77 protein-coding genes, 1 tRNA gene and 3 pseudogenes are annotated in these 90,960 nt (G+C 63.0%); 40 read left to right on the plus strand and 41 right to left on the minus strand.

All coding sequences use genetic code 11. The features are described from left to right. Positions 1–199: 199 nt before the first annotated feature. The 7 genes from ACFQU0_RS02880 to ACFQU0_RS02910 all read right to left on the minus strand — a co-directional run bounded on the left by ACFQU0_RS02880 (position 200) and on the right by ACFQU0_RS02910 (position 9,289). The gene (locus ACFQU0_RS02880) at positions 200–541 is read right to left on the minus strand and encodes a DUF4148 domain-containing protein (protein ID WP_382198615.1); all 342 of its coding nucleotides are present in this window, start codon (positions 539–541) and stop codon (positions 200–202) included. A 210-nt stretch (positions 542–751) separates the two neighbouring features. After that, the gene (locus ACFQU0_RS02885; protein ID WP_382198616.1) at positions 752–3,892 is read right to left on the minus strand and encodes an efflux RND transporter permease subunit; all 3,141 of its coding nucleotides are present in this window, start codon (positions 3,890–3,892) and stop codon (positions 752–754) included. Further along, the gene (locus tag ACFQU0_RS02890) at positions 3,889–5,403 is read right to left on the minus strand and encodes an efflux RND transporter periplasmic adaptor subunit (RefSeq protein WP_382198617.1); all 1,515 of its coding nucleotides are present in this window, start codon (positions 5,401–5,403) and stop codon (positions 3,889–3,891) included. Before ACFQU0_RS02890 ends, ACFQU0_RS02885 begins: the two co-directional genes overlap by 4 nt. Beyond that, a complete protein-coding gene (locus tag ACFQU0_RS02895; RefSeq protein ID WP_382198618.1) occupies positions 5,400–6,629 on the minus strand; it encodes a TolC family protein in 1,230 nt (409 codons plus the stop codon). Before ACFQU0_RS02895 ends, ACFQU0_RS02890 begins: the two co-directional genes overlap by 4 nt. A 75-nt stretch (positions 6,630–6,704) precedes the next feature. After that, on the minus strand, positions 6,705–7,106 hold the full coding sequence (locus ACFQU0_RS02900) for a hypothetical protein (protein ID WP_382198619.1): 402 nt from the start codon (positions 7,104–7,106) through the stop codon (positions 6,705–6,707). A gap of 75 nt (positions 7,107–7,181) precedes the next feature. Continuing rightward, positions 7,182–8,606, minus strand: coding sequence for a heavy metal sensor histidine kinase (locus ACFQU0_RS02905; protein ID WP_382198620.1), 1,425 nt, complete (start codon positions 8,604–8,606; stop codon positions 7,182–7,184). Next, complete coding sequence (locus ACFQU0_RS02910) at positions 8,606–9,289, minus strand: heavy metal response regulator transcription factor (protein WP_382198621.1); 684 nt, start codon at positions 9,287–9,289, stop codon at positions 8,606–8,608. The genes ACFQU0_RS02905 and ACFQU0_RS02910 overlap by 1 nt, the downstream gene beginning before the upstream one ends. Before the next feature lie 498 nt (positions 9,290–9,787). Between ACFQU0_RS02910 and ACFQU0_RS02915 the strand changes: the two genes are divergently transcribed. Genes ACFQU0_RS02915 through ACFQU0_RS02930 form a run of 4 tightly spaced genes read left to right on the plus strand, consistent with a single transcriptional unit; the run spans position 9,788 to position 13,580 of the window. Continuing rightward, entirely contained in the window at positions 9,788–11,221 is a 1,434-nt protein-coding gene (locus ACFQU0_RS02915; RefSeq protein WP_382198622.1) for a TolC family protein, read from the plus strand. 18 nt (positions 11,222–11,239) lie between these two features. Further along, a complete protein-coding gene (locus ACFQU0_RS02920; protein WP_382198623.1) occupies positions 11,240–12,652 on the plus strand; it encodes a multicopper oxidase family protein in 1,413 nt (470 codons plus the stop codon). Between the two features lie 37 nt (positions 12,653–12,689). Continuing rightward, complete coding sequence (locus ACFQU0_RS02925) at positions 12,690–13,184, plus strand: cupredoxin domain-containing protein (RefSeq protein WP_382198624.1); 495 nt, start codon at positions 12,690–12,692, stop codon at positions 13,182–13,184. A gap of 51 nt (positions 13,185–13,235) precedes the next feature. Then, positions 13,236–13,580, plus strand: a complete 345-nt coding sequence (locus ACFQU0_RS02930) for a copper-binding protein (protein ID WP_382198625.1) — start codon at positions 13,236–13,238, stop codon at positions 13,578–13,580. Positions 13,581–14,153: 573 nt separating this feature from the next. On the opposite strand, the gene ACFQU0_RS02935 is transcribed toward ACFQU0_RS02930, so the two are convergent. Continuing rightward, positions 14,154–14,477 (minus strand): DUF4148 domain-containing protein, encoded by a 324-nt coding sequence (locus tag ACFQU0_RS02935; RefSeq protein WP_382198626.1) that lies wholly within the window; start codon positions 14,475–14,477, stop codon positions 14,154–14,156. Between the two features lie 157 nt (positions 14,478–14,634). On the opposite strand from ACFQU0_RS02935, the gene ACFQU0_RS02940 reads away from it, so the two are divergent. The 8 genes from ACFQU0_RS02940 to ACFQU0_RS02975 all read left to right on the plus strand — a co-directional run bounded on the left by ACFQU0_RS02940 (position 14,635) and on the right by ACFQU0_RS02975 (position 26,196). Beyond that, complete coding sequence (locus tag ACFQU0_RS02940; RefSeq protein WP_382198627.1) at positions 14,635–15,318, plus strand: heavy metal response regulator transcription factor; 684 nt, start codon at positions 14,635–14,637, stop codon at positions 15,316–15,318. After that, complete coding sequence (locus ACFQU0_RS02945; protein WP_382198628.1) at positions 15,315–16,721, plus strand: heavy metal sensor histidine kinase; 1,407 nt, start codon at positions 15,315–15,317, stop codon at positions 16,719–16,721. The genes ACFQU0_RS02940 and ACFQU0_RS02945 overlap by 4 nt, the downstream gene beginning before the upstream one ends. A 552-nt stretch (positions 16,722–17,273) precedes the next feature. Next, positions 17,274–18,560: a TolC family protein gene (locus ACFQU0_RS02950; protein ID WP_382198688.1), complete on the plus strand. Its 1,287-nt coding sequence runs from the start codon at positions 17,274–17,276 to the stop codon at positions 18,558–18,560. A gap of 54 nt (positions 18,561–18,614) precedes the next feature. After that, positions 18,615–19,169, plus strand: a complete 555-nt coding sequence (locus ACFQU0_RS02955; protein ID WP_382198629.1) for a hypothetical protein — start codon at positions 18,615–18,617, stop codon at positions 19,167–19,169. After that, a complete protein-coding gene (locus tag ACFQU0_RS02960) occupies positions 19,166–20,278 on the plus strand; it encodes an efflux RND transporter periplasmic adaptor subunit (RefSeq protein ID WP_382198630.1) in 1,113 nt (370 codons plus the stop codon). The genes ACFQU0_RS02955 and ACFQU0_RS02960 overlap by 4 nt, the downstream gene beginning before the upstream one ends. 1 nt (position 20,279) lies before the next feature. Continuing rightward, on the plus strand, positions 20,280–23,399 hold the full coding sequence (locus tag ACFQU0_RS02965) for an efflux RND transporter permease subunit (protein ID WP_382198631.1): 3,120 nt from the start codon (positions 20,280–20,282) through the stop codon (positions 23,397–23,399). Positions 23,400–23,439: 40 nt separating this feature from the next. Beyond that, positions 23,440–23,826, plus strand: coding sequence for a hypothetical protein (locus ACFQU0_RS02970; protein WP_382198632.1), 387 nt, complete (start codon positions 23,440–23,442; stop codon positions 23,824–23,826). A 96-nt stretch (positions 23,827–23,922) separates the two neighbouring features. Next, positions 23,923–26,196, plus strand: a complete 2,274-nt coding sequence (locus ACFQU0_RS02975) for a heavy metal translocating P-type ATPase (protein ID WP_382198633.1) — start codon at positions 23,923–23,925, stop codon at positions 26,194–26,196. A 60-nt stretch (positions 26,197–26,256) separates the two neighbouring features. Here the strand turns inward: ACFQU0_RS02975 and ACFQU0_RS02980 are convergent, their stop codons facing one another. The 6 genes from ACFQU0_RS02980 to ACFQU0_RS03005 form a co-directional block, all read right to left on the minus strand. Further along, positions 26,257–26,580: a YnfA family protein gene (locus ACFQU0_RS02980; protein ID WP_382198634.1), complete on the minus strand. Its 324-nt coding sequence runs from the start codon at positions 26,578–26,580 to the stop codon at positions 26,257–26,259. Between the two features lie 15 nt (positions 26,581–26,595). Beyond that, the gene (locus ACFQU0_RS02985) at positions 26,596–27,228 is read right to left on the minus strand and encodes an SCO family protein (RefSeq protein WP_382198635.1); all 633 of its coding nucleotides are present in this window, start codon (positions 27,226–27,228) and stop codon (positions 26,596–26,598) included. After that, positions 27,225–27,881, minus strand: a complete 657-nt coding sequence (locus ACFQU0_RS02990; protein WP_382198636.1) for a DsbA family protein — start codon at positions 27,879–27,881, stop codon at positions 27,225–27,227. The genes ACFQU0_RS02985 and ACFQU0_RS02990 overlap by 4 nt, the downstream gene beginning before the upstream one ends. Then, positions 27,878–28,294 carry a disulfide bond formation protein B gene (locus ACFQU0_RS02995; RefSeq protein WP_382198637.1) on the minus strand — a complete coding sequence of 139 codons (417 nt, stop codon included), beginning with the start codon at positions 28,292–28,294 and terminating at the stop codon, positions 27,878–27,880. Before ACFQU0_RS02995 ends, ACFQU0_RS02990 begins: the two co-directional genes overlap by 4 nt. Beyond that, positions 28,294–28,815 carry a signal peptidase II gene (gene lspA, locus ACFQU0_RS03000; RefSeq protein ID WP_382198638.1) on the minus strand — a complete coding sequence of 174 codons (522 nt, stop codon included), beginning with the start codon at positions 28,813–28,815 and terminating at the stop codon, positions 28,294–28,296. The genes ACFQU0_RS02995 and lspA (ACFQU0_RS03000) overlap by 1 nt, the downstream gene beginning before the upstream one ends. A gap of 495 nt (positions 28,816–29,310) precedes the next feature. Further along, positions 29,311–29,682 (minus strand): DUF3703 domain-containing protein, encoded by a 372-nt coding sequence (locus ACFQU0_RS03005; protein ID WP_382198639.1) that lies wholly within the window; start codon positions 29,680–29,682, stop codon positions 29,311–29,313. Positions 29,683–30,215: 533 nt separating this feature from the next. Between ACFQU0_RS03005 and ACFQU0_RS03010 the strand changes: the two genes are divergently transcribed. The 5 genes from ACFQU0_RS03010 to ACFQU0_RS03030 all read left to right on the plus strand — a co-directional run bounded on the left by ACFQU0_RS03010 (position 30,216) and on the right by ACFQU0_RS03030 (position 35,384). Then, positions 30,216–30,764, plus strand: coding sequence for a hypothetical protein (locus ACFQU0_RS03010; RefSeq protein ID WP_305597955.1), 549 nt, complete (start codon positions 30,216–30,218; stop codon positions 30,762–30,764). A 10-nt stretch (positions 30,765–30,774) separates the two neighbouring features. Further along, a complete protein-coding gene (locus ACFQU0_RS03015) occupies positions 30,775–32,415 on the plus strand; it encodes a multicopper oxidase family protein (RefSeq protein WP_382198640.1) in 1,641 nt (546 codons plus the stop codon). A gap of 75 nt (positions 32,416–32,490) precedes the next feature. Continuing rightward, positions 32,491–32,772, plus strand: a complete 282-nt coding sequence (locus tag ACFQU0_RS03020) for a DUF2933 domain-containing protein (protein ID WP_465262184.1) — start codon at positions 32,491–32,493, stop codon at positions 32,770–32,772. After that, positions 32,769–35,159 carry a copper-transporting P-type ATPase gene (locus ACFQU0_RS03025; RefSeq protein ID WP_465262185.1) on the plus strand — a complete coding sequence of 797 codons (2,391 nt, stop codon included), beginning with the start codon at positions 32,769–32,771 and terminating at the stop codon, positions 35,157–35,159. The genes ACFQU0_RS03020 and ACFQU0_RS03025 overlap by 4 nt, the downstream gene beginning before the upstream one ends. Before the next feature lie 60 nt (positions 35,160–35,219). Beyond that, complete coding sequence (locus ACFQU0_RS03030) at positions 35,220–35,384, plus strand: antitoxin Xre/MbcA/ParS toxin-binding domain-containing protein (RefSeq protein WP_382198641.1); 165 nt, start codon at positions 35,220–35,222, stop codon at positions 35,382–35,384. A 41-nt stretch (positions 35,385–35,425) separates the two neighbouring features. Here the strand turns inward: ACFQU0_RS03030 and ACFQU0_RS03035 are convergent, their stop codons facing one another. From ACFQU0_RS03035 to ACFQU0_RS21850, 4 genes and pseudogenes are all read right to left on the minus strand, one after another. Further along, positions 35,426–35,851, minus strand: a complete 426-nt coding sequence (locus ACFQU0_RS03035; RefSeq protein ID WP_382198642.1) for a helix-turn-helix domain-containing protein — start codon at positions 35,849–35,851, stop codon at positions 35,426–35,428. Between the two features lie 316 nt (positions 35,852–36,167). Beyond that, complete coding sequence (gene tnpC, locus ACFQU0_RS03040) at positions 36,168–37,736, minus strand: IS66 family transposase (RefSeq protein ID WP_382198643.1); 1,569 nt, start codon at positions 37,734–37,736, stop codon at positions 36,168–36,170. An 80-nt stretch (positions 37,737–37,816) separates the two neighbouring features. Continuing rightward, positions 37,817–38,035 (minus strand): annotated as a pseudogene (tnpB, locus tag ACFQU0_RS03045) (IS66 family insertion sequence element accessory protein TnpB); the annotation flags it as partial. Between the two features lie 114 nt (positions 38,036–38,149). Next, positions 38,150–38,443: pseudogene (locus ACFQU0_RS21850) on the minus strand (transposase); the annotation flags it as partial. Between the two features lie 113 nt (positions 38,444–38,556). On the opposite strand from ACFQU0_RS21850, the pseudogene ACFQU0_RS03060 reads away from it, so the two are divergent. The 4 genes and pseudogenes from ACFQU0_RS03060 to ACFQU0_RS03075 all read left to right on the plus strand — a co-directional run. Then, a pseudogene (locus ACFQU0_RS03060) lies at positions 38,557–39,062 on the plus strand (IS1595 family transposase); the annotation flags it as partial. A gap of 262 nt (positions 39,063–39,324) precedes the next feature. Beyond that, entirely contained in the window at positions 39,325–39,726 is a 402-nt protein-coding gene (locus ACFQU0_RS03065; protein ID WP_382198645.1) for a hypothetical protein, read from the plus strand. A 16-nt stretch (positions 39,727–39,742) separates the two neighbouring features. Next, entirely contained in the window at positions 39,743–40,225 is a 483-nt protein-coding gene (locus tag ACFQU0_RS03070; RefSeq protein ID WP_382198646.1) for a hypothetical protein, read from the plus strand. 463 nt (positions 40,226–40,688) lie between these two features. Then, positions 40,689–41,033 (plus strand): hypothetical protein, encoded by a 345-nt coding sequence (locus ACFQU0_RS03075; RefSeq protein WP_382198647.1) that lies wholly within the window; start codon positions 40,689–40,691, stop codon positions 41,031–41,033. Between the two features lie 50 nt (positions 41,034–41,083). Here ACFQU0_RS03075 and ACFQU0_RS03080 read toward each other — a convergent pair whose 3' ends face one another. The 5 genes from ACFQU0_RS03080 to ACFQU0_RS03100 all read right to left on the minus strand — a co-directional run bounded on the left by ACFQU0_RS03080 (position 41,084) and on the right by ACFQU0_RS03100 (position 48,902). After that, positions 41,084–41,404 (minus strand): helix-turn-helix transcriptional regulator, encoded by a 321-nt coding sequence (locus tag ACFQU0_RS03080; RefSeq protein WP_382198648.1) that lies wholly within the window; start codon positions 41,402–41,404, stop codon positions 41,084–41,086. Next, complete coding sequence (locus tag ACFQU0_RS03085) at positions 41,401–41,556, minus strand: type II toxin-antitoxin system RelE/ParE family toxin (protein WP_382198649.1); 156 nt, start codon at positions 41,554–41,556, stop codon at positions 41,401–41,403. Before ACFQU0_RS03085 ends, ACFQU0_RS03080 begins: the two co-directional genes overlap by 4 nt. Positions 41,557–41,736: 180 nt before the next feature. Then, positions 41,737–43,200 carry a tyrosine-type recombinase/integrase gene (locus ACFQU0_RS03090; protein WP_382198650.1) on the minus strand — a complete coding sequence of 488 codons (1,464 nt, stop codon included), beginning with the start codon at positions 43,198–43,200 and terminating at the stop codon, positions 41,737–41,739. Between the two features lie 295 nt (positions 43,201–43,495). Beyond that, entirely contained in the window at positions 43,496–45,361 is a 1,866-nt protein-coding gene (locus tag ACFQU0_RS03095) for a CHASE2 domain-containing protein (RefSeq protein ID WP_382198651.1), read from the minus strand. After that, positions 45,342–48,902, minus strand: a complete 3,561-nt coding sequence (locus ACFQU0_RS03100; RefSeq protein ID WP_382198652.1) for a tetratricopeptide repeat protein — start codon at positions 48,900–48,902, stop codon at positions 45,342–45,344. The genes ACFQU0_RS03095 and ACFQU0_RS03100 overlap by 20 nt, the downstream gene beginning before the upstream one ends. Positions 48,903–49,008: 106 nt before the next feature. Here ACFQU0_RS03100 and ACFQU0_RS03105 point away from each other — a divergent pair, with 106 nt between their 5' ends. Continuing rightward, the gene (locus ACFQU0_RS03105) at positions 49,009–50,595 is read left to right on the plus strand and encodes an HD domain-containing phosphohydrolase (RefSeq protein ID WP_382198653.1); all 1,587 of its coding nucleotides are present in this window, start codon (positions 49,009–49,011) and stop codon (positions 50,593–50,595) included. Positions 50,596–50,600: 5 nt separating this feature from the next. Here the strand turns inward: ACFQU0_RS03105 and ACFQU0_RS03110 are convergent, their stop codons facing one another. Then, complete coding sequence (locus ACFQU0_RS03110; protein WP_382198654.1) at positions 50,601–50,810, minus strand: NF038104 family lipoprotein; 210 nt, start codon at positions 50,808–50,810, stop codon at positions 50,601–50,603. Positions 50,811–50,896: 86 nt separating this feature from the next. On the opposite strand from ACFQU0_RS03110, the gene ACFQU0_RS03115 reads away from it, so the two are divergent. Both ACFQU0_RS03115 and greB read left to right on the plus strand, forming a co-directional pair. Beyond that, positions 50,897–50,973 (plus strand) — tRNA-Arg (locus tag ACFQU0_RS03115). A 70-nt stretch (positions 50,974–51,043) separates the two neighbouring features. After that, positions 51,044–51,610, plus strand: a complete 567-nt coding sequence (gene greB / locus ACFQU0_RS03120) for a transcription elongation factor GreB (protein ID WP_382198655.1) — start codon at positions 51,044–51,046, stop codon at positions 51,608–51,610. A gap of 67 nt (positions 51,611–51,677) precedes the next feature. Here greB and ACFQU0_RS03125 read toward each other — a convergent pair whose 3' ends face one another. The 4 genes from ACFQU0_RS03125 to ACFQU0_RS03140 all read right to left on the minus strand — a co-directional run bounded on the left by ACFQU0_RS03125 (position 51,678) and on the right by ACFQU0_RS03140 (position 55,909). Further along, complete coding sequence (locus ACFQU0_RS03125; protein WP_382198656.1) at positions 51,678–53,930, minus strand: RelA/SpoT family protein; 2,253 nt, start codon at positions 53,928–53,930, stop codon at positions 51,678–51,680. A gap of 109 nt (positions 53,931–54,039) precedes the next feature. Then, on the minus strand, positions 54,040–54,243 hold the full coding sequence (gene rpoZ / locus ACFQU0_RS03130) for a DNA-directed RNA polymerase subunit omega (RefSeq protein ID WP_382198657.1): 204 nt from the start codon (positions 54,241–54,243) through the stop codon (positions 54,040–54,042). 22 nt (positions 54,244–54,265) lie between these two features. Next, a complete protein-coding gene (gene gmk, locus ACFQU0_RS03135) occupies positions 54,266–54,886 on the minus strand; it encodes a guanylate kinase (RefSeq protein WP_382198658.1) in 621 nt (206 codons plus the stop codon). A gap of 105 nt (positions 54,887–54,991) precedes the next feature. After that, complete coding sequence (locus ACFQU0_RS03140; protein WP_382198659.1) at positions 54,992–55,909, minus strand: YicC/YloC family endoribonuclease; 918 nt, start codon at positions 55,907–55,909, stop codon at positions 54,992–54,994. Positions 55,910–55,975: 66 nt separating this feature from the next. Between ACFQU0_RS03140 and ACFQU0_RS03145 the strand changes: the two genes are divergently transcribed. The 6 genes from ACFQU0_RS03145 to ACFQU0_RS03170 are packed head-to-tail and all read left to right on the plus strand — an operon-like array spanning position 55,976 to position 61,143. After that, positions 55,976–56,977: a serine/threonine protein kinase gene (locus ACFQU0_RS03145; protein WP_382198660.1), complete on the plus strand. Its 1,002-nt coding sequence runs from the start codon at positions 55,976–55,978 to the stop codon at positions 56,975–56,977. Between the two features lie 5 nt (positions 56,978–56,982). After that, on the plus strand, positions 56,983–57,897 hold the full coding sequence (locus ACFQU0_RS03150; protein ID WP_382198661.1) for a PP2C family protein-serine/threonine phosphatase: 915 nt from the start codon (positions 56,983–56,985) through the stop codon (positions 57,895–57,897). Further along, the gene (gene rph / locus ACFQU0_RS03155) at positions 57,894–58,634 is read left to right on the plus strand and encodes a ribonuclease PH (RefSeq protein WP_382198662.1); all 741 of its coding nucleotides are present in this window, start codon (positions 57,894–57,896) and stop codon (positions 58,632–58,634) included. The genes ACFQU0_RS03150 and rph overlap by 4 nt, the downstream gene beginning before the upstream one ends. Further along, complete coding sequence (gene rdgB, locus ACFQU0_RS03160; protein WP_382198663.1) at positions 58,631–59,242, plus strand: RdgB/HAM1 family non-canonical purine NTP pyrophosphatase; 612 nt, start codon at positions 58,631–58,633, stop codon at positions 59,240–59,242. Before rph ends, rdgB begins: the two co-directional genes overlap by 4 nt. Before the next feature lie 17 nt (positions 59,243–59,259). Further along, positions 59,260–60,423: a radical SAM family heme chaperone HemW gene (hemW, locus tag ACFQU0_RS03165; protein ID WP_382198691.1), complete on the plus strand. Its 1,164-nt coding sequence runs from the start codon at positions 59,260–59,262 to the stop codon at positions 60,421–60,423. A 42-nt stretch (positions 60,424–60,465) separates the two neighbouring features. Then, entirely contained in the window at positions 60,466–61,143 is a 678-nt protein-coding gene (locus tag ACFQU0_RS03170; RefSeq protein ID WP_382198664.1) for a CBS domain-containing protein, read from the plus strand. Between the two features lie 3 nt (positions 61,144–61,146). Here the strand turns inward: ACFQU0_RS03170 and ACFQU0_RS03175 are convergent, their stop codons facing one another. The 4 genes from ACFQU0_RS03175 to ACFQU0_RS03190 all read right to left on the minus strand — a co-directional run bounded on the left by ACFQU0_RS03175 (position 61,147) and on the right by ACFQU0_RS03190 (position 65,609). Further along, positions 61,147–63,126, minus strand: coding sequence for a TRAP transporter large permease subunit (locus tag ACFQU0_RS03175; protein WP_382198665.1), 1,980 nt, complete (start codon positions 63,124–63,126; stop codon positions 61,147–61,149). Beyond that, positions 63,126–63,743, minus strand: a complete 618-nt coding sequence (locus ACFQU0_RS03180; protein WP_382198666.1) for a TRAP transporter small permease subunit — start codon at positions 63,741–63,743, stop codon at positions 63,126–63,128. The genes ACFQU0_RS03175 and ACFQU0_RS03180 overlap by 1 nt, the downstream gene beginning before the upstream one ends. Before the next feature lie 66 nt (positions 63,744–63,809). Then, positions 63,810–64,934 (minus strand): TRAP transporter substrate-binding protein, encoded by a 1,125-nt coding sequence (locus tag ACFQU0_RS03185; protein WP_382198667.1) that lies wholly within the window; start codon positions 64,932–64,934, stop codon positions 63,810–63,812. A 117-nt stretch (positions 64,935–65,051) separates the two neighbouring features. Further along, the gene (locus ACFQU0_RS03190; RefSeq protein ID WP_382198668.1) at positions 65,052–65,609 is read right to left on the minus strand and encodes an HNH endonuclease; all 558 of its coding nucleotides are present in this window, start codon (positions 65,607–65,609) and stop codon (positions 65,052–65,054) included. A 153-nt stretch (positions 65,610–65,762) separates the two neighbouring features. Between ACFQU0_RS03190 and ACFQU0_RS03195 the strand changes: the two genes are divergently transcribed. The 4 genes from ACFQU0_RS03195 (at position 65,763) to ACFQU0_RS03210 (ending at position 72,122) form a co-directional block, all read left to right on the plus strand. Beyond that, the gene (locus ACFQU0_RS03195) at positions 65,763–66,917 is read left to right on the plus strand and encodes a bifunctional riboflavin kinase/FAD synthetase (protein WP_382198669.1); all 1,155 of its coding nucleotides are present in this window, start codon (positions 65,763–65,765) and stop codon (positions 66,915–66,917) included. 88 nt (positions 66,918–67,005) lie between these two features. Further along, on the plus strand, positions 67,006–69,906 hold the full coding sequence (gene ileS / locus ACFQU0_RS03200; RefSeq protein ID WP_382198670.1) for an isoleucine--tRNA ligase: 2,901 nt from the start codon (positions 67,006–67,008) through the stop codon (positions 69,904–69,906). Continuing rightward, positions 69,906–70,424 (plus strand): signal peptidase II, encoded by a 519-nt coding sequence (gene lspA / locus ACFQU0_RS03205; RefSeq protein ID WP_382198671.1) that lies wholly within the window; start codon positions 69,906–69,908, stop codon positions 70,422–70,424. The genes ileS and lspA (ACFQU0_RS03205) overlap by 1 nt, the downstream gene beginning before the upstream one ends. A 51-nt stretch (positions 70,425–70,475) precedes the next feature. Next, complete coding sequence (locus ACFQU0_RS03210; protein WP_382198672.1) at positions 70,476–72,122, plus strand: Na/Pi cotransporter family protein; 1,647 nt, start codon at positions 70,476–70,478, stop codon at positions 72,120–72,122. Here the strand turns inward: ACFQU0_RS03210 and ACFQU0_RS03215 are convergent. Further along, complete coding sequence (locus tag ACFQU0_RS03215; protein ID WP_382198673.1) at positions 72,109–72,852, minus strand: NUDIX hydrolase; 744 nt, start codon at positions 72,850–72,852, stop codon at positions 72,109–72,111. The genes ACFQU0_RS03210 and ACFQU0_RS03215 overlap by 14 nt on opposite strands. Then, on the minus strand, positions 72,849–73,841 hold the full coding sequence (locus tag ACFQU0_RS03220; protein WP_382198674.1) for a quinone oxidoreductase family protein: 993 nt from the start codon (positions 73,839–73,841) through the stop codon (positions 72,849–72,851). The genes ACFQU0_RS03215 and ACFQU0_RS03220 overlap by 4 nt, the downstream gene beginning before the upstream one ends. Positions 73,842–74,215: 374 nt before the next feature. Here ACFQU0_RS03220 and ACFQU0_RS03225 point away from each other — a divergent pair, with 374 nt between their 5' ends. Continuing rightward, positions 74,216–74,893, plus strand: coding sequence for a hypothetical protein (locus tag ACFQU0_RS03225; RefSeq protein WP_382198675.1), 678 nt, complete (start codon positions 74,216–74,218; stop codon positions 74,891–74,893). Positions 74,894–75,040: 147 nt separating this feature from the next. Next, the gene (locus tag ACFQU0_RS03230) at positions 75,041–75,952 is read left to right on the plus strand and encodes a DMT family transporter (protein ID WP_382198676.1); all 912 of its coding nucleotides are present in this window, start codon (positions 75,041–75,043) and stop codon (positions 75,950–75,952) included. 13 nt (positions 75,953–75,965) lie between these two features. Here the strand turns inward: ACFQU0_RS03230 and ACFQU0_RS03235 are convergent, their stop codons facing one another. The 3 genes from ACFQU0_RS03235 to ACFQU0_RS03245 are packed head-to-tail and all read right to left on the minus strand — an operon-like array spanning position 75,966 to position 79,162. Beyond that, positions 75,966–76,940 carry a Bug family tripartite tricarboxylate transporter substrate binding protein gene (locus ACFQU0_RS03235; RefSeq protein WP_382198677.1) on the minus strand — a complete coding sequence of 325 codons (975 nt, stop codon included), beginning with the start codon at positions 76,938–76,940 and terminating at the stop codon, positions 75,966–75,968. Between the two features lie 10 nt (positions 76,941–76,950). Next, positions 76,951–77,424 carry a cupin domain-containing protein gene (locus ACFQU0_RS03240; protein WP_382198678.1) on the minus strand — a complete coding sequence of 158 codons (474 nt, stop codon included), beginning with the start codon at positions 77,422–77,424 and terminating at the stop codon, positions 76,951–76,953. After that, the gene (locus tag ACFQU0_RS03245; protein WP_382198679.1) at positions 77,417–79,162 is read right to left on the minus strand and encodes an alkaline phosphatase family protein; all 1,746 of its coding nucleotides are present in this window, start codon (positions 79,160–79,162) and stop codon (positions 77,417–77,419) included. The genes ACFQU0_RS03240 and ACFQU0_RS03245 overlap by 8 nt, the downstream gene beginning before the upstream one ends. A 123-nt stretch (positions 79,163–79,285) precedes the next feature. On the opposite strand from ACFQU0_RS03245, the gene ACFQU0_RS03250 reads away from it, so the two are divergent. Beyond that, positions 79,286–80,200, plus strand: coding sequence for a LysR family transcriptional regulator (locus ACFQU0_RS03250; protein WP_382198680.1), 915 nt, complete (start codon positions 79,286–79,288; stop codon positions 80,198–80,200). Positions 80,201–80,204: 4 nt separating this feature from the next. On the opposite strand, the gene ACFQU0_RS03255 is transcribed toward ACFQU0_RS03250, so the two are convergent. The 3 genes from ACFQU0_RS03255 to ACFQU0_RS03265 are packed head-to-tail and all read right to left on the minus strand — an operon-like array spanning position 80,205 to position 82,798. Next, positions 80,205–81,065, minus strand: a complete 861-nt coding sequence (locus tag ACFQU0_RS03255; RefSeq protein WP_382198681.1) for an alpha/beta hydrolase — start codon at positions 81,063–81,065, stop codon at positions 80,205–80,207. Between the two features lie 14 nt (positions 81,066–81,079). Beyond that, the gene (locus ACFQU0_RS03260; protein WP_382198682.1) at positions 81,080–81,883 is read right to left on the minus strand and encodes an SDR family oxidoreductase; all 804 of its coding nucleotides are present in this window, start codon (positions 81,881–81,883) and stop codon (positions 81,080–81,082) included. 27 nt (positions 81,884–81,910) lie between these two features. Beyond that, the gene (locus ACFQU0_RS03265; protein ID WP_382198683.1) at positions 81,911–82,798 is read right to left on the minus strand and encodes a DMT family transporter; all 888 of its coding nucleotides are present in this window, start codon (positions 82,796–82,798) and stop codon (positions 81,911–81,913) included. A 160-nt stretch (positions 82,799–82,958) separates the two neighbouring features. Between ACFQU0_RS03265 and ACFQU0_RS03270 the strand changes: the two genes are divergently transcribed. Beyond that, positions 82,959–84,086 (plus strand): PQQ-dependent sugar dehydrogenase, encoded by a 1,128-nt coding sequence (locus ACFQU0_RS03270; RefSeq protein ID WP_382198684.1) that lies wholly within the window; start codon positions 82,959–82,961, stop codon positions 84,084–84,086. A 76-nt stretch (positions 84,087–84,162) separates the two neighbouring features. Beyond that, the gene (locus tag ACFQU0_RS03275) at positions 84,163–85,119 is read left to right on the plus strand and encodes a diguanylate cyclase domain-containing protein (protein WP_382198685.1); all 957 of its coding nucleotides are present in this window, start codon (positions 84,163–84,165) and stop codon (positions 85,117–85,119) included. Here ACFQU0_RS03275 and ACFQU0_RS03280 read toward each other — a convergent pair. Beyond that, positions 85,101–89,807 (minus strand): PAS-domain containing protein, encoded by a 4,707-nt coding sequence (locus tag ACFQU0_RS03280; RefSeq protein WP_382198686.1) that lies wholly within the window; start codon positions 89,805–89,807, stop codon positions 85,101–85,103. The two genes, ACFQU0_RS03275 and ACFQU0_RS03280, sit on opposite strands and share 19 nt — an antisense overlap. Before the next feature lie 104 nt (positions 89,808–89,911). Here ACFQU0_RS03280 and ACFQU0_RS03285 point away from each other — a divergent pair, with 104 nt between their 5' ends. Continuing rightward, complete coding sequence (locus tag ACFQU0_RS03285) at positions 89,912–90,913, plus strand: cache domain-containing protein (RefSeq protein ID WP_382198687.1); 1,002 nt, start codon at positions 89,912–89,914, stop codon at positions 90,911–90,913. The last annotated feature ends 47 nt before the right edge of the window (positions 90,914–90,960 follow it).

The raw sequence follows: 90,960 nt of genomic DNA on the forward strand, positions 1-90,960 counted from the left end.
CCCCGCGCACGGTGTCCGCCATCGCATGGAACGCTGTCCGCGATGGGAATGGAATCACTGTCCGCCATCAGTGGAATGCGCATCCGTGCTGACTGAATCGCACATACACCCCGTGTCAGCAAGTACGAATTGATGAGACCGGGCGTTCTGTAGGTTTCGGTCTTGGAGTCACCCGAGGGGCCGCAGGCCAGCCTTTGCTTCACATCCCTCCAATTGAAATCTGGCCCGCACGGACTGCCTCAACTGCCTCCAGGCGAACTTCCTCGCGGCTGCGAGCCGTTGCGACCGACTTCTGGCTGAACGGGATGCCAAAGCGAGCCCAGCGGTCCCACTCCGGAGACTTCTGTGCTTCCGCCAACTCAGCCTTCACTTCGGCACGACTCTTGGTGCCGGGCATGTGGTGGAGCTCAAAACCCGCGTCGCCGCCAACCCAGCGGGTACCACTGGTTGCGAATGCTGCGGGTGCAACTGCAATCAAGAGGGCAGCGGTAAGGGTCAGTTTACGAACTTGCATGACATCAACTCCTGTTGTGGTTTTCATCGCAACACCATCACCTGGTGACTGCGCGTGGCCGGGGTGACCACGGTTGAAATGTAAAAAGCTGACACCGTCAACAGGGTGACCCAAGAATTACGATTTCGTCACTCCCGATTGGGTCAACGTTAGGCAATCCATGTTTACGGCCAGGCGTTGACGGGCTGAAGCTATCGCAACAGCGGTCAACGCCAATGCGAGTCGCAAAACTCCTCCCTAGGACGTCACGGTTGAACCCAGGTTTTTCTGGCGATGAACCAGGTACCAAGCTGCGGGAATGACAAGCATGCTGAGCAAGGGCGCTGTCACCATTCCTCCCACCATCGGGGCCGCAATACGCGTCATGACCTCTGAGCCTGTCCCGGTGCCCAACAGAATAGGAAGCAGACCGCCCATGACCACGGCAACGGTCATGGCCTTGGGTCGGACACGAAGCACAGCACCTTCGCGAATGGCGCTGAGCAGCGTTTCATTGGTATCTGGCTCCCCGGCCGCAAGCCGCTGGGAATAGGCATTCTTGAGGTACACCAGCATCACGATGCCAAACTCAGCAGCCACGCCTGCCAATGCAATGAAGCCCACTGCGGTGGCCACGGAGACGTTGTGCCCGAGCGCCCAGACCAGCCAGAAGCCGCCCACCAGCGAGAACGGCACGGCAGCCATCACGAGGGCGGCATCCTTGAAGGAGCGGAACAACAAATACAGCAGCACGAAAATGACAGCCAGGGTGGCAGGCACAACCGTCTTCAGCCGTTGCGTTGCGCGCTCCAGGTATTCGAACTGCCCCGACCAGGATATGGCGTAACCCGCTGGAAGCTTGACCTCACTGGACACGGCCGCCTGCATGTCCGTGACAACTGAACGCAAGTCTCGGCCCCGCACGTCCACATACACCCAGCCGGACAGCCGTGCGTTCTCGCTGCGCAACATTGGAGGGCCGTCCTGGACAGTTACGCGAGCGACGTCCTGCAGGAGAAGTTGGGCGCCTTTTTCGGTGACAAACGGTAGCGTGCGCAACCGCTCCAGTGAGTCCCGAATCTCCCTGGGATAGCGCACGTTTATGGGATAGCGCTCCCGCCCCTGCACCACCTCACCGACGTTGTCCCCGCCGATGGCGGTCGACACGATGCTCTGGACATCAGCGACCGACAAACCGTACCTGGCAGCCGCAGTACGGTCTACATCCACATCGATGTAGCGGCCCCCGGTGAGGCGCTCGGCGAGCGCGGATGACACCCCTGGAACTTTCCTTACAGCGGATTCCACCTGACCTGTAAGTTGGTCGATAACCTTGAGGTCTGCACCAGCGATTTTGACCCCCACCGGACTCTTAATGCCTGTGGCCAGCATGTCGATGCGGTTGCGGATGGGAGGCACCCACACATTCGAGAGTCCTGGCACTTTCACCACCCGGTCCAACTCCTCAATCAACTTGTCCGGTGTCATGCCGGCGCGCCACTGCTCACGCGGTTTGAATTGGATGGTGGTCTCGAACATCTCCAGTGGAGCTGGGTCTGTGGCGGTATCGGCACGGCCGGCCTTGCCAAACACTCGTTCCACCTCGGGGATTGTTTTTATGAGGCGGTCGGTTTGCTGCAGCAAAGCAGAGGCCTTGGACGCCGAAAGGCCAGGCAACGCAGAGGGCATGTACAGCAAGTCGCCTTCATCCAGCGGCGGTAAAAACTCGCTGCCCAAGCGGGTCATTGGGATAAGCGTGAGCACCAACAAGGCAGCAGCAACAACCAGGGTCGCCTTCGGGAACCGAAGGACAACTTCGAGCACAGGTCGATATCCAGCCGTCAGAACCCGGTTCAACGGGTTCGACGCCTCAGGCGGAATTCGGCCTCTGACCAGATACCCCATCAACACGGGAACCAGCGTGACAGAGAGCACGGCTGCGGCCGCCATCGCATAGGTCTTGGTGAACGCCAGAGGCGAGAACAACCTCCCCTCCTGGGCCTCAAGCGTGAACACCGGGACAAAAGACAGGGTAATGACGAGCAGCGAGAAAAAGAGCGCCGGCCCCACTTCGATGGAAGCGTCCGCAATCAACTTCCAGCGCTCAGTGGTGGTCGGCCCACGCCCATTTGCATGCTCGAACGACTCAAGGTGCTTGTGTGCGTTCTCGATGAGCACGATGGACGCATCGACCATGGCGCCCAGTGCAATCGCAATGCCTCCCAGTGAGAGGATGTTGGCACTGACGCCTTGCCACTGCATGACGATGAAGGCCGCCAGAACGCCAATCGGTAAGGTCACCACGGCCACGAATGCCGACCGCAGGTGGAAGAGGAAAACGGCGCACACCAACGCAACGACCGCAAACTCCTCCATCAGCTTCCAACCCAGGTTTTCTACCGCGCGGTCAATCAGTAGCGAGCGGTCGTAGGTCGTCACCACTTCCACACCGGGTGGCAAGCTGGTTTTCAACGTTGCCAGTTTGGCCTTGACCGCCTCGATGGTGGTCCGCGCATTTTTGCCGGAGCGCATGACAATCACGCCCCCGGCGACCTCACCTTCTCCATCCAACTCGGCAATGCCACGACGCATCTCAGGACCCACTTGCACAAAGGCGATGTCGCGCAAGAGCACAGGTGTAGACCCGGTCACACTGATGAGAATGGACCTAAAGTCCTCCAACGATTGCAGGAATCCACGCGAGCGCACCATGTACTCGGCTTCGGCCAGCTCAACCACCGAGCCACCAGCGGCTTGGTTGGCTTTCTGAAGTGCCTCCGTCACCATGCTGTGGGTAACGCCCAGAGTGCGCATGCGGTTAGGGTCCAACACGACTTGGTATTGACGCACCATGCCGCCAATGCTGGCCACCTCCGCCACATCCGGAACGGTTTTTAGCTCGAACTTGAGAAACCAATCATTGAGCGAACGCAGTTGCGAGATGTCCTGTTTGCCGGTGCGGTCGACCAGGGCGTATTCGTAGACCCAGCCCACTCCGGTGGCGTCAGGCCCCAATGACGCGTTGGCTCCAGCTGGAAGGCGGCTTTGAACTTGGTTCAGGTACTCCACCACGCGAGACCTCGCCCAGTAGGGGTCCGTCTTGTCGTCAAACAGGACGTAGACGAAGGAGTCACCGAAGAAAGAATAGCCCCGGACAACCTTTGCCCCCGGAACACTCAGCATCGTGGTCGTCAACGGATAAGTGACCAAGTCCTCGACCACCTGAGGCGCCTTGCCTGGGTAAGGGGTTCGCACAATCACCTGGGTGTCGGACAGGTCTGGCAGTGCGTCCAGTGACATCCGGGTCATGGACCACACGCCCGCCAGCACCACAAACGCTGTTGCCATCAACACCAGGAAGCGGTTGCCGATGGACCATCGAATCAGCGCGGCTGTCATTTTTTCGCTCCCGTGGGTTGAACGGAAAGCAGCTCCCAGCCCCTCGCGCCACCCTTCTTGAACTGGAATTGGATGGTGTCGCCGGTTTTGAGCCCGGGGAAGTCCGTTGGCTTGGTTTTGCCAAATCCCATGGTCATCGATGGCCACTTGAGCGCTGGCACAGGTCCGTGCGAAATGGTGACGCCCTCCGCATCGATGTCTTCAACCTTGCCCTGAGCAGTGAACGTGCCGACAGCCTCAGGTTCCTTCGTTGGACCACTCACGGCCTCCTGACCAGACGGTGCGCTCATGCTGCCAAGAACGGATTTCAGTCGGGCCTCGGAGTCCACCAGGAACTGCCCGCTGACAACGACTTTTTCACCCTCGTGCAATCCGCTAAGCACTTCAAGCTGGTCACCCAAATCCGCGCCCAGGAAAACCGCACGTGGCTCAAATGCTCCATTGTCTTTTTGGGCAATCACAACGGCTCGCGTTCCGGTTCGGATGACGGCTTCGGTCGGCACGACCAGTCGCGTGGAAGTGGGGCCCGAGACTTGCAGCCGCAGCAACATGCCCGGCACCAGTCGCCCGCCCGGGTTGGGGACATCAAAGCGTGCCTGCACTGTGCGTGTACTGGCGTTGACCTGAGGCAAAATTTCCTTGAGCTGCCCCTCGAACGATTGGGAGGCATCCACCTGCGATGTGGCCCTGGCTTTCTGACCGCGGCGTAATCCCATGGCCTGGGTTTCCGGCACCTCGGCAACGGCCCACACTTTCTCCAAGCCGGCGATTCGAAACAGAGTTGTGCCCGGCGTGACGGCGACGCCGTCTCGAACGCCTAGCTCGGCAATCACCCCGCCGACCGGCGCAAGAACAGTAAATCGGGCTTGGGCGACGCCACTCGCTTCACTTTGAAGGAGCAGCGCATCCGGAATCGACAGCGCCCGGATGCGCTCGCGCGCCGCCGCAACCAGTTCCTCAGAAGCGCCTGCACGTTTCAAAGCCAAGTATTCGTTCTGAGGCCCCAGCCAATCAGGCGCAAAGATGGTAGCCAGCGCTTGTCCTCGGCGGACGTACTCCATGGGCGCACGAACCAGCAGTCGCTCAACATAGCCATTCACCCGAGTTTGGACAGCCTCGGAGAGGCGTTCATCAAACTGAACCGTGCCCACTGCATCCAACAAGTTGGCCACCTCGGTGCGCGTCACCGCTGCCGTCCGTATCCCCAGGTTCTGCTGAACGTCTGGGCTGACTTTTACACCACCACCCCCTTGGTCGTCGGCGAAAACCGGGACCAGTTGCATGTCCATGAAGGGCGACTTGCCGGGTTTGTCGAATCTCGGTCCAGGCACCATGGGGTCATGCCAATACAGGACCTTGCGCTCACTTGCAGCGCTTGCTGCGTTTGTGGGTTGTGCCAAGGGTGCGTTAGGCGGTTCGAGATGCGCCGCGCTCTGGCGGCCCAGCATGTACCCGCCTGCGACTAGAAGTACGCCGCTGAGAACAATAGCCGCGACATATGCGTGTTTCATTGGACACCTCCGGAAACTGGTTTGAATGCAAGCTGTGCCTGAACCTTTGCTAGGTCGCGCTGCATGCCTAGGAGCTTTCGCTGGGCTTGCACCTCGGCGTAGCGGGCCTCAAACAGGGCCATCAGTGGCACCTGATTGGAGCGATAGCCGGCCAGCGCAGCTTGAACGCGTTGTTTGACTGGGGAGATGACACCGGTTTGGTACTGCACGATGCGCTGGGACAACCGCTGTCCATCGCTGGTCAGGGTCCGAAACTCGGCCACCGCCATGCGAGTGGACTCATCATGGGCAGCAAGGGCCTTGTCCACGAGGGCCAGTTTTGAAGCGGTCTCCTGGTCTTGCCGCTCTCCAGGCGCAATAGGCAGCGGGATGTTCACCCCAACCGAGACCAGGTCCGAATATCCTGTGCGTTGGCCATAGGCGGCTTGCCAGGTCCAGTTGGGACTGCGGTTCGATGCCATGGATGCCGCTTCAGCTCGCGCCAGGTCGATGTCACGCTGAGATTGCCAAACGGCGGGATGTGCAGACACAAAGGCCTGCTCATTCATCGACGCCGGCAAAGTCGGCCTTTCCAAGCCCTCAGGACGCACGCCCACCCACCGCTGCAGGGCCGCCAGCGCAGATGCGTGCAACTGCTCGACCTCTGCGGAATCGTCGCCCGCGACACCACGGGCGGCAGTCAATTGCAGCACCTCCTGACCGCTTGCGCCCGCCGATGCAAAGCGGGCCTTGGCAGCTTCAAAGTCTTCAAGGGCGTAACGCTCGTTCAACTTCGTTAGAACCAGGACCTCACCTGCATAGAAAGCGTCCACGAAGGCCAGCGCAGCTTGAAGTCGCGAATCGGCGGCCGCAGCCAAAGCCGAGGCCGACTCGCGTTCTGCCATGGCCAGTGCTGAGGCTTGTCGCAGTGCCCGTTTCTCGGCAGACACCCACTCCTGGCTAATGCCCACCCGCTTCATCGTCATGGACTCTGCAGTGGTACGCATCCTGTCTGGACCCGTGACAGGCAAGTTTTCTATGCCGACGCTGAGCATTGGGTCGGGCAACTGTCCTGCTGCACGGGCCGTTTGAGTCGAAGCCAAAGCACCGGCGCGTGCGGCTACAACGGCTTGGGAGCGTTGGACAGCAAGCTCAAGTCCCTGCTCCAGACTGAGAGGGCTGGCCGAGACAACGGCCGGCATCATCGCAACCATGCTGATGGCTGCGGAATACAAAAGCGATTTCATGGGAACTCCGATGACAACAAAGCACTTGTGCACCAACGGCCAAGCCGTGGTGACGCCAATTGGTCAACGGAGTTTTCAGACCCGGAGTCTGAGAGTGGAGAGGAAAATGGGGTCTGGAGGCGGTCTCGCTTGACCAACCTCTGCACGGAGGATGGCGATGTCTTCAATCGCCTCTGTCAGCAGCGGGACAACAAGCGCCCACCACACCGCAGGCAGGCTGACGACTGGGACCAGCGGTGAATCCGACGATTGGGGTGCGTTCAGGCAATGCTGATGGCACAACACCGGTTGCCCAACATCCCGGTCCATCGCCATGGACTCGCAAGGTTCGCCTCGCGCCATGGACAAGGCCATCGCTTCGCTCTGGGCATCGGCTGTTGGTGGACATACATAGTTCGCCAGCACCAACTGCGAAAACAACAACGAAAACACCACCCAGAGGGTGATGGTCAGCCGTTGAGTTGCGCGTCGTGCCATGTCGAATTTGCTCGGGTCGGTCCAGTCTATTTCGGAGCTTTGAAAGGTTTCAAGGCGTGGGTAGGCATCGTACCGCTACCGCCCCATCGAGCGAAGCTGTTCGTGACTTGCATCCAGCGCCGGCAATGGAAAATGCAAGGAGAACGTCGTACGCTCAGCCTCTGATGCCACGTCAATGCGTCCATGGTGAGCCTGCATGATGGCACTGGTAATCGCAAGGCCCAGTCCCGCACCGTCGGATTCCGGCCGGGTTCGGGCCTTGTCCACACGATAGAACCGGTCAAAAAGTCTGGCCAGGTGTTCGCGCCCAATGGGAGTGCCTTTGTTGGAGACAGACAAGGTCACCTCGGTGCCCTTGGCTACCACCAACTCAATTCTGGTGTTCGTCTCTGCATGGCGCAGAGCATTCGAGAGCAAATTGCTGATGGCCCGACGAATCATCAGCCGGTCACCGATGACCTGACCATGGCCGTCAACCTTGAGTTCAATCCGAAGGTCCTCTGCCACGGCCTCATAAAACTCAAACAGCGCGGAGACTTCTTCCGACAGCTCCAACTTTTCTGGGTTGGGCAATGCAATCCCTCTGTCGGCCTTGGCTAGGAACAACATGTCTGAGACCATCCGCGCCAGGCGTTGGTATTCCTCAGCATTGGAAGCCAATGTGTCGCGATAGGACGCCGCATCACGCGGATGGGACAGCGCCACCTGGGTCTGTGTCAACAGGTTATTGAGTGGCGTGCGCAGTTCGTGAGCCAAGTCACCAGAGAAGTCCTGCAGTCGTACGAAGTCGGCCTCCAAGCGTTCCAGCATCTCGTTGAGGCTTGTCGCCAAATCAGCCATCTCCACCGGTACCTCATCCACGGGCATCCGGTGATTGAGCTTGTTGGCTGTCACCTTCATCGCCCGCTCCCGCATCACCCGCAAGGGACTGAGACCGGTTCGGGCAGCCCACCAGCCAAGGAAGCCGCTGAGCGCCGTGGCAAGCAACACAAAGACTGCCAGCGTCTTCGCCAGGGAGGTCTGAAACATGGTGTGGTGATGGGTCTCGACCGCCAGAACCAGTCGTGCTGCCACCGTTCTGGCCCCCTGGCTAGCGTCTCCATTGAGTTCAATGTCCTGTGACAGACCCCTGAGCGATTTGCCATTGACCACCCAGTCGACCAGTTGACCCGCACGCTCCTCGGCAGTGCTCAGGAGGCTTGGGACTTCCAACTCACCAGGCCCAAGAACAAGTGACTTTCCAGACCAGAGCTGCAGGTACATGCCATGGTGGCTTTCGGCAATTTCCTGGATGCGCTGTGAAACCTCTTCGAGGCCTTGCTTGCCCTTCGCTGAATCTTGAATGAGCTTCGCCTTCTCCAGCATGAAGGCCTGGTCCAGCTCGACGAAATGTTGGTGCGTTGTCATCAACACCAGTACCGCCAGCCCGGAAAGCACGGTCGCGGCAACCAACGTGTACAGCACGGTCAGCCGGACCGTCAAAGTTGACTTCATGGGCATCAGGCGGTCTCCGGCGCCTCAAGCACGTACCCCATGCCCCGGACTGTCTGAATGAGCTTTGTGTCGAAACCGTCGTCGACTTTCGCCCTCAACCTGCGCATGGCAACCTCGATGACGTTGCTGTCGCTGTCAAAGTTCATGTCCCAAACCTGGGATGCAATCAAGGAGCGGGGCAGCACCTCGCCTTGGCGTCGCATCATGAGTTCGAGCAGTCCGAACTCCTTGGCAGTCAGGTCAATCCGCTTTCCCGACCGGCTCACTCTGCGCCTCAATAGGTCAAGCTCCAAGTCCAAGACCTTGAGTTGGGTGGCTTCCAGGCCCTGGCGACCGCGGCGAAGCACCGTGCGCACACGTGCCAGCAACTCCGCAAATGAGAACGGCTTGACCAGATAGTCATCGGCACCGAGTTCAAGCCCTTTGACCCGGTCTTCGACCTGGTCCTTGGCTGTCAACAGCAACACCGGCATGTGTCGCCCGTTGGTGCGCCACGTCTTGAGCACCTGCCAGCCGTCCAGGCCAGGCAACATGACGTCCAGGATGACGAGGTCGTAGCTGACCTCCGCGCCCAGGTGAAGCCCATCCAAGCCGTTGGCCACGAGGTCCACAGTGAATCCCGCCTCACGCAAGCCTTGGCGCAGGTAGTCACCCGTCTTGGGCTCGTCTTCAACAATCAGGATTTTCACAGGTCAGCTCCGCATCGCACTACAGCGGCGAGTTTGCACCTGGAGCGGGTATCTCCGCCCCACATGACGGAAATGTAATCTTCCCGACAGCGCTGTGTAGCGGGAAGCCGTAGACACTGCGCACCTCGAAAGTTCATCGGATTTGTCGAAGGAGACCCTAGTGTCAAGAAAAATCGCAGTCGCCGGCACGAGTTGCCTGCTGGGCCTAGGTGCCCTGCTCACTGTCTCGGGAGTTCTCGCGCAACCTGCGGCTGGCGTCGCTGCCACAACAACCAATCAGGTGGGAGCACCTGCGCTGGAGTACGTGTCGCCCATCGGTGACTACAAGGGGTACGAACCCCAGTCCATCCAGTCCTGGAAAGAAGCTAACGACAACGTCGGGCGCATTGGTGGATGGCGAAATTACTCCCGGGAAACATCGCAAGGCCAGCCGTCGCCGTCTTCGCCGGCAGCGTCGGGCGGCAGCGCCCCGCACTCCAATCACCACGGGGATAAGAAATGAGAAGCCCTTTGACTGTGCCCGGATTCAAAGTCGCGCTGTCACTGATAGCCGTCGCCATATTGGCCGGATGTGCGTCCGTCAATCTTGAACAAACCCTGGAGAAAGCCAACGCTCAGACCGGGAATTTCACTGCTGGCCAATTGAAACTTTCGCAGACCGACCAGCAACGTGACGAGCGCCTGCAGGCCGCCTCAAAACTTCTGACTTCGGTCGTTGGCCAAAAAGAGGCCGTGCAGCTCGCACTCCTCAATAGCCCGTCTATGCAGGCGATGTTGGCTCAAAGCTGGGCAGATTCTTCGCTGGCAGCCCAGTCCGGCCGCATTTCCAACCCTGTTTTCAGTTTTGAGCGTGTCAGGGCGGGCGAGGAGCTGGAATTCGGGCGAATCCTCACCTTTGGCTTGCTCGACCTCATCACGTTGCCGTATCGCAAGGGCATAGCCGACCAGCGGATTGCACAAAGTCAAATCCGCTTGGCCGCTGAGGTGGTCGATAGGACCACCCAGGTCAGACAGAGCTGGGTGCGTGCGGTCGCAGCGAAGCAGTCACTTGCCTATGCCAAACAGGTTTACGAGAACGCCGAGGCAGGTGCAGAACTGGCCCGACGTCTTGAAGCGGTCGGCAATTTCAACAAGCTAGCTCGTGCACGCCAACAGACCTTCTACGCAGATGCCGCGACCCGACTGTCTGCTGCCCACCAACAAGAAATTTCTGCCCGTGAGGACCTGATTCGCCTGCTGGGCCTGGATGACAAACAGGCCGCACAGCTGCGGCTCCCAGACCGCTTACCTGACTTGCCAAAGCGGGCCCTTCAGCCAGCCGAAGTGGCAAAGGTCGCGAGCAATGGCCGTCTGGATATTCAGCTCGCACAGAGTGCCCTGAACGTCAGCGCCAAGGCCCAGGGCTTGGAAACCATCAACAGCTTCACCGACATAGAGCTGGGTGTGCGCCGTGACACGGTATTCGACAACGGCAGCGGCTCCAAATCGAATCCACGTGGCTACGAAATCGACCTCCGACTACCCATCTTCGACTGGGGAGGTATGCGCCGCGATGCCATGACAGCCCAGACGCTGGCAGCGGCAAATCAGCTGGAGGCAGTAACGCGTGCCGCAGGTTCGCACCTGAGGGAGTCGTATTCAGCCTACCGAACCGCCTACGACATCGCGCGGCACCACCGAGATGAAGTGGTACCTCTGCGCAAGGCCATCGCCGACGAAAACCTGCTTCGATACAACGGCATGCTCATCGGCGTCTTCGAGTTGCTCGCCGACTCCCGAGACCAGGTGTCCACCGTCATGGCGGCCATCGATGCCGAGCAGCAATTCTGGCTGGCAGACGCCAACCTCCAAGCGTCCTTGGTCGGACGCCCGACGGGCTTGTCCATCGCCAGTCCCGCTGCCGCGCAAAGCGGCGGTGCCGAAGGTCATTAAAAAATTCGGAGCACTCAAGTGACATCTAGACGAGATTTTTTCAAGTTTGCCGGCATTGCCGGAGGTGCGGTCGCAGCAGCCTCGGTCAGCAAGGTCGCCATGGCCGCCCTGCCAGAGCCGGTGATACAGACCTCGGCCGAAACCAGCGCACCACTGGTCCCCAATTTTGGGCGACCGTACAACCCAGTTGTGACACTCAACGGCTGGACCTTGCCTTGGCGGATGAACCAGGGGGTCAAGGAGTTCCATTTGGTCGCCGAGCCGGTGGTGCGCGAAATGGCGCCAGGCTTCAGCGCCCACTTGTGGGGGTACAACGGCCAAAGCCCTGGCCCCACCATTGAGGTCGTCGAGGGTGACCGCGTGCGCATTTACGTCACCAACAAGCTGCCGGAACACACCAGTATTCATTGGCATGGCCAACGCCTTCCCAACGGCATGGACGGCGTGGCCGGTTTGAACCAGTCAGCCATTTCCCCTGGCAAGACGTTCATGTATGAGTTCGTGGCGCGGCGGCCAGGTACCTTCATGTACCACCCTCATGCAGATGAAATGACGCAGATGGCAATGGGGATGATGGGCTTTTGGGTCACGCACCCCAAGGCCAAGAACCCGCTCATCGACGAGGTCCAACGCGACTTCTGCTTCCTGCTCAATGCCTTCGACATCGACCCTGGCAGCTACACGCCAAAAATCATGACGATGCTGGACTTCAATCTGTGGTCTTGGAACAGCCGCATCTTCCCCGGTATCGACTCGCTCAATGTGCGGCTCAATGACAAAGTGCGCATCCGCGTTGGAAATCTCACGATGACCAACCACCCGATTCACCTGCACGGGCACGAATTTCTCGTCACCGGCACAGATGGGGGGCCCACCCCAAAGAGCACCCGTTTGTATGAAGTCACAACGGACGTTGCCGTGGGTCAGATGCGCCAGATTGAGTTTCTTGCCGATGAAGAGGGGGACTGGGCATTCCACTGCCACAAGAGCCACCACACGATGAATGCCATGGGCCACGACGTCCCCACCCTGATTGGCGTGGACCACCGGGGGATGACTCAAAAGATTCGCAACCTCATCCCCGACTACATGGTGATGGGCGAGCGAGGCATGGCGGACATGGCGGAAATGGAAATGCCGCTCCCGGACAACACCGCTCCCATGATGACGGGCCAAGGACCGTTCGGGTCGGTCGAGATGGGTGGCATGTTCAGTGTCCTGAAAGTACGCAAAGACCAGAAGCCGGGAGATTACAAAGACCCAGGCTGGTTCAAGCACCCCGAAGGCACCGTTGCCCATGAATACACCGGCCCTCTTCAGGCCCCGGCCCGCTTCAAGTCAGAGGGTGGTCAATCGATGCCTCTGGCCGAGACGCCTAAGAAGCAAACCGTCGTGAAGGCCCGAAAGCCCACACGTCACACCGAGCATTGAACCTTCCCCGCCCAACCCACTAGAACCTGGAGAATTTATGAGCCTGAACACACGCGCTTTCACCCGTGCCGCCCTGGTAGCTGGACTCGCCATGTCTGGAGCTGCCTTTGCAGCAGGTAGTCACTCTGGCGGCCATGGACATGCGGACGAGGAGACCGCCATTGGCAAGCCAGGCGTTGCGTCAAAAGTCACCCGCACCATCACCATCGAGATGCGTGACACGATGTCGTACTCGCCCTCGGAGATCCAAGCGAAACAGGGCGAGACCATTCGGTTCGTGGTCAAGAATGTTGGCAAAGTCAAGCACGAACTCAGCCTCGGCACCGAAAAAGAGCTGCTGGAGCACCTGGAGCAAATGAAGAAGTTCCCCGACATGGAACACGACGAGCCAAACAAGGTCACTCTCGCGCCAGGCAAATCGGGGACCATCATCTGGCAGTTCTCCAAGGCTGGCAACGTCAACTTCGCCTGCCTGATGCCAAGCCACTACGAAGCCGGCATGAAGGGCATGGTCAAGGTCGCCAAGAACTGACACTGACCTATACCGTGAATGTTCTCCTCAACTTTTGAAGCCGACTACCCCATGAAAAAGTTAATCGTTCAAGCGGTCATGCTCCTGTCACTCGCATCAGGAAGCTTGCTCCCCACACTTGCTCAAGCCCAGGCCACGATGGACCACAGCAAAATGGACATGGCAAAGATGCCTTCCATGACCGATGGTGAGGTCCGCAAGGTGGACTTGGCCAACGGAAAAGTCACTCTCAAACACGGTGAAATCAAGCACATGGACATGCCAGGTATGACCATGGTTTTCACCGCCAAAGACAAGGCGCTGCTCACCGGTCTCAAGGTGGGCGATAAAGTGAAGTTCATGGCAGAAAACGCCAACGGCCAGATGCTCGTGATCGGGATTGAGCCTGCCAAGTAAGGCGGCGTGATGCTCGGCCTGTGAATTCAGGCCGTAGCGAAGCGGTGAAAGATCCGCACCTTCGAAAATCTTGCCTGCTTTGCAGATTAGATGAGAACGTGCCGGCGAGGTAAACCTCGACCCGCCGTCACTTGGTTCCAGCGGCGCGCAGATTTTCGCGGTGAGTTCAGCTCACTGTTGATACAGATTGTCCAAGCAGCTCAAATGGAAGAATATTGAATAGTTTTTTGCATCACTTCAAACTTGGGCAGTGCCCACGGTGATTCGGTGCTTTACCTCCGTGTGCTTGATGACATGAGTTAACCCTTGCAGATTCGGCATTTTCGTAGGATGAAGCAGCGCACCCGGCCAGAATAAGCACACCCAAAACAGCAGCGGTAAAAAAGATTTTTCGAGATTGCATGATCAAAAAGCTTTGCAAGTGGAGTTGCCTTGGGCGCTCCAAAAAGTGATTGCTGTAACCGGCCCGTTGGCTACGGGCCTATTCAGTACACATCTGCCTAATCTGGGGAGCCAACGGCGGGCATCAGATAAATGGCACGTCTCAAGATGCATTGCGTAGACCGACGCGCATCATTTGTCACCGGTGGGCGGCAGGGTGCCAACTTGACGAGCCCGCTCCAATTCAGCGATCACTTCGACGCGCGATTTGGGAGGACCATCAGCTTTGATCGGCAAGAAAACCCCACGCTGCATCAGCGTCAACGTGCCATCTTTGCGAGCTGCCTCCAGTTCTGCATTTACCTCGGCGCGACTTTTTATCGAGGCAACGTGGTCTGGGTGGAAGGTGACGCCGGCGTCACCGCCAACATCGTGCGTGAATGAGCTGGCTTGAGCGACAAGGGGAACGCTCAGGGCAAGACTGGAGACGAGAGACAACACGCGCAGTGCGTTCATAAAAGTCCTTTGAAGAGTGAGTAGGTGTGGCTGATTTGCAGCATTGCCATGAGGCATCGCCATGGTAGGAAATCCGTTCTGACAGAGGATGGTCAAGAAAATGACAATCCAGACACCTTGGTGTGCAGCCTCACTTCGCTTCCTACAATCGGCGCCTATGAAGATTCTGGTGATCGAAGACGAAGTCCGGCTCGCGGCCTACCTACAGAAGGGCTTGACCGAGGAAGGTCACGTTGTTGAGGTCGTACACAACGGTGTAGATGGCCTGCACTTGGCAATGGAGGGGCAATTTGACTTGGTCATACTCGACAGCATGCTGCCAGGGCTGGATGGTTTGAGCCTTCTTGCCGCACTTCGCCAGACCAGATCCATCCCGGTTCTGATGCTGACAGCACGTGGTCGGGTGGAAGACAGGGTTCAGGGACTGAGGGCAGGTGCGGATGACTACTTGGTCAAGCCTTTTGCGTTCTCGGAGTTGGTTGCTCGCATCGAGGTGCTGCTCAGGCGCCATCAACAGGTTGTCGCTCCAACGAACCATCTGCTCTGCTTGGGGGGCCTGGAGGTTGATCTGTTGCGCAGAAAGGCGACTCGTGCTGGTCAGCGCCTGGACCTCACAGCCAAAGAATTCAAGCTACTCGCACTGCTTCTGCGCAGAAAAGGAGAGGTGTTGAGCCGGACAGAAATCGCCGAACAGGTCTGGGATGCCAACTTTGACCATGGAACGAACGTGATCGACGTTGCCATACGACGCTTGCGCAACAAGCTCGATGGTCCATTTCCCATGCCGCTTTTGCACACCATTCGAGGTGTGGGTTATGTGCTTGAGGAGCGCGACGAGTGAAGTCTGTCGTGTCACTCGGGTATCGCCTTTCTGGGTGGCTCATGGTCTTGAGTTTTGCGGGACTGGCTGCGGTTTGCGTCATCGTCTATGGGGCGATGGCCTACAGCTTCAGAGTCCAGCAAGACGACATGTTGCGACAAAAGGCGACGCAGGTGCATCACCTGCTGACGGAAGCGACAACCAATGTAAATCCAGCGTTGAAGCAACACAAGCTTGACGACTTCCTGGTTGGGCACGCGAACCTCTGGCTCACTTTGCGAGATCGGGAAGGGCGTATTTACTACGAAAAACGTCCAAAAAACTTGCCCATAGAGAACTTGCGAACATTGCGTTTCGACGTCGCGCCGTCTGACCTATCGGACATGAAGTTGGCGGCAACACTGACATTGGACACGCGAGATGAACAACGCTTGTTGCAGCGGGTTGGACTGATCCTGATTGCGGCTGCGGGATGCGGCGTTGGCGTGATCGGTGCCGGGGGGTTTTTCCTTGTGCGAGCAGGATTGAGGCCAGTTCGACACTTGGCTGACCAGACGGCGAAGCTTGCAGCTGACACCTTGCATCATCGATTGGATGGCTCGACACAGCCGGCGGAGCTGGTGCCGCTGGTCATGCAATTCAACGAACTGTTGACGCGACTGGAGCGCGCTTACGAGCAACTAGAAAATTTTAACGCCGACGTGGCGCACGAACTTTGTACGCCCTTGACCACCTTGATCGCAAGCACAGAGTTAGCCATCCGCAAGCCGCGCGGGCAGGAGGAACTACGCGAGGTGCTCGGCACAAATCTTGAAGACCTGCAACGCATGGCGACCATTGTTCAGGACATGTTGTTCTTGTCCCGCGCGGATTGCGGCGCATTGGCACGCAGAGTTCCGGTGGAAAGTCTTGCAGCAATCGCTGCTGCGGTGGCAGAGTACCATGAAGCCTCCCTGGATGAGGCGGATCTCCATCTGCGAATACTGGGTGATGGCGCCGGTGAGTTTGATGTTGGACTCCTGCACCGGGCAATATCCAACTTGGTGAGCAACGCGACTCGCTACGCTGATAGCGGAACAATCGTGGAGATACACATTGCTGCGCTGGGTGACGAAACTCGCCTGACGGTGGTAAATCGTGGGGCAGCCATTGAGCCCACACAATTGCCCCACGTTTTTGATCGTTTTTATCGAGGCGATTCAGCTCGATCCGGATCAGATCAAAACCACGGACTCGGACTCGCCATAGTCTCGGCCATCGCACGCATGCATGGTGGGACGGTTTTCGCTGCTTCCGAGCGCGGGTTGACATCAGTTGGCCTAACACTAAAACATCAGGCACAACAGCCTGTCGAGACGGCAAAACCCCATAACTCGGCCGCACAGCGTCGAGGCTCGAAGCCGAGCCACACCACCACCGACTAGACTACTGGGTATGCATCGTATTTGCGTGATCGTCCTGCTCGCCTTGTTGCCGTTCCAGTTCAGCTGGTCGGCTGTGGCGTCGTACTGCGACCATGAGACGCAGGTGGGTGCTGGACACTTTGGTCATCATGTGCACCAGCACGACGCGGATACTGGGCTGGACACCGATGCGGCTTCCACATCGGATGGGACCAGTGACACTTCGATTGTGACGAAAGCTGACAAGTCACTTGGTGCCACGGACCTGGATTGTGGGCATTGTCACGGCTACTGCAGCGCGATGTTGTCCGCTGCGCCGGGTGTTCCCCTCGTCTTCGCTGCGGGGCGGCCCAAAACTTCCCTCACCGAAGGGGGCGCTACCCGCGCGCCAACCCAACCCGAGCGCCCTCAGTGGTCGCCACTCGCCTGATCGGCGAGACGGGTCTCTTCCTTCTCTGAAGCCCGTTCGCGCCTGGGTGTGCGTCGCAGAATGCGGTGTCACCAGGTTCGACGCGACCCTCTGGTCGCTGCTTGCCGATCTCCCGGGGTTTGTTTTCAACACTGGAGTATCGGATGACATTGGGATATCGAACGACTATTTGGCGACTGCGTGCCAGCGTATTGGCAGCAGCGGTTTTCAGCAGCGTGGCCGCGCAAGCACAGGTGCCCCTGGCGATTGCAACGCCCGCACCTGCGGTGGCGCCTCTGAATCTGAGGCAGGTTTTTGAAGCCGCCTGGGCACGCCAACCCGAGGCAATGGCCTTGCAGGCGCGACGTGATGCAGCACGCGCGCAACAAAATGCCGCTCAGGCTTGGACGCCTGAATCTGCTGCCCTGGAGCTCGCATACAAGACCGACCGCTTCAACCGCAACCAGGGCGCACGAGAGCTTGAGGTGGGCGTCTCTGTGCCGCTGTGGCTGCCTGGCGAGCGCAGCCGCAGTGCTGCACTGGCTGAGGCAGAGGGCGCGGCCGTTGAGAGCCGAGCCACAGCCGCGCAACTGCGTATCGCCGCCACTGTCCGCGAAACCTGGTGGCAGTGGCAGCGTGCACGCATCGATGTCGATATTGCCCGCGATCAACTGGACAACAGCCGACGCCTCGCTGCTGACGTGATCAGGCGAGTACGGGCTGGCGATTTGGCGCGAGCCGACCAACACCAGGCTGACGGCGCCGTGGCCAGCGCGGAAGCCAACATGGCGCAAGCGGAGGTCAACCTCGCAGCAGCCAGACAGCAACTGCATGCACTTGCGGGCGCAGCCCCTCTCGCGAATGAGGCCACTGACGCCGTTTCAGAGCCGGACGCCAGCGCGGCCACGGCCGACGTTGAAGCGAATGCCGCTCTGCAAGAACTGAAAGCCAAAGCCACAGTCGCTGAGCGGACAGCGGCACTGACCGCTGTCCAAACTCGCGTCAACCCGGAGCTGACGCTAACGACCACACGTGACCGAGGTGGTTTCGGCGAAACCTCCCAGCAGACTCTCGCGGTTGGTGTGCGCATCCCCTTTGGCGGTGGCCCACGACACGATGTTCGCACAGCCAACGCGCTCGCAGACACCACTGAAATCCAAGCCCAGTTGAGCCTGGAACGTGGCCGTCTGGCCGCAGAGCGTGAAGCCGCCAGGGTGCGGGTGGATGCGTCTCGTAGCCAGCTTGCTGCGGCCGAGCGACGCGTCGTGTTGGCTCGCGAGTCGCGCGGCTTTTTCGACAAGTCTTTCCGGCTGGGCGAGACCGACTTGCCAACGCGGCTGCGCATCGAGGCGGAGGCCGCCGAGGCTGAGCGGCAGGCGGCTCGCAACCGCATCGAGCTCGCGGCAGCAATCTCCGCCTGGCGCCAGTCCCTCGGTCTTCTGCCCCAGTAACCCGTCCTGGATGCGCCTGCCGTGCCGTCATTCCATTCACTTACGAAACCCTCCATGAAACACTCAAAAATTCCGGTTGCACTTTTGTGTGCGGCCCTCTTCTCAGCATGGCCCGCCTGGTCCGGCGAAGGCCATGACCATGGTGACGCCGCTCCCGCGACCGTTGGCCAGGCGCTCCCACGTTTTGCCGCAGTGTCCGAGACCTATGAGCTTGTGGGCGTTCTCAGCGGAAAGCAGATCACGCTTTACCTTGACCGCTTCGGTGACAACCGTCCGGTGCGTGACGCGCAGATCGAAATCGAGATCGGCAGCACCAAGTTCAAGGCGGAGAAACAAGGCGAAGACGAGTACGAGGTCATCTTGCCCGAAGCGCCCAAGCCCGGCGTTCTGCCAATCACTGCCACGGTGACCGCTGGCAATGAGGCCGACCTTCTGGCTGGAGAGCTCGATATCCACGAGGAAGCGCACGCCGAGGACGCTGTTAAAGCGCATTCGTGGACGAAATACGTCGGCTGGGCATCTGGTGGCGTGGCCGCGTTGGCCTTGCTTCTCTGGGGTATGCGCCGTGTGATCGGTGCACGCAGCGTTCGCGTTGGAGGTGCAGCATGAAGCGCACTTTGATCGCCACCAGTGCAGGGCTGCTCATCGCGTTGGCCAGTCTCACGTCGGTTCATGCGGGCGAAGGCCATGACCACGGCGGTGGGCCTGCCACGCCCAGCGCAAACGGACCACAGCGCCAGCCCGATGGCAGTGTTTTTCTGCCCAAACCTGCGCAACGCCAGCTTGGAGTGCGCACCGTTGTCACCGAAGCAACCGAACTGCCGCGCACGCTGGAGTTGAGTGCCAAAGTGATGATGGACCCCAATGCGGGCGGCAAGGTGCAGGCGCTGAACGCCGGTCGGATCGAGCCAGGACCGCGTGGCCTGCCCAACCCCGGGCAAGCCGTGCGCAAGGGCGAGGTGCTGGCCTACGTTGCATCGTCAGCGGCACCCATTGAACGCTCCAACCAGGCCGCACAGCTGGCCGAGCTGCGCGCCGCCAAGACGCTGGCCGACAAGCGCCTGGCACGACTGCAAGAACTGGCCGACACGGTACCACGCAAGGAGATTGAAGCAACCGAAAGCGAAGCGGCCAGCCTGTCCGCTCGCATCGCAGCCGTTGGCGGTGGTTTGTCCAGTCGCGAGGCGTTGCTTGCCCCCGTGTCTGGTGTGATTGCTTCGGCCAACGTGGTGGCTGGTCAGGTGGTCGATGCGCGTGAGTTGGTTTTCGAGGTCGTGGACCCCTCGCGTCTGCGCATCGAAGCATTGGCTTTCGATGCCACCATCGCATCCAACATCGGCGGTGCCTCCATGGCCGCTGGAGACCAGCGCGTGCCGCTCACCTTCATCGGCGCCTCGCGCAGCTTGCGTGAGCAGGCGCTTCCTTTGACTTTCCGAGCCCAGGGCGCCTCACTGGATCAGTTGGCCGTCGGCCAGCCGGTGCGTGTGTACGTGCAGACCAAGGCGAAGGTCAAGGGCATCGCAGTGCCAGTGGTCGCACTGATGAAGAACCCAGCCAACCAGACGGTTGTCTGGGTCAAGACCGCCCCAGAGCGCTTTGAACCTCGCACTGTCACCACCGAGCCGCTGGACGGCGTGAATGTCGCGGTCACCTCGGGCCTGACCTCCGGCGACCGTGTCGCGACGCAAGGTGCCACCTTGATCAACCAGGTGCGCTGACATGTTCAAGTGGCTACTCGATAACAGCCTGACCAACCGCCTTCTGGTGATCATCGCCAGTGTGGTCCTCATGGCCTATGGCGCGTTCACGCTGTCCACCACCCCGGTGGACGTGTTTCCCGACCTCAACAAGCCGACCGTCACCATCATGACCGAGGCCGGCGGGATGGCCGCCGAAGAGGTGGAGCAGCTCATCACCTTCCCGCTTGAAACGACCATGAATGGTCTACCAGGTGTGGAATCGGTGCGCTCCACTTCATCAGCCGGCCTGTCCTTCCTCTACGTCACCTTCAACTGGAGCACCGACATCTTTCGAGCCCGGCAGCTTGTGTCGGAGCGGTTGTCGTCGATGGAAGAAGGCCTCGCCGAAGGGGTGATTCCGCGCATGGGGCCCATCAGCTCGATCATGGGCGAAATCATGCAGATTGCCATCCCCGTCGATCCGAGCAAGATCAGTTCAATGGCGGTGCGCGAGTACGCTGACTGGGTGTTGAGGCCTCGGCTGCTTTCCGTCCCCGGTGTGGCGCAGGTCATCCCGATCGGCGGTGAGGTCAGGCAGTTCCAGGTGCAGCCCAACACCAGACGCATGGCGGAGCTGGGAATCACACATGAGCAACTGGAAGGGGCGCTGAAGGGCTATTCGAGCAACACCTCCGGCGGCTTTTTGGAGCTCAATGGGCGCGAGTATCTGATCCGCAATCTGGGCCGCACGTCACGCCTGGATGATCTGAGCAACCTGGCATTGACCGCCAAGGACGGGCAGCCCATCCTGCTGCGCCAAATTGCCGAGGTCACGTTTGCGGCGGCGTTCAAGCGTGGCGATGCGGGCTTTGAAGGCAAGCCGGCCGTGATTCTCGGCGTCCAGAAGCAGCCCACGGCAGACACCATCGCCCTCACGAAGTCCATCGAAGACGCGCTGGTGGGGTTGAAAACGTCGTTGCCAGCCGGTATGGAAGCGCCACGTGTGACCTTCCGCCAGGCCAGCTTCATTGAGGCCTCCATCACCACCTTGCAGGGCAAGCTAATTGGCGCATCGGTTTTCGTCGCGTTGATCCTGTTCTTCTTCCTGGGCACCTTGCGCCCGACCATCATCGCGTTGACAGCGATACCTGTGTCGATCTTCATCACCGCGTTGGTCTTCAAGTATTTTGGACTGTCGATCAACACCATGACGCTCGGGGGCTTGGCCATCGCGATTGGCGGCCTGGTTGACGATGCCGTGGTTGGCGTGGAGAACGTGCTTCGGCGGCTGAAGACCGACAGAGCCAACCATCCTCACAGCCGATTGCACCCGATTGAGCTGGTGGCGCACGCCACGATGGAAGTGCGGTCGGCCATCCTCTATGCGACTGTCATCATCGTCCTGGTCTTCATTCCACTGTTTGCGCTGCCTGGGCTGGAAGGCAAGCTGTTTGTGCCACTGGGGATCGCCTTCATCGTCTCGACGCTGGCCTCGCTGATCGTGTCAGTGACGGTGACCCCTGTGCTCAGCTTCTACCTGCTGCCACGCATGAAGAACCTGGAACATGGGGACACCAAAGTCCTGGCCTGGTTGAAGGCACGCTATCGCAGCAGCCTACAGGGTGTGCTGGATCGGCCCAAGGCGGCCATTGCGGTCGCCGGTGTGACCGTATTGATGGCTGCAGCATCGGTGCCGTTTTTCCCCACGACCTTCCTGCCGCCTTTCAACGAGGGCACGCTGCTCATCGGCCTTCGGCTGAACCCGGGCGTCACGCTCACGGAGTCGACGGCCCTGGCACGTCAGGCCGAGGTGCTGGTTAGCCAGGTGCCAGAAGTGACCCACGTCGGGCGTCGCAGTGGCCGGGCCGAATTGGACGAGCATGCCGAAGGTGTGCACGTCAGCGAACTGGATGTGGGCCTCAAACCCACCGGCGAGTTGACCCGCAGCATGGACGAGATCAAGGCCGACATCCGCGCCCGGCTGGTGAACCTGCCCGCTGCGCTGGAGATCGGTCAGCCCATCTCGCACCGGATCGATCACATGCTCTCAGGAGTGCGCTCACAAATTGCCATCAAGATTTTCGGCGAGGATCTCGATGCCCTGCGAGGGCAGGCTGACGCGTTGCGCGCGAAGCTGGCGACCATCCCGGGCATCGCCGATCTGCAAATCGAAAAGCAGGTGTTGGCACCGCAGATCAAGGTCCGCATCGACTACGCAGCCGCCGCGCAGTACGGCGTTCCAGCGCCTCAGGTGCTCTCAGCGCTACAGGCATTGGTCGAGGGCGAGAAGGTCACGCAGATCGTTGAGGGCAGCCGACGCTTCGCGCTGGTGGTGAAGCTGCCGGAATCGGCGCGCTCCGTGGAGGGACTTGGCCAAATCCTGATCGAAACGCCGAACGGCCGCATCCCGCTGTCCAAGATCGCCACCATCGAGGATGGTGACGGCCCCAACCAGATCAGTCGCGACGATGGCAAGCGTCGCATCGTGTTGTCGGCGAATGCGTCGGGGCGCGCGCTGTCGGAAATCGTGGCCGACATCCGCAAGATCGTGGCAGAGACCAAGTTGCCAGAAGGCTACTTCATCACCCTGGGTGGCCAGTTCCAGGCGCAGGAGGAAGCTTCGCGCCTGGTCGGCCTGCTGTCCATCGTGTCGCTGACCTTGATGTTCGTTGTCCTGTACAGCCGCTACAAGTCGGCAGCGCTGTCCGCGTTGATCATGGTGAACATCCCGCTCGCGCTGGTCGGCGCGGTGATCGGTCTGTGGTTGTCGGGTCAGCCCTTGAGTGTGGCAGCCTTGGTTGGTTTCATCACGCTGGCCGGCATTTCGGTGCGCAACGGCATCCTGAAGGTCAGCCACTACATCAACCTCATGCGCTTCGAGGGCGAGTCCTTCGACCAGCAGATGATCATGCGTGGCTCCCTGGAACGGTTGAGCCCCGTGCTCATGACGGCACTGGTGACGGCATTCGCATTGGCGCCGCTGCTCTTCGAAGCAGAACAGCCTGGCACCGAGGTGCTGCACCCGGTGGCTGTGGTGATTTTCTCTGGTCTCATCAGCTCGACGCTGCTCGACACCTTCCTCACGCCTGCGATGTTCTGGCTGTTCGGACGCAAGCCCGCCGAAACGCTGATGAACGACAAGGACGCCGAGGCACTTTGATCTTTTACCCACGCGCATCACCCATACCGAAAGGATTCTCATGAAGACACAAGCCCTTCTCGCCTCCCTCGCCTTGACCTTGGCCAGCACGGCCTTTGCGGCCGGCGATAAGCACGACCATGCCCACGAGCACAAGCCGCTGCACGGCGGTGTAGTGGTCGAAATCAAGGACATCGACTATGAGCTGGTCGCCAAGCCGACCGTCATTCAGTTGCACCTGCGCGACCATGGCAAACCAGCAGACGTGTCAAAGGCGACCGCAAAGGTGACGTTGTTGAGTGGCACTGAGAAGCAGGAGGTTGAGCTCAAGCCCGCCGGTGACAAGCTCGAAGCAACGGGCAGTTTTAAAGTCGGGGCAGGCACCAAGGCCGTTGCCGTGGTTTCCGTCGCAGGGAAGGCGTCGACTGTGCGATTCAGCATCAAATAACACGCAGCGACCGCATCAACGGCAGTCCGTCAGCAGTGAGAGCGTTGGGGCTTTGCCACTTGACATTGAAGTCACCACAAGGTTTCCAATTCGGCCATGAAACAAGAATTCAACACCTCTCCAGACGTCGATGATGCCAACGCATGCTGCTCAACTGGCTGCTCTGGCCGTGCCCCCTCGGCCAGTCCCCCGGCCAACGGCGGGGGCCGGGGGAAGGTGTTCCGAATCGCAACGATGGACTGCAGCGCCGAGGAAGCGGAGATTCGCCGGGCACTTGAGCCTCTGGATGGCATTCGCTCCCTGGGTTTTCAACTGGGCGCTCGCACGCTGAGCATTGATGCCATTGAGAGCGTGTATCCCTTGGCACTGGCTGCTATTCGCAATGCGGGCTTTGACCCAAAGCCCGTGACTGCGACGGCAGGTTCCCCTGGGGCGCCGGCAGGCGGTCATGCAGAAGGCGACGAACATGCGCATGGCTTCTCTGGCGGGATTTCTCGTCTGGTGGTTGCTCTTGTGTGTGCCACGGGGGCGGAGTTGCTCTCCTTTTTTGCGCCCGATCAAACCCCTTGGAAGGTAGCTGGCCTGGTGATTGCCGGGCTGGCTATCTGGCTTGCAGGGCTCGAGACCTACAAAAAGGGAGTCGCGGCATTGCTGCGCGGCAAGCTCAACATCAATGCACTGATGGCGGTGGCCGTCACAGGCGCGTTCCTCATCGGCCAGTGGCCTGAGGCGGCCATGGTGATGGCTCTCTATGCCATTGCCGAGCTGATTGAAGCCAAGGCCGTTGACCGCGCCCGCAATGCGATCAAGGGATTGCTGGAGCTTGCACCTGAAGAGGCTTTGGTGTTGGGCTCCAGCGGGGACTGGAGCTTGGTCCCGGTCGCTGCGGTGGCCATCGGGGCAACCGTGCGCATCAAGCCCGGTGAGCGGGTTCCGCTCGACGGCACGGTGACCAAGGGGAATGGAGCGATCAACCAGGCTCCGGTGACTGGAGAAAGCATCCCTGTGGACAAAGGCCCAGGGGATCAGGTCTTCGCCGGCACCATCAATGAGACGGGGGAGCTGGAGTTTGAGGTCACTGCCTTGTCCAGCAACACCACGTTGGCAAGAATCATTCAAGCCGTGGAGCAGGCGCAAGGCACGAGAGCGCCGACCCAGCGGTTCGTTGATCGGTTCGCTGCCATCTACACGCCTGCCGTCTTCGCCATCGCAGTGGCGGTGGCGCTTCTCACGCCTTTTCTGCTGGGGTTGACTTGGCTGGAGGCGCTGTACAAGGCGTTGGTCCTGCTCGTGATCGCCTGCCCTTGCGCCTTGGTCATTTCCACACCCGTCACTGTGGTCAGCGGACTTGCGGCCGGCGCTCGCCGCGGAATATTGATCAAAGGTGGGACCTACCTGGAGGAAGCCCGACTCTTGAAAGCCGTGGCGTTGGACAAGACGGGCACCATCACCGAGGGCAAACCCAAACTGGTGCAATGGCGCGTTTGGGGTGGCGGCGATGAGGCAACCGCGCAGACAATGGCAACCAGTTTGGCCATGCGCTCCGATCACCCGGTCTCCAGGGCGATTGCCAACGGTATCCCGACTCAAGGGCCCGAGGTCCAGAACTTCAAGGCCCTGCCTGGGCGTGGTGTCGAAGGCGTGGTCAATGGCGTGCGACTGTTGCTAGGCAATCACCGTCTGATCCATGAGCAGGGACTGTGCACTCCCGACCTGGAGGTGGAGCTTTCCATCCACGAAAAGCAAGGCCGAACGGTGACGCTTTTGGCTGATGATTCCCGCGTTCTTGCGCTGTTTGCTGTTGCTGACACGATCCGTGAGTCCTCGCGGCAGGCGGTTGCCGATCTCAAGGTACTGGGCGTCACCCCAGTGATGCTGACCGGGGACAACACCGCCACGGCCAGGGCAATCGCCGCGCAAGCCGGCATCGAAGATGCGCGCGGTGACTTGTTGCCCGAGGCCAAGCTTGACGCGATCAAGGAAATGCAAAAGCGCTATGGCGCCACCGGCATGGCAGGCGACGGTATCAATGATGCCCCAGCCTTGGCTCAAGCCGACATTGGCTTCGCCATGGGCGGCGCTGGAACCGACACAGCCATGGAAGCTGCTGACGTTGTCATCATGAATGACAATTTGCAGCGCGTTGCAGAGACTGTGAAGTTGTCGAGGCGTACCTACGCCGTGCTCTGGCAGAACATCACTCTGGCACTTGGAATCAAGAGCGTGTTTCTGGTGCTGGCTGTGTTTGGCACTGCAACCATGTGGATGGCGGTGTTTGCTGACATGGGCGCGAGCCTGTTGGTGGTTGCTAACGGCTTGCGGCTACTTCGTGAGGCACGCGTAGAGGCATCTTCTGTATCCCATCGTTGACGAGCCACGAGGAACGTTCATCCCTGTTTGGGGACGTACCCGAATGCAATCACTGGACGACTACGCTTTGGGTTGGAAAGCGATGACGGCCATGCCCAGAAGCGTGAGTGCCACGCCCAACCAGTCCGAGGTGGACGGGCGTATGCCATCAACCGACCAGAGCCAAGCGAGAGCGACCGCCACATAGACCCCGCCATAGGCGGCATAGACTCGCCCAGACGGCGCCGCGTGCAGGGTCAGCAGCCATGCGAATGTCGCCAGGCTCAACGCAGCAGCAGGCAAGAGAAGCCATCCCGAGCCTTGACCGCGCAGCCACAGCAGCGGCAAATAGCAACCGACGATTTCGGCGATGGCTGTGGCGAGGTAGAGCAGCAGTGTCTTCATTCCAGCGACAGGCTGTTAACCCTTCATGGATTTCAACAGGGTCAGCAAGTCCCCTGCGATCACGCTGGGCTCTGTCCCGTATTGTGAGAACAGTCGCACTGCGCCGCTGGTGTCGAACACGTATTTTCCCGCTGAGTGGTCCATGGTGTAAGAGGTGGGCGTGGGGCCTTCCACCTTGTTGTAGTGAATTTTGAAACTCTCCGCCACGGCTTTGAGTTCTTGCGGCTCGGGGCGCAATGCGAGAAACGTCGGATCAAAGTTCGCCATGTACGCGTTCAGCAGTGGCGGCGTATCTCGCTCTGGGTCCACGGTGATGAACAGCACCTGCAAGTGCTGCCCTTGGTCACCCATCAGGCGCTTGACTTCAGCCAGGGTTGTCATGGAGGTCGGGCACACATCAGGACACTGCGTGAAGCCAAAAAACACCACGACCACTTTCCCCCGGAAATCCGCCAGTGTGCGCAAGCGGCCGGTGTGGTCGGTCAGTTTCAGACCTTGCGCAAAAGAGGCACCCGTGATGTCGGTGCTCTTGAAAGAGGGGGCCTGGGGTGAACATCCGACCAGCACTGTGCCCGCTGCAAGCCACGTAGCGGTACATGCCAGCGCGCTGCGGCGGGTCAAATGGTTGAAAGAAATGGGTGGTTTCATTTCTTCGCCTTGGCCACTTCTTCTGCCACCAGTGCCGTGAGCTGGTCGGGGCCAAAACTCGGCAGGTTGCGGCCATTGACAAAAAAAGTCGGCGTCTTGGTGACCTGCAGTGCGGTGAGGTCTTCGATGTCTTGCTGCAACAAGGATTGCATGCTCGGCTTCTCAATGTCCTTTCTTGCCTGCTCAAGGTCCAGACCGGCTTGCTCGGCCACCTTGAAGGCGTTTTCAATGTTGGGCTGGCCGTGGTCGGCCCATGCTGGCTGTGCGGCCAGCACCGCTTCAAGCACCGTTTGGTATTTGCCCTGGCTCTTGGCCGACTCCAGAAGCTTGACCACCTGATCCGAGCCCTGGTGGAAGGGCGCATATCGGATCACGAGTTTCACGTCCTGGGGGTACTTGGCCATCAGGTCCTTGACGAGGGGATAGAACGCGCGGCATGTCTCGCAGGCTGGATCAAAAAACTCGACGATGGTGACGGGTGCAGCTTGTGGGCCAAACACCGGCGAGTGCATGCGAACCAGGCGGGTTTGTTCTGCCTTCACCTGGACTTCCTGGGCGTTCTGCACACGCTTCTGGTAGGCGTTCATGCCGAGGTAGAAGAACAGGGCAACGATGGCCATCAGACCGATGACAGTGAATTTTTTGGCGTTCATGCGCGGGTCTTTCTCAGGTAAACAAAAAGCAGAATGGTGATGGTGATGAAGGCAGCAAGAGACAACCAGGGGATAGGGATGCCGCCCAAAATTTCAAGCCGCTGTTCGCTGCACGAGGGGCCTGCGCCGCACGGTACCCACCACTTGGGCACCCACCCGGCCACCAAGGCCGCGTGGTAGGCGGCCATGGCTGCGCCGCCCAGTGCCAGCGGCAGCGCGTAGACGGCGCCCCGACGGTCATCCGCGAACGCCGCCATGCCCAGGATGAGCGCCAACGGAAACATGAAAATGCGTTGATACCAGCAGAGCAGGCAGGGCGTCATGCCCATGACCTCGCCTAAAAAAAGCGCGCTGGCTGTCGCGATCAGAGCGATTACCCAAGCGGCCACTATCCACATCCAACCCTTTTTCATCAGTGCAACTCCTCGGGTGCTTTGGACTTCGGTTGGCGCGGCGGTGCTTTCAACGATGCGATGCACCAGACCAGCGCAGCGCACACGATGAAGATATCGGCAAGGTTGAAGGCAGGCCAGTGAACGGCACGCCAGTGAAAATCGAGAAAGTCCATCACGGCACCGATCTGGATGCGGTCCACGAGGTTGCCGCTGCCGCCACCCGCCACGAAGGCGCCTACCCACCTGTCCAGCGGTTCGACTTGCCGGGACAGACACATCGCCGAGACGGCTCCAACCACCAGCACTGACACGCCGATAAAGAACCAGCGTTGCCAACCACCCGCATCCGCGAGGAACGAGAAGGCCGCCCCGGTGTTGAGCACATGCACGAAGTTGAACCACTCGGTCACCGTGACCGATTCTCCGAGTGCCAGAGTGTTTGAGAAAAATGACTTGGTCGCCTGGTCCAAGATCAAGAGGAGCGCGACGGCGGCGAGCCAGGTCCATCGCGGGTGTCGCTGGGTCCAGCGAACAGTCATGTGAAGTCCTTCCAAAACGATCCAGGGAGGCCGCCGTCAAAGACAGCGGCCAGCAAACTCAGTGGATCGGGGAAGTCGCGCGCCGCTCAGCGCATCATGCAGATGTGGGCTGCCCCGAACCGGTCGGAGCGTGCCACTGGGGGCGGTAGGGTTGCTCATCCCAGGTGGGCATGGCACGTGGGTCGAGAGGGGCTATCTGTTCGGCGCCAGTGGGTTCCATCCAGGGCCCATCTGTTGCAGTGATGGTGGCCACGCAATTGGCGTGGCAAGCGCCGCATTCCAGATCAAAACCCCCCGCAGTCGCAACCGCGTTATCAATGCCTTCAGCTGACGACATGTGGCGCTGTAGAAGGTGTGGGGCGTGTGTCCCTTGAGGCGCCGCCATGTGGTCACAGCAGCTTACCTGCGCTGCTGCAGAAAACTGCAGCGGCAGGAGCGTGAGCATCAACATGACGAGAAGGGCGCGCATGCCGCCGATTTTAGTGGACTGGCTGTTTAATGTTCTCGCGCACGGGCGATCAGGACGGCCAGTTCGGGACGCACCGGCAGCGGCTCGAACGCACTCACCGTGGCCCGGCCCGGATTGCCCAGTGGCAGCCGTCCACTCAGGTGGCCCAAAGGCACCAAGGCCAGCCTGAGTACCTGGCCTGCCGCTTCGGACCAGTCTCGGGTGCGCAGCGACAGTCCCAACATAAGCGCGTGAGTCAGAAAATGCGGTTTGATTTGAAGCTGCCCGACCACATGAGCGGCCTCAAGGTACAACCAAGCACGCGCCGTGGAATCAGCGGTCTTTGCCCCATGTACCAGGTGCGCAAAGGTCGCCTCATCGAACGGGCGAGTAGCTTGAGGATCAATAGACCTGCCCATGGCGATCTCCTGAAACAGAGTTTTTACCGATTACTTCGCGAACTTGCCGCAGTTCCGTGCAGCCGCCATGCAAAAAAAACGCCACGTTGCCGATGGTGTCATTCCATGCGCACTACCGAACGCAACAAATGTGGCGCCACCTTTTGACACTGGAGCCTAAAGTCCGTCGCCAATTCGGTCGTAAGCGCAACATTTCCCATGGTCATTCGGCACTGCAACGCAAGGGTCACGGCGATTGCCGATGTAGCCACCTGCGGCGTTGTCGGTAATTCTCGATGAACACTGTGGCAATTTGAACCTACGCAGGATGGATATCGAGAAACGGTTCTTGCCGGGGTTTTGACCTAGGTCAAGTTCGACGGCCAATTATGACAATTTCGTAATCTTCAGGTCATCTAACGAGACAGCTCGGCCTCCTACAGTCATTGGCAGTGACAGCCCCTTGTCAATTTGCGAACCTGATATCACCAGTTTCGCAACTTGTACCTGTCACGGCTGCTTCGGCAGCGCCCCTTTGTCATCAGGAGAATGCCATGTTCAAGCTGTCCACTGTAGTCGCCGCCGCTTTGTTCTCTTTGGGGTCGATGACCGCCATCGCCCAAACCACCCCGGCTGACCACACCCAACACCATCCTGCGGGCTCCTCGCCCGCAGCGGCTGCTCAAACCCCGACTCCGGCGCCTGCAGCACCGGCTGCTGCGGCTTCAGCTGCGAGCGACCGGATGGCGTCGATGGAGAAGCAAATGCAAGCCATGAAGGCGATGCGGGAAAAACTCGCTGCAGCCAAGACCCCTGAAGAGCGCCGCGCGGTGATGGCCGAGCACATGAAGACTATGCAGGATGGCATGGCCATGATGGACACGATGAAGACCGCTGGTGGCATGGGTGGCATGGGCATGATGGGTGCCCCGGCCACTGCTGGCGCGCCAGCCCAGCCCAATGCCATGGCTCCGGGGATGCCTGCGGGGCAGGGCGGCATGATGCCCATGATGGAGGGCATGCACCAACGCCATCAGATGATGGAGAAGCGCATGGAAATGATGGAATCTATGATGCGCATGATGATGGACCGCATGCAGTGAGACCCGGCCCATGACCTCCAGAAGAGCCTTCCTACACCTTGGTGGCGTCGCTGGTTGGACTCTGCTGAGTTCGCCTTTGCGCACCGCGTGGGCCCAAAGCCAAGACCACACCAGCCATGCGGGGCACGTCCCCACACCTGCGGTGACCCAGGTGGCGTTTCCATCGCCGGTCATTCGCACAGCTGATGCGTTCACCAACCCGCTGTTCGTGCCTGGCAACAGTGGCCTGCTAGGGGTCATGGCAGTACAGGCTCCACTGCGTTTTACCGTGGGCGGCGCCAAGCAGCCAGTGGTCCCGGGCAAGTCCCTAGCCAATCTGTTGGTCTATGGCAGCGAACAAGGTGGTGTCCAACGAGCCAATCCCACCCTGTTGACAAAGAAGGGGCAGGTCGTGGAGGTCGCGCTCAACAACGGGATGCCGGAGCCCACCATCATCCACTGGCATGGCTTGCTGGTCGATGGCAAAACCGATGGCGGCCCGCAACTGTCAATTCCTCAGGGCGGGGAATACCGTTACCGCTTCGAGGTTCGCAACCGCGCGGGCATGTACTGGTACCACCCCCATCCCCACGCCACAGCGGCGCGTCAGGCCTACTCGGGCCTGGCGGGTCTCTTCTTTGTCGACGACGATGAGGAACAGGCGGTCCGAGAGAAGCTCGGGCTCGAGCTCGGGGACAACGACCTTCCGCTTGTCATTCAGGACAAGCGCATCGATGCTGACGGCCAGCTCGTCTACCGCCCGACCGACGAAGAATGGAAGGGCGGCTATCTGGGCAACGAAGTGTTGGTCAACTTGACCGTTGCCCCTCTGCTGAAAGCCACCCCGCGTTGGTACCGGCTGCGCATGCTCAATGGGTCGACCGCTCGGATTTTTAATCTGGCCTTCTTCCACGGTGAGCGCGACCTTCCGTTTGATGTCATCGGCACGGACTCTGGGCTGCTTCGGCGGGCACAGACGGCCAAACGGGCATTCCTGTCACCCGGCGAGCGGCTGGATGTGCTGGTGAACCTGGCCCAGGTTCCTGCGGGCCAGTTCGTCATGCTCAAGAGCTTGGCCTTCGACCCCATGCACCAGGAGGGTGGTCATGCGGGCCACGGGGGCAGCGGTGCGGCCATCAACTGGCCCGATGGCGCGGAGATACCCCTGCTGAAAATCGCTGTGGACGGCGCTGCGGTCTCCACGCCGGCGCCACTCCCCAATGTGCTCTCCCGTTTCGACGACATCAAGGTGTCCAACGCCAAGATTCGGCCCTGGAAGCTGGGGTGGAATGGCAAGGACTGGCTGTTGAACGGCAAGACCTTCCAGATGAGCGAGGTGGCAGCCACCGTCCGCCGCAATGACGTGGAGATTTGGGAGTTGCAAAACGAGAGCCAAGGCATGCCTCACCCGATGCACATCCATGGCTTTGTTTTTCAGGTGGTGAGCCGACAAGACAGTCCGAAGCAGCAAGGCGAGCTGGCCGTTGACCGCACGGGTCGCTCTGCGAGCGACCTTGGCTGGAAAGACACAGTCCTTGTTTGGCCTGGGGAGACGGTCCGAGTGGCCATTGACTTCAATCACCCTCATGCTGGCGCGCAGACGTTCATGTTCCATTGCCACAACCTAGAGCATGAAGACAAGGGAATGATGGTCAATTTCAGGGTGGCCTGACGGTTCATGGATGGCGCAGGCACCACCGCCGCGTCATTCCAAATTACTCAACATTCGCGATTTCAGGAGGCTGCCATGGGCACCGAACACGAGCACGGACAAGACGGAAACCAAAGCGGCAAAGGTAGATGGTCTCCAGGCACCACGGCACTCGCGATGGTGGGCGCCATCGCCGCCTTCTACCTGATTCGTGAACACTGGACACACCTGTCCGGTTGGTGGACTTATTTGTTCCTGCTCGCCTGCCCTTTGATGCACCTCTTTCATGGGCATGGTGGTCACGGAGGTCACGGAGGCCACCATGGCACCGACCCTACAGCACCTACCGGTGAGCGCAAAAAGGAGGACACGCCATGAGCAGTGCTGAGCACGTCCACCCCCACGCCCACGTTCATGGCGAGAGTGACCTGATTTACACCTGCCCGATGCACCCCGAGGTTCAACAAAACCATCCTGGCAGTTGCCCAAAATGTGGCATGACGCTCAAGCCGCAGGGAGAGGTCTCAAGTCATGGGCACCCACCGCCGGCACACGCCCATCATGAGGGCCATGACCACAGCGCTCACTCGGCTGGACATGTCCAGCCCGCTCACGTGCAACGGTCGCCTATTCCGCCACAGACGGCCCCCTCGGCCCCGAACCAAGGTGCCGCCACCGGCACGGAATACACTTGCCCAATGCATCCGGAGGTCCGGCAAGACCATCCCGGAAACTGTCCAAAGTGCGGTATGACCCTGGAGCCGGTCATCCCCGAACTCGACGACTCGGAGAATCCGGAGCTGGTCGACTTCCAGCGTCGTTTCTGGTGGACCTTGCCCCTGACCGTGGTCGTGACCACCCTGGCCATGTTCGGACACCAACTGGGGTGGTTCGATGTGGGCACCCAGACCTGGGTTGAGCTGGTCTTGTCACTGCCCATCGTGCTCTGGGCCGGATGGCCATTTTTTGCACGAGGCTGGCAATCCATCGTCAATCGCAGCCCAAACATGTGGACCCTGATTGGTTTGGGCACCGGCGCGGCATTTCTCTACAGCGTCGTGGCAACCGTGGCACCGCAGGTGTTTCCCGAATCCTTCATCTCCATGGGCCGCATTGGGGTGTATTTCGAAGCTGCGGCCGTCATCATCTCCCTAACGTTGCTAGGCCAGGTCCTTGAACTCAAGGCCAGGTCGCAAACGTCTGCGGCCATCAAATCACTCCTGGGACTGGCTCCAAAGACTGCCCGGCGGATTCGAGACGATGGCACCGAAGAGGACGTGCCACTGACCCACGTCCATGTGGGCGATGTGCTCCGCGTGAGACCCGGCGAAAAAGTGCCCGTCGATGGCGTGGTCACCGAAGGGGTCAGCGCTGTCGATGAGTCCATGCTCACCGGCGAGCCTGTACCTGTGACCAAACGCGTTGGCGACAAGGTCATCGGGGCAACCATGAACACCAACGGCGCCCTGGTCATTCGGTCAGAGCGCGTTGGCTCTGCCACGATGCTGTCCCAGATTGTCCAGATGGTGGCCCAGGCGCAGCGTTCTCGCGCGCCCATGCAGCGCATGGCTGATGTGGTGGCAGGCTACTTTGTGGTCACGGTTGTGGCCATCGCACTGCTCACTTTCTTTGGATGGGGCCTCTTTGGGCCGGAACCCCGATGGGTGTTCGGGCTTATCAATGCGGTCTCGGTGCTCATCATTGCCTGCCCTTGCGCGCTGGGCCTGGCCACACCGATGTCCATCATGGTGGCCACTGGCAAGGGCGCCACCCAAGGCGTGCTGTTCAGAGACGCGGCCGCCATCGAAAACTTAAGAAAGGTCGATACTCTCATCATCGACAAAACCGGCACGCTCACAGAGGGTCGTCCGGCATTTGACCGGGCCGTCGCAGCGCCCGGGGTCACAGAAGAGTTTGTCATTCGCACGGCCGCGAGCCTGGACCAAGGCAGTGAGCACCCCTTGGCTGAGGCCATCGTGTCGGCTGCGCGGGAACGCGGCTACCCCCTGGAGAAGCCCGAGCAATTCGAGTCGGGCACTGGTATCGGGGTACGGGGTGTCGTGGCCGGCGCGTCCGTGGCCTTGGGCAATACCGCCCTCATGGAGCAATTGGGCGTTGATGTGAAGCCGCTGATTCCTCAGGCCGAGGCGCTGCGCCAGGAGGGCGCCAGTGTCATGTACTTGGCAGTGAATGCCGCCTTGAGTGGCCTTTTGGCAGTGTCCGACCCCATAAAGGCCAGCACACCAGAGGCGTTGGCGACGCTCAGGGCTTCAGGCATTCGTATCGTCATGGCCACCGGCGACGGGGTCACAACCGCCAAGGCCGTTGGCGCCCGCCTTCAAATTGACGAGGTGCATGGAGAGGTCAAGCCCGCCGATAAACTGCGACTCGTCGAAAAGCTGCAAGCCGAAGGTCGGGTCGTCGCCATGGCCGGTGATGGCATCAACGATGCTCCGGCCCTGGCGAAGGCAGATGTCGGCATCGCGATGGGCACGGGCACGGACGTGGCCATGAACAGTGCGCAGGTGACCTTGGTCAAAGGTGACCTTCGGGGTATCTCGACCGCCCGCTCACTTTCCGAGGCTACCGTGGGCAACATGAAACAAAACCTCGTCTTCGCCTTTCTCTACAACGCACTCGGCATACCCGTGGCGGCAGGCATTTTGTTTCCGTTCACCGGCTGGCTTCTGTCGCCCTTGATTGCGGCACTCGCCATGAGCTTGAGCTCAGCATCTGTCATTGGCAATGCACTTCGGTTGAGGTAACCCACGATGGCCGTTGAGTCAGCAGCGCGCCACGGACTGCGGTTGTTGGCGCTTCAATGCATGGCAGAAGACATCTTTGAAAAACCCGAAGCTGCCTCTGCATGGCTGAGCTGTGGACACCCAATGCTGGAAGGCAAAGCCCCGCTTGATTGGGCAAAGTCCGCGTACGGTACGGAGCGAGTCAAAGAGATTCTGATTGCACTCAAACACGGCGGCGCGGTTTGACGCCGCCCCTTGCTCTCCGAGCCAGAGCACCAAGGCCCTACCTACCAAAAGCCCCTCCGACTCGCTTGCGCAAATAGGGTTCCGAGCATTTCCAGTGTCTCGGGTTCTGTCGATAGTTGCCTAGTTCGAGGTGACACTTCATGGAGGCCGCCAGCCACCTCGTGCGCGCGCTTGACCACCTGCTCCAATAAGCTTGTCCGAGGCAGTAGCACATAGTGCACCTCGCAATCCATCCCGTCAGCGAGGCGCATGAGGGTTTTCAGGGTGATCGAAGCATCCGCCTCTGCCTGTTCCAGCTTGCGTACGCCCTGCGCGGTCATGCCCAGGCGGTCACCAAGAGCTTTCGAACTCATGCCCAACGCCAACCGGACGGTCTTGGCCCAACCGCACCGAGGTGTGGCGTGGAGCCGCAGTTTGGCGAACTCGCAGAACTGGCGGTCCAGTTCTGCCAAGCGGGTGAGGTTCAAGCGGGTTTTCAAGGTAGTTTGTGACTTGAGGGGAATGACAACAGGAGAGTTGCTTGAAGGGAAGAACTTGGCAACCAGGTACTTTCTATTGGTCGATGGGCGGCTTGCAGGCCGTTTTCGCCCCAGTAGGGGGAGCTATCCTCGCCACCCTTGATCTTAATGGGACCAAATAGTCCCGAAACTACCTGAAGTACCAACTCATGCTGCGCGTTGATAGAGCTACCCTAGTACCGTTTGGAGAAGAAGAGCTTCGAGCCTTGATCAGTAAGCGCACGGCGAATCCATGTTGACCGCTGCCGACAGCCCCGTCTGATGATCAGATTTCAGAGGGTCGCCAGCGGTGCGGCAAGAGCTCGTCGATGCGGCTGGCCTTGTGTGTGGGCAGCCGGGTCAGCACATCCTTCAGGTAAGCATAGGGGTCGTGCCCGTTCATGCGAGCCGACTGGATCAGGCTCATGACGGCCGCTGCCCTCTGGCCCGCGCGCAGGCTGCCGGCAAACAACCAGTTGTTGCGGCCGATGGCAATGGGCCGGATCTGGTTCTCGATCCAGTTGTTGTCCACCGGCAGCTGCCCGTCACCCGCGAACCGGGTCAGCGCATCCCAGCGCCGCAGGCTGTAATCCAGCGCCTTGGCGGTTGCCGATCCGTCGGGCACCTGGCGCCGTTGCCGCGTCATCCAGTCATGCAAGGCGTCCAGGATCGGCCGGGTCTGCTGCTGCCGAACGGTTTGCCGTTGCTCGGTGCCCAGCGCTTTGACTTCGCGCTCGATCTCATAGACACGGGCGAACTGCTGCAGGGCAAACTCAGCGATCTGGCTCTGGTTCGCTGCATGCAGATCGAAGAACTTGCGCCTGGCATGGGCCAGACAGCCCACCTCGGTCACCCCGCTGGCGATCAGGGCCTTGTAGCCACTGAAATCGTCACAGGTCAGGCTGCCCTTCCAGGCCTTGTTGGTGCCATGGCCCAGGAAGCGCCGGGCATGTTCGCCCGAGCGGCTTTCGCAGAAGTCGTAGACCACGGCTTTGAGGTTCTCGAACGCCCCAGGGGCATAGGCCCAGAGGTAGGCGCGGTGCGTCTTGCCCTCGCCGGGCTTGAGCATCGCCACCGGCGTTTCATCCGCATGCAGCACCCGGTGCTTGAGTATCTCGACCTTGAGGGCATCCACCAGCGGCTGCAGCCGCACGCCGCAGGTGCCCACCCACTGCGCCAGCGTCGAGCGCGGGATAGCCAGGCCGGCGCGCCCGAAGATCACCTCCTGCCGGTACAAGGGCAGGTGATCGGCGTACTTGGCCACCAGCACCTGGGCCAGCAGGCCGGTGGTGGGGATGCCTTTGTCGATGACGTGGGCCTCGACCGGTGCCTGTTGAATGGTTTCGCACCGGGCGCAGGCCCACTTGCCACGGATGTGACGCTCGACGCTGAAGACACCAGGCACATAGTCCAGCTTCTCGGCCACGTCTTCGCCCACGCGTTTCATCTGGCAGCCGCAACCGGGCGTACGGCAGGTGGTGGACGCGGGTTCGTGGCGAATCTCGCAGCGCGGCAGGTTCGCCGGCAGGGGCAGCCGCTTGGCTTGTTTCTTCTCGGGGGTGACCGGTGTTTGCGTCTGCGCCAGCGCCAGCGCGTCGATCTCGCTGGCCACGGCCGCCAGGTCCGCTTCGATCTCGTCTTCGAGCAGGCTCTTCTGCTCAGGGTTGAAGCGCTCTGACTGAGCCGCAAACTTCATGCGCTTCAAGAGCGCGTTCTCGTGCGTGAGCTTGTCGATCAGGGTCTGCTTGAAGGCCAGTTCCTGGTCCTTGGCGGCAGCGGCCTGCAGCATGGACAGCAGAGCCGAGCGCAGTTGCTCGGCACTCAGGCTCTCCAGGTATTGCGGCTCTACCAACATGGACGTGACTGTGCCAGCGCCGCTGTGCTCACGCCATTGGCACATGCACCGATTGGCAGGCTGCAGGCCAGCGCTCAGCTTCAAAGCACGGTGATCACACCACCGTCGGCCAGGCGCTGCCAGGGCAGGCCCAGCACCAGGGCATCGAACTGCGAGCGGTTGAGCGAGGCGGTCAATGCCCCCTCACGCGGCCAGACGAACTTGCCGCTGTTCAGGCGCCGCGCTGCCAGCCACACCCCGATGCCATCGTGCACCAGCACCTTCAGGCGGTTGGCGCGTCGGTTGGCAAATAGGTAGGCTTGGTGCGGGCGCGCTGCGCCGAAGACAGGCCACTACGCGGGACAGGGCCGACTCCGTGCGGGCGCGCATGTCCACCAGTGGCTCGGTGGCCGCCCACAGGGCGTCGATGCGGATCACTTGAGCAAGTCCCGCATCCAGGCTGCACAGCGCTCGGCTGCGCTGACCGGCCAGGTCAGCGACACGCTTGTGGCACCACGGCGCAACTCAATGCGGATGTCTGGCGCCGGCGCGCAGCTGGGTGCAGATAATTCCACCGGCACGAAGGTCGGGGCTTGCACATCTGTGCTCGGGGCATGGGCCAGTCGGCGCCACTTGTGCACGACGTTGGCGTTGATGCCATGCGAAAGAACCACACTGGCCACCGAGGCACCGCGCTGGGCACACTCGGCCAGTATCTGCCGCTTGAGTTCGGCGCTGTACTACCGGCGGGTCTTGGTCTTGGCTTCAGTCATGGTGTCCACCTATTTCGTTTGGTGGACACCAATGCCGCCAACCTCAAGGGTGGGGTGACCGCGCGCTTACTTATAAAGGCCATAAGAGCGGGATACCCAGGCCCTCCCATCGGCGGGGCATGCGCGCCAGCACGCGAGGCACCTCACTTGACAGGTGGCCATCCTCACGGCCGTCGCTCGCGGGTCTCGCAACAGCTTCATCACGGTGCTTCCCTCGGTTCCGAGCGCGGCCACCATCGGCGCTGCTCTTGGTCCTCTCTTGAAGCCGGACGCAGTGCTCGTGTTCTGTCCCGACTCAGCCAGCGCCTACAAGACCGCCGGGAAGGCGCTAGGGGTCGTGGTGCGGCAGATTCCGCGCGGTACGCACAAGCTGGGGCCGTACCACATCCAGAACGTCAACGCCCTCCACAGCCGCATCAAGGAGGGGCTCCGCCCCTTCCATGGAGTGGCCACCAAGAACCTGCCGCTCTACTTGGCGTGGTTTCGATTATTCGACTGCACCGGAGGCGCCGCAAAGCCGCGCCAGCTGTTGCTCGACGCCATCGGAGTGCCGCTCATCAAGTCAGATTTGTGACAGAGCCATTTTGTTTGGTGGACACCATCGTTGCCGCTTATGCCATCGCCCTCGAGGGTGGGATGACCGCGCGCTTGCAGATCATAGGCCGGGAGGCAGCACAAAGCCGCCCATTTGGCCAATATGAAGATGGGGGTTGCACTGGCGCTGCGGGGCCAAGTTGCCTCCCCACTTGCCTCCCGCGGTCCGAGAGTTGGTCCCAATAATGAATTTGACCGGGCAGCACGTCGCAGCTCACAAACCTCAAAAGGACACCATGACCATGACCGACACGTCGATCACCGCCACCACCACCATCGCCCAGATGCTTGCGCTGCGCCAGGCTGATTTGGGCGCCTCCGATCACACCATCGCCGAAGCCATGGGCTACCCCAGCGGCACGGTGGTGACCTTGATCAAGGAGGGCCGCATGCGCTTGCCCATCAACAAGGCAAATCCGTTCGCTGACGCGCTGGACATCGAACCGGGCCTGGTGATGCGCGCCATCCTGCGCGAGATGGACCCGTCTGTGCTTACGGCGATCGAGCAGTGCCTGTCGCCCCTGGCCCTCAGCCCGGGCGAGGCTCGCCTGATCAACCGCCTGCGCCAGTCCTCCCAGGGGCGTGACATCACCCCGGTGATGTTCGAGAAAGACGCCATCGTGGCACTGGTGTTGGCCGCCTGATGCAGGAGTGACGCAGATGACCACCACCAACACCCAAATGACCGAGCCCCTGGGCCTGCTGATCGCACAAGCGCAAGAGGCGAGACAACTCCGCGACGAAGAGATGATCGTGAAACTGGGCTATGCCGGTCGCACGACCCTGGACCTGGTGCGCAGCGGGCTGCTGTACCCCACCCTCCGCACCCTGCCCATCATCGCCGACGCGCTGGAGATCACCAGCCTGGACGCTCTGAAAATCTTCTATACCGATCTCGCCAGGGAGACGGTGACCCACATGGAGCAGGTGCTCGGCCATGATGCGCTGACCGAGAACGAGCGGTTCGCCGCAAATTGCTACCGTTCGGCCATGAAGACTGGGGGCATCGGCATCCGGGGCGATACGGGCGAGGCAGTAGTGGTGGTCCTGCCGGCGAAACCAACGGAGGAAGAGCTCTCGAAGATGGCGGCGAGGTCAGAGTCAACCGCAGGTGATGGCAGCGGCCCTGGGGGCAACCGTTGACTTGATATACGGCTGCACGGCTTGATAGCGATAGGACGCCGCACGCGTGGCGTCCCGTGCTAGATGTGCCACCCGTCCGAGGGGTGGCGCATACCTTGTACCCCCTATGCCAAACGGCGTCCGAGCGTGGCCCCTGGCGCCGTTTTTCCTGTCTGGCCCAGAGAAGTGCTTACAGGGCGCCATAATCCGCCCCTTTTTTGGTCAAACCCAATCGATGACTGCGCCGACACAAGAACGAGCGGAACAACTCGCCATTGAGATCTACCAAGCGGCCTCGCCGGTCCTACACATCTACGGGATTGGGGGTAAACGGTGGCACCGTAATGTATCCCCAGACGACCCACGATACGGCCCATGGCTTCAGGGCCGGTATCGAATCCTCGATAGTGCCCTTTGGGCAGACCGTGCGCCATGTGTTTACCTGGTCGCCGAGGCCCGAGAACAACGGATACGCTATGTCGGCATGTCCAAGAACCGTATGCGTGATCGATGGCGGGAATCGCCGGCAATTGACCACGATACTGGCGAGCAAATCGCGCATCAACTGTTCCACAGCCAGTGCTGGCGCCAAATTGAGACAGAGTTTTCTCAACGTGGTGCCTTGGAGTACGAGGTTCGGTGCCTGTCAGGTGCGCAGATCGGGATTGCGCTGCGCCGCCTTGGACAACCCTTGTCAGATCTTGCCGATGCCAATGTCGACGCGGAGAGCCAGGCCGCAGCGATCGAGCGCTGGATATGCAGCAACAGCAGCGCTACCTTGGTGCCCTGGAACATGGCGATGACCAGTTACAAGCGTGCGGGGCGATGAATAGAGGCGTTGAATGCCACACATGGGTTGCCGGGGCCGACGCGCATTTATCAAGTCGATGCTGCTCTTGCTCTGAGTCGCCGGTGCGCATCAGATGCGGGCTCAATCCGAACCACGACGCGTCCCCCGACTGCTTCGGCATAACGCTGCACAGTACGCAGGGACGGTGGCCGTTTGCCGCTTTCCAATCGAGCAACCACGCTCTGTGTGGTACCCATCTTCTCGGCAACCTCACCTTGGGTCATCCTTGCCCGCGCGCGGACTTCAATCAATTGCCGGGCTATTTCAAACTCGTCAGCGAGTGCGTCGTAGGCCTGGCGGGTCTTGGTATCGGCCAGCAATTCGGTTTTCAGTGTCGCGAGCGTTTTCATTGGTGTAACTCCAACCGTTTCAGGGCGATGTCAATGGCTCGGCGCGGCGTTGTCTGGGTCTGCTTCACGAAGACATGCAGGACCAGCAAGCCTCGTCCTTGTACGGCTGCATACACCGCACGGGAAATACCATCGCGTCCCTGCATGCGCATCTCCCATAGCTTGCTCTAAAGTGGTCGCACGTGAGGCAACCCCACCTTCTGCAGGCCAAACGCCTCCAACAACTCGGCGATGTGCAGAAATCGAGCCTTCATGTCTGCGGGAAGGCCGATGGCAGGCGCAGGGTGTAGTTCAACCGTCCAAACGGTTGCATCATAGCCTTTTTGCGATATTTAGGCTGTCGTATGGATCGGCTGTGCATTTGCATGTGGCCTTTCAAAACTGATCCCGGCTTGCTCCAGTACCCAGGCCTCAATGCGTTCGTGATGAATGCGTAGCAAGTCCAGCGGGCGGACGGTGTAATGTTTTTCGGCAGTGGCCGTTGGCTTGTGCCCCATGATTTGTGCTACCACGCCGGCAGGGCATTCAAGCCACTCAGTCAGACTCTTAAACGAGCGACGTAGATCATGCAGGCTCAGGTGGCTGATGCCTGCTGTCCGGCAGGCTTGCGCGTGAGAACTGCCTGGATCGGTAATGTGTCCTGAGGCACTGGTTTGCACGATCATTTCTGCCGTCGCATTTTTTCCCTGGGCCAGAGCCCGACGCTCACGCCGCTTGATGTTTTTCGGGTCTGCAGCGAGATATCTTGTGCTGGCGAAGACCCAGCCGTTGCGGCGTGGAAGGGTCGAGATGAGTTGGTGAACGAACGGCGTAAGTGGTATGACTCGATCACCTTCGACCTTGTCGCGGAGCGTGATGCTGCGCCAGCGGAAATTGATGTCCTCCCATCGCATCATCAAGGTCTCGGTAGGTCTTGCGCCCGTTAGCAACATTATTTGAAGGTAGGCTGCAACGGTGGGATTCCTCAATCCGCGGACAGCCGCAAACCAAGCGGGCAACTGTTCTCGCAGCAGGGCGCCGGTCTTGGGCTTGGCTCTCCCCAGTGCCTCGCGTGACTTGCGCGTACCCGCAGCATTTCTGGCCGGCATGAGGTGGGTGTATTGAGGTTGCTCCGCGCACCAGTTGAGAAAGACCTTGAGCAATCGCCAAGCAAGCCGAGCAGACGTTGGGCGCGTTTTTGCTTGTTCTGCAGCCCATGCCTCAACCGTGGACGCATCAAGATCGCGAAGCGTTTTATTCATCAGAGGGTATAGCGGCATGTCGATGGTCACACCACGACCATGTGTACCCCTGATCGCTTTTGCTCCTCCCGGTCTGGCCAACCTCAGGTGATCCTTGTAGTGGAGATCGCCCCAATGTGCTCGCCGCACTTCGACGTAGACCGACCAAATCTCGCCAACGGTCAGCGCGGAAACTTTGTCCGCTTCTTCCTGTGCCGCGGCAGCTTCTTTTTTGGCGAGGCGGTCTGCCAGTTGTTGTCGAACTTGTTCGCGGGGATCAACGCCAGCATCCAACATAACCGCCAACCGGCGCGCTTCACTGCGTGCCTGGTCGATCGTCCAGGACTTGACGTCCCCGATAGTGATTCGAACTGTGTCCCGGTTGAGCTTGGACTCGAAGACAAAGGATTTGGCGCCAGTGTTGGTGACGCGGACCCGGAGGCCGGGGGCCTCGCTGTCACGGAGGAATGCCTGTGCTTTGACGTCAGTCCTACAGGTCAACCGCTCGATGATGCCGTTGGTCAGGTTCACCCGCTCGGCAAGGTTGACTGGATCAGTCTTTTTTGGTCGCGACATAAGGAGGTTTCGGGTGAAGAGCTGAACAGTCGCTGTGTAGCCGCTGTGTAGCCGCTGTGTAGCCAATTTCTCTCCATTATGTCAAATTCAAATCAACGTCCTGATCCGGATATATTTGATAAGTATTTGATTTTAAATGGAATTGTCAACGTGAATCAACGGTGGAGAATGCTATTTTTTGGGGACTCATAATCCTTTGGTCGTAGGTTCAAGTCCTACACGGCCTACCATTTCGATGTCGCCCCCCAGGCCAGCCTTGTCCGCTGGCCTTTTGTTTTTCTGGCCGCGTTGCCTGCTACAACTTGTCCAGGGCCAGTGCCGGCTGGCCTGCGGCCTCCAGCTGCCGCGTGCTCGACGCCACCAGGTCCGCATCGTTGCAAGGCGTGTAGACACGCACGGCTGCCGTCTTGCCTTTGACCACCACATCGGCCAGTGGCCTGAGCAGCGGGGCGTCGTGGCCCAGCAGGGCGGCGGTGCTGGCCGACAGCAATATGCCCGTGCCAAAGGCTTTGTTGGCCCCTTCCAGACGCGCGGCCAGGTTCACCGTGTCGCCGATGGCGGTGTACGAAAAACGGGTTTCCGAGCCGATGTTGCCCACCACCGCCGGCCCGCTGTGGATGCCGATGCGCATGCCAATCGGGGGCAGCCCTTGGGCTTGCAACCGCGTCACCATGGCCGCCATGGCCTGCTGCATTTCGATGGCCGCGTCCACCGCGTGGCGGGCGTGGTCGGGCACCGGCAGGGGGGCGCCCCAGAAGGCCATCACCGCGTCGCCGATGAACTTGTCCACCGTGCCGTGGTGGCGGTGGACGATGGCGGTCATGGTGTTGAAGTACTCGGTCAGCACGGCCACCGTGTGTTGTGGGTCCAGCCGTTCGGCCAAGGTGGTGAAGCTGGCGAGGTCGGTGAACATCACCGTGAGTTCGCGCGTTTCGCCACCCAGGCGCATCAGCTCGGGGTGGGCCACCAGTTCGCTCACCACCTCAGGCGGCACGTACTGCGCAAACATCTGGCGGATGTGGCGGGCGCGCCGCCGCGTGGCCACAAAACCCCAGACGGCACTGACCCCATAGGCGGCACCCAGCATGGCCAGCAGCGGCGCGGGCGATGCCCAGTGGCCGCCTTGTGCAAACGCTGCGTAAGACAGACCCACGCCAGCGGCGGCGGCGCTGGCCGTGCCCACCGCCACCAGGCCCGGGTGCATGCGTAGGGCGAAAGCGGCCAGCAGCAGGCTGAAAAGTCCACCCGCACCCAGCGTCCACCAGGGCGAGGCCGACACCAGGCCGTTGCCCAACAGGCGGTTGGCCAGCAGGTGGGCGTGCAGCTCGACCCCGGGCATGAGGCGGTCGCTGCCGTCCAGCCAGGCAAAGGGCGAGTTGAACATGTCGGCCTGGCTGGCGGTCAGCTCGGTGGCGGTGCGCAGCGATCGGCCCACGAGCACCAGCTTGTTTTTGAAGAAGCCCGGTGGCAGCAGGCCGGGCGTGATGGTCTGGTAGTAGGAGCGCGTGTCGATGCCACCGCGTGGGCCGTTGTAGCGAATCCAGTCGGCCGCTGAGGCGGGTGCACCTTGCGCGGCCGCCAAACGGGCCGACAGGCTGTCGGGGTCGGCCGGTGCGCGGCGGACCACAAAATCGGCATCGGGTGAGACGCCGGCCTGGCCCGCCACGGCGCCGGCGTCGAGCAGGCGCTGCAGTGGCGTCACCTCGGTCCACAAGGTGGTCTGGCCGGTGTCCAGCCGTTCGCGTGTGGCCGCCAGCACCACAGCGGGCGTGCCACCGGGCTGGCGCCAGCGGGCGATGGCGTCGGCCATTGCCTGGTCTTGTGCGGGGTCTCCGGGCTCGGCAAACACCACGTCGAAGGCCACCGCGCGGGCGCCGTCTTCGCGCAGCCGGTCGATCAGCGCCGCGTGCCATTGGCGCGGAAAAGGCCAGGTCTGCTGCAGCTCTTGGAAGCTGGGCTCGTCGATGGCCAGCACCACGATGGGCAGGTCGTTGTGGTGTGGCGCGCTCAGCACCGTGAAGGCGTCGAAAAAGGGACGGTCGGCCGCCTCGCCCAGCGGGCTCCACCACCACACCGCCGCCAGCGCCGCCGCCAGCCACACCAGCAAGGCGTGGCCCAGGTCGCGCGTGCGGCGCGACAGCTCAGAAACGAAGGCGCGCATCCACCACGTAACGTTGGGTTGTGCGCGCCGATTTGGGTGCGAAGAGGTTGAGCGCAGCCACCCCCACCAGCCAGCGTTTGTCGGGCGACTCCCACAGGCCCATCAGGTCCATGCCCCAGCCCGAGGGCAGGGTGGTGAGGTTGCGGTCGTCCTCGAAACGCTTGCCACGCCACACCACGCGGCCGCTGAGGTACATGCGCTGGCCGCCGCTCCAGGTGGCGCCCAACACCAGGGTATTGCGTGGCACGTAGGGAATGCGCAATGTGTGGATAGGCGGCGCTTCGTCACTCAGACGGCTGCTGCCCAGCGCATGCACCCAGCGCGCGTAGGCCGACCACTGGCGGCTCAGCATGCGGCTGGCGCCCAACGAGAGGCGGTGCAACCGACCTTGTTCGAAGTCGGGATCGTCTTCGAGGATGTCGTTGGCCGAGAGGTTGTCGAGCTGCTGGTTGCGCAGCTCATCCAAAAAAGGCAGGCTGGGTGTGCGCAGGTCCACGCCCAGGGTGCCGGGGTTGTGCACGCGTTGGGTGTCGGCACGCAGCAACAAAAAGCTGCGCTCGTCGGGGCTGAAGCCCAGCTGCACGGTGGTGCTGCGGCTGCGGCCACCCGCTTGCACCAGGCGGTCGTCCACCGCCAGCCCGGCGGTTTCCACCGGGGCCAGGGTGTTCACGCTGATGGGGCGTTGCCAGTCCTGGTAGGCCATCCGCAGGCTCATGCCGGGTGACGGCACCCAGGCCACGCCCAGCCGTGGCGTCCAGGTGCGCCGGGTCTGGTCGATGTTGACGTCGTCGCCGCCCACCACGTTGCTACCCAACAGGACCACACTGTTCTGGCCTTGTGTGCGCTCGCGCAGGCGGTTGTGGGCCAGTGCCGCGTCCATGCGCCAGGCGCTGTCGATCTGGTGTTGCCAGCCCGCGTGCAGCACCTGCAGCCGGCGTTCGATGTGGTTGGTGCCGCCGAAGGCCAGTACATCGCTGGTGGTTTGGCCGCCCTGAGTGGCGTACACCGGGCCGAGCGCAAAGGCCTCGCTGCGTTGCGATTCACGCCCGGTCTCCAGGCCCAGCGTCAGGCGGCTGCGTTCGCTCCACTCCAGGGTGTGGCGCAGTTGCACGTCGCTCAGGCGTTTGGTGGGGTTGGCAAAAAAACCCAGCACACCAAAAAAGTCCTGCTCGGAGAACGCGACAGGGTAGTTGCGCAGGTCGGTGCGTTCGCTGCTGCGGCCCAGCTTGAGCCAGCTCTGTGCCGTGGGCGACCATTTCCACGAGGCGCCCAGCACGCCCTGGCCGAAGCGGTGGTCGAAGTCCGAGCCGCTGCTGATGCCCTCGAAGTCCAGCACCTGGTTGTGGCCGCGCAAGGCCACGTCAAAGCGGTTGCCGTAGATGAACAGGTTGAGCTGTTCGGTGGGTTGCAGGCCCAGCCCCAGGGTGCCCACCGTGGCGCGCACGTCGGCGGTGCCGGAGGGATCGACGAAGGCGGGCAGCCCGGACACCCCGACATCGATCGGGAAGCGGTCGCCCTTCACCGTTTGTAATTTGCCAAACAGGGCGATGGGAAAGCGCTCGTTGAACAGGCCGTTGGCGGCGGCGTAGGGCGACTGGAGTCGGGCGAACTCGTGGTCGACGTTGACGCCCACGGTGCCGTAGGCACCCGCGCGTTGCAGCAAGCTGGAGAAACCCGGGCTGGCGCCAAAGGCCAGCGGGTCGGTGAGAAAACCCTGGAACAGCCGTGAGTTTTTGTTGAACTCGCCCGCGTAGCGGTCGGCTAGGAAGAGGTGGCTGCCGCCCCAGTAGGGGTAGTCGCTCTGGTGGGCCAGCTCCACTGCCCAGTCTTCCAGGCCAAAGAAGGCCAGCGAGGCGCCGAAGTTGGCGCTGCCTTGCTGGTTGTTGGCCACCTGGTTGAGCGACTTGAGGTAGGGCAGGCGGGCCACGGCGGCGCGTGCGGCCTGCACGGCGGCGTCGGCCTCGAACAAGTCGGTGTGGATCTGCGCCAGCAGCAGGTGGGGCACCGGGTCCTTGTCATCGAGTTCGACGGCGCGTTGCAAGGCGGCGCGGGCATCGGTGTGGCGCCCGAGTTGGTAGTAGGCCACCGCCGTGTAGCTGGCGGCGCGGCTGTAGCGGGGTTCCATCACGCCGGCGCGCAGCAGGGCATCCAGGGCCTCCGCCGGGCGCCCTTGTTTCAGGCGCAACAGACCCAGGCCGGTCTGCGCCACATAGTCGCCGGGGTTGGCTTGCAGCGCTTCCTGAAACAGTTGTTCGGCTGGCGCGATGCGGTTGGCCTGGGCCTCCACCGTGGCGAGTTCGCCCACGGCGCCAGTGCTTTGCCGGTCCAGCGACAAGGCTTTGGCCAGCGCCGCACGCGCCTTCGCCAGGTCCTCGCGTTCGCCTTGTGCGCTGCCCAATGCTTGCCAGCCACGCGGGTCGGTGGGCGCGGCTTGGGCTGCGCGCTCAAAGGCGCTCAAGGTGCCGGTCACCGCGCCTTGGCGGCGGGCCAGATCACCCTGGGCCAGCCAGTGGCTGGTGCTGTCGCTGCGGCGCGGGCGTTGCAGCGTGGCCTGGGCTTGGTCAAGCTGATCGGCGAGCAACTGTGTCCTGGCAAGCATGGCCAGCAGGTCGGGATCGCTGGGGTGGCGGGCCAGGCCGGCCTCCAACGTGCGGCCGGCGGCGTCGGCTTCGCCATTCACCAGCTGCAGGTCGGCCAGCAGCAGGTGGGCGGCGGCGGGGGCTTGTGGGTCGAGCAGCGCACGGCGCAAGGCTTCGCTGGCTGGGGCCATGCGGCCGGCCTGTGTGTGGTCGGCGGCACGCAAGACGTCGGTCCAGGCGTCGGTGTCGCTGCCCAGTGCGGCTTGTACGGCTGTGCTGTCGCCACGCTGCAGGGCTTGCCAGGCCTTCTGCAGACGTGCGGGCACGGCGCTGCCATCGAGATGACGCAGCGGCTGGGCGGTCAGCGCCTGCACCCACTGCACGCGCTCGCGCGGGTTGCTCAACTGCAGCCTCACCGGGGCCTTGCCCACCTCGGCAATGGCGGCCTCGTTGCGGCCCACGTCCAGGCTGCCCAGCGCGTTCGACAAGGTGACGGTGCCCGACAACACGGTGAGTTGGGTGCGGCCATCGGAGCCCACGTCAAGCTCCCAGTCGGTGCCGCGGATGGCGGCGGTGGCGGCCGGTGTTTCCACCGTCAGCGGTCCGCCTGCGCCCACGTTGCGCGTTTGGGCCCAGGCGCGGCCCTGGCCCAGCGACAGGCGCGTGGCGGCGCCCTGGCTGGCGACAGACTTCACCTGCAGCACGGTGTTCTGGTTCAGGCGTATCTGCGTCTGGTCTGCCAGCAGCAGCGCCATGCGGGCCGACTCGCGGGTCCGCACAAAACCGCCGGGTGCCACTTGCTGGCGGGCTTGCGCTGCCTCCCAGTTCTGGGTTTCGGTGGCGCGGCGGTCGCCCGGGCCTTGCAGGTGGAGGATTTCGGCGTCCTGTGCCCACGTTGTGGTGGTGCACAGGCACAGGAAAGTGGCCAGGGCCAGGGGGGTCAGCCGGCTGGGTTTGGGCATGGGGGCTTCCTCAAACGGTGACACAATGTTAATGCGCCGAATCGGTGTCGCGTAGGATTTCAAATATTGTGAATTCTCTGGGTCAAAAGAGACGGGGCACGTTGTGATGGAAACCACAGACACCTTGCTGCGGCGTTTTGAGCAGCTCAACGACGTGGGCACCGCGCTGTCGCAGGAGCGGCGCATCGACCATTTGCTCGAACGTATCCTGCTCGCGGCCAAGACCATCACCCGCGCCGAGGGTGGCACCTTGTACCGGCTCACGCCGGACGAACAAAGCTTGCGCTTCGAAATCGTGCACAACGACCGGCTGGGCATTGCGCTGGGTGGCGCCAGTGGCCAGCCCATTTCGGGCAAGTTCCACGATCTGCCGCTGCGCCTGCCAGATGGCGCGCCCAACCACCACATGGTGGCCGCCTACGCCGCCAACACGGGACGCACCGTCAACGTGCCCGACGCCTACGAAGCGGAGGGATTCGACTTTGCGGGCACGCGCCGATTCGACGAAAGCACCGGCTACCGTTCCCGGTCGTTTCTGACCGTGCCCATGAAAAACCACGAGGGCGATCTGATCGGCGTGTTGCAGTTGCTCAACGCGCTCGATCCCGCCTCGAGCGAGGTGCTGGCTTTCACCCCCGCCGACCAGCGCCTGGCCGAGTCCCTGGCCTCGCAGGCGGCGGTGGCGCTCACCAACCAGCAGTTGCTGGCGCAACTCGAGGCGCTGTTCGAATCCTTCATTGGCCTGATCAACGCCGCCATCGACGAAAAATCGCCCTACACCGGCGGGCACTGCCAGCGTGTGCCCGAGCTCACCATGATGCTGGCCGAGGCGGTGAACACCACCACCACCGGCCCGCTGGGCGAGGTGCGGATGACGGAGAAAGACTTCCACGAGCTGCGCATCGCCGCCCTGCTGCACGACTGCGGCAAGGTCACCACCCCCGTGCACGTGGTGGACAAGGCCACCAAACTTCAGACCATCCACGACCGCATCCACGAGATCGATGTGCGCTTCGAACTGGTCAAACGCGAGGCCGAACTCAAGCACTGGCGGGCCGTGGCCACGAGCCAGTCACCCGCCGGTGGCGATGCCCAGTTGGCCCAGTTTCTGGAGCAGTGCGACGTGGACCGCGCGTTTTTGCGTCGCGCCAACGTGGGCGGTGAACGCATGAGCGACGATGACATGGCGCGGGTGCGGCACATCGGACAGGCCTACACCTGGGGCGATGGCAATGGCACCCAACGCCCCTTGCTCAGTGCCGACGAGATGGACAACCTCTGCGTGCGCGCGGGCACGCTCACTGCCGCCGAGCGCGAGGTCATCAACCAGCACATCAGCACCACCATCCGCATGCTGGAACAACTGCCCTGGCCCAAACACCTGGTGCGTGTGCCCGAGTACGCGGGCGGCCACCACGAGCGCATGGACGGCAAGGGCTACCCCAAGGGTTTGAAGCGCGATGAAATGAGCTGGCAGGCCCGCATGATGGGCATTGCCGACATCTTCGAGGCGCTGACCGCAGCCGATCGGCCGTACAAAAAGGCCATGCCTTTGTCGCAGGCACTGGCCATCATGCGCAACTTCAAGGAAGGCGGGCACATCGACCCCGACCTCTTTGACGTGTTTGTGGACAAGCAGGTGTACCGCCGATACGCCCAGGCCTTTTTGGCCCCTGCCCAGATCGATTGCTGAGGGCCTCAGTCTTTGGGTTTGTCGTCGCTGTCGGGAATGACGGCATCGGCCACGGCGCCCACCGCCTTGGCCGTCACCTTCACGCCCGTGGCCACCACGGTCACCGCGGCGTCGGCCACCGCAATCACCGCACAGCCTTGCAGGGCCATACCCGCCAAGAGACACAGCACCCACGGGCGCTTGAACGAAGACTGGGCAGGGCAGGCAAGAGGCATGCTCGGCAATGTACCACCGCGTTTTTTCACGAAATGTGAGGGGGCTGGTCAAAAGCCAAAAAACAGTGCTACAATGCAAGGCTTCAGCGGCTGTAGCTCAGTTGGATAGAGTACTTGGCTACGAACCAAGGGGTCGTGGGTTCGAATCCTGCCAGCCGCACCAAACGATACCCCCTCAGATAGCAATATCTGAGGGGTTTTTCGTTTCTTGTGCGTCTCATAATCCATGGACCATGAGCAAGGCCTTCACACGCGAAACCGACAGTGACAGCGATGGCGACGAAGAGGGCGTTTCGCCTGCGCTGCCGGCCGGTGGCAAAAACTACATCACCCGCGCCGGCTACGAGCGGTTGCGCGCCGAACTGTTTGCGCTGATCGACGAGGAGCGGCCTCGCATCGTCGAGGTGGTGCATTGGGCGGCCAGCAACGGCGACCGCTCGGAAAACGGCGACTACCTTTACGGCAAAAAACGCCTGCGCGAAATCGACCGGCGCATCCGCTTTCTCACCAAACGCCTTGAGATCGCCGAGGTGGTGGACCCCAGCGTCCACCATGGCAAGGACCAGGTGTTTTTTGGTGCCACCGTCACCTACTGCGACGAGGCGGGTACCGAGACCACGGTCATCATCCGGGGCATAGACGAAACCGACAACAGCCAGGGCCAGGTCAGTTGGGTTTCGCCGGTGGCACAGGCCCTGCTTAAGGCGCGTGAAGGGGACGAAGTGCGTTTGATGACACCCACTGGCTGGCGCCAGATCGAGGTGTTGGCGGTCAGTTACCCGGCACCTTTGGCCGATTGATTCACACAGGCCACCGCCGCGCGATGCGCGCGCTGTGAGCCAACCCAGCGACGGGGTGGCTTTTTGTTCAGGCGCCGCGTGGGCGCAGGCGTTGGGCTTTCAACACCGATGGCGTGCGCTTGAGGCTGCGCAGCACATCGGCCAGGTGCACCCGGTCGCGCACGGCAATCGAGAACTTGAGATCGGTGGCGGTCTGCGCGGGCTCCATGCCCATGTCCACGTGGGTGATGTCGGCCTCCGCCGCGGCCAGTGCCGCAGCCACGCGGGCCAGCACACCTTTGCCGTTGGTGACCGTGACCACCACGGCCGATTCGAAGGGGCGCACCGGCTCGTCCGCCCATTCCACTTCCAGAAAACGCTCGCGGTCGCGGTCGAGCAGGCGGCGCCCCACGGGGCAGTCGTCCGTGTGCACCACCAAGCCCTCGCCACGCCCAAGGTAGCCGGTGATGCGGTCACCCGGAATCGGGTGGCAGCAACTGGCGTACTGCACCGACAGGCCTTCGCTGCCATCCAGTGTGACCACACCCTGGGCCTCGCTCTCCTGGCCACTCGCATAGCGCTCGGTGCTGATGAGCAGCAAATCGGGTTTCATGCCGGTTTCGGTCAGCAGCACGGCCATTTTTTTGCCCACCATGCTGGCAATGCGCCGACCCATGCCGATGTCGGCGAGCAGTTCGTCCGCGTTGCGGTTGCCGGTGAAGCGCAGCAGTTTGTCCCAGATGGGTTTGTGTTCGCCGTCCGCGTCCGGCAGTTCTGAAATGCCCTCGGCGCGCAAGGCCTGGGAAAGCATGCGCAGGCCCAAGGCGCGTGATTCGTCGTGTGCCACGGTCTTGAGGTAGTGGCGGATCTTGCTGCGCGCGCGGCCGGTTTTGACGAAGCCCAGCCAGGCCGGGTTGGGCTGGGCGTGTGGCGAGGTCACCACTTCCACCACGTCACCGTTGTTGAGCTCGCTGCGCAAGGGCATCTGCTCGCCGTTGATCTTGGCGGCGATGGCGCGGTGGCCCACATCGCTGTGGATGGCGTAGGCGAAGTCCATCACCGTGGCCCCGCGTGGCATGGCCATGATCTTGCTCTTGGGCGTGAACACGTAGACCGCATCCGGGAAGAGGTCGATCTTGACGTGGTCCCAGAATTCGGCGGCATCGTGGGTTTCTTGCTGGATGTCCAGCAGCGACTGCAGCCACTGGGTGCCCAGGCTCTGACTGGTGGCACTGCCCGGTTCGCTGGCCTTGTACAGCCAGTGGGCCGCCACGCCCGACTCGGCCACCACGTCCATGGGATGTGTGCGCAGCTGGAACTCGATGTTGGTGCCGAACGGCCCCACCAACGTGGTGTGCAGCGACTGGTAGCCGTTGACCTTGGGGATGGCGATGTAGTCGCGGAACTTGCCTGGCAGCGGCTTGTAGATCTGGTGCAGCAGACCCAGGGCGGTGTAGCAGTCGGTCAGTTCGGGCAGCACGATGCGAAAGCCGTAGATGTCCGTCACCTGCGAGAACGACAGGTGTTTGAGGTCCATCTTGTGGTAGACCGAGTACAGCGTTTTCTCGCGGCCCATGATGCGCACTTGCAGGCCATGTTTTTCGAATGCGGCCTCCACCTCATGGCGCACACGCGAAATCAGGTCCTTGCGGCGGCCGCGCGACTTGTTCAACGCCTTGCCCAGCACCTCGTAACGCCAGGGGTGCAGAAAGCGGAAGGCCAGATCCTGCAGTTCACGGTAGGTGTGGTTGAGGCCCAGGCGGTGGGCAATGGGTGCGTAGATTTCCAGGGTCTCGCTGGAAATGCGGCCCCACTTGGACGGCGGCATGTCGCCCATGGTGCGCATGTTGTGGGTGCGGTCCGCCAGCTTGATGAGGATCACCCGGACATCGCGTGCCATGGCCAGCAGCATCTTGCGGAAGGACTCGGCCTGGTTCTGCTCGCGGGTGTCGAACTCCAGTTTGTCCAGTTTGGTCAGGCCGTCCACCAGTTCGGCCACTGGCGCGCCAAACCGCTCGATCATTTCCTGTTTGGTGACGCCACAGTCTTCCAGCACATCGTGCATCAGCGCTGCCATCAGGGCCTGGGCATCGAGTTTCCACTCGGTGCACATGGCCGCCACCGCAATCGGGTGGGTGATGTAGGGGTCGCCGTTTTTGCGCATCTGGCCCAGGTGGGCGGCATCGGCAAAGCGGTAGGCCTGACGCACCATCTCCACTTCGGCCGCGCTGAGGTAGTCCATCTTGTCCACCAGCCCGGCAAAGCTGGCTGCCGCCGCGCTCTGGGCGGGCGTGGAGCTGGCGCTCTCGGGGGCAAAAGCAGTGGCAACGGTGGAACTCATGGCCGTACTTTAGCCGCTGCGCGTGTGGCTTGCCCGTCCGAATGGACTTGACCACGCGCGGATACAAAAAAAGCACCTTCAAGGTGCTTTTTTTGATGTGTGTCCGAAATCAGATCGGCACTTTTTTCAGCATTTCCAAGCCAATCTTGCCCTCGGCAATTTCGCGCAAGGCGGTCACGCCCGGCTTGTTCTTGCTCTCGATCTTGGGGGCGTGGCCCTGGCTCAGCATGCGCGCGCGGTAGGTGGCGGCCAACACCAGCTGAAAGCGGTTGGGGATCTTTTCCAGGCAGTCTTCGACGGTGATGCGGGCCATGGTGTTCTCCGGGGGCAAAAAGCTAGAGGATGTTGAGCGCGCGAAAGGTTTCGGCGCGGGCCCGTTTCTGCGCAGCGAACTTCAGGCGCTGGGCGTGGGCAATGGCTTTCAGGTCAAAAAGCGCGCGGTCAAACGAATCGTTGATTATAACGAAGTCGAATGCCTGCACCTGTGCCACCTCTTCGGCGGCGTTGCGCAGGCGCAGTTCGATGGTGTCGGCCGAGTCCTCGGCGCGGCGCTGCAGGCGCGAGCGCAGCTCTTGCCAACTGGGCGGCAGGATGAAGATCAGCACCGCATTGGCGAACAACTGTTTGATCTGGATGGCGCCCTGGTAGTCGATTTCCAGCACCACGTCCTTGCCTTGGCCAATCATGGCTTCGATGCCCGCGCGTGAGGTGCCGTAGCGGTTGTTGTGAACATGCGCCCACTCCAAAAACGCGCCTTCGGCCACCATGCGGTCGAAGGTGGCGTTGTCCACGAAGTGGTACTCGCGACCATCCACCTCCTGGCCACGTGGTGCGCGTGTGGTGTGGGAAATGGAGGGTGTGATGTGGGAGTCCAGCTCCATCAGCGCCTTCACCAGGCTGGATTTGCCGGTGCCGCTGGGAGCGGCCACCACGTAAAGGTTGCCGGGGTATTCCATGTTCAGTTCTCGCAGCAATGGGTTTCGCCGCCGGGCCGCCCCAAGGCGAAACAGCCCCCTTGGGGGGCAGCGACCCGCGCAGCGGTGGAGCGTGGGGGCATGTTCTTACTCTATATTTTGGACTTGCTCACGCATTTGCTCGATCAGCACTTTCATGTCCACCGAGATGCGGGTGAGCTCCAGGCTGGAAGACTTGGAACCCAGGGTGTTGGCCTCGCGGTGCAGTTCCTGGATCAGGAAGTCCAGGCGTTTGCCCAGGTCCTTGCCTTTGGCCAGCAGGCTTTCGATTTCGTCCAGATGCGAGGCCGGGCGCGTCAGCTCCTCGGCCACGTCGATGCGGATGGCAAAAGCCGTGGCTTCGGTCAGGGCGCGGTCACGGGCCATGTCCGAAGGCGCGCTGCCTTCAACCGCACCCAAAGCCTCGTTCCAGCGTTCGATGAAGCGCTGACGTTGTTGCTCCACCAGGCGCGGCACCAGCGGCTGGGCCTGCTGGGCCAGGGCGCGCAGTTGCGCCACGCGGTCCAGCAGGCTGGTGGCCAGGCGGGCGCCTTCGCGTTCGCGCGAGGCGATAAAGGCGTCGAGCGCGGTGTCGATCAGGGCGACCAGGCTGTCGGCCAGGCCGGTGGTGGCCAGCGGCTGGCGGGCCTTGGTCTGCAGCACCTCGGCCACGCTCAGCGGGGCCGCGTTGGGCAGCCAGGCGCGGATGTTGTCTTGCACCGCCACCAGGCGTTGCAGATCGACCGGCGATGGGGCTTGCACACCACCGTCGGCACGGCCTTCTATCCAGGCGCGCAGTTCGACCTTGCCGCGTTTGACACGCGACATGATCTTTTCGCGCAGCGCTGGTTCGGCGTTGCGCAGCTCGTCGGAGAGTTTGAAGGAGAGGTCGAGAAAGCGGCTGTTGACCGACCGCAACTCAAGGCCCACGCTGGGCAGGCCGACCGGGGCCACGGGTGTGTCGGCCTCACTTTTCGAGGCGCCGCCTTGCACCGTGGCGTAGCCGGTCATGCTGTAAACTGGCATTGGAATTTCCGTTGATGGCCCGCAGGGCGGGTGCTGTCTGGAGCGCGCACCGCGAGAGTCCGCATTATGTCAAAGACCAAACCCGCTCCGCTGCCGCCCGATACCCTGATCGGTGGCTACCGCGTGATCTGCAAGCTGGCGGCCGGCGGTTTTGGCATCGTCTACCTCGCCATCGATGCCAGTGGCCAGAAGGTGGCGCTCAAGGAATACCTCCCAGCCTCGCTGGCCTCGCGCGACCCGGGGCACCTGCTGCCCACCGTGCCGCCCGACAAGCTCTCGCTCTACCGCCTCGGTCTCAAGAGTTTTTTTGAAGAAGGGCGCGCTTTGGCGCAAATCTCTCACCCCTCGGTGGTGAGCGTGCTCAACTTCTTTCGCGAGAACGAAACCGTCTACATGGTGATGAATTACCTTGAGGGCGCGTCCCTGCAAGACTTCATCGTCACAGCGCGCGAACTCAAGCGCCCCAAGGTCTTCCGCGAGTCCACCATACGCAGCCTGTTCGACGAGGTGCTGCGTGGCTTGCGTATCGTGCACCAGCACAAGATGCTGCACCTGGACATCAAACCGGCCAACATCTTCATCACCGAGGACAACAAGGCGGTGCTGATCGACTTTGGCGCCGCGCGCGAGGTGCTCAACAAGGAGGGGCAGTTCGTGCGGCCCATGTACACGCCCGGGTTTGCGGCGCCCGAGATGTACAAGCGCAACGCCCAGCTGGGCCCTTGGACCGACATCTACGCCGTGGGCGCCTGTATGTATGCCGCCATGCAGGGTTACCCACCCAACGATGCGCCCCAGCGTCTGGACAAGGACCGTTTGTCCCTGGCCATGGGCCGTTTGCGTGGGGTGTATTCCGACAACCTCATTGAGGTGGTGCTGTGGTGCATGGCGCTGGACCCGCTGGCCCGCCCACAGTCGGTGTTCTCGCTGCAAAAGGAGTTGGGCCGCGAGGTTGAACGCAGCTATTCCAAACCCACCGTGGCCGACAAGGTGCGCCAGCAGTTTGGCAGCCTCCTGTCATCGGACAAACAGAAAGGCCGTCCGTCAGCGGACGTGACACAGCTGTGAACAGCATGAAATTTGCGGTCCACCAGCTGAGCCGCCAGGGTGGGCGAGAGAAAAACGAAGACCGCATGGGCTACAGCTACACCCGCGAAGCGGTGCTGCTGGCCTTGGCCGACGGCATGGGCGGCCATCCCAAGGGTGAGGTGGCGGCGCAGCTTGCGGTGCAAACGGTCTCCGACCTGTTCCACCGCCAGGCGCAGCCAGCGCTGAGCAACGTGGCCGGATTCCTGAGCGAGGCGCTGATGGCGGCGCACCAGGCCATCGTGGACCACGGCAACGCGCATGCCATGTTGGACAACCCGCGCACCACCCTGGTGGTGGCGGTCATCCAGAACGGGTACGTGCAGTGGATTCATTCGGGCGATTCGCGCATCTACCTGGTGCGCCGTGGCAAGCTGCTTCAACGCAGCCGCGACCACTCTTACGCCGAAAAACACATCATGATCCGGGGCCAGGCCGACCCCATGAACCGCAACATCCTGTTCACCTGCCTGGGTTCACCGGTGGCACCGTTGTTCGATGTGTCCGACCCCATCTTCCTGCACGAAGGCGACCGCCTGTTGTTGTGTTCCGATGGCCTGTGGTCCGAGCTGAGCGATGAGCACATTGCCGAACAACTCGCTCAAGGGCGCGTGCAGGATGCCGTGCCGCTGCTGGTGGACGAGGCCCTGGAGCGTGGCGGCGCCCATGGCGACAACGTCACCGTGGTGGCGCTGGACTGGGAAACACCGGGCGACTTCGAACCCACCCACATGATCAGCACCGAAGGCGTGAGCGACGGCGTGTTCGCCTCCACCATCCAGGCCGCCGGTAACATCGACGCCTCGCTCGACGATTTCGACGATGCCGCCATCGAGCGCTCCATCGCCGAGATCAACGAAGCCATCCGCCGTTCTTCGGCACGAAAAGGTTCCAACCCATGAGTTCCACTTCCCCTGCGGCCCTGGCCCGTTCCTTCGGCCGGGCCGCCGACCAGTTGCGCCCGGTGCGCATCACGCGCGGTTTCACCAAACACGCCGAAGGCTCGGTGCTGATCGAGTTTGGTGACACCCGTGTCCTGTGCACCGCGTCCGTTGAAGACAAGGTGCCGCCGCACAAACGCGGCAGCGGCGAGGGCTGGGTCACGGCCGAATACGGCATGTTGCCGCGCGCCACCCACACCCGTAGCGATCGCGAGGCCGCCAAGGGCAAACAAAGCGGGCGCACGCAAGAGATCCAGCGTTTGATTGGCCGCTCACTGCGCGCGGTGTTCGATCTCAAAAAACTGGGCGAACGCACCATCGCTCTGGACTGCGACGTGCTGCAGGCCGACGGCGGCACCCGCACCGCCAGCATCACCGGCGCCTTTGTGGCCGCACAAGACGCGGTCAACACCTTGCTGGCCGCCGGCAAGATCGCCGAGACCCCCATCATCAACCACGTCGCCGCCGTGTCGGTGGGCATCGTGCAGGGCGTGCCCGTGCTCGATCTGGATTACCCCGAAGACTCGGCCTGCGACACCGACATGAACGTGGTCATGACCGGCGTGGGTCATTACGTGGAAGTGCAGGGCACGGCCGAAGGTGTGGCGTTCAGCCGCGACGAAATGAACCAACTGCTGGCGCTGGCCGAAAAGGGCATTGGCGAGCTGGTCGAGTTGCAAACCGCCGCGTTCCGATGAAGCTGGTCCTCGCCTCCAACAACCCCGGCAAGCTGGCCGAGCTGCAGGCCATGTTCGCCCCGCTGGGGGTGGAGCTGGTGCGCCAGTCCGAGCTGGGCATCCCCGAGGCGGCCGAGCCGCACCACACCTTCATCGAAAACGCCCTGGCCAAAGCCCGCCATGCCGCGCAACTGAGCGGCTTGCCCGCGCTGGCCGACGACGCCGGCCTGTGCGTGGACGCCTTTGGTGGCCAGCCCGGTGTGGACACGGCCTACTACGCCACCCGTTTTGGGTACGAGAAGGGCGACAACAACAACGTGCGAGCCCTCTTGGAACAGATGAAGGACGTGACGAACCGGCGCTCGGCGCTGGTCAGCACCTTGGTGGCCTTGCGCAGTGCGGACGATCCCGAGCCCCTGGTGGCCAGTGGCCGGGTGGTGGGGCTGATTGCGCCTGAGCCCGTGGGCAGCAACGGTTTCGGTTTTGATCCGGTGATGTGGTTGCCCGAGTTCGGCCAGACCTTTGCCCAGTTGCCCACCGAAGTGAAAAATGCCAACAGCCACCGGGGCCGGGCGGCACAGGCCATGTTGGCGCTCATGCGCGAACGCTGGTTCCAAGGGCAGGCGTGAACCAGATCGTGCAACTGATGCGGCCGGGCAGCCTGCAGCTGACCGCGCTGCCGCCCTTGGCGCTGTACGTCCACCTGCCGTGGTGCCTGAAGAAGTGCCCCTACTGCGACTTCAATTCGCACGAGAACAACGGCGCCCTGCCGGAGGACGCCTACCTGCAGGCCGTGCGCGAAGACATCACCGCTGCGCTGCCCCTGATCTGGGGCCGCACCGTGCACAGCGTGTTCATCGGTGGTGGCACCCCCAGCCTGTTTTCGCCCGACGCCATCGCGCGGCTGATCTCGGACGTGCGCGCCTTGCTCAAGCTGGAGGCCAATGCGGAAATCACGCTGGAAGCCAACCCCGGGACCTTCGAAACCGACCGCTTCAAGGCGTTTCGACAAGCCGGTGTGACGCGCCTGTCGGTGGGCGTGCAGAGTTTTGATGACCGGTTCCTGAAGGCGCTGGGTCGGGTGCACAACGGCGACCAGGCGCGCGCGGCTTTGACCGAAGCCGCCCAGCATTTCGACACCTTCAACCTCGACCTGATGTACGCCTTGCCGGGGCAGACGCTGGCCGACTGCGCGCGCGATGTGGACACTGCCTTGTCCTTCACGCCGCCGCACCTGTCGATTTACCACCTGACCATTGAACCCAACACCTATTTCGCCAAGTTCCCGCCGGTCGTGCCCGAGGACGACGACGCCTACGCCATGCTCGACCTCATCACCGAGCGCACAGGCGTGGCGGGGCTGGAGCGTTATGAGGTGTCGGCCTACGCGCGGCCCGGCCATCGCTGTTGGCACAACCTCAACTACTGGCAGTTTGGCGACTACCTGGGCGTGGGGGCGGGTGCTCACAGCAAGCTGAGTTTTGCGCACCGGGTGTTGCGCCAGGTGCGTTGGCGCGAGCCGCGCCTGTACATGCAGCACGCGATGGAAGGACGCCCCGTGACCACCGAAAGCGAAGTGGCGGCCAGCGACCTGCCGTTCGAGTTCATGCTCAACGCGCTGCGTTTGAAGGACGGCTTTGAGCTGGCCCACTTCAGCGAACGCACCGGCCTGCCGCTGACCACCATCCAGGCGGGGCTGCAAGAGGCCGAGCGCCGGGGCCTGTTGGAGCGTGATCTCCAGCGTGCCTGGCCCACGGAGCGCGGTTTCGATTTCTTGAGCGATTTGCAAAGCCTGTTCCTGCCGTCCTAAACTGCACCGGTTGGGCAGGCGCCCGCTCGTGAAGGGTTTGTGATGTTCGCCATTTACGGCACCTCGGGCCAGATGTTCAGGGGTCCGCTTGAAGAGTTGCGGAAGGTGGCGCCCACGTTGCGGGTAGGGCGTGCGCGGGCGGTATCTGCGCTCGCGTCACCCAGCGTGGACCCCGAGGTCTCCTCGGCTCAGGTGCTGCCTGAGACCTTGGCCCGCCAGGCCGGCGCCCCGCAGCGCCAGGCCATCAACGAATACGCCAGCATCCAGTCGCCCAAACCCCAGCGCCACCCATTGACCCGCGTGCAAGACGTGATGAGCCCATCAGTGCTGACGGTGTTGGACACCGCCTCGGTGCTCGACGCCTGGCAGACGCTGGCCGATCAGGGCCTGGGGCAGGCGCCGGTGGTGAACGCACAGGGTGGCTTGGTTGGCCTGATCACCCGGGGTGAACTGCTGGCGCCTGAGCATTTGCCCGGCCCCGACACCCATGTGCTGGCCTGGCGCGCCATGCTCATGCAACCCGTCACCTCGCTGATGGTCACCCCCGTGCCCAGTGTGGAGCCCCAGACCGACTTGCGCCGTGTGGCCCAATTGCTGCTCGACCTCGGCCTGCCAGGCCTGCCTGTGGTGGCGGACGACGGCATGGTGAGCGCCTTCATCTCGCGTTCCGACATCCTGCGCGCCGTGGTGCACGACCCGCCGCTGGACCTGTGGAGCTGACGCTCACTTGTAAAGGACCTCGGGCAGCCACAGGCCGATGCCGGGGAACATGTAGAGCAACACGATGGCCACGACCTGAATGCCCATGAAGGGCAACATGCCAGCGAAGATCTGGTTCAGCGTCACGTGTTTGGGTGCCACACCCTTGAGGTAGAACGCGCTCATGGCCACCGGCGGGCTCAGGAAGGCGGTCTGCAGGTTCAGCGCCACCAGCAGGCCGAAGAACAGCGGATCGACACCGAAGTTGTCCAGAAGCGGGATGAAGATGGGCATGAAGATCACGATGATCTCGGTCCACTCCAGCGGCCAGCCCAGGATGAAAATCAAAATCTGGCTCAGGATCAGGAACTCGGTTTTGCTGAGGTTCATGCCCAGCACCCACTGTTCCACCAGCTCCTGCCCCCCCAACAACGCAAACGCGGCCGAGAAGATGGCCGAGCCGACAAACAGCCAACACACCATGGCGCTGGTTTTGGCGGTGAGGAACACGCTCTCCTTGACGACGTTGAAGCTGAGCTGTCGGTAAGCCGCAGCTAACACAAAACCGCCCAATGCGCCAATGGCTGCGGCCTCGGTGGGCGTGGCCAGACCGAACACGATGGAGCCCAGCACCGCCAGGATCATGATGAGCAGCGGAAAGAAGCTCGACAGCAGCATCTTGAACACCTCCAGCCTTGTGTAGCTGAGGATGCCGTAGAACACGGCCAAGGCGAGCGCGCCAACACCCAATCCGACCCAGTAGCCTTGGGGCGCGGGCGGGCTGGTGGGCGTCTCGCCTGCTGTGGCCGGTGCCGGTGCCACGCCCGGGGGGAGCGCCACGCTGTCGGCCACCGCAGGGGCTTGCGCGCTGGCGTCGGGCTCGCTGCCAGGTGGGGCCGCCAGGGTGTCGACGGTGTCCGATGGCGGTTCGCTCAATCCGCCGGCTTCTTCGTGACCGGGTTCGGCCAGATCGCCAGACGAGCTGCTTTCATCCGAGCCGATCTCGTTCATGCTGGTGAGGCCGGTCGTGTCGTCCACTTTGACCATGGTCACGCTCTGGTAGCTGGCGATGGCTACCGCCACAAACAGCAGCGCGGGCAACAACGCGACGCCGAGTTGGCGCAGGATGTAGCCGGTGGCCACGCCCTGGTTGTTTTTGCCCTTGAGCGCCTTGAGCAAACCGGCCAGGGCCGACGCGCTGCCGGTGGCGCCGAGCTTGAGCAGCTCGGACGGCAGGGGCACAAAACGTTGCTCGGTGGTGAGCGGTGGTGCCCAGGCTGGCTTGATCTTGGCGACCAGGATGGCGTAGAGGATGTAGAGTCCAGCCAGCATGATGCCGGGGAAAAACGCGCCGGCGTAGAGCTGTACCACCGACACCCCGGCGGTGGCGCCGTAGACGATGAGCAGCACCGAAGGTGGGATCAGGATGCCCAGACAGCCGCCAGCGGTGATGACACCAGCGGTCAGGCGCACGTCGTAGCCCGCCTTGAGCATTTGGGGCATGGCCAGCAGACCCATGAGCGTGACCACGGCACCCACGATACCGGTGGCGGTGGCAAACACCGCGCAGGTTACCAACGTGGCCACCGCTAACGAGCCCGGCACTCGGGCCAGCGCCAGGTGCAGGCTGGTGAACAGCTTGGCGATCAGGTTGGCCCGCTCCACCAGATAACCCATGAACACAAACAGCGGGATGGAGATCAGCACGTCGTTGCTCATCACCGAGAAGGCGCGTTGCACCATCAGATCCAACGTCTGCTTGAGGGCGCCGGCCGCGCTCTGGTCGCCCGAGTGGTATGCAAAAAAAGCAAACAAAATGCCCATGCCCATCAGCGTGAACGCGGTGGGGAAACCCAGCATGATGGCCACCACCACCAGCGAGAGCATGAGCAGACCGTAGTGGCCATTGGTCATGACCTCGACCTTGAGCACCATGATGAGCACGGCGGCCAGAATCAGCGCCATCAGGCTGAAGCCAAACCACAGTTCCTTGCGAATCTTCATCACTGACCGCCTTTCTGCGTCACGTAGCGGTCCAGGTTCTCGATGTCCTTGTCGGTCACGTGCACCATGCCCTTGAGTTTGTCCACGTCCACCTCTTCCACGTCGCCCTCGCGTGCCGGCCACCCACCGGTTTGCAGGCACATCACGCAACGGATGATTTCGACCAAACCCTGCAGCAGCAGGAAGGCGCCCGCGATAGGCACCACGAACTTGAACGGGTAGACCGGTAGCGGGTCTGCGTTGAAGGTCTGCTCACGTATGGCCAGTGATTCGTTGGCAAAGGTCCAGCCGGCCCAGGTGAGGGCCACGATGCCGGGCAGGAAGAACAGGATGTAGAGCGTCAGGTCGATGGCGGCCTGTGTGCGCGGTTGAAAGAAACCGTACAACACATCGCCGCGCACATGGCCGTTTTTGGAAAGGGTGTAGGCACCCGCCGCCATGAACAGCAGGCCGTACATCATGATCTGCGCGTCCAGCACCCAAGCGTGTGGGGCGTTGAGCACATAGCGTGAAAAAACCTCCCAGCTGATCAGTAGTGTCAGCGCGACCACAGCCCAGGCACACAGCTTGCCGAACCAGGTGGAGAGGCGGTCCACCGCCAGTAAAAGTGATTGCATGGGGTTTCCTCTCGCGAACAAACAGAAAAGGGCGCCCGAGGGCGCCCCCCGTCGATCCGAGGTGTGTCAGCTCTTCTTGGCGTTGCGGCCGAAATAATGGTTGTAGGCCATCTTGAAGTCGACCGTGTAGTCGTTCTGCCACTGGCCGGCGCGCTGGGCAAAGGCCTTTTGCGAGTCCAGAATCTTCTTGAACATCGGGTTCTCGGCGCCCTTCTTGGCCATGATCTTGTCCCACGAGGCGAGCTGCGCGCGCAACACGGCGTCGGGGGTTTTGTAGAACTTGATGCCCTGCTTTTTCAGATCGATGTAGTCGGTCGAATTGCGCTCGATGGCCTTCCAGCTCATGTCGGCGCTGGCGGCCTGGACCGCGTAGTCGATGATGGACTTGAGTTCGGGTGGCAGGGCGGTCAGCTTGGCCTTGTTGAACAGGATCTCGAACTGCTCGCCGCTCTGGTGAAAGCTCTGCAGCATGCAGTTCTTGGCCACGTCGGGGAAGCCCAGCAGCTTGTCGGACGACGCGTTGTTGAACTCGGCGCCGTCGATCAGGCCGCGGTCCAGTGCGGGCACGATCTCACCACCAGGCAGCGGGTTCACGGCCGCACCCATGTCGGTGTACATGTCCACCGCCAAGCCCACGGTGCGGAACTTCACGCCCTTCATGTCTTCGACCTTGGCGATCGGCTTCTTGAACCAGCCGAACGGCTGCGTGGGCATGGGGCCGTACAGATACGACACCACGTCAAGGTTCAAGCTTTTGTAGACCTCTTCCAGCAAGGCCTTCCCGCCGCCGTAGTTGTGCCAGGCCAGCAGCATGTTGGGGTCCATGCCGAACGAAGGGCCCGAACCCCACAGTGCCAGCGCTGAGTTCTTGCCGTAGTGGTAAGCCACCACGCCGTGGCCCCCGTCCAGCGTGCCTTTGGCCACCGCTTCGAGCAACTGGAAGGCGGGCACCACGGCGCCGGCGGGCAAGACTTCGATCTTGAGCTTGCCACTGGCCATGTCGTTCACCTTCTTGGCGAAATCATTGGCGTATTCGTGAAAGATGTCCTTTGCCGGCCAAGTGCTTTGGAAGCGCAGGGCGGTGGCCGTCTGCGCGGTGGCCACCATGGGGGCGGTCATGGCGCCGGCAGCAGCAGCCACGCCCTTGAGCAGGTTGCGGCGGCCTTTGGCGGGGGATTTTTCTGCGCTCATGCTTGTCTCCGATTGTTGAGGAAAATATAAGCATGAATGAAAACTTTGGCGAATGTGGACAGGGTTTCCACCAGCAAGTGAAAGATTTTGACAATCACCGCTATCAATTGATTCAATTCAAGCGTGCAAGCGGGAGGTTTTGGGCAGGTGGGCCATCAAAAACTCCATCTGATCGGCCAGGATGCGGCGGTTGCGCAGAATGAAGTCTTCCCACAGGCTGGGCACGTAAGGCGCGTACATCAGCGGCATGTGGGCTTGCTCGGGCGTGCGGTTGCCCTTGCGGTGGTTGCAGGACTTGCAGGCGGTCACCACGTTCATCCAGTGGTCGCGGCCTTTTTGTGCCATGGGCACGATGTGTTCGCGTGTCAGCTCGACTTCATGGAAAGGGTGACCACAGTAGGCGCACAGGTTGCGGTCGCGGGCGAAGAGTTTGCTGTTGGTCAGCGAGGGCCGCAGCTCAAAGGGGTTGATGTTGGGCACGCCCTTGGTGCCAATGATGGAGTTGACCGCGATGATCGACTGCCGCCCGGTGATGGCGTTGTGTCCGCCGTGGAACACCGCCACCTCGGCGCCCATTTCCCAGCGCACTTCATCCGCCGCGTAGTGCAACACGGCTTCTTCCAGGCTGATCCACGACTGTGGCAAACCTTGCGCGGACAACTTCAAGACCTTCAAGACCCACCTCCAAAATATTTGGCTACGGGAAAATCGTCTCGATGCGGCCTTGGAACGTTCTCAGATGCCGCTTCTTGATATGTCAATATACAGCGACTGTGTGACAAATCCGGCACACGCACCGAATTCCCCGGCGCTCGGGCGCCCGCTCTCATGAAGATCATCCGCGGACTCTGGAACCTGCAACACGCGCTCAAGGACGAGGCGCAGCGTGGTTGCGCCCTCACCATCGGCAATTTCGACGGTGTGCACCGTGGCCACCAGGCCATGTTGGCCTTGTTGAACAACGAGGCGCGCCACCGGGGCGTGCCCAGTTGTGTCATGACCTTCGAGCCACACCCGCGCGACTACTTTGCCGGCCTGCACCACAAACCCGAGCTGGCACCCGCGCGCATCGCCACCTTGCGCGACAAACTGGCCGAGCTGCGCCGCTGTGGCGTGGATCGCTGCGTGGTGCTGCCCTTCAACGAGCGCCTGGCCAGCCAGCCGGCCGAGGCCTTCATCGACGACGTGCTGGTGGGCGCCCTGGGCGCGCGCTACGTGCTGGTGGGCGACGACTTCCGTTTTGGCGCCAAGCGCCAGGGCGACTACGCGATGCTGGACACCGCAGGGACTCGCCAGGGCTTTGACGTGGCCCGCATGCAAAGCTACGAGGTGCATGGCTTGCGCGTCTCCAGCTCGGCCGTGCGTGAGGCCCTGGGCGCAGGCCGCATGAACGATGTGGCCGCTTTGCTGGGCCGGCCCTACAGCATCAGCGGCCACGTGGTGCATGGGCGCAAGCTGGGTCGCCAGCTGGCCGAGAGTGCGCCCGGGCGTGGCGACGGCTTCCGCACCCTCAACCTGCGCTTCTCTCACTGGAAGCCGGCCGCCAGCGGTATTTTTGCGGTGCACGTTCACGGCCTGACCGAGTCCGAGCCGCCGCCGGGCCGCCCCAAGGCGGCGAGCGCCCCCTCGGGGGGCAGCGAGGACACGTCAGTGCCGAGCGTGGGGGTGCCGTTGCCCGGGGTGGCCAACCTCGGCGTGCGGCCCTCGCTGGACCCCAACGACGTCAACGGCGGGCGGGTTTTGCTGGAAACCCATTGCCTGGACTGGCCGGACGCGCTCAAGGCCAACCTGATCGACGGTGAGGCCTACGGTAAAATCATCCGCGTGGAACTGCTGCACAAACTGCACGACGAGCTCAAATACGACAGTCTGGACGCCCTGACCACGGGCATCGCCAAGGACTGCGACGACGCACGTGCGTTTTTTGCCTCGCTGCACACCCAGACACACCGCCAGACCACGCGCGACCGAATTCAGGGCTGACACACACAGCCCCGCCGGTCGCCGCCCTTCGTTTGGCTCAGGGCGAACGGTTTCCCGCTTCACCGCTTCTCCCTCACAGAGTCCCGACATGTCCGACCAGAACACACCCGCCAAAGCCGACGCCAAGGCTGAATCCTCGGGCGGCGCCTACCGCGCCACCCTGAACATGCCCGACACCGCTTTCCCCATGCGCGGCGACCTGCCCAAGCGCGAGCCGGGTTGGGTGAAGGAGTGGAATGAAGGCGGCCTTTACAAGCGCCTGCGCGACGCCCGCCAGGGCGCGCCCTTGTTTGTGCTGCACGACGGCCCGCCCTACGCCAACGGCAAGCTGCACATCGGCCATGCGCTGAACAAGGTGCTCAAGGACATGATCGTGAAAAGCCGCCAACTGGCCGGCTTTGACGCGCAGTACATCCCCGGCTGGGACTGCCACGGCCTGCCGATCGAAAACGCCATCGAAAAGCTGCACGGCCGCAACCTGGGCCGCGACGACATGCAGGCCAAGAGCCGCGCCTTTGCCACCGAACAAATCGACCAGCAGCGCGAGGACTTCAAGCGCCTGGGCGTGCTGGGCGACTGGGAACGCCCCTACCGCACCATGGATCCGGCCAACGAGGCCGGTGAAATCCGCGCGTTCAAACGCGTGATCGAACGTGGCTTCGTCTACCGCGGTCTCAAGCCCGTGTACTGGTGTTTCGACTGTGGTTCCTCGTTGGCCGAATTCGAAATCGAATACGCCGACAAACAGAGCGACACACTGGACGTGGCCTTCGAGACCGACGATGCGGGCAAGCTGGCGGCCGCGTTCGGCCTGGGCGCGTTGCCGGCGGGCAAAACCGCGTTCGCCGTCATCTGGACCACCACCGCCTGGACCATCCCCGCCAACCAGGCCCTCAACGCCCACCCCGAGCTGACCTATGCCCTGGTGGACACGCCCCAGGGCTGTCTGGTGCTGGCCGAGAGCCTGGTCGAGAAGTGCCTGGAGCGCTTCGGCCTGAGCGGCCAGGTGCTGGCCACCGCACAGGGCGCGGCGCTGGGCGGCCTCAACTTCCGCCACCCGCTGTTTGATGTGGACGCTGGCTACCGCCGCCTGTCCCCGGTCTACTTGGCCGAGTACGTGAGCGACGGCGACGGCACCGGCATCGTGCACTCGTCGCCCGCCTACGGCCTGGACGACTTCAACAGTTGCGTGGCCAACGGCCTGGCCTACGACGACATCCTCAACCCGGTGCAGGGCAACGGCACCTACGCCGCCGATTTCCCGCTGTTCGGTGGCCTGCACATCTGGAAGGCAGTGCCCGTCATCCTGGACGCGCTCAAAAACGCCGGCCGACTGCTGGCCACCGTGCGCATCACCCACAGCTACCCGCACTGCTGGCGCCACAAAACGCCGGTGATCTACCGTGCCGCCGCCCAGTGGTTTGTGCGCATGGACGAAGGCGAGGGCGTGTTCACAAAAGACAAGGCGCCCAAGACCCTGCGCCAGCTCGCGCTGGACGCCATCGACCACACCAGCTTCTACCCCGAGAACGGCAAGACCCGCCTGCGCGACATGATCGCGAACCGGCCCGACTGGTGCATCTCGCGCCAGCGCAGCTGGGGTGTGCCCGTGCCCTTCTTCCTGCACAAGGATTCGGGCGAGTTGCACCCGCGCACGATGGACATCATGGACCAGGCCGCCGACATCGTCGAAAAAGGCGGCATCGAGGCCTGGAGCCGCGTCACGGCCGAGGACATCCTGGGCGCTGAAGACGCAGCGCACTACACCAAGAGCACCGACATCCTGGAGGTCTGGTTCGACTCCGGCTCCACCTTCTGGCACGTGCTGCGTGGTTCGCACGCCCACGCCTACCCCAACGGCGCCAGCCACGCGCAAGGCCCCGAGGCCGACCTCTACCTCGAAGGCCACGACCAACACCGCGGCTGGTTCCACAGCTCGCTGTTGCTGGGTTGCGCCCTGTACGACCGCGCGCCCTACAAGGGCCTGCTGACCCACGGCTTCGCCACCGACGGCCAGGGCCGCAAGATGAGCAAGAGCCTGGGCAACACGGTGGAGCCGCAATCGGTGACCAGCAAGCTCGGCGCCGAAATCGTGCGCCTGTGGGTGGCCAGCACCGACTATTCGGGCGACCTCAACATCGACGACAAGATCCTGGCCCGTGTGGTCGATGCCTACCGCCGCATCCGCAACACCCTGCGCTTCTTGATGGCCAACACGGTCGATTTCGACCCCGCCACAGACGCCGTGCCGCTGGAGCAGATGCTGGAAATCGACCGCTACGCGCTGGCCCGCGCCAGCGAGCTGCAGGCCGACATCCTGCGCCACTTCGACGTCTACGAATTCCACCCGGTGGTGAGCAAGCTGCAGGTGTATTGCTCCGAGGATTTGGGCGCCTTCTACCTCGACGTGCTCAAGGACCGCCTCTACACCACCGCGCCCAAGAGCCTGGCGCGGCGTAGCGCCCAGACCGCGCTGCACCAGATCACCCACGCCATGCTGCGCTGGATGGCGCCTTTCCTGAGCTTCACCGCCGAGGAAGCCTGGACGCATTTCGCCGGAGCGAAGAACCAGGGCTCGATCTTTTTCGAAACCTTCCTGCCGCTGCCCACGCCCAACGAAGGCCTGCTGGCCAAATGGGCGCGCATCCGCGCCATCCGCGACCTGGCCAACAAGGCCATCGAAGACGTGCGCACCGCCGGCCAGGTCGGTGCCTCGCTGCAGGCCACGCTGACCATCACCGCCGGCGCTGACGACGCGGCCCTGCTGTGCTCGCTGGGGGCCGACCTCAAGTTCGTCACCATCACCTCGGCGGTGACGGTGGTGGACGGTGAATCGTTGGCCGTGGCGGTGACGCCCAGCAGCGCCACCAAGTGCGAGCGCTGCTGGCACTACACCGACGACGTCGGCCAGCACACCGAACACCCCACGCTGTGTGGCCGCTGCGTGAGCAACATCGCCGGTGCGGGTGAAACCCGCGCCCACGCCTGATGGCGGCCAGGGGCGGGCGCGGCGGCCCGGGCATGCTGCACTGGCTGGGGCTGGCCTTTGCCATCTTCCTGATCGACCAGTTCACCAAGGTGCTCATTCTGGGCTACTACCGCCTGGGTGACAGCACCTACATCACCTCGTTTTTCAACATCGTGCGGGTACACAACCCCGGAGCGGCCTTCTCTTTTTTGGCCGGGGCCGGCGGCTGGCAGCGTTGGTTTTTCACGGCCATCGGCTTGGGGGCGGCCGTCTTCATCGTCTGGATGTTGCGCAACCACAGCGGGCAGAAGCTGTTCGCGTTCGCGCTGTCCTGCATCCTGGGTGGCGCCCTGGGCAACGTGATCGACCGCCTCATCCACGGCTATGTGGTGGACATGCTGGACTTCCACTGGCGCTTTCTTTCGCCCGTGTTCCCGGGCGGGCATTTCCCGGCGTTCAACCTGGCTGATGCGGCCATCAGCCTGGGCGCGATCTGCATGATCCTGGACGAGATTCTGAGGGTGCGGCGCAGCAGGTAAGCTCGCTGGCACGGACGGTGCATCGCCGGCTTATAGTCGGGTCACTGTCCTATGAAACATTTGTTGAATCTTCTCGCAGCCATCGCGCTGCTGGTGTGGGGAACCCATCTGGTGCGCACGGGTGTGCTGCGTGTGTTTGGCAGCAACTTGCGGCAGATGCTGGCGGTCAGCATGGGCAACCGCTTCAGCGCCATGCTGTCGGGTTTGGGCGTCACGGCCCTGGTGCAGTCCAGCACCGCCACCGCACTCATCACGGCTTCGTTTGTGGGCCAGGGCCTGATCGCCTTGCCGGCGGCACTTGCCGTCATGCTGGGCGCCGACGTGGGCACCGCCTTGATGGCGGTGGTGTTCTCGCTTGATCTGTCCTGGCTCTCGCCGTTGTGCATTTTCCTGGGCGTCACCCTGTTCATCGCGCGCCAGGGCCACACCGTGGGCGATGTGGGGCGGGTGCTGATTGGGCTGGGCTTGATGTTGCTGGCCTTGCAACTGGTGTCGCAGGCCACCACCGTGCTCACCCGCAACCCGGCGGTGCAGTTGATGCTGGAGCAACTCGCCAGCGACCGCATGCTGGAGATCCTGCTGGGTGCGGTGCTGGTGGTGCTGTCCTACTCCAGCCTGGCGGTGGTGCTGCTCACGGCCACGCTGTCGCTGTACGTGATCTCGGTCGACGTGGCCCTGGGCCTGGTGCTGGGCGCCAACCTGGGAAGTGGCCTGCTGGCGGTGTTGACCACCTTGCGCGCCAACGTGGCCACGCGCCAGGTGCCTTTGGGCAACCTGGTGTTCAAGTTGCTGGCGGTGGGGGTGGGTGTGTTCCTCATTCCGGTGTGGCTGCGTTTTGTCCAACCCTATGTGCAAGACCCGGCGGCGCTGACCGTGTTGTTCCACCTGAGCTTCAACCTCATGGTGGCAGCCATTTTTATTGGCCTCACGCAGACGGTGGCCGGCTGGGTCGAGCGCTTGCTGCCGCAAAGCACGGCCACACCCTTGGGCCGACCCAACCACCTCGACCCTTCTGCGCTGACCACGCCCTCGCTGGCCATTTCGTGCGCGGCGCGCGAGGCCATGCACCAGGCCGACGTGGTGGAGACCATGTTGCGCGGCGTGCTCACGGTGATTCGCACCAACGACCTCAAGCTGTCGGAAGACCTGCGCAAGCTCGACGACACGGTGGACAGCCTGTACTCGGCCATCAAGTACTACCTCACCAAGCTCTCGCGCCAGCAGCTCAGCGAGGAAGAGGGCCGACGCTGGACCGATATCATCAGCTTCACCATCAACATGGAGCAGGTGGGCGACATCGTCGAGCGCGTCCTGATCGACATCGAAGACAAAAAAATCCGCAAGGGTCGCGATTTTTCAGAGGCCGGTCTGGCCGAGATTTGTGAACTGCACGCCCGTCTGATCGACAACCTGCGCTTAGGCATGAGCGTGTTTTTGAATGGCAGCGTGCGCGATGCGCAAAAGCTGCTGGAAGAAAAAGCGCGCTTCCGCGATCTGGAGCGCGAATACGCCACCTCCCACCTGGCCCGCCTGTCCGACAAGACCCTGGGCAGCATGGAGAGCAGCTCGCTGCACATCGACCTGATCAGCGACCTCAAGCGCATCAACTCACACATCTGCTCCATCGCTTACCCCATCCTCGACTCGGCTGGTGCACTGGCGCCGAGTCGCCTGCGCGAACAGGTCAAGGGGCAGTGAGCCCGTCGATGAGGTCGGGCGCGAGGATGAGCGCGGCCTCCAACGTGTAGCGTCCGGCCACGATGTCGGCGCGCAGTTGCCCAAGGTCCACGCAGTCGAAGCGCTCGACCTCGCCGTCCTGGTTCTCGGGCACCACACCTTCGGGCAAGGTGGCGCTGAACCAGTCGATGCGCTCCACTGTGTAGCCCACGTCGTCGGCACCGCCGCTGGGGCGTTGGATGATCAGGTGACCGGCGTGGGTCAGTCCGTGCAATTGGTCCAATCGAAGGCCGGCCTCCTCCCAGGTCTCACGTTCCAGCGCCTGCGCCAGCGTGTCGGCCGCGCTGACCATGCCACCCATCAGCGTGTCCCACAGGCCGGGGTCGTTGGGCTTGTTGAAGGCGCGTTGCTGCACCCACGTGTTGCCATCGGGCGCCTGTGCCGTCAGGTGCACGGCGGCGGTGGCCAGGCCCAGGGCCCGCACGGCGGCGCGCTCGATGTGGCCCACCCGCTGGCCACTATCGGCCAGCACCGGCAGCAACTCGTTGCGCCAGGCGCCCAGCAGGCTGGCCTCGCGCAGCGCATGGGCCAGCGCGTCAAAGGGTGCAGCCACCCGCCAGCCCGCGCCATCGGTGGCCAGCAGGCCGTGGGCTTGAAAGTGCTGCGCCACCGCGACTTCCACCGAGCCAATGGGCTGGCCCTCAAAAGCCAGCGCCTGCCGTGGGCGCAGCGGCGGGCGCTGATAGATCACGGCAGCAGAATGGTGCAGCCGGTGGTGGCGCGGGCTTCCAGGCTGCGGTGCGCGGCCTGCACGTCGGTCAGCGCAAAACGCTGGTCAATGCGGATCTTGACCTGGCCGCTGGTCACCACGGCAAACAGGTCGTCGGCCATGGCCTGCGTGGCGGCGCGGCTGCTGATGTGGGTGAACAGCGTCTGGCGCGTGACGTAGAGCGAACCTTTGGCACCCAGGATGCCAGGCGCGAACGGCGCCACCGGCCCCGAAGCGTTGCCGAAGCTGGCCATCAGGCCGAAGGGGCGCAGGCAGTCCAGCGAGCCTTCCCAGGTGTCTTTGCCCACGCTGTCGTACACCACCTTCACGCCCTTGCCGGCGGTGATGGCCTTGACACGTTCGACGAAGTTCTCGGTGCGGTAGTTGATGGCGTGGGCGGCGCCGTGTGCCAGCGCCAGCGCACATTTGTCGTCGCTGCCGGCCGTGCCGATCAGCTGCAGGCCCAGGGCCTTGGCCCACTGGCAGGCAATCAGGCCTACGCCACCGGCGGCAGCGTGGAAGAGCACAAAGTCGCCCGGCTCCAGGCCTTCCACCGGGCGTGTTTTTTTCAGCAGGTACTGCGCGGTCAGGCCCTTGAGCATCATGGCCGCGCCGGTTTCGAAGTCGATGGCGTCGGGCAGCTTGCACACGTTCATGGCCGGCATCACGCGCACGTCGCAGTAACTGCCCGGTGGGTTGGCGGCGTAGGCTGCGCGGTCGCCGGCTTTCAGGTGCGTCACACCTTCGCCCACGGCCTCCACCACACCAGCGCCTTCCATGCCCAGTTGCAGCGGCAGCGGGTTGTTGTAGAGACCGGTGCGCTGGTACACGTCGATGAAGTTCAGGCCGATGGCGTGGTGGCGAATGCGCACCTGGCCGGGGCCCGGTTCGCCCACGGCCACGGTGTCAATGACCATCTCTTCGGGGCCGCCGGTGCGGTGGATGCGGACGGCGCGGCTGCTCTGGCTCATGTCGGGTGTCTCCGGTGGGGGGTAAAGCCCTGGATGTTGCCACGAACGAATTGGCCTTGCTGACCCGGCGGGGTATGCCCGTGACTGCATTGGCACAGCGCGGCTTGCGGCGGCTTCCTATTTTTGCCAATTGATTCGACCGTTTGACATTCTCTCGTGTTTGATGGCTTTTTCTTTATTTTGCAGTTGTTTAGTTGTGCGTGCTACGAATATGGATTGAAAATATCGGATCGAAGCTGTCCGATTTTTTTTTAAATCTAATTTCCTATTGAGGCAATAGTTTTTTCGTGCAAAGTTTTAATATATATTGTTGGAGATTGCAGGAAAAATAAAGTTGACCTATTCTTATTCTGTTATAAGTTTGTTTGATTAATATGAAAATATTGGTAATTTTTCTTGGTTTTCTCTTGGTCGGCTGTGCAGCGCCAAAACGTTATGTCTATGACCATCCTGATGCGGCAACAATATTATTGAGTCAAACTTCAGATATAAGCATGTCGAGATTTGTGTTGTGGGGTTTGCAGATGGCTCCCGTTGACCCAGTTGGGAATAATAAAATGGGTCAATTTGCATTTGCGGTGCCCACTAGAATTTATAGAAATCGAGATGTGTCTTTGCAATTCTCAATATATGGTTCGGAGGAGTATGGACGATCGTTTTTGTCGGTTAAGATGCCTCCTGGGAAGTATAAAATATCGAGCATCAATGTACAGCAGCGTGACGGAACTGGGATCGATGCACTTGCGACGCCTGCCATGGTTGATGTGGGGCGGGAAAAGGATTTTTTTGTTTCAAAAAAAACTCTAACATTTCCCACGACTGTAGTTGACCTGCGGCCTGGAAGTGTCAATTATCTAGGAAGCTTTCGAGCGTATTTCGATAGTTGTGAGGTGCTGGCGCTGGTGTGCAATGGGTACAGGATTGAGATTCGGGATAAGCTATTGAGGGATGCGATACTTGTAAATATTGATCTACCGGATATTGGAAAAATTGTAAATCAATCAATCAAGTTGGATCGACGTAAGAGCCCCCATTTTTACAGTGTGGATTGACAGAGTCTTGTGTGACTTGTCGAACGGTTTGCTCTCTGAAGCAGGTGGGCATGCTGCCAAGGGGGCAATCGCGTGCTGTGTGAAGGGGCGTGTGCAAAGCGGCGCCGTAATCAAATCGTCAGGAGGGTGGCTTGGTACAGTCTCCGCATGTCCGCCACCCGCCTCTCTCCTGTCACAGTCTTGTTGCTGACCCTGCCGCCCCTGCTGTGGGCGGGAAACGCGGTGGTGGGGCGTTTGGTCAACGATCTGGTGCCGCCCATCACGCTGAACTTTTTGCGCTGGGTGCTGGCCTTTGTGTTGCTGTTGCCGCTGGCGCACTGGGTGTGGCGGCGTGACAGTGGCCTGTGGCCGCACTGGAAGCGTTTTGCCGTGCTGGGCCTGCTGGGGGTTGGTTGCTACAACGCGTTGCAGTACCTGGCCTTGCAAACCTCCACGCCCATCAACGTGACGCTGGTGGTGGCCAGCATGCCGCTGTTCATGCTGGTGGTGGGGCGCATCGGTTTTGCGGCGCCCATCACGCGGCCTGCGGTGCTGGGCGCGGCGCTGTCGCTGGCGGGTGTGCTGGTGGTCTTGTCGCGGGGCGATGTGGCGCAGCTGCTGCGCATCCGGCTGGTGGCCGGCGATGCCTGGATGTTGCTGGCCACCGCCATCTGGGCTGTCTACAGCTGGATGTTGACCGAACGCAAGGAGCCCGAGGCCATTCGGGGCGACTGGGCCGCGTTCCTGATGGCGCAGATCGGTTTTGGCCTGGTGTGGTCGGGTGTGGCCACGGCGGGTGAGTGGCTGCTGCCCAGCAACACACCTGCGCACATCGATTGGGGCTGGCCGCTGGTGGCCGCACTGGTTTATGTGGCCGTGGGGCCGTCCCTGCTGGCCTACCGCTGCTGGGGTGCCGGTGTGCAGCGCGCCGGCCCGGCCATGGCGGCGTTTTTCAGCAACCTCGCGCCGCTGTTTGCGGCCGTCATGTCAGCGTTCGTGCTGGGCGAATTGCCCAAGCCGTACCACGCGCTGGCGTTCGCACTCATCGTGGCGGGGATTGTGGTGTCGTCCCGGCGTTGAGGGGTGGGGGCTTTCAGCCCGGCTTCAGCCCGGTGGCCTTCACGAACTTGCCCCAGTGCACCAGCTCTTGGCGCACCAGTTGCGAAAATTCTTCGGGCCGGTTGGCCTGGGCCACCGACATGCCCAGATCGGCCAGCTTGTTGCGCAGCGCGGGATCGGCCAGCACCTGAAACAGCGCCTGGTTCCATTGCTCGATGATGGGGCGGGGTGTGCCGGCGGGGGCCACCAGGCCCTCCCATTCGCGCAGTTCGATGTCGCCCAATCCACTTTCGGCCAGCGTGGGTACGCCCGGCAAGGCCGCCAGCCGCTGTGGGCTGGTGACCGCGATGGCACGCAGTTTGCCCGCCCGCACCAAGGGTGCGGCCACCGAGGTGGTGGCGAACATGGTGGACACCTGGTCGCCGAGCAGGGCGGTCACCGCTTCGGCCGGCCCTTTGAAGGGTACGTGCAACATCTTCAGTTTGCTGGCCTGTCCAAACGATTCGCCCACCAGGTGCGCCGGCGAGCCGTTGCCGCCCGAAGCGAAAGTGACGGCGCCGGGCTGGGTGCGTGCGCGGTCGGTGAGGTCCTTGAGCGACTGAATGGACGAAGCCGAGGGCACGACCAGCACGTTGTAGAGCCACACGAGGTTGGCCACAGGTGCCAGGTCGTTGGCCGTGTCGTAGGGCAACGGGCCCATTAGTTCGGGCAACACGGTGTGGGTGAGAAAGAGGATGCCCATGGTGTAGCCATCGGGCGCGGAGCGGGCCAGTGCCTGCATGCCGATCATGCCCGTGGCGCCTGGCCGGTTGTCCACCACCACCGCCTGTTTCCAGAGTTTGGACAGCCCATCGGCTACCAGCCGGGCGAGCACATCGGGCGGGCTGCCCGGCGGCAGCGGCACGATGATCTTGATCGGCCGGTCGGGGTAGGTCTGAGCCGAAGCGGGCAGGGCACCCCACCAAGGTGACGCGGCCAGTGCCCCCATCAGATGTCTGCGTTGGATCATGGTGGCATCCTCAAATGTGAGCGGGGACGGGAGTGTCGGCGGCCGACGAGATGGGTGGCATGAAGACGACATCGTATTCACGCGCCACCTTCACCACCTCGGCCGGGCTGGACATGTTGTGGATGCGGCGGTAAAGATCCACCAGCTTGCCCGCCGGGGCGGCCCAGAACAGCGCCTGGGCTGGCTCGCCGGAGTTGTTGAAGAAGGCGTGTGGGATGCCGCGTGGCATGCGCACCAGATCGCCGGCCGAGGCCGAGGTGGTCTTGCCGTCCAGGATCAGGTCGATGCGGCCTTCGAGCACGTAGATGTACTCGTCCTGGTGCGGGTGCACGTGTGGCGGCACAAAGGTCTCCTCGGGGAAGGTGGCGTGCCATGAGAAGCTGTCGTCGGTCATCTGCTTGGGCGTGTAGACCTGGCCCAGGATGTTCCAGGACACGCTGTCCAGGCTCTGGTTCTTGCGGGTGATGTCGGGCGTTTCACGCATCTTGGGTGGTTCCTTCGGGCTGTGTGGCGGGCGGTGTTGAGGGTCGTGTTTCCGGGTGCGTCAGGCGGTCCAGCGTGGGCTTGACCAGGGGGTTGTGCGAGGCAAAACGGGGCTTGAACTGCTGGCGGGCTTGTGCCAGGTCGTCCTCGTCCCAGTAGCCGATCAGGATGCCGCCTTCGGTGATGCGGGCCTGCACCTCGATGGACTCGATGGCGCCGTCGGGCACAGTCACGCGCTGGCGTGGCTGGCGGGCCCAGCGGAACAGGGCCTCGTGCAATCGCTCTTTTGCTGCCACGTGCTCGGGTGCGGTGGAGGCGCCCAGGTCGTGGAATTCGTTGGGATCGTTCACGAGGTCAAACAGCATGGGCCGGAAGTTCTCGAACAACACGTACTTCCAGCGCTCGTCGCGCACCATGCGCATCCAGGCGTCGCGCGGTTGGGTGGCCAGGGCGATGCGTGAATCCTGGAACGAGAAGTCGTACTCGCACACCACTGCGGTGCGCCAGTCGGCCGGCGTTTGCCCAAACAGCAGTGGGCGCAGCGAACGCCCGTCCATGACGTGCGGGACGGCCGGGCCGCCATAAACGTCCAGGAAGGTGGGCGCGATGTCCACCGCCTCTACCAGCGCCTGGCAACGCGTGCCGCGCGTGGTGTCGGCACGTGGGTCGGGGTCGTAGACGATCAGCGGCGCCTTGATGACCGGCTCATGGAACAGGTCCTTCTCGCCCATCCAGTGGTCGCCCAGGTAGTCGCCGTGGTCGGCGGTGAAGACGATCATGGTCTTGTCCATCAGCCCTTGGTCTTCCAGGAACTGGAACAACACGCCCATCTGGTCGTCGATCTGCTTGATCAGGCCCATGTAGCCGGGCATCACTGCCTCGCGCACGCCGTCGCGCGAGAAGGTTTGCGACACGCGGTGGTCCATCATGGCCGCGTACACCGGGTGCGGGTTGTCGCGCTCGGCCTCGCTGCGCACCACCGGCAGCGCGTCGTCGGCGGTGTACATGCTGGCGTAGGGCTCGGGCACGATGTACGGCCAGTGTGGCTTGATGTAGGACAGGTGCAGGCACCAGGGCTGCTCGCCGGCCTCGCGGATGAAGTCCATCGCCCGGCGCGTGATGTAGGGCGTCTCCGAGTGTTCGTCGGGGATGCGGGCCGGGCGGTTGCTGTATTTGAGGAACCAGCCCGAGCGCAGCGTGCCGTCTTCGTCTTCGGTGGCGTTGGCCCAGGTCTCCCAGGGGTTGTCGCCGTCGAAGCCGTTGCGCCGCAGGTAGTCGCTGTAGCTGGGGTCGGGGTCGTGGCCGGAGTAGGGGTGGATGCCGTCGTCGCGCTCGTAAGGGTCGAAGCCACATTCGGCAATGCGCACGCCGATCTGCGACTGCGGGTCGATGCCCAGGCGCGACATGCCGGCCAGGTCGGCCCGCATGTGGGTTTTGCCCACCAGGACCGATTGCACGCCCAGCGGGCGCAGGTGGTCGCCAATCGTCATCTCGCCGGCCTTGAGTGGCACGAAGTTCCAGCTCGCACCGTGCGAGTGCACGTAGCGGCCGGTGTAGTAGCTCATGCGCGAAGGGCCACACACGGGCGAGTTGACGTAAGCGCGGTCGAAGATCACACCGCGCGCGGCCAGGCGGTCCAGGTGGGGCGTGTGCAGGCGCGGGTGGCCGAAGCAGGACAGGTGATCGGCGCGCAGCTGATCGCACATGATGAAGAGGATGTTCTTGACGGGGGACTTCATGCCGGGTTCCTCGGGATGGATGGCCTTTTGATGGGGTCATGCTAGGCCGCGTTGTTCCGTCCATCCAATCGTTTTTTCTCAGGTCGATTACCATGGGTTATCACCCCGACGAACCCTCCAACGATGCGACTGCAACACCTGCACCTGCTCCTGACCCTGGCCCAGACCGGCAGCCTGCGGGCCTCGGCGCAAACGCTCAACGTCACCCAGCCGGCGCTCACCAAGGCGCTCAAGCAGCTGGAAGAGGAGTTCGGCACGGCGCTGGTGGTGCGCACGCCCAAGGGCGTGCACCTGGCACCGGCCGGCGAGCTGCTGGCCGCCCGCGCGGCCACCGTGGTGCGCGAAATCGAACGTGCCCGCGAGGAGGTGACCTGGCACACCCAACACGCCCAGGCCACGGTCACGGTGGGCGTGTCACCCGCTGCCGCGCTGATGCTGGCGCCGCGTGTGGTGGCGCGTTTTCAGAGCCGCTGGCCGCAGGTGCGCGTGCGCCTGGTGGACGCGCTCTATCCCAAGGCCTTGTTGCAATTGCGCTCGGGTGAGCTGGACCTGGCGCTGGGCCCGTTGCCGGCCACAGGTCTGGGGCCCGATCTGGCGGTGTTGCCCCTGACCGACAGCCCGGAGGTGATCGCCGCCCGCGCTGGGCACCCCCTGGCCAAGAGCCGCCGGCTGGTCGATCTGGAGAGCGCGAGCTGGGTGCTGACGGGGCCGCTGCACGGGCCGGGCGACCCGGTGCATTTGGGGCTGGAGGCCCTGGGCCTGTCACCGCCGCGTGTGATGTTGGAGTGCGAGTCCTTCTCCACCTTGCTCGCGGTGTTGCCGGGCATGGACGCCGTGGCGCTGATGCCCAAGCGATTTTTTGACAGCCACGGACCCCGCAACGGCTTGGTGGCTTTGCCCATCGCGGATGCCTTGCCCCAGACCACCATCCACCTGTTTTGCCGCACCGATGCGCCGCTGACCTTGCCGACCCAACGGCTCAAGGATGGCTTTGAGCAAGAGGCCAAGGCCTTGCGCCGCGAGCGAAACAACACGTGAGGTTTCAGCGTGCCTGGTCTTGCACCTGCGCCCACCAACGCTCGAAGGTGTCGGCCAGCGGACCGCGCAGCGCGGCCCAGTCTTGCAGCACCGTGAAGTGATCGGCATCGGGTGCTTGGACGCAGGCGCTCCAGGCGCCTGCGCTGCCACCTTGGCCTTGCCAGCGTTGGTGCATGTCGGCGTTCTGCGCCAGGAAGGCCGGTGTTTCCGCCCCGCCCACCAGCCACACGGCGGGCACGGGCGCGGCGGTCGGCGTCAGCAATGGCGACAGGCGATGCGACGTTTCGGCGTCCAGGCGCAGCTTTTGGTTCAGGGTGGTGCCGACGAGGGGCGCGAGGTCGTAAATGCCGCTGATGGCCCACACCCCATCGACCTTGGCTGGGTCGTGGCGGGGCAGGTCGCCTTGTGCCAGTCCCAGCACGCTGGCCAGGTGGGCGCCCGCTGAATGGCCAGCGACGACCAGGGGCAGGTCAGCGCCGCCGCGCTGGCGCGCATGCGCGGCCACCGCCGCGACGCTGGGCGCCACCGCTTTCACGAGTTCATCGAGTGTCACATCGGGACACAGCGGGTAGTTGGCCAGTGCGACGTGGAAACCCCGGGCCTGGAAGGCCGGAGCCAGAAAGCGGAACAGCGACTTGTCGCGCGACTGCCAGTAGCCCGCATGCAGGTACAGCATCACGCCCTGGGGGGCGGCGGGCGCAGGGAAAAAATCAAAACGCTGGCGCGGGTGTGGGCCATAGGGCAGGTCGAGTTCGGCCGTGGCTTGCGCGGCAGCGCCATCGCTGTGGGCCTGGAACTGCGCGAGCAGCGCAGGAAAACCCGGCCGGGCCTGACCTTCGACATACTGAAATTGGTGGTCGTCCATGCGGGCCTCCGGCGTCAGAAGGTGCCGGGGTAGGCACCACCGTCGGCCAGCACGTTCTGCCCCGTGATGTAGCCGGCCTGCTGGCTGCACAGAAAGGCGCAGATGGCGCCAAATTCCTCGGCGTTGCCGAAACGTTTGGCGGGGATGGTTTTGCGGCGCGCGTCCATGATGGCTTCGATGGGTTGGCCGGTTTTGTCGGCCGCGCCTTTCATGGTGCCCTTGAGGCGGTCGGTGTCGAAGGCGCCGGGCAGCAGGTTGTTGATGGTCACGCCTTGTGCGGCGATGCCGCTGCGCGAGAGACCGGCCACAAAACCGGTGAGGCCGGTGCGCGCGCCGTTGCTCAGGCCCAGGATGTCGATGGGCGCCTTGACCGCGCTGGACGTGATGTTGACGATACGACCGAAGCCGCGCGCAGCCATGCCGTCCACCGTGGCCTTGATGAGTTCGATGGGGGTGAGCATGTTGGCGTCCAGCGCGGCGATCCAGGCCTCGCGTTCCCAGCTGCGGAAGTCACCGGGCGGCGGGCCACCGGCGTTGGTCACCACGATGTCGAAGTCGCGCCCCGGGCCACCGGCCACGGTGAAGGCGGCCTCACGACCCTCGGGCTTGGTGATGTCGGCGGCCACCGCCAGCACCTGCTGGCCGGGGCGCGTGGCCTGCGCGCGCAGCCCTGCGGCGGCGGCGTTCAAGGCATCCGCCCCGCGTGCCACCATCACCACGTTCACGCCCTCTTGCACCAGGGCGGCGGCACAGCCCCAGCCCAAACCTTTGCTCGCACCGCCCACCAGCGCCCATTTGCCTGCAATGCCCAAGTCCATGTGTGCTACTCCTGAAAGTTGAAAAGGTCAGCGCGCGCGGGTGACCAGCACCACACCGCCCATCACCAGCACCGTGCCGGCGATGATCCACGCATTGAAAGGTTCGTCCAGCAAGACCACGCCCATGGCGATGGTGGACAGCGGGCCGATCATGCCAGTCTGGGCGGTCAGGCCCGCGCCGATGCGTTCGATGGCCATCATCACCAGCAGCACCGGTGTGACGGTGCAGGCCACCGCGTTGAGCACCGACAGCCAGATCACGGGGGGCGCGACCAGCGCCGCGTCCAGCGGGCGCAGCAACACGAATTGCAGGATGCACAACACGCACGCGACGGTGGAGGCCAGGCCCACCAGACGCAGCGAACCCAGGCGCTTGACCATCTCGCCGCTGTAGACGAGGTACACGGCATAGCTCAGCGCACTGCCAAACACCAGCAACGCGCCCAAGGCCCCCCAGCCGCCCTGAAACTGCACCTCGTGCCCCAGCACCAGCACCACGCCAGCGTAGCTCATGGCCATGGCCGTGCCTTGGCGCAGCGTGATGCGCCGCCCGTACATGAGCCAGCCCAGCACCAACACCAGCGTGGGGTTGAGGTAAAGGATGAGCCGCTCCAGGCTGGCGCTGATGTACTGCAGGCCCCAGAAATCGAGGAAGCTGGCCAGGTAGTAGCCGCTGAAGCCCAGGCCCAGGATGCCCCAGCGGTCGCGTGTGCTCAGCGCCGGTTGCCCGCGGCTGGCCCACCAGGCCATGGCCACAAACAGCGGCAGCGCGAACAACATGCGGTACATGATGAGCGTGACCGCGTCCACGCCGTGCCGGTAGGCGAGCTTGACGATGATGGCTTTGCCGCTGAAGGCAATGGAGCCCGCGCTGGCGAGCAGCAAGCCGGTGGTGAGGGAGCGCGAAGAGGTCACGAAGGGGTCACGAACAGAGCGGGCTCGCGTGGCGGGCCGCAGTACAACAAAAGCAGCGTTTGAGACTAGCACAGGCCTCTTGCTCCCAGCGGGTGTGGGCCCATCGCCGATGGCGATGAGGGCCATCGTTCACAATGGTTTTTTGCGTCAGGAGATGGCCATGTGGAACAGCAAGCGGCAACTCATGGGAATCGTGTTGGGGTGGGCCTTGGCGTGGGCCGCGCAGGCCCAGGCGGTGCGCCCCGAGGTGGTGGCCACCGGGCTGCAAAACCCCTGGGGCATGGCCTTTGTGGACGGCGGTGTGCTGGTGACCGAACGCCCCGGACGGCTGCGCTGGGTGTCACCCACGGGCGAGGTGGGGGCACCCATCGCCGGTCTGCCCGCCATCGAAGCGGGCGGGCAGGGGGGCTTGCTCGACGTGGTGGCCGACAGCGCCTTTGCCCAAAACCGCCGCGTGTACCTGTGCTACGCCGAGCCCGCGGCCGATGGCAGCGGCAATTCCACCGCGCTGGGCAGCGCGCGGCTGTCCGACGATGGGCGCCGGCTGGAGCAATGGCAGGTGTTGTTCAGCCAGCGCCCCAAGGTGGCCAGCCGCTTGCACTTTGGTTGCCGCATCGTCGAGTCGCCCGACGGTTTTCTGTTTTTGGCCTTGGGCGATCGCTTCCACCGCATGGCCGATGCCCAGACGCTGGACAACCACCACGGCAAGGTGGTGCGCCTGCGCAAGCAGGGCGGCGCCGCGCCGGGCAACCCGCTGATGGGGCGTGCCGGCGCCTTGCCCGAAATTTGGAGCTGGGGCCACCGCAACCCACAAGGTGCGACCTGGGGGCCGGACAACCGCCTGTGGGTGGGTGAACACGGCCCACAGGGTGGCGACGAAATCAACCGCCCCGAGGCGGGCAAAAACTACGGCTGGCCCGTCATCACCTACGGCGAGAACTACGGCGGCGGCAAGATCGGCGAAGGCCTCACCCACCAAGCCGGCATGGAGCAGCCGCTGCACCAGTGGACGCCGTCGATTGCGCCGGCCGGCATGGTTTTTCTGCGCAGCAAGCGCTACGGCAGCGACTGGCAGGGCCAGTTGTTTGTCGCCTCGCTCAAGTTCCGCTATCTGGCCCGGCTGGAGCTGGACATGGCCGGTCCACAACCCCGGGTGTTGCGCGAACACAGGCTGTTGTCTGACCTGGGCCAACGGGTGCGCGACGTGAAGGAGGGGCCGGACGGCCTGTTGTACCTGCTCACCGACGAGCGCGAAGGGCGCCTGATCCGCGTGCTGCCGCCCGGCTGAGCGCAGGCGTGCACAATGCGGGTCTGGGGTTGTCCTCGCCCCGTTGCATTCAATAAAACACCCCACACGCACCGCCATGAAACCGGAGACAAGCGACTTTCTGGCCGGTTTGCCTCGCCAGCCTCGCCTGCTGGTGGTGGACGACCAGGCCATCCAGATCCAGGTGCTGTACCGCGCCCTGGCGCCCGACTGCCAGGTGCTGATGGCCACCAGCGGCGAGGCCGCGCTGCGCCTGTGCCACGAACGTTTGCCCGATTTGGTGTTGCTGGACGTGGAAATGCCCGGCATGGACGGCTTCGCGGTGTTGCAGCAGCTCAAGGCCGATCCGGTGACGCGCGAGTTGCCCGTGATTTTTGTCACCGGCCACACCAGCGACGACGTCGAATCGCGCTGCCTGGAAGCCGGCGGCGTGGACTACATCTCCAAGCCCATCAACCCGCGTGTGGTGCGCTCGCGGGTCAAGACGCACCTGATGCTCAAATTCCAGTCGGACCTGCTGCGCGACATGGTGTTTGTGGACCCGCTGACCAACAGCTACAACCGGCGCTACTTTGACCAGCGCCTGGCCATGGAGTGGTCGCGTGCGCGCCGCAGTGGCGCACCGCTGTCTTTGCTGATGATCGACGTGGACCACTTCAAGGCCTACAACGACCACTATGGGCACCCGGCGGGCGACCAGGCCCTGCGTGAGGTGGTGCGGGCGCTCACCCGCCACCTGCAACGTCCGGGCGACACGGTGGCGCGTTACGGCGGTGAGGAGTTCGCCTGCCTGCTGCCCGAAACCGACCACAACGCGGCCCTGATGCTGGCCGACCGGCTGGAGCTGTGTGTGCGCGAGCTGGCGCTGCCACACGCGTTTTCGGGTGCCGCCCAGGTGGTCACCGTCAGTGTGGGGGTGGGTACCGCCACACCGCCGCTGGAAGACGGCGAGCAGTCGCTGGTGCAAGACGCCGACGCCGCCCTGTACCGTGCCAAACACGGCGGGCGTGGGCGTGCGTTGGGCCGCGCCGAACCTCAATCGAGCAAGGCCTGACACAGGCCTTGCGCGCGCTCGAAATCCAGCGCCGCCACCGCCGCTTGCAGCTCGGCCAAAGCGGCCCTGTGCTGGACGGGCATCTGTGCCGCCAGGCGTTCGACGGCGTCGGTGGCACCCATGTCCGAACTGCGCAACAGCGTCAACAGGTGCCGCAACGCGTCGCGCCAGGCCGCGCTGTCTGACGCTGCCGCCATGGGGGCTGGCGCTGGCAAAGCCAGACCACGCGCCGCCGCGTCGGCTTGGGCTTGTGTCTCGCGCCACGCTGTCAACACGTCGGCCGTGGTGTTGGGTTCGCGCTCTGCTGCGGCCGCTGTGTGCGCCAAGGTGTTCAGCCCCAGCGTGGCCGCGAGTCCCTTGAGTGTGTGCAATTGACGCTGCATCGCGGGCGCGTCACCGGCTTCCCAGGCGGCTTGCAATGCCGCGATGCTGGCCGGGCTGTCGGCCACAAAAGCCTGCAACATGCGTTGGTACACATCCGCGCGGCCGCCCAGCCGGGCGATTGCGGCATCGGCGTCGATGTGGGCCGGCGCCTGGTGGGTGGCCGGTGGCGCAGCGGCGGGCGGCGGCGCTGCGGCCACCCTGTCGCCGCCGGTGACGGCCAGCAACACGGACACCAACTGGTCGAGCACGAAAGGCTTGCCGACGTGTTCGTTCATGCCCGCGTCCAGGCAGGCCTGGCGGTCGGCCGAGGTGGCATTGGCCGTCATGGCCACCACCGGCAGCGCGTGCGCCGCATGGGTTTGGCGGATCTGGCGGGTGGCGCTCAGCCCATCCATCACCGGCATTTGCAGGTCCATCAGCACCGCGTCCCAACGGGTGCCGGGCTGGCCCACGGCCTGCACCGCCAGTGCGCCGTTGTCCACCACCGTCACCAGCGCGCCTTCGCTTTCCAGCAGTTCGCGTGCCACCTGCTGGTTGATGGGGTTGTCCTCTGCCAGCAGCAGCCGCAGCCCCTGCAACCGAGAGGTGGCGTGGCTGTGTGCCAGCCAGGGCGTTCGGGTCGCCCGCAGGGCCTCGCACAAGGTGCCGGGTGTCACGGGTTGGGTCAACCAGCCGGCAATGGCACCGTCCTCGCCCGCTGGCGGCTCGTGCCCGTGGTCGGTGAACACCCAACAGCGTGGCCCCGGCGCGGGGCCATGTTGCCGCACAGCGTGGCACAGGGCGGTGGCGTCCATGTCGGGCAGTGTGGCCGACACCAGCAAGGCCTCAAATCGCTCGCCCTGGGCCAGCCGGTCCAGCGCGCCCTGACCGTGGCCCACCGTCTCGGCCTGGGCGCCGAGGCCCGACAGCATGTGCGCCAGCAGCTCGCGTGCCACGGGATGGCTGTCGATCACCAGCACCCGGCCTGAGAGTGGCCGCCGAGCCGCCACCGGCGGCGCCGCTTCGGTGGGCAGGGCCAGCGCCAGCTGGAAGTGAAAGCGGCTGCCTTGGCCCGGCGTGCTGTCCAGACACAATTCACCGCCCAGCAGGGCCACCAGCCGCTGGCTGATGGCCAGGCCCAGCCCGGTGCCACCGAAGCGGCGCGTGGTGTCCGCTTCGGCCTGGGTGAAGCCGCTGAAGATCTTGCGCTGGTTTTCAGGCGCGATGCCGATGCCGGTGTCGCGAACGGCCACGTCCACCTGGGCCACGCCCTGGTGAATGGCGGCCAGTCGCATCGAAATCACCACCTCGCCGTGGAGCGTGAATTTCACCGCGTTGCCCCCCAGGTTCACCAGCACCTGCTGCAGGCGCAGCGCGTCGCCCACCAGCACGGGCGGCAGGGCCGGGTCGATGTCGTAGAGCACCGTCACCGGTTTGCCGGCGGCGTTCATGGCCAGCACCAAACCCAGGTCGCGCAGCAGGGTTTCGACCTCGAACGGCTGGGCTTCCAGCGTCATCTTGCCGGCCTCCACCTTGGAGAAGTCCAGGATGTCATTGAGCAGGTTGAGCAGCGAGCGCGCCGCCCCTTCGGCCTTGGCTGCGTGGTCGGCTTGGCGCGCGTTGAGGGCGCTGCGCCGCAACAGCGCCAACATGCCCAGCACCGCGTTCATGGGGGTGCGGATTTCGTGGCTCATGTTGGCCAGGAACTGGCTCTTGGAACGCGAGGCCGCCTCGGCCGCCTCGGTGGCGCGCACCAGGTCGGTGATGTCGATGCGAAAGCCCACCGTGTGGCCGTCGGCCATGCGGCGTTCGATGACGCGCACCACCCGCCCGTCGTCAAGGTGCTGCACCAGTGAGGTGTTGGCGGCACGGTGGTGTGCCAAGCGTTCGGCCACCCAGTCGTCGATGCGGCCCATGGCCTGGGCGTACTGGCCGCGTTCGGCACCCTTGCGGATGATGTCTTCAAAGCGTGCGCCGGGCACGATCAGGTCGGCCGAGGCGGCGTACAGGTCGCGGTATTTTTCGTTGCAGAACACCAGCCGGTCGTCGGGGTCGTACAACACAAAAGCTTCGTTGACGGTGTCGATGGCGCCGCGCAGCAAGGCCTCTTTCTGTGCGATGGCCAACTCGGCCTGTTTGCGTTCGGTGATGTCCACGTAGGTGGTGACAAAACCGCCGCCGGGCATGGGCGCACCCTGGATTTCCAGCGGGATGCCGCCGGGGCGCACACGCTCGAACCGGTGCGGGCGCGCTTCGCCGCGCGCACGCGCCACGATGTCGGCCACCGTTGCCTCCACGTCGCCGTTGCCGTACTCGCCGCGTTCGGCGTTGTAGCGGATGAAGTCTTCAAAACGCGGCGGCTGGCGTTCGAACAAGGTGTCGGGAAAGCCCAGCAGCCGCTTGTACTCGGCGTTGGATGCGACCAGATCGAGCTTGTGGTTGAACACGCTCATGCCACAGGGCAGGGCTTCCAGGATGTTGCGCATCAGCGCGTTCTGGTCGCGCAGTTCCTGCTCCAGTTGGCGTTGTTCGGTCACATCGTGGTTGAGACCGATCATGCGCAGCGCGCGGCCGTCGGCATCGCGCACCACGTGGGCGGCCCCGCGCAGGTGGCGCACGCTGTGGTCGTCGCGCACGATGCGGAATTCGGCCTGAAAGGGCGCCCCGCCGGCCAGGGCGTTGACCAGCGAGCGATTGACGCGCTCGCGGTCTTCAGGGTGCAGGCAGCGGCGCCAGATGCTCAGGGGTTCGGCCTGCGGGCTGTCGGGCGCCACACCAAACATGCGGTACATCTGCGTGTCCCAAATGCGCTGGCCGCTGACCATGTCGATTTCCCACACCCCCAGGCCGGCGCTGTCGGCGGCCAGCGCCATGCGTTCGTTGAAGTCACGCAAGGCCTGTTCCGCCTGCTTCTGGGCCGTGATGTCGGCGGCGATCGCCATGAAACCGTTGAGGCTGCCGTCGGGTTGGCGCAAGGGCTGTATCTCCACCTGCAGCCAGTGCTTGTTGCCATCGCGCAGGGTCAGCAGATCGCCCTGGAAAGACTGCGCATCCGTCAGGGCCGTGCGCATGCGCCGCAGCAGGCCGGGGTCGCTGTGGTCGAGTTGCAGCAGCTCGCCGGGCAGGTGGCCCAGGGCATCCTGCGCGCTGTGGCCGGTGAGGCGCTCAAAACCTTCGTTGACCCACACGATGCGCCGCGCCACGTCGGTGATCACCACGGCGTTGGAGGTGCGCTGCGCCACCTTGGCCAGCCGGTCCAGGTCCAGCGTCATGCGTGCGGCCAGTTGTTCGGCCCGTTCGCGCCCCAGCGTGACCACGCGCACCAGGTAGGTCAACAAGGCGCTGATGAGCAGACCGGCCGCGAGCGCCAGCGGTGCCACCGCGCCGCCTGATGTGGCGTCGAACGCGGCCGTGCTGCTGACCTGCAGCAGGTAGGGCTGGCCCAGCAGGTTCAGTGGACGGGTGAGGTGAAAGGCCCGCCCGCCGGCGGGCGCAGCGTCCGGGTTGCTGAGGTGGTGGTCGCTGTCGTACACCAGGCGTTGCAGGTCGTCCGTGCGCTGCCCTGCAAACAGCTCGAAGTCCACCAGCCCGTCGGCCAGGGCGGCCACGTCGCCCAGCAGTTCGGACGCGATGATGGGCGCGTAGAACACACCGTCCAGCTGGGCCCGCCTTTCGGCGGGGCTGTCGGGGGCTTTGCCGTTGACCGGGCGGTAGACCGGGTGGTACATCAGAAAGCCCGGGCTGCGGCGGCCGTCCTGCACCAGCACCACGGGCTGGGTCAGGGTGGGCTGGCCGCTGTCGATCGCGCGCTCGATGGCTTCGCGACGCAGTGCCTCGCTGCCCACGTCCAGCCCCCGGGCAGAGAGGTTGTCGCGCAGCGGCTCCACGTAGCGGATGACGTAGCGCTCTGGCAAGGCGCTGGGCGCGAGTTCGTGGACGGTAAAACCGGGGCCGTCCTGCGCGCTCACGCGGGCCTCGTACCCGGTCACGTCGGCCAGGGGCACACGCTCGATCAGGCCCAGCCCCCGGATGCCGGCAAACGACTGCTCAAGATTGAGCGCCGCGATGAAGGCGCGGAACTCCGACAGCCGCAGCTCACCGCTGCCCGCGTGCAGGCCAGCGGCGCCTTGCAGCGCGAACAAGGGCAGCCGGAAGCGCTGGCGTACCTCCTTGTCGATGCGCTCGGCATGGCGCTCGAACCGCTCCTGCGACTGCTGCCGGTTGTAGCTGGCCACCGAGGCAGCCACCACCAGGCTGATCACAACGCCCATCACCGCCACCAGTGCCTGGGGCCAGGCGCCACGCCAGCGGGTGGGGCGGGTCATCGTGGTGCCCGCGTTGAAACCCCGATCAAAGTTTGTCGGGGAGTGTGTTGAAATTTGACAATGATTGACATAATGTTTCTATCCTAGCCACAGAAAGGCCCGCCATGAACGCCTTCGCCAAGCTGTCGTTGAAGTTGCGTCTGATCGTGACCACCGCGGTGCTGGTGGTGCTCAGTGTCGCGGTCGTCTCGGCCTTCAACTTCTTCACGGTGCGCAGCTCGGCCATGGCCACGCTGACACAGAGCACCCAGGCGCTGGCAGAAGCGCGAGCGGCGGGCATCGCCGAATGGGTCAAGACCCGGGCGGCGGTGGTGGCGGCGCTGGCGCCGGCCACGGCGGTGGAAGACCCGCTGCCGGCGCTCACCCAGGGCGTGCGCAGTGGCGGGTTTGACACCACCTACATCGGCTACGCGAGCAAGAAGGCCACCTTCTCCAGCCCACAGAACCTGCCGCCCGACTGGGACCCGACCGCACGGCCTTGGTACACACAGGCGTCGGCCACACAAGGGGTGGCGCTGACCGAGCCTTATGTGGACGCCGGCAGCAAGAAGCTGGTGATGACCTTTGCGCTGGCGGTGAAAAACGGGGCACAGACCGCCGCCGTGGCGGCAGGCGATGTGTTCATGGACGTGGTGGCCAGCAGTGTCACGGCCATCCACCCCACACCGTCGAGCAACGCCTTCATCGTCTCGCGCGGCGGCAAGGTGCTGGTGCACGAGACGCTTGACCTGGTGCTCAAGGATGCCACCGCCCTGGCACCCGGCCTGAACGCGGCGGGTGTGGGCGCCATGGTGGACAGCCGGCAGCTCACGCGCATGGACATCCAGGGCACCGACAGCCTGTTGCTGGCCACGCCCATTGCGGGCACCGACTGGGTGCTGGTGGTGGCGCTGCACCGGGGTGAGGCGCTGGCCGGGCTTCGGCAGTTGCTGGTGAATGCCTTGCTGGGCGGCGTGGTGGTGGCGGTCATCAGCGTGCTGGTGGCCGCTGCGGTGGTGGCCACCGCCGTGGCCGGCCTGGGCCGACTGGAAAAGGCCATGCAGGACGTGGCCTCGGGCGACGGCGACCTGAGGTTGTGTCGCATTAGCCGAGGAGGGGCGTGCTGAATCAGTGGATGGCGTCGACCTCAGATTGCCAGACTGTAGAACTGCTG

This window comes from Hydrogenophaga defluvii, assembly GCF_042665235.1.
Classification (GTDB): Bacteria; Pseudomonadota; Gammaproteobacteria; order Burkholderiales; family Burkholderiaceae_C; genus Hydrogenophaga; species Hydrogenophaga defluvii_A.

What these genes read in the sequence shown, in the direction of transcription:
- ACFQU0_RS02880 (WP_382198615.1), bottom strand. Translation starts at nt 541, where the DNA reads ATGAAAACCACAACAGGAGTTGATGTCATGCAAGTTCGTAAACTGACC.
- ACFQU0_RS02885 (WP_382198616.1), bottom strand. Translation starts at nt 3,892, where the DNA reads ATGACAGCCGCGCTGATTCGATGGTCCATCGGCAACCGCTTCCTGGTG.
- ACFQU0_RS02890 (WP_382198617.1), bottom strand. Translation starts at nt 5,403, where the DNA reads ATGAAACACGCATATGTCGCGGCTATTGTTCTCAGCGGCGTACTTCTA.
- ACFQU0_RS02895 (WP_382198618.1), bottom strand. Translation starts at nt 6,629, where the DNA reads ATGAAATCGCTTTTGTATTCCGCAGCCATCAGCATGGTTGCGATGATG.
- ACFQU0_RS02900 (WP_382198619.1), bottom strand. Translation starts at nt 7,106, where the DNA reads ATGGCACGACGCGCAACTCAACGGCTGACCATCACCCTCTGGGTGGTG.
- ACFQU0_RS02905 (WP_382198620.1), bottom strand. Translation starts at nt 8,606, where the DNA reads ATGCCCATGAAGTCAACTTTGACGGTCCGGCTGACCGTGCTGTACACG.
- ACFQU0_RS02915 (WP_382198622.1), top strand. Translation starts at nt 9,788, where the DNA reads ATGAGAAGCCCTTTGACTGTGCCCGGATTCAAAGTCGCGCTGTCACTG.
- ACFQU0_RS02925 (WP_382198624.1), top strand. Translation starts at nt 12,690, where the DNA reads ATGAGCCTGAACACACGCGCTTTCACCCGTGCCGCCCTGGTAGCTGGA.
- ACFQU0_RS02930 (WP_382198625.1), top strand. Translation starts at nt 13,236, where the DNA reads ATGAAAAAGTTAATCGTTCAAGCGGTCATGCTCCTGTCACTCGCATCA.
- ACFQU0_RS02935 (WP_382198626.1), bottom strand. Translation starts at nt 14,477, where the DNA reads ATGAACGCACTGCGCGTGTTGTCTCTCGTCTCCAGTCTTGCCCTGAGC.
- ACFQU0_RS02940 (WP_382198627.1), top strand. Translation starts at nt 14,635, where the DNA reads ATGAAGATTCTGGTGATCGAAGACGAAGTCCGGCTCGCGGCCTACCTA.
- ACFQU0_RS02950 (WP_382198688.1), top strand. Translation starts at nt 17,274, where the DNA reads ATGACATTGGGATATCGAACGACTATTTGGCGACTGCGTGCCAGCGTA.
- ACFQU0_RS02955 (WP_382198629.1), top strand. Translation starts at nt 18,615, where the DNA reads ATGAAACACTCAAAAATTCCGGTTGCACTTTTGTGTGCGGCCCTCTTC.
- ACFQU0_RS02960 (WP_382198630.1), top strand. Translation starts at nt 19,166, where the DNA reads ATGAAGCGCACTTTGATCGCCACCAGTGCAGGGCTGCTCATCGCGTTG.
- ACFQU0_RS02965 (WP_382198631.1), top strand. Translation starts at nt 20,280, where the DNA reads ATGTTCAAGTGGCTACTCGATAACAGCCTGACCAACCGCCTTCTGGTG.
- ACFQU0_RS02970 (WP_382198632.1), top strand. Translation starts at nt 23,440, where the DNA reads ATGAAGACACAAGCCCTTCTCGCCTCCCTCGCCTTGACCTTGGCCAGC.
- ACFQU0_RS02975 (WP_382198633.1), top strand. Translation starts at nt 23,923, where the DNA reads ATGAAACAAGAATTCAACACCTCTCCAGACGTCGATGATGCCAACGCA.
- ACFQU0_RS02980 (WP_382198634.1), bottom strand. Translation starts at nt 26,580, where the DNA reads ATGAAGACACTGCTGCTCTACCTCGCCACAGCCATCGCCGAAATCGTC.
- ACFQU0_RS02985 (WP_382198635.1), bottom strand. Translation starts at nt 27,228, where the DNA reads ATGAAACCACCCATTTCTTTCAACCATTTGACCCGCCGCAGCGCGCTG.
- ACFQU0_RS02990 (WP_382198636.1), bottom strand. Translation starts at nt 27,881, where the DNA reads ATGAACGCCAAAAAATTCACTGTCATCGGTCTGATGGCCATCGTTGCC.
- ACFQU0_RS02995 (WP_382198637.1), bottom strand. Translation starts at nt 28,294, where the DNA reads ATGAAAAAGGGTTGGATGTGGATAGTGGCCGCTTGGGTAATCGCTCTG.
- lspA (WP_382198638.1), bottom strand. Translation starts at nt 28,815, where the DNA reads ATGACTGTTCGCTGGACCCAGCGACACCCGCGATGGACCTGGCTCGCC.
- ACFQU0_RS03005 (WP_382198639.1), bottom strand. Translation starts at nt 29,682, where the DNA reads ATGGGCAGGTCTATTGATCCTCAAGCTACTCGCCCGTTCGATGAGGCG.
- ACFQU0_RS03010 (WP_305597955.1), top strand. Translation starts at nt 30,216, where the DNA reads ATGTTCAAGCTGTCCACTGTAGTCGCCGCCGCTTTGTTCTCTTTGGGG.
- ACFQU0_RS03015 (WP_382198640.1), top strand. Translation starts at nt 30,775, where the DNA reads ATGACCTCCAGAAGAGCCTTCCTACACCTTGGTGGCGTCGCTGGTTGG.
- ACFQU0_RS03020 (WP_465262184.1), top strand. Translation starts at nt 32,491, where the DNA reads ATGGGCACCGAACACGAGCACGGACAAGACGGAAACCAAAGCGGCAAA.
- ACFQU0_RS03025 (WP_465262185.1), top strand. Translation starts at nt 32,769, where the DNA reads ATGAGCAGTGCTGAGCACGTCCACCCCCACGCCCACGTTCATGGCGAG.
- ACFQU0_RS03030 (WP_382198641.1), top strand. Translation starts at nt 35,220, where the DNA reads ATGGCAGAAGACATCTTTGAAAAACCCGAAGCTGCCTCTGCATGGCTG.
- tnpC (WP_382198643.1), bottom strand. Translation starts at nt 37,736, where the DNA reads ATGTTGGTAGAGCCGCAATACCTGGAGAGCCTGAGTGCCGAGCAACTG.
- ACFQU0_RS03065 (WP_382198645.1), top strand. Translation starts at nt 39,325, where the DNA reads ATGACCGACACGTCGATCACCGCCACCACCACCATCGCCCAGATGCTT.
- ACFQU0_RS03070 (WP_382198646.1), top strand. Translation starts at nt 39,743, where the DNA reads ATGACCACCACCAACACCCAAATGACCGAGCCCCTGGGCCTGCTGATC.
- ACFQU0_RS03075 (WP_382198647.1), top strand. Translation starts at nt 40,689, where the DNA reads ATGTCCAAGAACCGTATGCGTGATCGATGGCGGGAATCGCCGGCAATT.
- ACFQU0_RS03080 (WP_382198648.1), bottom strand. Translation starts at nt 41,404, where the DNA reads ATGAAAACGCTCGCGACACTGAAAACCGAATTGCTGGCCGATACCAAG.
- ACFQU0_RS03085 (WP_382198649.1), bottom strand. Translation starts at nt 41,556, where the DNA reads ATGCGCATGCAGGGACGCGATGGTATTTCCCGTGCGGTGTATGCAGCC.
- ACFQU0_RS03090 (WP_382198650.1), bottom strand. Translation starts at nt 43,200, where the DNA reads ATGTCGCGACCAAAAAAGACTGATCCAGTCAACCTTGCCGAGCGGGTG.
- ACFQU0_RS03095 (WP_382198651.1), bottom strand. Translation starts at nt 45,361, where the DNA reads ATGCGCGCCTTCGTTTCTGAGCTGTCGCGCCGCACGCGCGACCTGGGC.
- ACFQU0_RS03100 (WP_382198652.1), bottom strand. Translation starts at nt 48,902, where the DNA reads ATGCCCAAACCCAGCCGGCTGACCCCCCTGGCCCTGGCCACTTTCCTG.
- ACFQU0_RS03105 (WP_382198653.1), top strand. Translation starts at nt 49,009, where the DNA reads ATGGAAACCACAGACACCTTGCTGCGGCGTTTTGAGCAGCTCAACGAC.
- ACFQU0_RS03110 (WP_382198654.1), bottom strand. Translation starts at nt 50,810, where the DNA reads ATGCCTCTTGCCTGCCCTGCCCAGTCTTCGTTCAAGCGCCCGTGGGTG.
- greB (WP_382198655.1), top strand. Translation starts at nt 51,044, where the DNA reads ATGAGCAAGGCCTTCACACGCGAAACCGACAGTGACAGCGATGGCGAC.
- ACFQU0_RS03125 (WP_382198656.1), bottom strand. Translation starts at nt 53,930, where the DNA reads ATGAGTTCCACCGTTGCCACTGCTTTTGCCCCCGAGAGCGCCAGCTCC.
- rpoZ (WP_382198657.1), bottom strand. Translation starts at nt 54,243, where the DNA reads ATGGCCCGCATCACCGTCGAAGACTGCCTGGAAAAGATCCCCAACCGC.
- gmk (WP_382198658.1), bottom strand. Translation starts at nt 54,886, where the DNA reads ATGGAATACCCCGGCAACCTTTACGTGGTGGCCGCTCCCAGCGGCACC.
- ACFQU0_RS03140 (WP_382198659.1), bottom strand. Translation starts at nt 55,909, where the DNA reads ATGCCAGTTTACAGCATGACCGGCTACGCCACGGTGCAAGGCGGCGCC.
- ACFQU0_RS03145 (WP_382198660.1), top strand. Translation starts at nt 55,976, where the DNA reads ATGTCAAAGACCAAACCCGCTCCGCTGCCGCCCGATACCCTGATCGGT.
- ACFQU0_RS03150 (WP_382198661.1), top strand. Translation starts at nt 56,983, where the DNA reads ATGAAATTTGCGGTCCACCAGCTGAGCCGCCAGGGTGGGCGAGAGAAA.
- rph (WP_382198662.1), top strand. Translation starts at nt 57,894, where the DNA reads ATGAGTTCCACTTCCCCTGCGGCCCTGGCCCGTTCCTTCGGCCGGGCC.
- rdgB (WP_382198663.1), top strand. Translation starts at nt 58,631, where the DNA reads ATGAAGCTGGTCCTCGCCTCCAACAACCCCGGCAAGCTGGCCGAGCTG.
- hemW (WP_382198691.1), top strand. Translation starts at nt 59,260, where the DNA reads ATGCGGCCGGGCAGCCTGCAGCTGACCGCGCTGCCGCCCTTGGCGCTG.
- ACFQU0_RS03170 (WP_382198664.1), top strand. Translation starts at nt 60,466, where the DNA reads ATGTTCGCCATTTACGGCACCTCGGGCCAGATGTTCAGGGGTCCGCTT.
- ACFQU0_RS03175 (WP_382198665.1), bottom strand. Translation starts at nt 63,126, where the DNA reads ATGAAGATTCGCAAGGAACTGTGGTTTGGCTTCAGCCTGATGGCGCTG.
- ACFQU0_RS03180 (WP_382198666.1), bottom strand. Translation starts at nt 63,743, where the DNA reads ATGCAATCACTTTTACTGGCGGTGGACCGCCTCTCCACCTGGTTCGGC.
- ACFQU0_RS03185 (WP_382198667.1), bottom strand. Translation starts at nt 64,934, where the DNA reads ATGAGCGCAGAAAAATCCCCCGCCAAAGGCCGCCGCAACCTGCTCAAG.
- ACFQU0_RS03195 (WP_382198669.1), top strand. Translation starts at nt 65,763, where the DNA reads ATGAAGATCATCCGCGGACTCTGGAACCTGCAACACGCGCTCAAGGAC.
- ileS (WP_382198670.1), top strand. Translation starts at nt 67,006, where the DNA reads ATGTCCGACCAGAACACACCCGCCAAAGCCGACGCCAAGGCTGAATCC.
- lspA (WP_382198671.1), top strand. Translation starts at nt 69,906, where the DNA reads ATGGCGGCCAGGGGCGGGCGCGGCGGCCCGGGCATGCTGCACTGGCTG.
- ACFQU0_RS03210 (WP_382198672.1), top strand. Translation starts at nt 70,476, where the DNA reads ATGAAACATTTGTTGAATCTTCTCGCAGCCATCGCGCTGCTGGTGTGG.
- ACFQU0_RS03220 (WP_382198674.1), bottom strand. Translation starts at nt 73,841, where the DNA reads ATGAGCCAGAGCAGCCGCGCCGTCCGCATCCACCGCACCGGCGGCCCC.
- ACFQU0_RS03225 (WP_382198675.1), top strand. Translation starts at nt 74,216, where the DNA reads ATGAAAATATTGGTAATTTTTCTTGGTTTTCTCTTGGTCGGCTGTGCA.
- ACFQU0_RS03230 (WP_382198676.1), top strand. Translation starts at nt 75,041, where the DNA reads ATGTCCGCCACCCGCCTCTCTCCTGTCACAGTCTTGTTGCTGACCCTG.
- ACFQU0_RS03235 (WP_382198677.1), bottom strand. Translation starts at nt 76,940, where the DNA reads ATGATCCAACGCAGACATCTGATGGGGGCACTGGCCGCGTCACCTTGG.
- ACFQU0_RS03240 (WP_382198678.1), bottom strand. Translation starts at nt 77,424, where the DNA reads ATGCGTGAAACGCCCGACATCACCCGCAAGAACCAGAGCCTGGACAGC.
- ACFQU0_RS03245 (WP_382198679.1), bottom strand. Translation starts at nt 79,162, where the DNA reads ATGAAGTCCCCCGTCAAGAACATCCTCTTCATCATGTGCGATCAGCTG.
- ACFQU0_RS03250 (WP_382198680.1), top strand. Translation starts at nt 79,286, where the DNA reads ATGCGACTGCAACACCTGCACCTGCTCCTGACCCTGGCCCAGACCGGC.
- ACFQU0_RS03255 (WP_382198681.1), bottom strand. Translation starts at nt 81,065, where the DNA reads ATGGACGACCACCAATTTCAGTATGTCGAAGGTCAGGCCCGGCCGGGT.
- ACFQU0_RS03260 (WP_382198682.1), bottom strand. Translation starts at nt 81,883, where the DNA reads ATGGACTTGGGCATTGCAGGCAAATGGGCGCTGGTGGGCGGTGCGAGC.
- ACFQU0_RS03270 (WP_382198684.1), top strand. Translation starts at nt 82,959, where the DNA reads ATGTGGAACAGCAAGCGGCAACTCATGGGAATCGTGTTGGGGTGGGCC.
- ACFQU0_RS03275 (WP_382198685.1), top strand. Translation starts at nt 84,163, where the DNA reads ATGAAACCGGAGACAAGCGACTTTCTGGCCGGTTTGCCTCGCCAGCCT.
- ACFQU0_RS03280 (WP_382198686.1), bottom strand. Translation starts at nt 89,807, where the DNA reads ATGACCCGCCCCACCCGCTGGCGTGGCGCCTGGCCCCAGGCACTGGTG.
- ACFQU0_RS03285 (WP_382198687.1), top strand. Translation starts at nt 89,912, where the DNA reads ATGAACGCCTTCGCCAAGCTGTCGTTGAAGTTGCGTCTGATCGTGACC.